The organism is Streptomyces sp. NPDC058457 (genome assembly GCF_042720695.1).
Classification (GTDB): domain Bacteria; phylum Actinomycetota; class Actinomycetes; order Streptomycetales; family Streptomycetaceae; genus Streptomyces.
Genome location: NZ_JBHXLU010000005.1, coordinates 112,962 through 228,304, shown reverse-complemented (window position 1 = coordinate 228,304; position 115,343 = coordinate 112,962). Strand labels below are relative to the sequence as shown.

Sequence of the window (115,343 nt, the reverse complement as noted above, 5' to 3'; positions counted from 1 at the left end):
TTCGCCCGGTTCGCGTCCAACAGGTACATCAGGATCCAGAGGCCCAGGATGAGGGCCATGACGTCGGCGACGATCGCGACGACCGTGCCGGCCTGATTGGCACCGCGAGATTCAGGGGACATACCGTTCGGGTTGCCGCCGAAGGGTCTTTGAAACCTGAACGGGGTTCTCCCCGAGTGGCGAGGTGCCGCCGTCTGGGTGAGGCTGCCGGAGGAAGAAACCGCTCGGGGAGGACATCGAGACTCACGGGAGGACCCCGTGCCCGTACCGATACGACGCCTCGTCGTCACGCTCACCCTCTGCTGCGCCCTGGTCGCCGGTGTCACCGCCTGCGTCGGCAGCACCCGGAGCAAGTCCGTCGACACCGGTATGGTGGCGGCCCCGGTGGCCGACACGCCCAGTCCGAGCACGTCCGCGCAGAAACAGAAGCTCGCCAAGGCGCGGTTCGTCGCCAACGCGGGTCTCGCCGCCGGCGCGACCTATCAGTGGATCGTGAAGCCGTGGAAGGCCGGCAAGTTCAAGAAGGGCGCCCACGGCCGCACCTTCGCCCTGATCAAGGCCGCCGCCGCGGGCGGGTTCGCCTACAACCGGCTCAAGGCCGCCAAGCGGAACGCCGAGGGCGACCCGTTGCTCTCCAAGGCCATCGCACCGCTCTCCGCGGGGATCGACGCGCTGAAGGACCTGCCGTCCAAGCTCCGCAAGGGCGACGGGAACGCGGCCGGTGCCTTCGACGACATCATCAACAAGGTCAAGGAGGCGGGACAGAGCGCCGGCGCCCCGGTACAGAACCAGGTGCCCTCGGCCGGTCAGCTCACCGGAGGCTAGGAGTTGAGCTCGGCCAGCACCCGTAGCGTGTGAGGGTCCGGTGCCAGGGCCAGCAGGTCGGTCACCGGGCCCTTGCGCCACAACTCCAGCCGTTCGGCGATGCGTTCGCGCGGGCCGACCAGCGAGATCTCGTCGGCGAACGCGTCCGGTACCGCCAGTACGGCCTCCTCGCGCCGTCCCGCCAGGAACAGTTCCTGGATCCGCCGCGCCTCCTCCTCGTACCCCATGCGGGCCATGAGGTCGGCGTGGAAGTTGCGGGCCGCGTGGCCCATCCCGCCGATGTAGAAGCCGAGCATGGCCTTCACGGGCAGCAGCCCGGCCGCCACGTCGTCGCAGACCTTGACCTGGGCCATGGGCGCGACCAGGAAGCCGTCCGGGAGGTCGGCGACCGCCGGGCCGTACACCTCGGGCCGGCTCGGCGCCCAGTACAGCGGCAGCCAGCCGTCGGCGATCCGGACCGTCTGGGCGACGTTCTTCGGCCCCTCGGCGCCGAGCAGGACGGGCAGGCCGGGGCGGAGCGGGTGGGTGATCGGCTTCAGCGGCTTGCCGAGGCCGGTCGCGTCCTGCCCCCGGTACGGAAGTGGGTGGAAGCGCCCGTCCAGCGCCACCGGCCCCTCCCGGCGCAGCACCTGCCGTACGACGTCCACGTACTCCCTGGTCGCGGTCAGCGGCGACTTCGGGAACGGGCGGCCGTACCAGCCCTCGACGACCTGCGGTCCGGACAGCCCGAGCCCCAGCAGCATCCGGCCCCCGGACAGATGGTCCAGGGTCAGCGCGTGCATCGCGGTCGTGGTCGGCGACCTCGCGGCCATCTGGGCAACGGCCGTACCCAGCTTGATCGTCGACGTCTGCGCGGCGATCCAGGTGAGCGGGGTGAAGGCGTCCGAGCCCCAGGACTCCGCCGTCCACACCGAGTCGTACCCGAGCCGCTCCGCCTCCCGCGCCAGCGGCACATGGTCCGGGGAGGGCCCGCGCCCCCAGTAGCCGAGTGCCAACCCGAGTCGCATGGCCGCCTCCTGACGTAACGTCAGACAAATTGCCGGTCGACTGTACGACAACGGCCCCTCGCCCGGAAGGGCAAGGGGCCGTATGCACCGGGCTGTTCAGCCGCGCTGGATCCCGGAGGTGTCCTGCAGCACGCCGCGGCGGCCGTCCTGGGTCTGGGCCACCAGGGCCGCGCCCCGCTGCTCGACCGCCAAGTACCAGGTGCCGGGCGCCAGTTCGGCGATCGGCGCGGTGGAGCCGTCCTCCGCGAACAGCGGCCGCGCCACCGGGACGGCGAACCAGAACGGCGAGAAGTCCGGGGCCGGCGGTTGCTGCTGCTGTGCGGCGGCCGGGGGCTGCTGCTGGCCGTACGGCTGGCCGGGCTGCGGCTGGGCGCCGTAGGGCTGGCCGGGCTGCGGGGCAGCGGCACCCGGGTAGCCGTAGCCGCCGGGGGGCTGGGCACCGTAGGGCTGCGGGGCCGGGGGCTTGGGGGCCGGGACGAGCCCGGCCTGGAGGGCGGGGACGAGCGGGGTCGCGACAGCCGCGCCGGCCATGACGAGGGTGGCGACCAGGGCCAGGATGAGGCCCGTGCCCGCGCTGGGGCCGTTGGACGAGCCGGACAGGTTGTCCGCGGCGCCGGCGGGGTCGATGACGTTGCCGAGCGCGCTCCACGCGGCGAAGACCGTGAGCGCGACGCCGAACGGGCTCAGATCCAGACCGGCCACCTTCCTCGGCTGCGGCAGCACTCGCGAGACGACGACGAGTGCGGCGCCCGCGATGCCCGCGAAGATGATGCTGAAGAGGACCGGTCCGCTCGACCAGAGGCTCGGCAGGTCGATGCCGGCCGGCACTCCGTCGTACGAATAGTTGTCGAGGAACGACGCGATCAACAGCAACACCGCTGCTCCGATCACCACGCCGTCGCCTCTAGTGAGGGAGCGGATATTCACTTCAGGTCCTTCGTAGGTCGTCTCGTCGGCGGAGGAGGCGTCGCGAGGATCTGCCCCTCATCATAGGAATCGATCGTAGGAAGGACACTATCGTCCGAACGATCAGGGTGTCCGCCCGGAGGGGCCCGCCGATGCCTACCCGCGCAGGAAACTCACGATTCCCTCAGAGATTCCCTGCGCCGCCTTCTGCCGCCAGGCACCGCTGGTCAACAGCGCCGCGTCCTTGCTATCGCGCATGTTGCCGCACTCGATGAACACCTTGGGAACCGTTGACAGATTGAGACCGCCGAGATCCTTGCGTACGTCGAGACCGGTGCCGTTGCCCACGTAGTTGGAAGGTGCGCTGCCCGTGACCTTCGCGAAGTCGCTCTCGACGCGCTCGCCGAGGGTGCGGGAGGAGGCGAGGATCGGGCGGGTGTCGGCGGCACCGGAGTGCACGGAGGCCGGGAGGATGACGTGGAAGCCGCGGTCGCCCTCGGGAGCGCCGTCGGCGTGGATGGAGATGGCCGCGTCGGCGTGCGCGGCGTTGCCGATCTCCGCGCGCTTGGTCACACACGGCCCCCAGGCCGGCCGGTCCCCGTCATGGGTCAGCTTCACCGTGGCACCCTGCCGCTCCAGCAGGGTCCGCAGCCGGTGCGCGACGTCGAGGGTGAAACGGGCCTCGCTGTACCCGGCGTTGGTGGACGTGCCCGTCGTGTCGCACTCCTTCCAGTTCGTCCCGATGTTCACCTTCTGGTTGATCTCGGACGTGTGCTGGAAGTTCCCCGGGTTGTGCCCCGGGTCGATGAGGACGACCTTGCCCTGCAGCGGGCGGGCCGCGCTCGGGCTCGCACTCGGCACCTTGGCGTCGTCGGACGCCGCCGCGGCCGCCGACCTGGGCGTCGCCGCGCCCGCCTGCCCGGCACCGCTCCCGCCGGGCCTGCCGACCCCCTCGTACACCACCCAGCCGAGCAGTGCACCGGGCACCAGCGCGGCCAGGCCGACGGCGAGCGGCGCCCGCCGGAACCGGCGCTGCTGTGGGGGATCGAATTCCGGGCCTGTGTACGACACGTCTGCCACCCTAACGGCCATCCACGGTGTCCATACGGCCCATGAGAGCCGTTTGGATGACGGTCCAGGGGACGGTTCTGCCGCCCCCGTCCGTCAGGTCTGTGAGAGATGTTTCTGGGCGACCCCGTCAGTGTCCGCCTGGCGGATGGCGACGGCCAGTTCCTGTCGAACCGGCCTCCCTACCGTGCCTCCCTGTACATGAGCTGCGGAAATGACCGGTTAGGGAGAGGCCGGATGGCACTCTGAATGGGTCCGCATGCTCGGGATCCACTCGATCCAATGGGAGGGCGGTACGGACAGCGTCGTTCACGGCAAGTGGTCACGCACGCTGCCTGGCCTCGACTTCACCGGCCTGACAGAGATGGCACCCGGTAGCACGGCGCTCGTCGTGACGCTGGTCGCGGACGGCACAGCGCCGATTCGCACCCGCATGCCGGTACGCACAATGCCCCGCCGTCCGGACCGTACAGGCCTGGGGGCGGGGCAATGGCCGACACATACCCGGCCGACGGATGCCCTGGCCGGGGCTTACTCGTGCGTCGTCAGGCGGGGGTGATGTTCTCCGCCTGCGGGCCCTTCTGGCCCTGCGTGATGTCGAAGTTCACCTTCTGGCCTTCCTGAAGCTCACGGAAGCCCTGCGCGGCGATGTTCGAGTAGTGGGCGAAGACGTCGGGACCGCCGCCGTCCTGCTCGATGAAGCCGAAGCCCTTTTCCGAGTTGAACCACTTCACAGTGCCTGTAGCCATGTGCCTGTCTCCTTCGAGGGGACTCGTAGTGGGTCCCGCACTGTGCGGGATCCGGAGGTGATCGCCTGGTCCGGAGAGGCCTTGAACAGCAAAAACGCCCGTGACTGCGATCACGGGCGAACGGGACTTCGGAACCACGACTGCTGATCACGACGCTACACCGGTCGGCGAGACTCGGCCACTGGAACACGGAGTTGGCTTCACAGGCTGCGTTCGTCGCCACTCGAATCCCGAGGCCGGCGACGGCAGGAGCACACGCGCCGTCGACCTAGGGCTGCCCGACACACGAGGCCCACTCGGACACGCAGCGCTACGCCTCGGCCGTCATCTCGTGCAACGGCTTCTCAGGAACCTGAGGAGCGCCGGCGAGGGCACCGCAGCCTGGGCGGGCTGGTCAACGGACTCGGCGAACCCGGGCGCCGCCGGCGTCTCGCGCACGGCCTTGTCGACGGCCGCACTGATCCGCGCCTCCGACAGCGCGGCGACTCCGATCGCGCCTTCAGATCCCCGCCCCCGTTCGCCGCAGGACGCGCAGCGAGTCGTGGGCCGAGACCTCGGTGAAGGCGCCCGACTCCAGGGCGCGGAGGTAGACGCGGTAAGGGGCCTGGCCGGTGAACTCGTCCTTCGGGTCCGGGAAGACGTCGTGGATCAGGAGGAGCCCGCCTTGGGTCACATGGGGGGCCCAGCCCTCGTAGTCGGCGTTGGCGTGCTCGTCGGTGTGGCCGCCGTCGATGAAGACGAAGCCGAGCGGGGAGTTCCAGAACGCGGCGATCTGCGGGGAACGGCCGACGACGGCGACGACGTGGTCCTCCAGACCCGCCCGGTACAGGGTGCGCCGGAAGGCGGGCAGCGTGTCCATCAGACCGATCTCCGGGTCGACCGTCTCCGGGTCGTGGTAGTCCCAGCCCGGCTGCTGCTCCTCGCTGCCCCGGTGGTGGTCGACGGTGAGCGCGGTGACCCCGGCCGCGCGGGCCGCGTCGGCGAGCAGGACCGTCGAGCGCCCGCAGTACGTCCCGACCTCCAGCAACGGGAGGCCGAGCCGTCCCGCCTCGACGGCGGCCGCGTACAACGCGAGTCCCTCGCCGACGGGCATGAACCCCTTCGCCGCCTCGAACGCGGCCAGGATCTCGGGCTTGGGGGCTGCCGCGGTCATGGGCGTCCTTCCACTCATTCACTCGTTCGACTGTCCGGACCTCCATGCTGCCGCACCCGCCCGGTCGGCCCCTCGACAGGGGGTGCGGAACGCTCCCGGGGGCGGGGGAAGGGGCGGGGGCGGGGCGGGGGGCCTCCGGGGGGCGCACCGGCGACCCGGTGTAAATCAGCCAATGTGTTCGGGCGGGTCGTCGGCCGGTCCGCGCGACCCGCGGCCCCCGGGGGCGCGCCGGGATCCCCGAGTGAGCCGCTCTCCAGGGAATCCAAGGGAATCCAGGGGCATCCAGGGGCATCAAGGGGAGTTGCGCGGCGCGGCGCGCGGACGCGGTCGGTTCCGGTGCTCCGGGCCGCCCTCCGGACCACGGTGCCCGGCCGGTCAACCAGACGGCCGGGGAACGATTTTCAAGTGCACTCCAAGACCTACACTGACGCCGCCAACCCACCCCACCTGTGACGGAGCACCGGCATGCGCTATCGCGTCCTCGGCAAGACCGGCATCGAGGTCAGCACCTACTGCCTGGGCACGATGATGTTCGGGGGCATCGGCAACCCCGACCACGAGGACGGTGCCCGCATCATCAACGCGGCGCTCGACGCCGGCATCAACTTCGTGGACACCGCCGACATGTACTCGGCCGGTGAGTGCGAGGAGATCGTCGGCAAGGCGCTCAAGGGCAGACGCGACGACGTGGTGCTGGCCACGAAGGTGCACTTTCCGCTGGGGGAGGGCCGCAACCGCAGCGGCAACTCGCGTCGCTGGATCCTCAAGGCCGTCGAGGACAGCCTGCGGCGGCTGGACACCGACTGGATCGACCTCTACCAGGTGCATCGCCCCGACCACACCACCGACATCGAGGAGACGCTGTCCGTCCTCGGCGACCTGGTGACGGCAGGGAAGATCCGGGCGTTCGGCTGCTCCACGTTCCCCGCCGAGGACCTCGTCGAGGCGCACCACGTGGCCGAGCGGCGCGGACTGATGCGGATGCGCACGGAGCAGCCGCCGTACTCGGTCCTCGCCCGCGGCGTCGAACGGGCCGTGCTGCCCACCGCGCAGCGCCTGGGCATGGGCGTGCTGACCTGGTCGCCGCTCGCCTCCGGATTCCTCTCCGGCGTCCACCGCGAGGGCCGGCCCGTCGACCTCGGCACCGGCCGGGCCAAGCTCTCCCCACAGCGCTTCGACCCCGCCGCCCCCGGCAACGCCGCGAAGTACGCGGCCGTCGAGCGGCTCGTCGCGCTCACCGAGGAGGCGGGCTGCACCCTGCCGGAGCTGGCCGTCGCCTTTCCGCTGGTGCACCCGGCCGTGACGTCGGTGATCATCGGCCCGCGCACGATGGACCAGCTCACCTCGCTGCTCAAGGGGGCCGAGCTGGTCCTCGACGACGCGGTGCTCGACCGCATCGACGAGATCGTGGCCCCCGGCACCGACCTCTACCGGGCCGACGGCGTCTGGCAGCCACCGTCCCTCACCGACCCGGCCGCCCGCAGGCGCCCGTCCGGGGAGCGCGCGGCGGCGGGCTGACGAGCGCCCCTTCAGGGGCGCGGGGAACTGCGCGACCAGCCACGACGGCGCCGCAGTCTGCAGACGGCACAGCGTGGCACTTCGCAGCGGAGCGCGCGGGTCCCGCAGCAGGCGGGGGTGACCGCGTCGTACTCGCGGCCACCCCCACGGAGTGCTACGCGTTGACCGTCTCCCCGGGCAGCGCCAGGTCCAGGTCGACCGCGCGGTCGTCCCCGGCGTGGGTCGCCGACGAGGCGAGCGGACCGTGGCCCGCCGCCTTCGCGGCCAGCACGTACGCCCCCTCGGCCGGCACCGCGAGCGCGTACGTACCGTCCTCGGCGGACAGCGTCGCCCCCGCCTGCCGTCCCCGCCGGTCGATCAGGGTCACCTTGGCGCGGGCCACCGGGCCGCCCGCGGCGTCCAGGACGCGGCCGCGGAAGCCCCGCAGCACCTCCTCGGCGCCTGCGAGCACCGCGTCCTCCTCGCTGCTGGCCCGCAGCTGGGTGTGCTGGGCGACCTCGGCCGGCCGGCTCCGCTTCGGCAGCATCAGGGCGAGCACCAGACCCACCGCCACCGCTCCCGTGGCGATCAGGAACGAGACCCGGAAGCCGTGCATGGTCGGGACGGCGACACCGCCCACGTGGTTCGCCGTGTTGGCCAGCACCATCCCGATGACGGCGCTGGACACGGACGTACCGATGGACCGCATCAGCGTGTTGAGGCCGTTCGCCGCGCCCGTCTCGGACGCCGGGACCGCGCCGACGATCAGGGCCGGCAGGGAGGAGTAGGCGAGGCCGATGCCGGCGCCGAGGACGACCGCGATGACCAGGCTCTGCCAGGGCGCGCTCATCAGGCCGAGACCGGCGCCGTAGCCGATGCCGATGATCAGCATGCCGAGGATCAGGGTGGTCTTGGGGCCGTACTTGGCGGACAGGCGGGCGTAGACGGGGGCCGTGAACATCATCGTCAGGCCCAGCGGGGCGACCAGCAGACCGGCGCTGACCATCGACTGGCCGAGGCCGTAGCCGGTGGCCTTCGGGAGCTGGAGCAGCTGCGGCAGGACCAGCGAGACGACGTAGAAGCTGACGCCGACCATGATCGAGGCGAGGTTGGTGAAGAGCACGGCCGGGCGGGCCGTGGTGCGCAGGTCGACCAGCGGGGCCGAGTGGCGCAGCTCGAACACGCCCCACAGCAGCAGGACGGCCACCGAGGCGGCGAACAGGCCCAGCGTGGTGGCGGACGACCAGCCCCAGTCGCTGCCCTTGGTGATGGGCAGCAGGAGCAGCACCAGACCGGCCGACAGGCCTATGGCGCCGGGCACGTCGAAGGACCCCTCCGCGCGCATCGGGGACTCCGGTACGACCAGGAGGGTCAGGGCTATGGAGAGCACGCCGAGGCCGGCCGCGCCGTAGAACAGGGCGTGCCAGTCCATGTGCTGTGCGACCAGGGCCGCGGCGGGCAGCGCGAGGCCGCCGCCGACGCCGATCGAGGAGCTCATCAGGGCCATCGCCGAGCCGAGCTTCTCACGCGGCAGCATGTCGCGCATGAGGCCGATGCCCAGCGGGATCGCGCCCATGGCGAAGCCCTGGAGGGTGCGGCCCGCGATCATCGTGAGCAGGTCGCTGGTGAGTGCGCTGACCAGCGCGCCGACCACCATCACGGCGAGGCTCAGGACCAGCATCCGCCGCTTGCCGTAGAGGTCGCCGAGGCGGCCCATGATCGGGGTGGCCACGGCGCCCGACAGCAGCGTCGAGGTCAGGACCCAGGTGGCGTTGCTGGGTTCGGTGCCCAGCAGCTGCGGGAGGTCCTTGATGACCGGAACGAGCAGGGTCTGCATCACCGCGACCACGATGCCCGCGAAGGCGAGGACCGGGACCACGGCCCCGCTCGCGCCCCGGGCGGGCTGGTCGGTCGTCGTGTGCGTCATTGAGTGGGGCCTCCGGGCCGAGAGAGTGACGGGAAGAGCGGGAAGAGCGGGAAGAGCTGGGGACTCGTGCATGCGCATCGAATAAGTGGTGGGTAAACCTCGTATGCACAGGCAACTATTCCGTTGCTTCGAGCTGCTAACGAATCCTTGACCGTCCCATGGGTTTCTGATCCATCGTCAAGGTCTGGCCTGTTTGTGGAACGTGTTCTAGTCTCCGGCGTCATGGCTGCTGTGAAGGCGTATGTCGCCGGGGTCGGAATGACCAAGTTCGAGAAGCCCGAGAGCCGTGACTGGCAGTACTGGGACATGGTCCGGGAGGCCGGCGGCTCCGCGCTCGCCGACGCCGGGATCGCGTACGGCGAAGTGGAACAGGTTCCCGTCGGCTACTGTTTCCAGCCCTCCACCGCCGGCCAGCGCGCCGTCTATGAACTGGGTCTCACCGGCGTCCCCGTCTACAACGTCAACAACAACTGCGCCACCGGCGCGACCGCCCTGATGCTCGCCCGCCAGCTGGTCGAGGGCGGAGCGGCCGACTGCGTCCTCGCTCTCGGCTTCGAGAAGATGAAGAGGGGCGCGCTGGGGAGCGGCGCCGACGGCGGGGACTTCTCCACCTCCCCCGTCGCCCGGCACTACGGCGTCATGGCCGCCCGGCACGGCTTCGAGATGACCCCGCCCACCGCGCAGATCTTCGGCGACGCGGCCCGCGAGCACATGGAGCGGTACGGCACGACCGAGGCGCAGCTCGCCGCCGTGGCCGCCAAGAACCACCGGCACTCCGCGGACAACCCGTACGCCCAGTTCCAGGACGTGTACGACGTCGCCGGCATCCTCGCCGCCCGCACCGTCCACCGCCCGCTCACCAAACTCCAGTGCTCGCCCACCTCCGACGGCGCGGCGGCGGCCGTGGTCGTCTCCGAACGGTTCGCCGAACGGCGCGGGCTCACCGGCCTCGTCGAGATCGTCGCGCAGGCGATGACGACCGACACCGGGGAGTCCTTCGCGTCCGGCTCGTGCATCGACGTCGTCGGACAGCCGATGTCCCGGGCGGCGGCCCGGCAGGTCTACGACCGCGCCGGCCTCGGCATCGAGGACGTCGACGTCGTGGAACTGCACGACTGCTTCTCGGTCAACGAACTGCTGACGTACGAGGCGCTCGGCATGTGCGCCGTCGGCGAGTCGGGCAAGCTCGTCGAGTCCGGCGCGACCACGTACGGCGGGCGCTGGGTGGTGAACCCGTCCGGCGGGCTCATCTCCAAGGGGCATCCGCTGGGCGCGACCGGGCTCGCGCAGACCGCCGAACTGGTGTGGCAGCTGCGCGGCGCGGCCGGCGACCGGCAGGTGCCCGGGGCCCGGGTGGGGCTCGCGCACAACATCGGACTGGGCGGGGCGGCGGTGGTGACGCTCTTCCGGCGGGCGGGGTAGGCCGTACGACCGGGGACCGGGGGCCAGGGGCCAGGGACCGGGGACCGAGGGCCGGGTGGGTCGAAAAGCCGATGCAAGGACCGTAACCGGCTTGAGAGCATGACACCCATGCTCGAAGCCGCGGACACCTCACACATATCCCGCCGTGCCGCGCCCCCCACCTGGCTCGTGGTGTCGCTGGCGTGCGCGGGGCAGTTCCTGGTCGTGCTCGACGTGTCCGTGGTGAACGTGGCGCTCCCGTCGATGCGCGCCGACCTCGGGCTGAGCGCCTCCGGGCTGCAGTGGGTGGTGAACGCGTACGCCATCGCCTTCGCCGGGTTCATGCTGCTGGGCGGGCGGGCCGGCGACCTGTACGGCCGCAAGCGGATGTTCCTGGTCGGGCTCGGCCTGTTCACGCTGGCCTCGCTCGGCGGCGGGCTCGCCCAGGACGGCTGGCAGCTGCTGCTGGCCCGCGCCGTGCAGGGTCTTGGCGCGGCGGTCCTCGCGCCCTCGACGCTGACCCTGCTCACGGCCGCCGTACCGGAGGGGGCCGCCCGGGCGCGGGCGATCGCCACCTGGACGGCGGTCGGCGCCGGGGGCGGCGCGGCCGGCGGACTGGTCGGCGGGGTACTGGTGGACGTGCTGTCCTGGCGCTGGGTGCTGCTGATCAACGTGCCGGTGGGCGCGCTGGTCCTCGCCGGGTCCCTGCTGTGGCTGACGGAGAGCCGGACCGGGGACGGCCGGCGCCTCGACCTGCCCGGCGCGGTGCTGGTGACAGCGGGCCTCGGGACCCTGGCGTACGGCATCTCGCAGACCGAGGGGGCCGGCTGGACGGCGGCCCGCACCCTGCTCCCGCTCGTCGCCGGACTCGCGCTGCTCGGTCTGTTCCTGTACGTCGAGGCCCGTACGGCGGCCCCGCTGATGCCGCTCGGACTGCTGGGCCGGCGGCCGGTGGCGTCGGCCAACGCAGCCATGCTGGTGTCCGGTTCGGCGATGTTCTGCATGTGGTACTTCATGACGCTCTACGCCCAGAACGTCCTCGGCTACACCCCGCTGGAGGCCGGTCTCGCCCTGGTGCCCAGCTCGGTCGCGGTGCTCGTGGGCTCCAAGACGGCGCCGCGGCTGATGCGGCGGGCGGGGGCGCGGCCGGTGGCGGTGACCGGCACCCTGGTCGCGGCGACCGGGTTCGCCTGGCAGTCGACGATGGGCCCGCACGGCTCCTATACGACGGCCATCATGTTCCCCGGCATCCTGATGCTGCTCGGCGCGGGCCTGGCCGCGACCCCGCTGGCCGCGCTGGCCACGTCCGGGGCGGCGCCGGCCGAGGCCGGACTGCTCTCCGGGCTCGTCAACACCTCACGCACGATGGGCGGTTCGCTGGGGCTCGCGGTGATGTCGACGGTCGCGGCGTCCCGGACCGGCGGGGACGGCGGTGCGACCGCCCTGACGGAGGGGTACGCGGCCGTCTTCCGCGCCGGCACCGGGGTGCTGCTGGCCGGGGCGGTACTGATGCTGCTGTGGCTGCCGCGGCGGACGGCTCCCGCGAAGTAGACCGGGAATTTCCGGCGCGGCGGGCAACGGTCCGGGCTGTTTCACGACGTTAGGCATACTGCGGCAGTTTGATATCGAACACATTTGCTCATTTCGTGTGTAATTCCAACAGAATGTGATCTTTCGTCGCGAGGAGTCGCGCAACATCCATACGGTGATCGGTATGCAACTCCGCTACAACTACCGGGTCTACCCGGATGCCCCGCAGCGCCGTGCGCTGGCGAAGGCGTTCGGGTGCGCCCGGGTGGTGTGGAACGACTGCCTGCGCGACCGCAAGGAAGCGCACGCGGCGGGGCTGCCGTATGTGAAGTCGGCCGAGCTGTCCCGGCTGCGCATCACGCAAGCCAAGCGCACTGAGGAACGCGCCTGGCTCGCCGATGTGTCGGCGGTCGTCCTGCAGCAGTCCCTGCGGGACCTGGATGCCGCCTACAAGAACTTCTTCGACTCGGTCAAGGGCAAGTGGCAGAGCCGGAAGGTCGGCCCGCCCCGGTACAAGTCGAAGAAGGACACCCGGCAGTCGATCCGCCTCAACACCAACGCCTTCTCCCTCCAGGGCAACGGCACGGTGTACGTGGCCAAGGTCGGCGACCTCAAGGTCAAGTGGTCCCGTCGGCTTCCGGCCGCGCCCACGTCCCTGACCGTCACCAAGGACAGTTGCGGTCGGTACTTCCTCAGCTTCGTCGTAGATACCGAGCCGGAAGTTCTTCCCGAGGCGGAGGTGGAGGCCGGTATCGACCTCGGCCTGTCAGCCTTCGCCGTCCTGTCCGACGGTCGGAAGATCGACAGTCCTCGCTTCCTGCGCCGGGCGGAGAGGAAGCTCAGGTGTCTTCAGCGAGAGCTGTCCCGCAAGGCCAAGGGATCGAAGAACCGGGCCAAGGCCCGCATCAAGGTCGCGCGCCAGCACGCCCGCGTGGCGGACCGGCGCCGAGACTGGCACCACAAGGCATCCACACAGATCATCCGCGAGAACCAAGCGGTGTACGTGGAAGACCTCGCGGTATCCGGCTTGGGGCGCACCCGGCTCGCCAAGTCAGTGCACGACGCGGGATGGTCCTCGTTCGTCGGCATGCTGGAGTACAAGGCGGCCAAGCATGGACGCACCTTCGCCAAGGTGGACCGGGCGTTCCCGTCCTCCCAGATCTGCTCGGCCTGCGGATTCCGGGACGGCCCCAAGCCCCTGCACGTCCGCGAGTGGACGTGCGGCGAGTGTGGCACCGTCCACGACCGTGACCACAACGCAGCCTGCAACGTTCTCCTCGAAGGACACCGAATCGTCGCCGCCGGACGGGCGGAGACACCAAACGCCTGTGGAGTGCCGGTAAGACGGGCACACGTGCCCGCACAGCGCGGCGAAGCAGGAAGCCGCCGGAAGGGTCAGCCGACCCGGGCCGGAATCCCCAGCCTTTAGGCCAGGGAGCACGTCAAATCTAGGAGGTGCTCATTTCCAGAGGTTCAAGGTCGGCTGCTGGCCGCGGCTGATGTGCAGGGCGCAGGGAGCTCACAGCCACCCCTGCTGCCGGGCCTCCCGCACCGCCTCCGCGCGGTTGCGGGTGCCGGTCTTGCCGATCGCGGCGGAGAGGTAGTTGCGGACCGTCGACTCCGAAAGATGCAGCTTCGCCGCGATGTCGGCGACGGTCGCGCCGTCCGCCGACGCCTTCAGCACGTCGCACTCGCGGGCGGTGAGCGGGTTCGGCCCGGCGCTGAGCGCGGCCGCGGCAAGCGCCGGGTCGACCACGGTCTCCCCGGTGAGCACCCGCCGGATCGCCTGGGCGAGTTCCTCCACCGGTCCGTCCTTGACGAGGAACCCGGCTGCCCCGGCCTCCATCGCCCGGCGCAGATAGCCGGGCCGGCCGAAGGTGGTGAGGATCAGCACCCGGCAGTCCGGCGCCTGCTCGCGCAGCTCCGCCGCCGCGTCCAGGCCGCTGATGCCCGGCAGTTCGATGTCGAGGAGGGCCACGTCGGGCCGGTGGACCAGCGCGGCGTCCGTGATCGCGTCGCCCGTCCCGACCTGGGCGACGACCTCGATGTCCGGCTCCATCCCGAGCAGTAAGGCGAGAGCCCCGCGCATCATCCCCTGGTCCTCGGCGAGCAGCACCCTGATGGACTTGGCGGGCCGGTGGTCCCGGGGCATCTCGTTCGCAGGCTCGTACACAGCCCAAGCCTAGCTCCGGGCCCGGCCATTAAAGAGTGGTTATTGTTCCGCGCCGCAGGTCTTGACGTCGGTTGACCGTGCTCAAACAATCACCTCTGCAATTCCCCGAATGGTCGGCGAATGGTCGGCATTTCGACAGCTGAATAGGTTCGGTATTTCGATCGAACGACGTTCGGTATATCGGACGGCAAGAACCCGCACCGCCCTACGAGGAACCAAGAAGAGGTGCACCGTGTTCTCAGTGCCTGCACGAGTCCTGCGCTCCTGTCCGCCGCGCGTCAGGAGAGCCGTGCTCTCCGCGCTCGCGGCGTTCGCGACCGTCGCCGCGCTCGTCGTCGGGGCCGGCGCCCCCGAGGCGGCCGCCGCGAGCTCGCTGCCCTGTGACGTCTACGCCGCCGCCGGCACCCCGTGCGTCGCCGCGCACAGCATGGTCCGGGCGCTGTACTCGTCGTACAGCGGCTCCCTCTACCAGGTGCAGCGCGCCTCGGACAGCGCCACGGCCAACATCGGCCTGCTGGCCACCGGCGGCTACGCCAACGCGGCTGCGCAGGACTCCTTCTGCGCTGGTACGACCTGCATCATCACCAGGATCTACGACCAGTCCAGCAAGCACAACGACCTCACGGTCGAGGGCGCCGGCGGGGCCGGCGCGGCCGATGTCGGCGCCCCGGCGGACGCGCTGCCGGTGACCGTCGGCGGGCACCAGGTCTACGGCCTGGAGATCTCGGCCGGCATGGGCTACCGCAACGACGCCACCTCGGGCGTCGCCACCAACGGCGCCGCCGAGGGGATGTACATGGTCACCTCCGGCACCCATGTGAACGGCAGCTGCTGCTTCGACTACGGCAACGCCGAGACCAACAACAAGGACACCGGCAACGGCCACATGGACGCCATCAACTTCGGCACCGAGTGCTGGTTCTCGCCCTGCTACGGCTCGGGCCCCTGGGTGCAGGCGGACCTGGAGAACGGGCTGTTCGAGTCCAACCTCGGCTACAGCACCAACTCGTCCAACACGGGCACCGGCGCGATACCGTTCGTCACCGCGTTGCTGAAGAACAACGGGCAGGACCATTTCGCACTGAAATGGGGAAACGCGCAATCCGGCGGTCTCACCACCACGTATTCCGGCAGTGAGCCCAGCACCAGCAGCGGTTACTCGCCGATGCACCAGGAGGGCGCCATCGTCCTCGGCACCGGCGGCGACAACAGCAACGGCTCCATCGGCTCGTTCTTCGAGGGCGTCATGACCTCCGGCATCCCGACCGACGCCGCCGACGACACCGTCCAGTCCAACATCGTCTCCGTCGGCTACGGCGGCGCGACCGGCTCCACCGGCACCCTCAACTCCGCCTCGGAGATCTCCCTGCGGGCCACGACGTCCTGCTGCACCGCCGACTACGTGCGCCACCAGAACAACGCCGGCGTCCTGTCCGCCATCACCTCAAGCAGCTCCGCCCTCGACAAGAGCGACGCCACCTGGATCGTCCGCCCCGGCCTCGCCGACAGCTCCTGCGTCTCCTTCGAGTCCAGGAACTACCCCGGCGACTACCTGCGGCACTACAACTACAAGATCTACCGGCAGCCCATGGACGGCACCACCACGTATCGGCAGGACGCCACCTTCTGCCCGACGACCGGCAAGAGCGGCACGGGCACGTCCTTCGCCTCGTACAACTACCCGACGAAATACCTCCGCCACTACAACTACAACCTCTACATAGCGAGCGACGGCGGTTCCAACGCCTGGGACAGCGCCACCTCGTGGACCGACGACGTGAGCTGGGCCGTCAGCTCGCCGTGGGCGCCGTAGGCGCCGTAGGAGACGCCGAGGTCAGCAGCTCCAGCGCCTCGGTGGGGAGTTCCGCGGTGACCGTGAAGCCGCCGCGCGGCGCCGGGCCGGCCCTGAGGGAGCCGCCCGCCGCCGCGAGGCGCTCGGTCAGCCCCTGCAGACCGGTGCCGCCGACGCCCTCCCGGCAGGGCTCGGCGGCCACCGCGCCCGAGCCGTCGTCGGTGACCGTCAGCCGGGCCCGGCCGGCGGCGCTGTCGACGGTGATCTCGCAGCGCGTGGCGGCGCTGTGCCGGACCACGTTGGTGACCGCCTCGCGCACCACCCAGCCGAGCAGCGTCTCGGTCTGCGGGGCGAGCGGCGCCCCCGACTGCCGGACCACCGGTTCGATGCCCGCCGCCTTCAGGGCCGAACGGCCCCGGCCGAGATCGGTGGCCAGGCTGCCCTCCCGGTAGCCGGTCACCGCCTCCCGGATCTCGGTCAGCGCCTGCCGGCCGACCGACTCGATGTCGGAGATCTGCGTCAGCGCCGCGTCCAGGTCGCGGGGCGCGACCCGCCGGGCCGCCTCCGACTTCACGACGATCACTGAGAGGGTGTGCCCGAGCAGGTCGTGCAGGTCCCGGGAGAAGCGCAGCCGCTCCTTCTCGACCGCCCGCCGGGCCAGCTCCTCACGGGCGGCGCGCAGCTCCCGCACGGCCTCGGAGAGGGACAGGATCGCGGCGGTGATCATCGTCGACAGGAAGGTGCCGTAGGCGATGGTGATGGCGTCGGAGCCGTCCCGGTACCAGGAGACCGCGCCCGCGAAGCAGGCGAGCAGGATCCCGGCGCGGCCCAGCCAGGGCCCGCGCAGCACCGCACCCGCGGCCAGGCCGAGCAGCGGGAAGAACATCAGCCAGTTGCCGCCGTAGCCGAGGGCCAGGCCGGTGGTGAGCAGGCCCATCAGCAGCAGGGCGACGCGGGTGGAGGTGGCCCGCCGGGCCTCTTTGCGAAAGGAGCGGAAGGTCACGTAGATGTACAGGGAGTTGAAGGCGAGCAGGCCGAATCCGCCGATCAGCGGGTTGGCCGTCTTGCCCTGGAGCAGGTTGGACAGGGAGCCCAGCCCCATCAGCAGCCAGGGGAGCAGGGCGAACCCGGAGGGCGGCGGCCCCGCGTGCTCGGGCAGCTCACCGTTCTTCCGGGCCGCCCTCTGCTGCTCCTTGAAGCGGGCCATCTCCTCCCGCCACTGGGCACGCGCCGTCCGCCAGCCGTCCGCCTGGCACCTCACCTGCTGCCACCACGACATCTCGTTCTCCCCCGATCCTGTCCTGCCCGGCCGTACGGCCCGGCGCTACGACCCTACGAAAGGGCGCGCCGGTCCGGCAGAGGCGGATGTACGGCCGCGGGCAGGACAAATGTCATGGCCGGGCAGGGCTGAATCTGACACGACGTCAGGAGCCTTCACAAGTGCGGAGCGCTGGGCTATACAAGGGGCGCTGGACTGGAACGCGTTCTAGACACGCCCGTGGACGACCTCGGTGCGGCCGACGGTGCGGACGGCCGTGCCGAGGTCTTGAGACACCTCAGGAGCCGTATGCCCATCGACGCAGCCAAGGCCCTCGCCGCCGAACCCCGGTCCGGGGAGATCGGCTGGGCGCGCCGGGACGTCCAGCTCTACCACCTCGGCATCGGCGCGGGCCGCCCCGCCACCGACCCCGACGAACTCCGCTACACCCTGGAGACCCGGCTGCACGTGCTGCCCAGCTTCGCCACCGTCGCGGGCGCCGGCTCGCCCGGGGTGATCAGCGGACTGTCCATGCCCGGCATCGACGTCGACCTCGCCAAGGTGCTGCACGGCGGCCAGGCCCTCACCCTGCACCGCCCCATCCCGGCCGAGGGCACCGCCACCGCCACCGGCAGGATCGCCGCCGTCTACGACAAGGGCAAGGCGGCCGTCCTGGTGATGCGCACCGACGTCGCGGACGCCGACGGCCCGCTGTGGACCAACGACGCGCAGATCTTCGTACGCGGGGAGGGCGGCTGGGGCGGCGACCGCGGCCCCTCGACCCGGCTCGACCCGCCCGCAGGCGAGCCCGACCGGACCGTCGAGCGGCCGATCCGCGAGGACCAGGCCCTGCTCTACCGCCTCTCCGGCGACTACAACCCCCTGCACGCCGACCCGGACTTCGCCAAGCGAGCCGGTTTCGACCGGCCCATCCTGCACGGGCTGTGCACCTACGGCATGACGCTCAAGGCGGTCGTGGACACGCTGCTCGACGGGGACGTGAGCCGGGTGCGGTCGTACACGACCCGGTTCGCCGGGGTGGTGTACCCGGGAGAGACGCTCCGGATCCGGATGTGGCGGGGCGACGGGGACGTCCGGGTCGCCGTGAGCGCCGTCGAGCGGGAGGACGCGCCCGTCCTCGCCGACACGATCGTCGAACACTCTTGATCAGTTGAGCAGCTGAGCAGTTGAGGGGAGCCGCACCATGCGCGCAGCCGTACTGCACGAGATCGGCCAGGAGAAGCTGGACGTCCTCGACGACGTCGAGGCGGTGGGATTCGGGCCCGGCAGGGTGCGGATCAGGGTGCGCGCCACGGGGCTGTGCCACTCGGACCTGTCGGCGATGAGCGGGGTGCTGCCGCAGCCGGGACCGTTCGTGCCGGGCCACGAGGGCGCGGGCGAGGTCCTGGAGGTGGGGGAGGGGGTCACCCGGGTGAAGCCCGGCGACCGGGTGGTCGTCTGCTGGCTGCCGGCCTGCGGGGCGTGTCCCGCCTGCAGGCGCGGACAGACCGAGCTCTGCCTGGCCGGGTTCATGAACGCCGGCACCCCCAACTTCCGGCGCCCCGGCGGAGACGTCTTCGGCTTCGCGGGCACCGGCACCTTCACCGAGGAGGTCGTGGTCGACGCCGGGTGCGCGGTGCCGATCCCGGACGACGTGCCCTTCGACATCGCCGCGCTGATCGGCTGCGGCGTCACCACCGGGCTCGGCGCGGCCCTCAACACGGCCGACGTGGAGGCCGGTTCGTCGGTCGCCGTCATCGGGTGCGGGGGCGTCGGGATCTCGGCGATCCAGGGGGCGCGGCTCAAGGGCGCGGCCGAGATCGTCGCCGTCGACCCGGTCGAGTCCCGGCGCGAGTCGGCGCTCAGGTTCGGCGCGACGAAGGCGGTCTCGCCCGACGAACTGCCCGGCGCCAAGCAGGAGGTCACCGCGGGCGAGGGCTTCGACTACGTCTTCGAGGTCGTCGGCAAGTCCGCCACCGCCCGCACCGCGTACGAGAACACCCGGCGCGGCGGCACCCTCGTGGTCGTCGGCGCGGGCGCCATGGACGACTTCCTCCAGCTCAACATGTTCGAGCTGTTCTTCGACGAGAAGCGGATCCTGCCGTCCATGTACGGCGGCGGAGACGTGGTCCGCTCCTACGAACGGACGATCGCCCTGTGGCGGGCGGGCCGGATCGACCTGGAGGGCCTGATCACCCACCGGGTGCCGCTGGCGGACATCAACGAGGCCCTGGACCAGATGCGCACGGGCACCGCCCTGCGTACCTGCATAGAGATCTGAGGAGGGGCCGCCGCATGTCGATGCCGGAGAGGCCACTCGACGGGCTCAGCGCGATCGTCACCGGCGCGGGCCGGGGCCTGGGCCGGGCCGAGGCACTCGAACTGGCCCGGCTGGGCGCGGCCGTCGTCGTCAACGACTTCGGCCAGCCCGGCCGGGACGGCTCGGGGGCCGCCTCCACGGCACCCGCCGAGCAGGTCGCCGAGGAGATCCGCGCGGCGGGCGGCCGGGCGGTCGCCCACACCGGCGACGTCGCGGACTTCTCACAGGCGCGAGACCTTCTCACGCTCGCGACAGCTCATTACGGAAAGCTGGACATCCTCGTCAACAACGCCGGGATCCTGCGCGACCGCATGGTCTTCTCCATGACCGAGGACGAGTGGGACTCGGTGATCCGGGTCCACCTCAAGGGCCACTTCAACACCACCCACTTCGCGGCTGCCCACTGGCGGGACCGGTCCAAGGCGGTGGGAGGCGAGAAGGTCTACGGCCGGATCGTGAACACCTCCTCCGAGGCCTTCCTCGCCGGCTCCGCGGGCCAGCCCAACTACGCGGCCGCGAAAGGCGGCATCGTCGGCCTCACCACCTCCACCGCCCTGGCCCTCGCCAAGTACGGCGTGACCGCCAACGTGATCTGCCCGCGCGCCCGCACCCGGATGACCGAGGACGTCTTCGCCGGGTTCGAGCAGCCGGCCGAGGGCCTCGACCCCCTCGCACCCGAGCATGTCGCCCCGCTCGTCGGCTACCTGGCCGCCCCGGCCGCCGAGCGGATCAACGGCCAGTTGCTCGTCGTGCACGGCGGCATGGTCGCGATCGTCGAACGACCGCGCGTCCAGGCCAGGTTCGACAGCAAGCAGGACACCTTCAGCTACGACGAACTCGACGCCCTGCTCACCCCGCACTACGCGGACCGGCCGGCGGGGGAGACGTTCGCGGCGGCGGAGGTGCTGGGGTTGAAACGCCAGTGGTATGCCACATAGCACCGAGGGCGGTATGTGACATATCACTGGGCAGGGCATGAAGAAGGGGGCTCACCAGCCAACTGGTGAGCCCCCTAGCTACCTACTGCCCCCGTCAGGCCACCGACTCGGCCGGCTCCGGCTTGCGGTGCCGGCCGCTGGGGGCCGTCTCGCTGTCCTGCCCCGAGACATGACCGCGGTGCTTGCCGTGGCCGTCCGTTTCCTGAAGGTCGGCGGACAGCGGCTGGGACGTGCTGGCGTCGCTCATCGGAAGAATTCACCCCGTCAACATGATCTTTCTACAGCGCGGCGATTTTATCGGGCGCACCGCGGGGCGCATCCAGGCGGGCACGCCGACCGGTGCTAGTTCGTTACAAGCCGCGCCAGCGGCGCCTGCTGCAAGGGCACCGGACGGGCTACGGCAGGCCCCGGAGGATCCGGTTCCGCCGGCTCCCCGGGCGTACCCGACGCCCCGGCAGCCGCGCCGTCATGAACCGGATCCCCCGGGCCCGCGTCCCCCGGCCCCCCGTACTCCCCCGTCTCCCCCGAGCCCCCCGCTTCCCCCCAGGGCACCGCCACTGCCGCCACACCGCACGGGACCTCCCCCGTGGTGTACGGCAGTCGCAGTACCCCGTCCTGCGTCCACAACCCGGCGCCGGCCAACCACCCTTCCGGCGCCGGGAGATGGCACATCCTGCGCGCTCTCGGCCGCCAGGCGCCCACCCAGCTGCCGAGTGGACCGTCGATGCGCAGCGCCACCCCGCAGCTCTCCGGCACCAGTACCTGACCGGGCTGGACGGCGAACGGCGTCACCACGCAGTCCGGACACTCCGGCACCCGCAGGCTCTCCGGGAAGCGCACCGGCAGCGTGGAGCCGAGGACCCCCCAGCCCAACCGTTCCTGCCCGGGGCTGGGCGCGTCCGAGCCGACCAGGATCAGCCCGCTGTCCGGGTCGGCGAGCAGCAGCCGGTCGTCGCTGTCCGCCGCGATCTGCAGCAGCGGCGACACCTCGCCGCCCCGCTCCAGGTCGACCACGACCGCCTTGGTCCGTCCGCCCAGCTCACGGTCCAGGGCCAGCATCCGCCCGGCCCGGTCCAGCCAGACCCCGCCCGAGCAACGCCCCGGCAACACCGCCAGCTGTTCCGGCCCGAAGGCCCCGCCCGCCACCAGCCAGACCGCGGAGGAACGCGGCCCCACGGCGAGCGCGTACGCCCGCACACCCCCCGGCGCCGGCGGCAGCAGCCGCAGCGAGGCGCCCTCGTCGGCACCCTCGTCCGGGCACTCCACCGCGCCCAACGGCAGCTCACCGGTGCCCGGCCCGGTCGGATACAGCAGGGCGAAGTGGTGCCGCCCGTCCACCAGCCGGCGGATGAGCACCCGCCCGTCGCCCATCGGCTGCACCTCCGTGCCCGGCTCCTCCGGCTGGTTGCCGGGGAGCGGTACGGCGTACGGCTCGGGTCCGTCCAGCGTCCAGCGCTCCGGGTACCAGGAACCTTCCTGCTGGGCCAGCCGGGCCGCGTACGCCCCGTCCACCGTGATGGTGCAGCCCGCCCCCGGCGCGCTGTCGTCCTCGTCCGCAGCCGAGGGTTCGATCGCACAGGCCGTCATCGTTCGGTCACCTCCGGCAACGAAGCTAGTTTTCGTACGCACAGGCGGGGACCGGCCGCCGACGACTTCACACATACGGGTGCACACTCGGCGATTCGCCTGAGGAAACGGGGGCGGGTGTGCTGCGCGTTGCCTCCCGTGGGCGAGCAGGTACGGCCCCGTGGAACAGGCAGGTAGCCTTTTCCCCGTGCCCCGTCTGTCAGAAGTCATCGCCGCGCTGGACAACCTGTGGCCCGCCGAACGGGCCGAGTCCTGGGACGCGGTCGGTACGGTCGTGGGCGACCCCGACCAGGACGTCACGCGGGTCCTCTTCGCCGTCGACCCGGTCCAGCAGATCGTCGACGAGGCGGTGAAGCTCGGCGCCGACCTGCTGGTCACCCACCACCCGCTCTACCTGCGCGGTACGACGACGGTCGCGGCCTCCCACTTCAAGGGCCGGGCCGTGCACACCCTCATCAAGAACGACATCGCGCTGCACGTCGCCCACACCAACGCCGACACCGCCGACCCGGGCGTCTCCGACGCGCTCGCGGGCGCCCTGGACCTGCGGGTCGTACGCCCCCTCGTGCCGGACCCGACCGACCCGGAGGGCCGCCGGGGCCTGGGCCGCGTCTGCGAGCTGGACCACCCGGTCACCGTCCGGGAGCTGGCGGAACGGGCCGCGACCCGCCTCCCCGCCACCGCACAGGGCATCCGCGTCGCCGGCGACCCCGAGGCCCTCGTCCGCACGATCGCCGTCAGCGGCGGCTCCGGCGACAGCCTCTTCGACGTCGTACGCGCCGCCGGCGTGGACGCCTTCCTCACCGCCGACCTGCGCCACCACCCGGCGTCGGAAGCGGTCGCCCACAGCCCCCTCGCGCTGCTCGACGCGGCGCACTGGGCCACCGAATGGCCCTGGTGCGAGCTGGCCGCCACCCAGCTCGACGAAATCTCCGACCGCCACGGCTGGGACCTGCGCGTGCACGTCTCCAAGACGGTCACCGACCCCTGGACCAGCCACTCTCCCTCCCTTGGAGCCCCCAACTGAACGCCGCGCCCGCCGACCAGATCCGACTCCTCGACGTCCAGGCCCTGGACGTACGCCTCCAGCAGCTGGCGCACAAGCGGAAGTCGCTGCCCGAGCACGCCGAGATCGAGTCGCTGACCAAGGACCTCACCCAGCTGCGCGACCTGCTCGTGGCCGCGCAGACCGAGGAGAGCGACACCGCCCGCGAGCAGACCAAGGCCGAGCAGGACGTGGACCAGGTGCGCCAGCGCGCCGCCCGCGACCAGCAGCGCCTGGACTCCGGCGCGGTCACCTCCCCGAAGGACCTGGAGAACCTCCAGAAGGAGATCGTCTCCCTCGCCAAGCGGCAGGGCGATCTGGAGGACGTCGTCCTGGAGGTCATGGAGCGCCGCGAGTCCGTACAGGAGCGGCTCGCCGAGCTGACCGAGCGGGTCGGCGCGGTCCAGGGCCGGATCGACGAGGCCACCGGCCGCCGGAACACCGCGTCCGAGGAGATCGACGCCGAGGTGGCGACGGTGACCAAGGAGCGCGAGGTCATCGCCGGCTCGGTCCCGGAGGACCTGCTGAAGCTCTACGACAAGCTGCGCGCGCAGCAGGGCGGCATCGGCGCGGCCAAGCTGTACGCCCGCACCTGCCAGGGCTGCCGCCAGGAGCTCGCCATCACCGAGCTGGCCGAGATCCGCGCGGCCGCGCCCGACACCGTGGTGCGCTGCGAGAACTGCCGCCGCATCCTGGTGCGCACGGCCGAGTCGGGTCTGTAGGAACACCTCAGCAGGAACACTCAAGGGGCTTACGTGGCAAGGGAGTTCATCGTCGAGGCGGACGGCGGCTCCCGGGGCAACCCGGGGCCGGCCGGCTACGGCGCGGTGGTCATCGACGCGGCGACCGGCGAGACGTTGACGGAGGCGGCCGAGTACCTCGGCGTCGTCACCAACAACGTCGCCGAGTACCGCGGCCTGCTGGCGGGCCTGCGCGCGGCCCGCGAACTCGACCCTTCGGCGACCGTCCACGTCCGCATGGACTCCAAGCTGGTCATCGAGCAGATGTCCGGCCGCTGGAAGATCAAACACCCGGACATGAAGCCCCTGGCGGCGGAGGCGGCCCGGGTGCTCCCGGCGGACCGGGTGACGTACGAGTGGATCCCGAGAGCCGAGAACAAGCACGCCGACCGCTTGGCGAACGAGGCGATGGACGCGGGCAAGCGGGGCGAGCAGTGGTCGGCTTCGGCGTCGACTGCGGAATTTGACGGCCGCGCTACAGCGCCCCGCAAGGGGCGCGGGGCTGAGACATCTGCGGCTCCGCCGCGTGGGCGCGACCAGCCCCCACGCACCGGAACTGTGGCAACCACCGACACCACCACCGTCGCCGACACCCGCGCCGCCCGCACCGTAGCGAGCCCCGGCTGGAGCTCAGCCCCCGACCTCGGCGCTCCCGCCACCTTCGTGCTGCTCCGCCACGGCGAAACCCCCCTCACCCCCCAGAAACGCTTCTCCGGCAGCGGCGGCACCGATCCGGAACTCTCTCCCGTCGGCCAGGAACAGGCGCAGCGCGCCGCCGAGGCCCTCGCTCGCCGCGGCACCATCGAGACGATCCTCGCCTCCCCCCTCACCCGCACCCGGCAGACCGCCGCGGCCGTCGCCGAGCGCCTCGGCCTCGACGTCACGATCGAGGAGGGCATCAAGGAGACGGACTTCGGCGCCTGGGAGGGGCTCACCTTCGGCGAGGTCCGCGAGCGCTACCCCGACGACCTGACCACCTGGCTGGCCGATCCGTCGGCCCACCCCACCGGCGGCGGCGAGAGCTTCGCCGAGACGGCGGCGCGCATCGCGGCCACCCGGGACAAGCTGATCGCGGCCTACGCCGGCCGCACGGTCCTGCTCGTCACCCACGTCACGCCGATCAAGACGTTCGTGCAACTCGCCCTCGGCGCCCCGCTCCAGTCCCTGTTCCGCATGGAACTGTCGGCGGCCTCGCTGTCGGCGGTGGCGTACTACGCGGACGGCAACGCGAGCGTTCGGCTCTTCAACGACACGTCCCACCTGCGTCCCTGAACCTGGGCCCGAGCCCCGCTGCGGCCCGGGCCAGCTCCCGGACCCGGGCCCAGTCCCCGGCGGCGACGGCGTCCGCCGGGACCATCCAGGTGCCGCCCACGCAGCCGACGTTGGGGAGGGCGAGGTACTCCGGCGCGTTGTCCGGACCGATCCCTCCGGTCGGGCAGAAACGGGCCTGCGGCAGCGGACCGGCGAGCGACCTGAGATACGCCGTGCCGCCCGCCGCCTGCGCCGGGAAGAACTTCATCTCCCGCACCCCGCGTTCGAGCAGCGCCACCACCTCCGAGGCGGTCGACACCCCCGGCAGGTACGGCACCCCGGACGCGGTCATCGCCGCCAGCAGCCCGTCCGTCCACCCGGGACTGACCAGGAACCGCGCCCCCGCCGCGACGCACTCCGTCACCTGCGCGGGCGTGAGGACCGTACCCGCACCGATCACCGCCTCCGGCACCGCACCGGCGACGGCCCGGATGGCGTCGAGCGCGGCCGGCGTCCGCAGGGTCACCTCGATGACGGGCAGCCCGCCGTCCACCAGCGCCCGCGCCAGCGGCACGGCAGCGGCGGCGTCCTCGATGACGACGACGGGGACGACGGGCGCGAGGTCCAGCACGGAGGTGGGCATGGCGCCATCCTGCCGAGGCGATGCAGAGCGCGCAAAGGTCGTTGCGCATGCTGCAATGCGACTCCGTGTGCGGCAGAGCGGCGGGTCAGTGGACCTCTGCCACCAGCACATCCAGCGCCCACGCCTGCCCCGCCTTCGCGGGCGCCGCCACCTCCACCTCGTACCCCAGCTCCCGCAACGCCTCCACCAGCTCGCCCGGACCACCCGGGGCGATCCCGGCGGTCAGCAGACTCCGTACGATCCGCCCCTTCGTCGCCTTGTTGAAGTGGCTGACCACCTTCCGCGTCGGCGCGTGCAGCACCCGAACGGTCGCCGTCCGCGCGGCCACCTCGCCCCTCGGCTTCCACGCGGCCGCGTACGCCGCCGACCGCAGATCCAGCACCAGCCCCGTCCCGGCCGCCTCCGGCAGCACCTCGGCCATCGGCTTGCGCCAGTGCACGCCGAGCGCGCCCAGCCCCGGCAGCTTCACCCCCATCGAGCAGCGGTACGACGGGATCCGGTCCGTCACCCGGACCGCGCCCCACAGCCCCGAGAAGACCAGCAGCGACCGCGCGGCCCGCTTCTTCGCCGCGGCGTCCAGGGAGGCGAGGCCGAGGGCGTCGTACAGCACCCCGGTGTAGATCTCCCCGGCCGGCCGGGCACCCGCGGTCCGCAGCGCCGCGTTCTTCGCGACCTCGCCGCGCAGCCCCTCGCTCAGCCCTAGCACCTCGCGGGCCTTCTCCTCGTCACCGGAGCACAGGTCGACCAGCTCGGCGAGCACGGCCGCGCGCGCCGCCGCCAGCCCCGGCAGGGACAGTGACTCCGGTTTCAGCGGGGCCCCACGGCCCGAGGACGCCTTGCCTTCCGAGGGCGGCAGCAGGACCAGCACACGTACTCCTCTTCGTCATCGGCGTTCACGACCGCCGTTCACGACCGGCGTTTCATCATCAACGCTTCGCGCCAGCGTAAGGGGCCGGACCGGCGTCCTGTGACTACGCTCGTCCTATGCCCCGCCGTCACATCCGCGTCAAGGGTGCCCCCGAGGCCCCCCTCCGGGCCGCGCTCGCCGCGCTCCGGGCCGACCTCCACGTCCCCGAGAGCTTCCCGCCCGAGGTCCTCCAGGAGGCCGAGGGCGTCGCCAGGTTCCCGGCCGTGCCCGGCCACGACGCGACCGACATCCCCTTCTTCACGGTCGACCCGCCCACCGCCGACGACCTGGACCAGGCGATGCACCTGTCCCGGCACGACGGCGGCTACCGCGTCCGGTACGCCATCGCCGACGTCGCCGCCTTCGTCGTACCCGGCGGCGCACTGGACTCCGAGGCGCATCACCGCGTGAACACCCTGTACTTCCCCGACGAGAAGGTCCCGCTGCACCCCACCGTGCTGAGCGAGGGCGCGGCCAGCCTGCTCCCCGGCCAGACCTGTCCGGCCGTCCTGTGGACCATCGACCTGGACGCAGACGGACGGACACGGACCGCCGACGTCCGCCGGGCCCTGGTCCGCAGCCGGGCCAAGCTCGACTACGCGGGCGTACAGAAGCGCATCGACGAGGGCACCGCCGAGGAGCCCGTCGCGCTGCTCAAGGAGATCGGCGAGGCCCGCGAACGCCTCGAGGTGGAGCGCGGCGGCATCTCCCTCAACGTGCCGGAGCAGGAGATCGTCGAGTACGACCACACCTACGAGCTCACCTACCGCGCGCCGCTGCCCGCCGACGCCTGGAACGCCCAGATCTCCCTGCTCACCGGCATGGCCGCCGCCGACCTGATGCTGGCCTACGGCACCGGCGTGCTGCGCACCCTCCCGACCGCCCCCGACGGCGCGGTCGCCCGCCTGCGCCGTACCGCGCACGCGCTGCACATCGAGTGGCCGCACCACGTCTCGTACGCCGCGCTGATCCGTTCCCTGAACCCGCGCCGCCCCCGCCACGCGGCCTTCCTCCAGGAGTGCACCACGCTGCTGCGCGGCGCCGGCTACACGGTCTTCCGCGACGGCGTCCTCCCCGCGGTCACCACCCACGCGGCCGTGGCCGCCCCCTACGCCCACTGCACCGCGCCGTTGCGCCGCCTGGCCGACCGCTACGCCTCGGAGCTGTGCCTGGCGGCGGCCGCCGGCGAGGAGCCGCCCGACTGGGTGCCGATGGCGCTGGACACGCTCCCCAAGCAGATGGCCGAAGGGGCACGGCGGGCCGGCACGGTGGAGCGGGAGTGCGTCGACATCGTCGAGGCGGCCCTGCTCAAGGACCGGGTAGGGGAGGTCTTCGACGGATGCGTGGTGGAGGTCGAGCCGCGCCGGCCGACGGTCGGGAAGGTGCTGTTGCAGCAGCCCGCCGTCATAGGCCGGATCGAGGCCGGCGAGCCTCTTCCGCTGGGCGAGCGGCTGCCGGTGCGCCTGACGGAGGCCGACCCGGGGACGACGAAGGTGCGCTTCGCGCCTGCGTGAGCTGTCGTGTTGTGGTGAGCTGTCGTACGAGATCGGTGGCGTCGTCGGCGTGGAAGCGGACGACGCCCGCCTCCTGTCGGCGGCCCAGCAGGCCGAAGTGGGCGATGGGCTCGGCGAGTTCGAGGGTCACCGAGGTCTGCGAGCCGATGGGCACGTCGAGTTCACCGGCCGTCTTCTCGTGCCGGTAGCGCGTCTCGCGCCGTACTGACCTGATCGCGTCCAGCGGTATGCGCAGGTCGAGCCGGACGCCGTTGCGGACGTGCAGCGCGTCCGGGGTCAGCAGGTGGGGGTGGACGACGGAGGCCGCGTGCAGGCCGATGACGAAGAGGACCGTGTAGACGTCCAGGACGAGGACGACGAGGTGCACGGCCGGCCAGTTGCGCAGCAGCACCGACACACCGACCGTCTCGATCACGCACACGAAGGCGAGCCCGAACATCATGGCGCCCTGGCCCTTCGCGTACCCGAACGTCACCCCCGTCCCTCTCATCCCTCCCGTCCGCCGGGCGGCCCACAGCACCAGACTCGCCAGCAGCCGCAGCTCGTGCCGGAGCACGGAGTACGGCACGGAGTGCGCCGCCCTCATGGCCGTCGTCCGCTGACGATGTCCAGGGCCCGGCGGATCGCCGCCGCCTGGGCCGGGGCGAGGTCGGCGTAGAGGGCACGCAGGAAACCGTCCTCGTGGTCGACGACGCCGTCGGGGAACGCCTCGTCGGAATGCAGTCGGCGAGGACCCGGGCCGCCTCGGCCACCCGGGGGTCACCGGGGTCCGCGTCGGCGAGCGCGTCGAGCAGCGCGTAGGCCTCGTTCGCGCGGGCCACCGCCTGCGGTGACCCGGCGATGGCACCGGCCAGGGACATCAACCGTTCCCGGGCCGCCGGGTCGGCGACCGTCTCCATCAGGGCGAACACCTCACGGTCCTTGGCGGCCATCGGGGAGTCGGCGAGCCGCGGCGCCGTCTCGGCGAACAGGGCGGCCAGTTCGGGCGAGACGGGCCCCTCGGCAGGCAGTTCGCCCGCGTCCAGCAGGGCCCGCAGCCGCTGCCGCCGCCCCCGGATCTCCGCCTCCTGCCGGGCGAGGTCCCCGTCGAGTTCGGTGAGCACCTCGACGAGGTCCTTGCCGGCGTCGTCCGCGAGCACGTCCCGCACCTCGGCGAGCCCGAGCCCCAGTTCGGTCAGCCGCCGGATCCGGGCGAGGACGACGGCGTGCCGCAGGGTGTAGTCCCGGATGGGGGCACCTCCCGCTCGAGCGAAGCCGAGAGTGGGGGACGTTGGAGAGCCGCTCCGGCTCGGGCAGCAGGCCCTGGTGGTGGTAGTGCCGCACCGTGCGCGTGGTGACGCCGACGGCGGCGGCGAGTTCTCCGATCCGCGTGGGACCAGTAGAGACGTTGACGTCGCGGCAGGGTCAAGCCGCCGATCCGTGGGCTCAGGCGGCGACGAACCAGCGGGTCAGGGCGTCGTCGAGGTCGTCTCCCTGATCGCTCCCGTCCGCGGCCCAGGCCACGAATCCGTCGGGCCGTACGAGCAGACCGGTCAGCTCCGGCCGCCCCGGGCAGCCCACGGTGACGACCTCCACCCGGTCGCCGTACCCCTCCGCGCGGGCGCGCAGCTTCGGGTCGTCGGCGAGGTCGAGGAGGAGGGCGCGGCCGTCGTGCAGGTGGTCGCCGAGCCGGGTGCCGTCGGCGAGTTCCAGGTCCGGGGCGCTCTGCCCGGTCAGCGGGTGCTCGCCGGGCAGGTCGTAGTGCTGCCAGACGCCCGAGATCTGCTTGACGAGATACGTCGTCCCGGTCGTCGTCAGCGCGAGATCGGCGACCACCCGGCGTAGGGCGCGGGCGTGCCGGTCGGGGCGCATCACGGCGATCTGGGCGCGGGTCCAGTCGAGCACCCAGGCACCGATCGGATGCCGTTCGGCGGTGTAGCTGTCGAGCAGGGTCCCGGGCGCGAGCCCGCGCACCACGGCGGCCAGCTTCCAGCCGAGGTTCATGGCGTCGCCGAGCCCGAGGTTGAGCCCCTGCCCGCCGAACGGCGAGTGCACGTGCGCCGCGTCGCCCGCGAGCAGCACCCGGCCCTTGCGATAGCCGCTCGCCTGCCGGGCGTTGTCGGTGAACCGGGTCGAGGAGTGCACCTCGTGGATGGTCACCTCGTCCACCCCCGACACCCGGCGCAGCGCGGCCTGCAGTTCCTCGGCGGTGATCGGCGCGGAGCGGTCGGCGGGCGGCCCGTCGAACTCGACGGTGAGGATACGGCCGGGGAAGGGCCCGTTGACGTACGTCCCCACGTCGGTGGTGTTCCACCCGACCCCCAGCCGCTCGCCCCCGCTCATCTCGACGACCGCCTGATAACCGGTGATCTCCGGCTCGGTCCCGGGGAAGTCGAACCCGGCGAGCTTGCGGACGGTACTCCGGCCGCCGTCGCACCCCACGAGCCACCCGGTTCGCACCGTTGCGTCGCCGTCGAGGTGTACGACGACTCCGTCGTCGTCGGCGTCGAAGCCGGTCAGCTCCACGCCCCGGCGGATCTCGACGCCGAGCCGCTCGGCGCGGGCGCCCAGGATCCGCTCCAGCTCCACCTGCGGGACGCCGAGGCCGACGCCGTCGGCGGGGCCGATGTCGGCGAACGCGGGGTCGGAGTCGTCGAACAGGTCACCGCGCATCATGATCCCGGCGAAGTGCCCGGCGAACTTCGGGGGAGTCCTTGGGAGAGTCCGGGGCGCGTCGGCACCCTGCTTCCGGTCCTGCTCCCGGTCCTGGTCCCGTTCCCGGTCCCCGAGGAAGGCCCGCATCCGCCACCGGTTCCGCTCCCAGGCCGCCGTGAGGTCGGGCAGCAGCCCGCGCCGGTAGAGGGTCACCGCGCCCGCCGTGTTCATCCCGCCCGCCTTGATGGTCTCGTCCACCTCGGCCAGCCGCTCCACCACCAGCACCTTCGCACCGCCGAGCCGCAGCTCGCAGGCGAGGAAGAGCCCGACGGGCCCACCGCCGGCCACCACCACGTCGTAGTCGTTCTTGTGTGCAGTCCTCATGCTTGCGTTCATGACTTCACTGTAGTCACTAAAACTTTCGAGCGGCTATAGTTTTCTCGTGACGGATGACGTGATGGATGAAAACAGGCCGGGGGAGTCCCTGCGGGAGCGCAAGAAGCGGGAGACGCGGCAGCGGATCTCGAACGTCGCGACGGTGATGTTCCGCGAGCGCGGCTTCGAGCAGGTGACGGTGGCAGAGGTGGCGCGGGCGGCCGGGGTCTCGGCGATGACCGTCTTCAACTACTTCCCGCGCAAGGAGGACCTGTTCCTCGACCGCATCCCGGAGGCCGTCGCGGCCTTCGCGGGGGCGGTGCGGGACCGTGTGCCCGGCGAACCTCCGCTCGCGGCGCTGCGCCGCCTGGCCTTCCGGTTCATCGACGCACGGCATCCGCTGGGCGGCGTGGGCGAGAACTTCGCGGGCTTCTGGCCGGTCGTGGCCGACTCGCCGGCGCTGCGGGCCCGGGCCCGTGAGGCGGTCGAGGAGGTGGAGCGGGCGCTGGCCGGGGCGCTGGCCGAGGCCGGGCTCGCCGACCCGGAACTGGTGGCGGCCGTGACCGTCGCCGCGTACCGCACGGTGTGTGTCACGTCCGTGCGCCGTCAGCTGGCGGGCGACCGGTTCGCGGAGATCGTCGAGGACCATCGGGAGCGGATGGGGGCGGCGTTCGACGCGCTGGAGCGGATGGTGCCGTGACCGCACCCGCTTGACGGCTAACGCCGTTAGCCGTATCGTCGTGGCTAACGGCGTTAGCTGAAATGCCCTCGGGAGGCAGCCATGACCAGCACCACGAACGTCACCCCAGCCCTCCGCACCGCCACGGTGGTGGCGCGCCGCACGGCCTGGCTGGCCGGTGCCCTCTTCTGGACGGCGTTCGCGGTCCTGGAGGGCGTGAACCACGGCTGGCTCGCCGGCGCCCTCGCCCTGCTCTTCCTGATCCTCCCGGACCTCACGTTCCTGGTCGCCCTCGACGAGGCGCCCCGGATGGCGAAGGGCCAGCTGGCGCCGCGCGCGGTGCCGTACTACAACGCGATGCATCGGGCGCTGGTGCCGCTGGGCCTGCTGGCGGCGTACGCGGCACAGCCCTACTTCTCCTGGCCCCCGGCGTTCGCCGCCCTCTGCGGCTGGCTGGCCCACATCTCGTACGATCGCGCTTTCGGGTACGGGCTGCGTACGAAGGAGGGTTTCCAGCGTGACTGACGCGACCGATGCGACTGCCGCGACTGAGCGCCTGACGGCAAGGGCACGGCAGATCGTGGCGGCGGCCCGGGACCTGCTGGAGGAGTCCGGTCCAGCCGTCCTCACCATGCGCACCCTGGCCGACCGCCTGGGCATCAAGGCGCCGTCGCTCTACAAGCACTTCCCGGACAAGCACGCCGTTGAGGTCGAACTCATCGCGCAGATGCTGGAGGAGTCGGCCGAGGCGCTGGAGGCGGCGGAGTCCCGCACCCCCGACGCCCCCGGCTCGCTGGAGACACTGGCCGAGGCGTACCGCACATACGCTCTGGCCCACCCCCACCTGTACTGCCTGGCCACGGAGCGCCCCCTCCCGCGTGCTGCTCTGCCGCCCGGTCTTGAGGACAGGGCCGCTCTCCCCCTGCTGCGGGCCTGCGGCGGCGATCTCGACCTGGCCCGCGCCACCTGGGCATTCGCCCACGGCATGGTGATCCTGGAGATCCACGGCCGCTTCCCGGAGGACGCCGACCTGGACGCGGCATGGAAACGGGGCCTGAGGACGTTGCACCCTTAGCGCAAGGGGGTGCCGAAGGTGGCTGAACACGCACGGTGGACAAGAGCACGGCTGGGCCGCTGCGGCCCGCCGCTCGACATGCTGACGGCGCGCTTCGACAAACACGTGTACGCCCCGCACACGCATGCCGAGTTCTCGATCGGGGTGTGCGTAGGCGGGTCCGAGGTGATCGCCTACCGTGGCGGCCACATCCGCACCGGCCCCGGTGGGATCATCGTCCTGGCCCCCGGCGAGATGCACACCGGCGGCCCGGCCACTCCGGACGAGGGCTACGCCTACCGTGCCCTGTACGCGGACCCGTCCCTGCTGGCGGACGGCACGCTGGACGCCGTGCCACACTTCCGGGACCCGGTCGTGTACGACCCGGAACTGGTCGTGGCCCTCCGCCAGGCCCACATCGAACTGGCCGCCTGCCCGGACCCCCTGGAGGCCGAATCCCGCCTCCCCTGGCTGCTGACGGCCCTGTCCCGCCGCCACTCCACGGCCCGGCCGGCGAGGGACGAGATCCCCGGAGCCCACGGCATATCCCTCCGCGTCCGAGACCGCCTGGCTGACGAACTCACCGCCCCTCCCTCCCTCGCCGACCTGGCGGCCGACCTGGGCCTCTCCCGCTACCAGCTCCTCCGGGCCTTCCGTACGACGATGGGCGTCCCGCCGTACGCATGGCTCGCCCAGTACCGGGTGACCCGGGCCCGTGCCCTGCTGGATTCGGGCCTGCGCCCGGCGGAGGCGGCGACAGTGGTCGGCTTCGCGGACCAGGCCCACATGACCCGCTGGTTCCGCCGGGTGCTGGGGGTGACCCCGGCGGCGTACCGCAACAGCGTTCAAGACGCGGCACGGTACTGACACCGATGCTTGGCGCATGACTGCACGCGGCTGGTTCCTGTTCTCCCTCATGGGAGTGATCTGGGGCATCCCCTATCTGATGATCAAGGTGGCGGTGGACGAAGTGTCCCCGTCGACGGTGGTGTTCGCGCGCTGCGCGGTGGGCGCCCTGCTCCTCCTCCCCCTGGCGATCCGCCAGGGCGGCCTGTTCCTCACCCTCCACACCCACTGGCGCCCGATGCTGGCCTTCGCGTGCATAGAGATCATGGGCCCGTGGTTCACCCTGACCGACGCGGAACGCCACCTGTCCAGCTCGACGGCGGGCCTGCTGATAGCGGGCGTACCGATCGTGGGCGTGGTGGCGGCGAGGTACTTCGGCGGCGAACGGGAACACCTGGGCGTACGACGCATCGCAGGCCTCCTGATCGGCCTGGCCGGCGTCGGCGTCCTGACCGTCCCCCACCTGACCGGCGGCGACGCCCGCTCCCTCGGCGAGGTCCTCCTCACGGTCATCGGCTACGCGACGGCCCCCCTGATAGCGGCCCGCCGCCTGAAGGACGTCCCGACGCTGCAGCTGATAGCGCCGTGCCTGACCCTGGCGGCCCTGGTCTACGCCCCCGCGGCGGCGGCGACCTGGCCGACCTCGGTGCCCTCGACGAACGCGTTGATTTCCCTCCTCGCCCTGGGCGTCCTGTGCACGGCGGTGGCCTTCGTAGCGTTCTTGGAGCTCATCAAGGAGATAGGCCCGACCCGCTCGACCGTGATCACGTACGTCAACCCGGCGGTGGCGGTGGCGGCGGGTGCGTTGTTCCTGAACGAGCGCTTCACCCCGACGATCGCCGTGTCCTTCGCGTTGATCCTGGCGGGGTCGGTGCTGGCGACGATGGCCTCGGCACCGAAGAGGCCGGAACGCCCGGTAACATGGTCGACACGGCAGACGAGCCGGGCGGACGGCCGCGTGGAGTCCCCTTAGGGGGCTTCCCGAGGAACGTCCGGGCTCCACAGGGCAGGGTGGTGGCTAACGGCCACCCGAGGCGACTCGCGGGACAGTGCCACAGAAAGCAAACCGCCGGGGACCTAGGTCCTCGGTAAGGGTGAAACGGTGGTGTAAGAGACCACCAGTGCCCAGGGCGACCTGGGCAGCTAGGTAAACCCCACCCGGAGCAAGGTCAAAAGGAAACGCCTTCTGGGATATGGAAGGCGCTTCTGCGGGGACGTTCGAGGGCTGCCCGCCCGAGCCCCCGGGTAGACCGCACGAGGCCGGTGGCAACACCGGCCCTAGATGGATGGCCGTCGCCGAGGGCTCCGCGAGGAACCCTCGGAACAGAACCCGGCGTACAGCCCGACTCGTCTGCCTTTCGGATCGCTAGCCAGCGAATGTTCTGGTCAGGTCCTGTTTGTTTCTGTCGGGGAGAGCGACGAGGCCCTGTTCCGTACTGGTTCACGCGGGGGCGTGCGGCTACGTATGTAGCCATGAAAGTAGCCGTGGGGTGGCGGGATTGCCGTCCTCAGGACCCGACCTTAAGCAAGTGACCTCTGCCCTGCAGTATCCGGGTTTCCGCCGCGATGGCTGAGTAGTGGACCGCACTCGTGAGGAGGCAGGAAATTTCGTCCGGTGGTTGCGGCAGTAGCAGTTGACCTAGCGGCGCAGTCCCGCGCCGAGAGCCGTCGCAGTCGATCTCCCAGGCTTCACCAGCTCGCGCAGTTTCGCCCGAGTCTCCGGATCTGTCGAGTAGATGGCCGTGCCGACCATGCCACGAGTCAGGAGCACCTTGTACGTATTGCGGATCAACCGATCCACGTCGATGTCCGATGCCGCAGTGTTGCCGTTCCCCTTCCGCAGGGCGGGGTCCTTCGAAGCGGCCCGGTCGACGACCCAGCCGTTCTCCCGCCAGACGAGGTCGGGCCCGATGATCACGCCGCTCCAGTCGTACTCGAAGCCCTGCGCCGTGTAGACACAGCCGACCTGGCCGAAGCCCGCAGGGTCAGTGGCCCAGAGTGCTGATGGCGGTGCACCCATGATCGACCGCTCACCCTTGAGGTTCCACGGCCGGCTCCAGCCGCCGATCTGAACATCGGCGGGAAGCGGCTCACCTGGCTTGGCATCCGACCAGCGCCAACAGAACCCGGCCGACAACCTGGCCCCGTACCCCTTCGACCGCTTTTCGTCCAGAAGGGCTTCCAACTCCTCCGGAGAATCGACGACATCGAGCTGCATCCGACCATCGGGCTCCCACACGACGGCCTCGTCGCCCTCCAGCCCCAGCAGCCGTACGATCCACCGTAGGTACGCGTCGCTCCCACCACAGCGGAACTGGCTGTCCAGTTCCACTACCCGGCACTGCAGGTCCTTCTGCGCGGCCGCTGCCTTGATCTCCTCGACGGTCCCCGTCTCCCCGGGCCGTACAACCTGGTGCTGGTCCAGGAGGAAGACGGGCACGCGGGCCACGTCGATCAGCTCCTCAAGTTGCCGCTTACCGGTGCGATGCGCCGCCGGAGTGAAACGGCTGGCAGACGTCTCCCGCACACGATGGGCCTCGTCGCACACCAGCACATCCAGGCTGTTCCGCTTGGCGGTCACGAAACTGTTGAAGTACTTGAAGAGGTCACGCACTTCGGGCTTGCGCGCGCCGGCCACCTTGCGCATGGTCTTCGTGAACGACTGCGAGCCGGTCGCGTGCAGGGCGGGAACTCCCCGCCGGTACAGCTCACCGAGGAGCGACAGGGCGATCACGCTCTTGCCGGTTCCCGGCCCGCCCGTGATGATCACAACCTCTTTGTGATCAGCCTCGTGCGCCCGCTCGACGGCCTTCAGCACGGTCTCGTACGCCACACGCTGCTCGTCGAGAAGCACGAACTGCTCCCGCTCGCGGACCTCCTGCGCCGCGACGGCCATCAACTGCTTCGAAGGTTGGACCTTGGCGAGCAACAACTCGTCGGCTGCCTTGGCTCCAGATGCGGCGGCCAGCTTCGACTGCAGGTATGCGAGGAAGTCGCCGCGCCTGTCCGCCGTGAACATGCGCCCGCGCTCACTGAGTTCGACTTCGTCGAGGCCGGACGCGCCGAACGCGGTTGCGTTGTGAAGGTAGGCGACGCCCGAAATCCGCTCCGGATGCTGGGCCAGCGCACCGTTGAAGGCGACGAGGTAGTCGCAGTAACCGCGCACCTGCTCGATGGGGTTGAGGACCGGACGGGAGTAGTCGTCCAGGATGCACAGCAAAGGATCATCGTCGTCGGGGTGAGCCTCACTCCACTGCTTCAGCTCAACAACGACATACGAGGGCTCACCGGTCCGGGGATGGACTCCGGCGAGAACCGCATCGGCCCGCTTGCTCGTCAACGGCAGCCCGAACTCCAGCAGCACCTCCACTTGACCGAGCCCGGCATCGAGCAGCGCGTCGGTGAGAGCCGGAATGCTCCGCTCCCAGGAGCGCGTTTCCGCCATGCTCGGCCTGTACCCATGCACCCGAGTGAACTGCTCGGTGAGATACAGGCCCAACGATCCTTCGAGGCGGCGGGCGGCGACTGCAGCGGCGGAGTCGCGGAACAGCAAGAGAGGCCCCCAGACAGCACGAAACAACTCGTGCGGGTGGGGGCATGTCCTGAGGCGGAAGCCCGGCGGGCCGCATTGACGATTGATCGAATGCTACCGAACGGCGTGCGAGGTCGACTGGCGGATAAGCGCCGTCACGGACCGACGATCTTGCGCATCTGTTTGGGGAGCGGATGCTGTACCGAAGTGATCACATGCCCGCGCAGAGCGTCGCGCGTGGCCTCGTCCGTCGAGTAGATCACCACGCCCATGATTCCGCGGGTCAGCAGGACGTGATAGGCGTTACGGATACATCGGTCGATATCGGCCTCGTCGATCGTCTTGGGCCGCAGCTCCGGGTCATGGGTGGCGGTCCGGTCGATGGCGAAACGTCCCTCACGCCAGACGAGATCGGGGCCGATGATCACGCCCACCCAGTCGAACTCGAAGGTCTGGGCGGTGTAGACGCAACCGACCTGCCCGGTTCCCCGCGAGTCGGTGGCCCAGAAGTCGGCATCGGGTGCGCCTTCCACGGCATGCCCGCTCTTCACGTTCCAGGGCTGCTGCCAATCGCCGATGGTGACGTCCGGGACCAGCTTGCCGTTCTCGTCCGGATTACTCCATGGCCAGCAGAAACCGGCGACGGTTCGCGTGGTCGCCCCTGTGAGTCGATGCTCTTCAAGGAAGTCCGTCATCTCCTGCGGAGAGTCGGCGAGGTGAACCTGCATCCGCCCGTCGGGCACCCAGACCTGAGGTGTGTGCACGCCCACGCTGAGCAGCTTCAGCACCCAGTCCCGGTAGTAGGCGCTTCCCTGGGCCCGGAACATGCCGCCGAGGTCGATGAGGGTGTGCCGAAGCCCCAACGCCTTCGCGCGTTCGATCAGGTACTCGGCCGTGCCGACCTCGCCGGGGCGAAGGGACTGCCAGTCGTCGAGCAGGAAGACGGGGACACGTGTCGCTTCGATGATTTCGTCGGCCTGAGGTCGTGCGTTCTCCCGCTCCTCGCGCGGCGTGTACCGGTCGACGGAGTGGCGGCGAATGCGATGTGCCTCGTCGCAGATGACCACGTCACAGCTGTCCGGCGGCAGCTTCTTCAGCTGGTTGAAGTAGGTGAACAGGCGTGTGGCTTCCTTCTTCAGCTTTCCCTTCATGCCGCGCGGTGCATTCTGCGCGTAGGTCTCGCGAAGGGTCAGGGTGAGTGCCTTGGCTCCCGACGCGTGAACGACGTTCCAGCCGGCCTGGTCGAGGGTGCGCCGGAGTTCGAGCGCGATCGCGCTCTTGCCGCTGCCCGGCCCGCCCCGGACGATGATGACTTCCTTGGTGCCGCCCTCTTGGACCCGTCGTACCGCTTCGTGTACGTCCTGGTGCGCCAGCTCCTGCTCGTCCAGCAGCTGGAAGTGCTCCGGCGGCCCCATGCGCGTGGGGAGGTTGACGTCGGCGATCTTCGGAGGATCGTACTCAAGGGAGTCGATCAATACCTGGGCGGCTTCGCCACCCGGCAGCGCGGCCAGCCGCGCACCCAGCAACTTCCGGAACTGCTCGAACCGGTCCATGGTGTAGAGGCGCCCGTGCTCGCTCTCCGGAAGCTGGAACAGCTCTCGCACGTCATCGTCGTGAGCGTTGTGCATCAGCACCGCTCCGACGACGCTCTCGGGCTTGCCGCGCAGGGCGGCTTTGTACTGCACCAGATAGTCGCAGTACTTCTGCACCTGCCGGACCGGATGCAGCTTCCAGTTGGCGAAGCCGAGATCGACAGCGACCGACCGCTCCGGGTGCACAGTGGCGGAACGTTGCTGCTTCAGCTCGATCAACACGTATGAGGGTGCACCGCTGCCCGGGTGCACGCCGGCCAGGAGCATGTCCACATCGGCGTCGGTGTGCGGAAGCCCGAACTCTATGAACACCTCCACCTGACCAAGACCCCGCTCGACGAGGGCATTGATCACCGGAGGAAGACTGTTCTCCCAGGCCTCGACGAGACCGTTCGCCGGAGGCGTTCCCTCCTGGTCCTTGCCCTTCTTCCGCTTGTGCTTGTCCTTGTAGGCCAGGATCAGCCGTTCGGTCAGCGGGCGATGAGCCATTCCAGGTTGGCGCTTGACCTCCTCGGCGAGCGAGGCAGCAGACTCCCGGAGCAGATAGGACGACAAGGACTTCCCCCACGGCACGCCGAACCCCTTGCGGGTGGAGGCATGTCCTGGGAAGCGGAAGCCTGGCGGGCCGCGATGACAGCGTGCAACGTTAGCTCGCTTCGGAGCCGTGGGTGCAAGATCGAGCCAGGAGTCCCAAGCACGCATGGTGGGGAGATAACCGCTGCAAGGTAGGGTCAGCCGGAAGACTTTTAGGCGCATGTTTCCGGTGCCTGTTTGTACGGGAACGGAAGGACACCGCGGAGGTCGGACTGTGACGGCGACAGGGACACCCCCGGTACCCAAGCCAGGGCCCCCGCCGCGGCCCGTGAACCAGTGGAACCAGGAGCGACCGTCCCCGTACACGTGGGAACAGGACGCCCTCGATCACGTGCGGCGCCTCATGCCGCCGGCCGAGCCGTACCGCGCCTGGGCGACGTTCTCCTTCACCGCCCAGTCCGGCCGCATCAACGAGTGCGACCTGCTCATCGCGGTCCCCGCAGGGCTCTACCTCATCGAGATCAAGAGCCATCCGGGCCGTCTGGAGAACTCCGGCTCGACCTGGAACTTCCACGGCACCGACCGCACCCGGACGATCAACAACCCGCTGCACTTCAACGACGCCAAGTCCAAGGATCTCAAAAGCCAGCTGCAGTGGGCCGCACGCCAGCTGCGCTTCACGGGTTCGTTGCCACGCATCGAACCTGCGGTCTTCCTCTCCTCTCCGGATCTCGAGAGCCACCTCGACGACGTCCAGCGTATCCGGGTCTTCGGCAGGGACGACGGCGCCGGCGGGCTGCCCCGTATCTGGCAGGACTTCCTGGGACTGCCGCCGGACCGGCCGGAGCGTCGCATCACCCAGGAGTTCTCGCACCAGCACCTGCCTCGGCTGCTCAAGGCCATCGGTATCCGGCAGTCGACCGCCCACCTCAAGTTCGGTGAGGCCTGGCGGATGCGGCCGCACCCGCTGGACGCCGGTCCCTCCTGGGAGGACCGGTTGGCCGAGCGCGTCGACGGACTGGTGCAGGAGGAGGGCCGGGTCCGGATCTACCTGGTCGGCCAGCAGGCGGACGAGTCGGCGAAGCGGGCGACCGAGCGCGCCGCACGTCGCGAGTACCAGGTGCTCCAGGGCATCACGCACCGCGGCATCTCGGCGGCGGTCGAGATCCGTGACCACGAGGCGGGTCCGGCGATCCTCTTCCGCCACCGCAAGACCGACCTTCGTCTCGACCAGTACCTGGCCACTCACGGCGGCAGACTCACCCCCGAGATGCGTCTGGACCTGGTCCGGCAACTGGCGGAGGCCGTACGCCATGCCCATAGCCGCTCGCTCTACCATCGCGCGCTCGCCGCACGCTCCGTCTACGTCAGCGCACGCCAGGACGGCTCCCGCCCCGAGCTGCGGATCACCGACTGGCAGACCGCGGCCCGGGACTTCGACACGAACGCGACCCTGCTGCGCTCTCTCGGCAACGCCACTTTGGACATCGGTCTCATCGAGGATGCCGCACAGGTCTACCTCGCCCCGGAGAGCGAGCAGCCTTACGCGGATCCGGCCGACCTCGACATGTTCGGCCTGGGCGCGGTTTCGTACTTCATCCTGACGGGGGAGCCGCCGGCCGCCCGGCGCAGTGCTCTGCGCGAACGGCTGCGCACCGACTCCGGGCTGCGTCTCATCGCGGTCGCCGACGGACTCTCCGAGGAACTCGACCACCTCATCCAGCAGGCCACTCACCCCGACCCCGATCACAGACTCGCACCCGTCGACCGGTTTATCGACCTCCTCGACGAGGCGGAGGAGGAGAACGCGGTCCCCGAGCAGCCGCCGGTGGCCGAACTCGACCCGCTGTCCGCTCTCCCCGGCCAGTCCCTGGACGGCGAATGGTCCGTACGTCGTGTCCTTGGTACCGGTGCGACGGCCCGCGCGCTGCTCGTCGAGCGTGTCGTCGAGGACGAGGACGGCGAGTCGTACACCGAGGAGCGGGTCTTCAAGGTCGCTCTCGATCAGGAGAAGGCTCAGCGGCTGCGGGCCGAGGCCCGCGCCCTGGAGCTGGTCGGCGGCGGCACCGTGGTCCAGCTCAAGGGCGGGCCGCGCGAGCTGGCCGGGAAGACCATTCTCGAACTGGAATACGCGGGGGAGCGCACCCTCGGCGCCCGGCTGCGGGCCGACGGCAAGCTGTCGTACCACGAACTGGAGCGGTACGGCAGCGACCTGTTCACCGCTCTCGATCAGCTCGCCGCGAAGGGCGTACGCCATCGGGACATCAAGCCGGACAACCTCGGTCTGTACAGGCGCAGCGACCGCACTCGGCAGCTGATGCTCTTCGACTTCTCGCTCGCCGACGCGTCCGACCGCGACATCAAGGCGGGCACCCGCGGCTATCTCGATCCCTTCTTGGACTCGGTGCGTCGAGGACACTACGACGATCACGCCGAGAGGTACGCGGCAGCCGTCACCCTGCACGAGATGGCCAGTGGCGAACGCCCCTTGTGGGGTGAGGGCCAGGCCGACCCGGTCGCCAATGACGAAGCCGAACTCTCCGTCGCCACGGAACTGTTCGAGGAAGCGCTCAGCGACGGACTGACCCGCTTCTTCAAGCGCGCACTGCACCGCGACACCGAGCACCGCTTCGACACCCTGCGGCAGATGCGCGACGCCTGGTACGAGATCTTCCGCGAGGCGGACGCGGCCAAGCCCGTCACGACACCCGCCACGGTCGACACGGTCTCGGACTCAGGTGAGAACAGCCTCGATGCCGCGGCGAGAGCAGCCGGCCTGAAGACTCCACTGGTGGCGGCCGGGCTCTCCGAGCGGGCGATCTCGGTGGCGGGCGGCCTCGGTGCCACCGACGTCGAAGGGCTCCTGGACGTCCCGCCGTACATCATCTCCAAGGCAAGGGGCGCCGGAGCACTCGTACGCAAGGAACTCAACCGGCGCCGCAAGCAGTGGGCCGCGAGCCTGCGCCAGCCTGTTGCCCCCGCCGCACCCTCAGCACGCCGCGAAGCGGATTCCGAGCCGGAACCCGTCGAGGCGGGCGCGGTGCTCTCGGTGGACGAGATGGCCGCGCGGCTCACTCCCGCCCCCGGACGCAAGGGCTCCCACCGCAGTGAGGTCATCCGCCTCACCCTGGGCCTCCCGCCCGAGGACGGCGGGCTGCCTCCGCTGGGCCCCTGGCCGGTGCAGAAGCGGGTCGCGGACCGGATCGGCATTCAGCAGCCACCGGTCTCGCGCCATCACCGCAATGCGATCAAGGAGTGGTACGAGACCGAGTGGCTGGCGCCGGTCCGTGCGACTCTCGTCGAGGTCGTCGAAGCGGCCGGCCGCGTGATGACCGCCCAGGAACTGGCCGTCGAACTGCGCATAAGGCACGGCGCGGGCGGGGACACCGAGGAGCGCACCCTCGCCAAGGCGCTCGCCGTCGTACGGGCTGCGGTGGAGGCCGAGGCAGGCGAGGGCGATGCTGAAGCAGCCGAGCCCCACGAGCCCCGCCTGGCCTGGCACCGGCGGGAGGACGCCGTTCTCGTCGCTGCCGAGTCCCTCCCGGGCACGGTCGACCCCGCCCCCAGCGAACTGGCCAACTACGCGGCCGAGTTGGGCAAAGAAGCGGAGCGTCTGGCCCACGAGGACCCGCTCCCGGGCCGAGCCGCGGTCATTCGTGCCCTGCGGAGCGTGCCGGCACCGGACGGCCTCGCCCCGCTCGCCGACACCCGCCTCGTGGCACTGGCCGCAGCGGTCGGCCCCACGGCCCAGGCGAGCCCGCGTCTGGAGCTGTACCCGCGAGACCTGACCCTGGAGCGGGCGCTGCGCATTTCGCAGGCCGGTGCCGGAGTCCGACGCGAGAACGGCATCACCCCCGAGGAGCTGAACAACCGCCTGCGCGCACGGTTCCCCGACCTGTCCCTTCTCACGGACAGTACGGAGCCCACGCATCCCGAACTTGAAGAGGCCCTGCGCGAAGCGCGCTTCTCCCTCGAATACGACACGGAGCAGGGCAAGTTCTTCCCGCCCAGAGTGGCGGCCGAGGCCTCCTGGACCTCGACCGGCGATGCCACGAGCCTGATGCCTCCGGTCACCGGCAGCCGCCTGGCGGCCCAGGACCCGCACTCCACGATCAGGGCGCGCCTGGACGCCGCCGTGCGCCGCGGCGGCTTCCTCGCGCTGACAGTCAGAGGGACGCGGCTGCCGGGTGTGGCGGAATCGGTAGCCACCCGATACCCGGTCGAACCGGTCGATCTGAACAGCGAATTCCTGTCCGAATTCCGCCGGTTGGCAGACGAGAAGGACCAGACCTGGGACAAGGTGCTCGGCGTCGATGCCCGCTTCTCTGCCAGCGGCCAGATCTCCAAGGGCTTGGCGGCGTATGTACGCACGGTGTGGGCCCGCATCGAGGACTCACTCCTGGAGCGTGCCGCCGCGCCGCGCACTGTCCTCTTCCTGTACGACGCCGGCCTGCTCGCCCGCTACTGGGACGAGGGGGGACGTGACCTGCTGCTCAAGCTCCAGCACGCTGCCCGCCTCCCGGCCGAGGCACCGCACGGGCTGTGGCTGCTGTGTCCGGTGGAGACGCGCGGCCAGGACCCGCATGTGGACGGCAGGACGGTCGAATACATCGGCAGCGACGGGGAGCGTACGCATCTGGACAGCAGCTTTGTAGAGGCGTTGGCGTCAGGGGCGTCGGCAGCCGGGGCCGGGGCTCAGGACACGTAGAGGGATCTCACAGCAGGCCCACCTGCTTGGCCCAGTTGATGAACTGACCCCGCTGGCAGGGGCAGAACATTCCGCTGTCCATGAGTGCGTCCACGAGCACGCTGGCCGCGTATTCGGTGGCGCGGCTCTCCTTGACCGCTTCGGCGATGACGCGGAGGGAGCCCCAGACCTCCAGCCCGGCTCGTCGTGCGATGCGCCGAGCGTCACCGTCGTCGACCACCGCCACGGCACCGTGCACTTCGGCCCAGGCGAGGACGGTGGCTTCACCGTGGTTCGAGTTCTGGCCGGATACCAGATCCATCCACTTGACCAGCGCTGCGAGTTCCTCGAGATGGTCGACGTGCACGACCTCGAGCCAGTCGAGTCCGGCCAGTGGCAGGCCGTAGTGGCTGAGCTCGTCGAGAACGGCTTGCGTGGTGACGTTGCGTCGTGGGGACCCGTTCCAGGTCCGCGCCATGTCGGCCAGTTGGTCAATTTTGTCTGCCTTGATCGCATGGTGGAGCGGTGAGGTGTCCCAGACGCATAACTGACCGACGGTGCTCGATGCTGCGGATGCCGGAGGCGGGGCCTGGGTCACGGCAGGCATTCCTCCAGGTTTCGGCTGGGGAGTTCGTCTTCCGCTACCGCGCCGTAGAGCAGTTCGACCGTGCGGGGGGCTGTGATGGCTCCTTGGGCCCAGGCGGAGAGCGCTGCCTTTCGCCACTCGGTACCCGTGGCTCCGATCTCGAGATCGGGAACCGGCTGGCTGCCGTGTGCCGCCAGGAAGTCGCCCCGGACCGGCGTATCCGCCTGCTGCCGCTGTGCTTCTGCTCTGTCCAGCAGCTCCAGGTGGCGTGCTCTGCGTACTACTGCGCTCCAGGACATCCGATAGGAGGCGGCCAGGTCGAGCATGACTGCCCTCGGGGCATGGCCTTCATCGACACGCCCCCAGGCGTTGACGACGTCTGCGGCAGGGAGCATGAATTCTTCGGTGAACCGGTCGATGACCTGCTCACACTCGTCCCGCCCGGCTGCCACGCCGGCATCGGAGTGGTACTCGTCCTGCAGCAGGTGGTGCCCGAGTTCGTGGGCTGCGGTCCAGCGGCGCCTGCCGGGAGCGGCTTGGCCGCTGATCACGGCCACTCCATAGCCGTCGAGTAGCAGCGAAGCTCCTTCGGAGGTCTCATCGACCACAGTCAGATATAGCCCCAGGCGTTCAACGACATCCGCAAGCGCCCCCAGCGGCCCGGAAGGGGTTCCCAGCGCCCTGCGTCCGGCCTCCGCGAGAGCGACCGGGTCGGCATCCGAGGCGCTTCGCTTGAGCGGGGGATCCAGCTCTGGCGGAGACAAGAATCCGTGTGCAATGAGCCACTGGGCATGGCGGGCGTGCTCTTCGAGCCGGGTATCCAGGCGGTAGCGGGCACGTGAGGCGTCGTCCGCGGTCTCGTCCAGGGCGCTGCGTCGCGATACCAGTGGTGCTGGAGGCCGCGAGACGAGATGCGCGAGAGGCACGCCCAGGGCTTCGGACAGGCGGAACAGCTCAAGCGCGGTGATGCGTCGGTCGCCGGACTCTATGCGGACGACGGCGGTGCGCTCCAGATCGACTCTCGAGGCCAGTTCGCCCTGGCTGAGTCCCGCGGCAAGCCGCGCCTCAGCGATGCGCTCACCCACTTCGGCCCAGCTCTGCACGCCATCCATGTGTGTGATTTTTGCACACCCTATTTGGGATCGATAGTTGCCAATCGATTTCGCGGCTGCTTGGAGATGCCGTTCGCGGACTGAGGTGCTGATGGGGCTGGCAGGATGGATGGTCGAGCTGCCGGTCTGCGGTGGGTGGCGCTGCGGTGCGAGAGGGATGCGAAGAGTGACGACTGTCGCGGGTTCGGGTGCGGGAGCTGGTGTGAGCGGGGCGGCCCTGCTCAAGGACCTGAAGAAGCAGGTCACGGCTCTGGAGGATGATCTGCGGGAGCGCAGTGAGTCCGTCGAGGAGTTCCGCACCAGGCTTGAGGCCGAGTACGCGCGAGCCCGGGAGGGGAAGCGGACCGCGGCGACGTACGGAGCCTGGCGCGACGAGCGGGTCACTCAGGCCGCGGCGGCGTGGGTGCTGGGCTGTGTCTTCGTACGGTTCTGTGAGGACAACCGGCTGATCGAGTGGCCGTTCCTGGCGGGGCCGAAGGGCCGGCTGCGGGATGCGGAGGAGCGCCACGAGGCGTTCTTCCGCGAGAAGCCGCACCTCAACAACCGGGACTGGCTGGAGGAGGCTTTCCAGCACCTGGCCGAGTCGAACGAGACGGCGGCCGGCCTGTTCGATCGTGCGCACAACCCGCTGTGGGGTCTTACGCCGAGCTATGAGGCGGCGACGGAGTTGCTGTCCTTCTGGCGGCGAAGGGGTGCGGACGGCGAGATCCTTTACGACTTCACGGACCCGGAGTGGGACACGCGTTTCCTGGGCGACCTGTACCAGGACCTGAGCGAGCACGCTCGTAAGACGTACGCGCTGTTGCAGACCCCGGAGTTCGTAGAGGAGTTCATCCTCGACCTCACGCTTGAGCCGGCGATCGAGGAGTTCGGGCTGGCACCGGAGGGCGGGCTGCGGACGATCGACCCGGCTTGTGGGTCGGGGCACTTCCTGTTGGGGATCTTCGGTCGCTTGGTGGAGAAGTGGCGGGCCGCTGAGCCGGGGACGGACGAGTGGGCGTTGGTGCGGCGGGCGTTGGAGTCGGTGCACGGATGCGACAAGAACCCGTTCGCTGCTTCGATCGCGCGGTTCCGGTTGCTGGTTGCGGCGATGAAGGAGGCGGGGGCGCTGCGGCTGGCTGAGGCGCCGGTGTTCCCGATCAACGTGGCGGTGGGGGATTCGTTGCTGCATGGGCGGGGGGCGGCGGGTATTCAGACTGATCTGGACACGCTGTTCGCCGAGGAGGGGGACGGCGACGGCTCGGCGTTCCAGTACGCGACGGAGGACGTGGGGGAGTTTGCGGGGCGGGTGGATCTGCTGGGGCGGGCTTCGTATCACGTGGTGGTGGGGAATCCGCCTTACATTACAGTGAAGGACGCTGAAGAAAAGAAGAACTATCGGGATGCATATGACGCTTGTTCAGGGCAGTATGCATTGTCGGTTCCGTTCGCGCAACGACTATTTGACCTTGCAGTGAGAGGGGTGGGTGGTAAATCGGGAGGAGGCGGTTTTGTTGGGCAAATTACAGCGAACTCATTCATGAAGCGGGAGTTCGGGAAGAAGTTGATTGAGGTCTTTTTCTGGGGGGAGGTCGAACTTTCGCATGTAATCGATACATCTGGTGCTTATATTCCTGGACATGGCACACCCACTGTGATCTTGGTGGGGCGGAATAGAATCCCGGGATCCGGGCAGAGGATTCGCGCAGTACTTGGAGTTCGGGGCGAGCCTGAACAGCCCGATGTCCCGGCGGTCGGGTTCGTGTGGAGGGCGATTAAAGATCAGACGCGGAAGCCTGGAAGTGAATCTGAGTGGATCTCGGTAGAGGACTCTGATGCAGGACGGTTTGCAAGGTATCCATGGTCCCTAAGTGGCGGTGGGGCTGGTAGTGTTCTGGGATTTCTGGAAGCTGCTACTCAGGGACGCTTGAAGGATCGTACTGACAGTATTGGATTCTGTGCCGTTACGCGCGAAGATGACGCTTACATGTTGAATTCGGGGGTGATGCGCAGGAAGGGCGTGCCGAGCAGTGATGTGCGTGACCTGCTGGTTGGCACGTCGGTAAGGGACTGGGGAATTGTGGAGAGGATCAACTCCATTTTTCCGTATTCGGAGCCGGATCGCGCGGCACAGATTGGTGAGGCAGCGGAGAGAATCCTCTGGAGGAATCGACTGCTTCTGAAATTGCGGAAGGCGCTTTCGGGTACACAGGAAGAGCAGGGGTTGACCTGGTTCGAGTATTCGAGCTTTTCTCCCGGGCGATACTGGTCACCCTTCCTGATTTCCTTTGCTTTTGTGGCAACTCATAATCAGTTTGTGTTGGGGCGTGGAGGTGATGTATTTACGCGTTCGGCCCCTGTGATCAAGCTGCATGAGGGTGCCAGAGAGGCAGAATATCTAGAGCTGTTGGGATTGCTTAACTCGTCGACTGCCTGTTTCTGGCTGAAGCAGGTAAGTCATGACAAGGGAAGTCAGTCTGGGACCGGTGGCTTTATGCATGACGAGTGGGAACGTTTCTACGAGTTCACTGGAACCAAGCTCCAGGAGTTCCCTCTCCCCAAGCGACTGCCACTAGGCATGGGCCGCCTGCTCGACTCCCTTGCGCAGGAATTGAGCACGGGCGAGCCGTCCGCCATCGCGGGGGAAGCCGTGCCGACCCGGGCCGCTCTCGACGCTGCCCATGTTGGCAACACCCGTACCCAGCAACAGATGGTTGCCCTCCAGGAGGAGCTGGACTGGCAGGTGTACGGGTCGTATGGGTTGCTGACCGACGCCGAGGTCGCGCGCGCTGTTGCTCCCCCATCCGCGCAGACCGCGGTTCCCGAAGTTCGTCTGGGTGAGAGGGCGTTCGAGATTGTGCTGGCGCGGAAAGCCGCCACAGGCGAGACCGAGACAGTTTGGTTCGAGCGTCACGGCTCGGCCCCCATCACCGATATCCCGAACCGCTGGCCCGACTGGTACCGCGACATCGTTCAAGCCCGCATCGACATCATCAACGCCCGCAAGGACATCGCCCTCATTGAACGCCCTGAGTGTAAGCGGCGCTGGGCCGGCGATTCCTGGGAGAAGAAGGAGAAGGCAGCCCTGCGGACGTGGCTCTTGGACCGGATCGAGGAGCCGAGTCTCTGGTACGCGCTCCGTGACGGGATCAAGCAGCCACGCACGCTTACCGTTGGTCAGATCGCCGATGCACTACGTGATGACACAGACTTCAACTCTGTCGCCCAGCTTTACGCAGCCGACCACATGGGCAAGCCGGACCTACCCCTCGCGGATGTGCTTGCGGAGGTCGTCGACACTGAGCACGTCCCGTACCTTGCCGCCCTCCGCTACAAGGACTCCGGTCTCCGCAATCACGACCAGTGGGAGCAGGTCTGGGAGCTGCAGCGTGAGGAGGACCGGACGGGCCAGCGTCTCGACATCCCCGTACCGCCGAAGTACAAGGGCTCGGACTTCCTGAAGCAGGTGTACTGGTCAAACCGCGGAAAGCTCGACGTGCCTAAGGAGCGGTTCATCTCCTACCTGGGGGCGAGCCCGGACGCTGATCCGACCGTCCTGCTCGGTTGGGCCGGCTGGGACCACAAGGATCAGGCGCAGGCACTGTTCAACCTCGTCGACGACCGAATGAAGCAGGCGGGTTGGGACACCGACCGCATCAAGCCGTTGCTCGCCGGGCTGGTCGAAATCATGCCGTGGGTGCGGCAGTGGCACGGTGAATTCGACGAGGAGTGGGAAGGCGTGCCCGCCGACGAGTACCAGGCGTACTTCGAGGAGCTGTGTGCCAAGCATCAGGTGAGCGAGACGGACCTGCGGGTCTGGCGACCGGAGAAGACGCGGGCCAAGAAGAGGACCGCCTCCAAGGAGACGGTCTCCGCCGAGCAGCCTGCCGCCCTCGGCGAGTAGTAACTCAGTAGAGAGGTGGCCGCGGCTCGTTCGGGGTCACCTCTCTACGTCAGTCGCGGTCGGCCGCGTATGAGATGAAAGCTGACCACTCCGCCTGGCCGAAGGCGAGCTGTGAGCTCTGCTGGTTCTTCGAGTCCCGGACGTGGACGTTGTCAGCGGAGACAGCTACCTCGACGCACTCCGGGCCCTCGTTGCTGCTGTAGCTGCTCTTGGACCATGTCAGTCCGGTGTCGGCAGAGGGCTTGATCGTCATGTCTCTCCCAGGACTTTTTCGATGAACGCCAGCGACTCTCGGGGAGTGAGAGCCTGCGCCCGGATGATCCCATACCGATTCTCCAGCATCCGGACTTCTCTTGAATCAGTGATCACGCGACTGACCTGCTGAACTTCGACGTGCCCCACCTTGGGCCCGGTCTGAGGGGTCAGCAGGAGTAACTGCCCGCCCATTCCCGCGTGGTCTTCCTGGTCCGTAGGCATCACCTGGATCTCCACATTTCGCAACTGGCCGATCTCCAGGATGCGTTCCAATTGCCTGCGAAGCACCATCCTGCCACCGATCGGGCGTCGTAGCGTGACCTCTTCCTGGACGAAGCTCAGGATCGGCGCTGGCCACCGGCTGCAGATCGCCTGCCTTGCCATGCGCGCGGCGACCTGGGTCTCGATGGTCTCGTCGTCGAGCAGTGGCCTGCGCATGCTGAACAGTGCACGCGTGTAGTCCTCGGTCTGCAGCAGGCCTTGGATGTTGTGGTTGCTGTACGCCTCCAGCCCAACTGCCTCTGCCTCCAGCTTCGCCAGATCCCGAACCTTCCTCGGATACCGAGCCCGCTCCACATCCTCCTTAAACGCCGCCAACATCCCACCCGCACCCAGAACTTCATCCACCGAGTCAAGGAACCCCGGCTTCGGCGCGCGTCGCCCCCGCTCAACCGACGACACCTGTTCCTCGCTGTACCCGATGGCCGCGCCCAGCTCGGCCTGCGTCAGGCCCGCCCGCTCGCGCCACAGCTTGACCTGCTTGCCGACGGTCTTGAGCACATCCGCGGAGCCCTCGTCGCCGTCCCAGTCCTGGTCCTCGGTTCCGCTGCCCGACTGACCTGCCCCGACCGTCATGTCCGCCACCTCCGACGCCCGCCCGTCCGCACCCAACGACGTCTGCATCGCGCATGTCACGCCCGGCCACCCGGACACGCGGTCACCGCGCCCGGACAGATCACGCTGCGTACCGACGTCGCTCCTGGTCAGCGTAGAGTCGCTCAGACACGCTCTGTTACATGAACGCCGGAATCTCCACCCTCGTAAGTGACTTCACGCAGCGACTCTCGGCTACCCGGCGCGGCGCCCGCCTCGCCCGGCGGCTCGCGCTCCACCAACTCGACGCATGGGGAATCCCGTACGGCAGCGACGTGTCCGACACCGTCGCCCACGTCGTTGCCGAGCTGGCCGCCAACGCCGTCACCCACGGTCACGTACCGGGGCGGGACTTCCAACTACGTCTCCAGCTCAGCCCCCACACCCTCCGTGTCGAAGCCACCGACACCCGCACCGAACGGCAGCCACCCACGCCCGGACAGGCCGAGGCTCCGTCACCCGAGTCCGAATCCGGGCGCGGCCTACTGCTCGTGCAGGAGCTCTCACGGGCGTGGGGGATCATCGAGCGGAGTATCGGCAAGACCATCTGGGCCGAAGTGTCGCTCCCAACAGCCCACTTGACCGGCTCTCCCGATCTGCCCGCCCAGGAAGAGACCGCAACCCACCCCTCACGCCACGTCCCTCACCCCTGACGCCGACTTGACCAGCGCCCGCAGCTCAACCCGCCCCCGCTCCACGACGCTCAACCACTCTCCCGTGCGGCTCCCCGGTGGCAGCGGCAGGTCACCGATCAGGTCGAGAGTGGAGTACTCCCGGGCCAGCCAGCCCTGAAGCGCTAGCCAGTGCCGGATCCGGTCCTCGCTGAGGCCGGGTAGCCACGGGGCAGTCTCGTACGGAGTGGCATCCGAGCCCACCGCGCTCAGCAGGCCCGCCCGGCGTATCAGGCACGGGTAGCAGGTGCCGCAGTTGACGTGGGGGAGACCGCGGCGGCGCTGAGGCGGGGCGCCACAGCTCAGGGTGTGTTCCAGGGACGCCTCCGAGAGGCCGGCCGTAAGTGCGGCGCGGCAGACGTCGCCCTTCGTAAGGCCGGCCAGGGGATTCTCGACCCTGACCCGGCCACCCACGGATTCGATCACCGCATTGAGGAGATGGAGAGTCCGTGGGTGCACAGAGCGGGTGGACAGAGCCGCTGAACGGGCCGCACTCAAAGGCGGGTTGAGGGCGAGCTGACCGTTCTCCGGGACCTGGACAGTGGTGACGCCGTCGGCCGCCGCAACACGTACGGCGGTGGACGCGTAGAGCAGGCCACGTGGACGAGACGTGCGTTCCACCACCGCGCCGTCCTGACCGCCAGGGGTCTGGCCGACGGTGATCTGCCGCAGTCGGCGGCCCGATCTCTCGGCCAGCGCCTTCACGGCAGCGTAGGCCTCACGCTGCACGTCCTCGACGTTCTTCTCGGCATACGTCACCAGAAGCAACACCCCCTCACTAGGCACAGCGGCACGAGTCGCCGCCCAGCTCAGGGAGTCGAGGCCGCCGGAGAACAAGGCCACCTCCTGGGCCCGCCAGTCCTCGCCGACCGGGATCGACACCTGCTGCGGGGTCGGTCGCATCTGGCGGAAGGACACGTCCCATACGTCAGCGGTCAATGTCTGGAGCAGGGCGGGCAGTGGGCCGGAAGCCGCCGGCGCCCACAGGTCCGGATCCGAGACGGGCACCGAGAGTCGGAATTCGCGGGTCCAGCGGTCCTCGCTGTGGCTCCGATCGGCGAGCTTGTCCGCCAGGAAGACGGCGCGGGAAATGCGCAGCAGGTCGTCGGCCCAGGCGGGAACCGGGCCGTACAGGAGGTGGTGACCTGTGAGGCGTTCCTCGCGTTCCTGGATGCCGCTCGCACCGATCGAGCGCCACTCGGACCCCTCGGGCGGCTCGGTGTCGTACGAGCGCCACCAGAAGTGGAGCGGAGCGGGGGCCAATGTCATGCGGGAACCTCCTCCTCGCCGAGGGCGTCGACGGCGAAGCCGAGGACCTTGCCGACCACGCCCGGGACCAGTCGCCTGGCTATGTCGGAGAGCGGGACATCCACTTCCACTTCCGCCGAGGCGTCGTTCACGGACAACACGGCCTTCGCGGCCTCCGCCGCCTGTGACTCTGCCTCCTCACAGGGATTGGGGATCAGCGCAATGATCCGCTCGGCGACGCCGTCGGCGATCCTGCCCTCCGAGTCGATGACGTCGAGCACGGGAACCGTGAGTTTGATCTTCTCGGCGATGACCGCACGCAGGAATTCGGTGACGAGGTCGGCGAAGAACCACTGGTAGAGGAGGCAGAGCAGGTCGCCTGCCAGGCCTCTGCCCTGTCTCGACCCATCCGGAGCGGAAAGGGACTCACGTATCTCGGGGTGCGTGGTGAGCAGTCGCTGAGCCGACGCCGCGATCGCTCGACGTAAGGCCGCGTCCACCATCGTGTTGCCCTCGCCACTGACCTGACGTGTGAGCTCCGCGACGAACGCGTCGGCCGGGTCCTGCCAGTCGAGTCCACCCCCCTCTTCCTCTCGTTCCCCCTCTTCCTCGGGCGCAAGGTCCTCGTAAACCGGACCCTTGTTCAACAGGCCGCTCGGACCGGACGCCCCCAGGGTCTCCATCGCGTCGGCCAGCCGCGCACCGGCCGCACACGCGGCATCCTGCAGCCCGAACGCCGATGGGTCGGCACGGCAGGAGCTTTGGAGCGCGGCTATCGCGGCGGTGGCTGTCGCGCCGACATCGGACCGGTCCGGGTCCCACCGTGCGAGACGGCTGTACAAGCCGGACCAGCGCGGTCCTTCCCAGCGCGTGGAAGTACCCATGCCACCGCCTCCCCCGATCCGGCCACCCTCGGCTCCAGTGCAGCAGCGGGTGGCACATGCAGGTAGGGCGCGACTCGGCCATATTCAACAAATTGTCACGGAAGGTGATGAATGAGGAGCGGGTGGGTGCGCAGCGTAGTCAGGTCGTCGCGGAGATTGGCTCCGGTCCAGGTCCGCACGGCTGCTGGGCTGGCAAGATAGGACCTTGCTCCGTGTGCAGACACGGGGCCCGACTGCAGCCGAGTGAGGGAACGAGAGCCCTGATGCCCACGAGCGATCTCTTCCTGCGGGATGTCATCGACATCAAGGAAGACGTCCATGCCGGCGACTTCAAGGTGGAGCTTTCCGGAGGCTTCACCGAGACCGACGCCCGGGTGGCGGAGTACGTCGTCACGGATCAGCTCCAGGAGGCGTTCAAGCAGGCGCTCAGTCTCGTCGGAGCGGCCGTCCGCACCGGCAACTCGCACGCCGCCTATCTGCACGGATCGTTCGGCGCCGGTAAGAGCCACTTCCTGACCGTGCTGCACGCGGTGCTCAACAACCATCCCGCCGCCCGCCGCAAGGAGCGGCTTCAGGAAGTCATCGCACCGCACGACGACTGGCTGCGGCAGAAGAAGTTCCTGATGGTGCCCTACCACCTGGTCGGTTCGGCCGACCTGGACTCGGCGCTGCTCGGCGGGTATGTGGCGACCGTACGCAAACTGCACTCGGACAAGCCGACGCCCGCCGTCTATCGGGCGGACGCCGCGCTGGCTGACGCCCGCAAGCAGCGCGCGTTCCTCGCGGACGACGGCAAGTTCACGCAATGGCTCGGGTCGGGCGATGTGGTCGTCGCGCCGAGCGGCGCCGTGGCCGGCGCTGATGACGAGGACGACCTCGATACAAGCGACCTGGACACCAGCGGCCTCGAAGCCGCCGCGAGCGTGGCATCGCCCGGCACCTGGACCACCGCCGACCTCGACCGTGCCTTCGACGCCCCCGCCGGGGACCCGCATCGCAACGCCCTGGTCTCCGCGCTGCTCTCCGGACCCATGGCCTCGTACGGCACCGGGGCACGGGGTGACAAGGAGGCCTTCGTTCCGCTGGAGAACGGGCTTGCAGTCGTGTCCCGCCATGCCCAGATGCTCGGGTACGACGGGATCGTGCTGTTCCTGGACGAGCTGATCCTGTGGCTCCAGGCCCACATGGGGAAGCAGGACTTCGTACGCGACCAGGTCCAGAAGCTGGTCAAGCTGATCGAGTCCGGGGACAGCGACCGGCCCGTGCCGATCATCTCCTTCATCTCCCGCCAGCGTGACCTTTCCCAGCTGATCGGCTCCGACGTGGCCGGGGTCGAGGTGCAGAACCTGGAACAGCAGGTCGAGTACCTCGCGGGCCGCATCGACGTCGTCGACCTCGAAGACAGCAACCTCATCGAGATCATCAAGCACCGGGTGCTCGCTCCGAAGCCCGGCATGGAAGGCGCGCGAGACGAAGCGTTCGCGGCGGTCGAGTCCTCCAAGGACGAGGTGCGGCAGGTTCTGCTCGACGCTCATGGGCGCACCGAGGCATCGTGGGACGACTTCCGGGAGGTCTACCCGCTCTCGCCGGCCTTTCTCAATGTTCTGGTCGAACTGGCGGGTGCGCTCCAGCGCGAGCGCACCGGCCTGAAGCTCGTCCAGGAAGCTCTGTCCCGGCGTCGCAACGACTTGAAGCTCGGCGAACTCATCCCGCTGGGAGACCTGTGGGACGTCATCCTGGACGGCACGGGCGAGGCGTTCACCGCGCGCCTGCGCAAGGAGGCCGAGACCGCCAAGCGCTTCCACGCGCGCGTGGTGGCCTATCTGGTGGAGAAGTACGGCACGGCGGACAGTCCCCTGTTCAAGGGAGACGAGCGGCTCATCAAGACGCTGCTGCTCGCCGCCCTCGCGCCCAACGTCCCTGCCCTGGCCCGACTCACCGGAGAGCGGCTCGCCGCGCTCAACCACGGGTCGATCAAGGTGCGGCTCGGCTCGGCCGGAACCGCGGCGGCCAAGCGGCTCAAGGAACTCCAGGGCGAATTCGGCGAGTTGCGCAGCGAGGGCAGCGCCGACCCGGTCTTCCACCTCCACCTGTCCGACCTGGACATCGAGCCGCTGCTCGACGAGGTCGGCAGCGAGGACAACCCCGGCAAGCGACGGCAGTGGATCAAGGACAAGCTGTGGACGGAGCTGGGGATCAGCGACGCCCAGGGCTTCGTCAGCGAGCGCGAGATCGTCTGGCGCGGCACGAAGCGCACTGCCGAGTTCGTCTTCGGCAACGTTTGTGATCCGCATCTGCCTGACGAGCAGTTCCGGCCGATGACCGAGGGGAACATCCGGTTCGTCCTGGACTATCCCTTCGACGACAAGCACTTCCCGAGCGACGACGTCCGCCGAATCGAGAAGATGAAGCAGGAGGGCAAGTACGCCCGCACCGTCATCTGGCTGCCCGACTTCTTCTCCGAGCAGAGGTCCAACCAGCTCGGCCGCCTCCTGAAGATCAACTATCTGCTGGAGCGGGACCGCCTCGACGACCACACCGCCACCAAGTCCGAGGACGAGCGGATCCAGATCCGCCACCAGCTCAAGGCGCAGAGCGAGAACCTGACCTCACAACTCATCGCCGTACTACAGCAGTTGTACGGGATCAGCAAGCCCGACCCCGGCAGCATCGGTGCCGAGGTGCCGGACAACCAACACGTGTGGTCGCTCGAGCCCAGGTACTCCCGGCCCAGGCCGCAGGCCGGGCTCAGCTTCGAGCAGAACCTGTACGCGCTCGCCGACGGCATGTTCGCCGCCCTCTACCCGAAGCACCCCGACTTCGACCCCGCGCTCACCCGCAAACCGGTCACCACCAGGGAACTGAAGACGGCCCTGGAGTGGATCGGGAACGCGATGAAGGACGGCTCGCGTCGGGCTGTGGTCGATCGGCACCACTTGGCGGTCGTCAGGAAGATCGTGCATCCGCTCGGACTCGGCGAAGTGCACGACGGACCGCTGAACCTCCTCAACGACTGGCGCCTGAAGATCAACCAGAAGGCCGCCGACGCCAAGGCCGGGCCGGAGCTCGCTGTCGAGGAGATCCGGCGCTGGATCGCCGAGCTGGGCTTCGAGGGCCTCGAGAAGAACATCTCCAGCCTGATCATCGCCACGTACGCGCTGCTGGACGACCGGACCTGGGTGCACCAGACGACTCCCGTGCCCGCCCCCGACCTGGAGCGGATCGGACTGGGATACGGATTGCGCGCGGTCGAACTGCCCAGCGAGGAGCAGTTCGCCGCCGCTCGCATCCGAGCCGGGGCGATCTTCGGCGTCTCCGCCCAGCCTGTGCTCTTCGCCCGCAATGTCGCCTCGTTGGAGTCCGGGGTACGGGCTGTCGCTTCCGCTCATGAGGCAGCCGTCGTGGGGGTGCGACGCTCGCTCGACAAGCACGCGACGGACCTCGGCGTCACCGGCCCGGACGCGGACAGGATGCGTTCCATGCGGGCCGCTGCCGACCTGATCGCCCGGCTCTCCCGTACCAGCGACGGGACTTCCCTGGTCAAGGAGCTCGCGGCGGTCTCGTACGACGTGACCGACCGGGAGTTGAGCGCAGCGATCAAGCAGGCCCCCGAAGTGCTGGCGGCGCTCGACGACACCAACTGGCAACTCCTGAGGAGCGTACGAGGCTTCGCCGAACGAAACGACGGTGTCGGCGACAAGGCCGACCGGCTGATCACCGCGCTCCACGACACCGTGAACGATCACGAGCTGACCAGATCACTCGTACCGGTGCTGAGCCGGCTGCAGGACGAGTCGGTGGCGCTTGTCACGGAGGCGGCGAGGCTTGCGACGGTCGCCCAGCCGCCCGCTGCGCAGCCGCCGGAGCAGGGTCCGGAGGACATCAGCCTGACCCGGCACGGCCGACCCGTGGTGCCGTCCGGCCCGCCGCCGCAGCTGGGATTCGGCGATCCGAAGCCCACGGTCCCCCCGGCGGCCGCTCCTGTGCGTGGCCCGAGTGCGCCGCACGTCGTGGACACGACGCGGCTCACCGGCCTCGAGTCGGCGCTGACCGATGCGATCACCGATGTGCGGGACGAGATCCGTTCGTACGCCGCCGCCAATCCCGGCGTGCGCATCGAGATCGCCTGGCGGCCCGTGCCTGCCGAGGGCCAGGGCACAGCGGACGAGGGAGCCGCCCGCTGATGTCCACACCCCCGCCGCAGATCAACCGGCTCACCATCGAGGCACTCCTCGACACCTATGCGGCCGGTCTGCGTGACCGGCGCCTGATGCTGGTGCACGGGCGCTACCCGGACACGGCACCCGACATCTTCACCGCCAAGATCGGCGGTGAACCCCGCCGGGTCCATGTCAGCGACCAGACATCCGTACTGGGCATCGTGGACGCCTGGCAGCAGCACCAGTCCGACCGGGCCCGAGACGCCGACGTACTCGTGGTGACCACCGGCATCGGTGACGAGCAGCTCGGTTGGGACGTGCGCGGGCATGCCGTAAAACGGCGCACCCTCACGGTCGAGAAGGCAGAGATCGTGAAGCAGCGCTTCGGCGTGCGTGAGCTCGACTCCCGGCTGTACGGCGAACCGTGGCTGCTCGAAGCGCTGTTGGACGCGGAACCGCACGAGGGCTGGCCGCGTTCCGGGTCCCTGCTCACCCGGGATGCGGCGGTCAAGGCGCTGGTCGTCGCCCGCCTCGGGCTGGACCGCGTCGGCGAGGGGGAGACCACCGCCGGCCTCGCCATCGACGCCGACGCCATGCTCGCCTGGTCCCGTACATCGGCTGGGCCCACTCGGTTCCTCGAACTGGACGCCGTGGAGCGGGGAAAGATCAAGGAGTGGCTCGGCGAAACAGCCGGGGCCGCCGTGCCTGTCCTCATGTCACTCGTCGAAGACGGACGAGGACAGGACGCCATGGCTCGCGGGCTGCTCGCAGCGGCGATGGCCGACCCGGCGACCGAGCCGGACACCGTGTTCGCCGTCGGCGGGCTCTTCGGCCAGGTGCGTCGGCCCGACATCCTGGCCTTCAGCGATGCGGTGGCGGGCACCCTCACCCGTTGGATCGGCGAGGCACGGCACAACGAGGCTGCCAAGCAACGGGTGTTCTCCGTCATCGACCGTGCGGACCGCCTCGCCGAGGAAGCCGGGCTGACCCAGGCACTACGAGGCAGCCGCTTTCTGCTGACCAGCTTCACCGCTCAACTGCGGGCCGTCGCGGGGGCCTTGACCGACTCTCCCGAGCAGGCCGAAGCAGCCCTTGCCGACCTGCGCGAACACGCGTTGGCAGCCCTGAACACGGACCGTATCGCCGTCGCCGAGATGGCCGTACGCGTCGCGCGCTGGCTGTCCACCGAACAGCCCCGCGTCGACTCCGTCGCCTCCGGGGTCCGCGGGCATCTCGCCGAGTGGGGCTGGGTGGACCGGGCGTTGAACGTCCTGTGGTCGGGTGACCCGGTCGGGGATGCGGTAGCAGGTCAGGCATATCGCACGCTTCACGACCTCGCGCGTGCCCGCAGGGACGTACTCGACGAACAGTTCGCACAGCGCCTCGCGGGCTGGACCCGCACCGCCGTCCAGCAGAACCCGGGCGGCTGCCTGCTCGTCGAGAACGTGCTGACCGAATGCGCCGCCCGCCTCTACTCGGAGTCGACGAGTCCGCTGATTCTGCTGATCGACGGCATGAGCAGCGCGGCAGCCGTGCAACTCGGGGAAGAGGCGGAGCGCGAGGGGTGGATGGAAGCGGTGCCGGCGCCGCCCGCCGGGCAGTCGGCGCAGCGCAGCGCAGCGGTTTCCATGCTGCCCTCGGTGACCAGGATCAGCCGAACCTCACTGCTCACAGGCAAGGCCGACACGGGTGGGCAGTCGAAGGAGACGGCCGGATTCGCCGAGTTCTGGAAACAGCGAAGGGCCGTCGGCGTGCTGTTCCACAAGGCGACGATAGGCGGCCCGTCCGGACATCGGCTGACCGAGGAGCTGGTCTCCGCCCTCGCCTCGACCGCGGTGGTCGGTGTCGTTCTCAACACCATCGACGATGCCCTCGACCACGGACAGCAGGGTGAGCGCACGCAGTGGCGGATCAACGACATCACCTTCATGCGCGAGCTGCTGGCCGCGGCCAAAGGCTATGGGCGTCCTGTCTTGCTGGTTGCGGATCACGGCCATGTGCTGGAACGCGGCGTGAATCCCGGACCCGCCAGGGCGAGCGGGGCGGAGTCGTCCCGCTGGCGCACCGGGAGCAGCGCCGAAGACGGGGAGATCATCCTCTCGGGGCCGCGCGTTCTGGAAGGCGGGGGCACGATCGTCGCTCCCTGGCGGGAGGGCATCCGGTACACGCCGCGGAAGGCCGGCTACCACGGCGGTGCGTCGTTGGCCGAGGTGACAGTGCCACTGCTGGTGCTGCTGCCCGCCCTGGATGTCCTGCCCAAGGGCTGGGAGGTTCTCCCGAGGGAAGGGGCGACACCTTCGTGGTGGGTCCAGAGCCGGATGCCGGAGGAGACCTGGCCGGAGTCCGCCACGCTTCCCGTCCCCGCTCCCGGGGCGAAGCCCAGGACCACCCGGAAACGGGCCGAACAGGCGGGTGAAGGCCTCTTCACCCCGGCCGAGGTCGAACGCGAGCCGTCCAAGTCCCAGCCCCCGCCGGCTCCCGCGACGCTGGGTGCTCTGGTCGTGGCCAGTGACGTGTACGCGGCACAGGCCGAGTACGTCCGCAGGAAACCCGACAGGCCTGTCGTCGCCGCCGTCATCGACGCGCTCGCCGAGGCAGGCGAGACCATGTCTCCTGCAGCCCTCGCCGCTGCCGTGTCCGCGAGTGACCGCGTCAGGCGCAACATGGACGGCTTCATCGCCACCCTGCAGCGACTGCTGAACGTCGAGGGATATCCGGTGCTCGGCCTCATCGACTCCGGGCACACCGTGCGGCTCGACGTCCACCTGCTGCGTACGCAGTTCCAGCTGGAGAAGAGACGGACGTGACCGTGGAAGGATGCGGACCGTGACCGTGGAAGGAAGCCGGACGTGACCGGCGTACAGCCCCCCGTGAGTGCAGCCCGGCGCCGAGAAGTCGTCGATGCGTTGAGGCGGGGTACCGTGCCACAGGCGGGGCTCGACCTCTTCGCCGTAGGACTCGACCGGTTCACGGCTGCGCTCGACGACGACTTGGAGACGGTCAAGGGCGGCGGCGCGGCCTTCCACGCCATTCGCGGCGAATATGGCTCCGGTAAGACGTTCTTCGCCCGCTGGCTGGCCGAACGCGCCAAACGGGCTGGGCTTGCCACGGCCGAGGTGCAGATCTCAGAGACCGAGACACCACTCCACCGGCTCGAGACCGTCTACCGACGGCTCACCGAGCGCCTGACCACCGCCACCCACCAGGCTAGCGCGCTGCGGGCGATCATCGATTCGTGGTTCTACGGCCTGGAGGACGAGGTTCTCGATGCGGGAAACGTGGAAGAGGACGACGCCGAGGCACTGGCAAAAGCCGTCGACGAACTGATGGAGCGACGGCTCGCCGACGTGGCACGAACCACTCCCGCGTTCTCGGCGGCCTTGCGCGGTTACCGGCAGGCCGTTGCGGCGGGCGACAGTGCTACGGCTGAAGCCCTCATCGCCTGGATCGGCGGCCAGAAGTCGGTGGCTGCGTCCGCTCGCCGGGCGGCCGGGGTACGCGGAGACCTCGACCACTTCGCCGCGCTCGGGTTCCTCCAAGGACTGCTCACCGTGCTGCGCGACTGCGGGCACCCAGGGTTGCTGCTCGTACTCGACGAGACCGAGACACTCCAGCGGGTCCGTGGCGATGTACGGGAAAAGGGACTCAACGCGCTGCGACAACTCCTCGACGAGATCGACACCGGACGCTTCCCCGGACTGTTTCTCGTCATCACCGGCACACCGGCCTTCTACGACGGCCAGCAGGGCGTCCAGCGACTGCCACCTCTGGCCCAGCGTCTGGCCACGGACTTCACCACAGACCCGCGCTTCGACTCACCCCGAGCCGTGCAACTTCGGCTGGCAGGCTTCGATTTGGAGCGACTGGGCGAACTCGGACGCAATGTACGCGACCTGTTCGCGGCCGGTGCGCGGCACCCCGAACGGATCGCGCAGCGCGTGGATGACGCCTACCTCGGCGAACTCGCCACTGCCGTCACCGGCGGACTCGGTGGGAAGGTGGGGGTGGCGCCACGCCTGTTCCTACGCAAACTGGTCGCCGATGTCCTGGACCGGGTAGACGAGTTCGACGACTTCGACCCTCGTCAGCACTACGCTCTGACCGTCTCCAGCGCTGAACTCAACGAGGTCGAGCGCAACGCCGCGGCCGCCCCGGGCGATGCCGACGACATCGAACTGGAGCTGCCGTGAACGGCATGGCCGACTCCGGACAGGAACGTACGTGAGCGGCATCGACGACCTGGACCCGGTCCTGATCCATCACATCGTCAACACCCTTGGCTGGCCAGGCCTCCGACCGCTCCAGGAGCAGGCGATCACTCCCCTGCTCGCCGGAGAGGACGCGGTTCTCCTGGCCCCCACGGCGGGCGGCAAGACCGAGGCAGCCTCGTTCCCGTTGCTGTCGAGGATGACAGCGGAGCGCTGGAGCGGCACCTCTGTGCTGTACGTGTGTCCCCTCAAAGCGCTGCTCAACAACCTGCTGCCTCGCCTCGAGACGTACACGGGCTGGCTCGGTCGCACGGCGGCGCTGTGGCACGGCGACATCAAGGCCACCGCACGCAAGAGGATCCTCACCCAACGCCCGGACATCCTGCTCACCACCCCCGAGTCGCTGGAAGCGATGCTGGTGAGCGCGAACGTCGACCACCGCACCTTCTTCTCAGGCCTCAAGGCCATAGTCGTGGATGAGGTGCACGCCTTCGCCGGTGACGACCGAGGCTGGCACCTGCTTGCCGTACTCGAACGGATGCAGCGAATCGTCGGCCGCCCCATCCAGCGGATCGGCCTCTCCGCGACGGTCGGAAACCCGGACGAACTGCTGGGCTGGCTGCAGGGGGCGGAGGTGGGCAAGCGTCCGGCTCGGGTGATCGCTCCACATCTCGATGCCCAACCGGTCAGTGGATCAGCCTCCGTGCCCCCCGGGGATATCCAACTCGACTACGTCGGCTCGCTGGACAACGCGGCCACGGTGATCGCGGCCCTGCACCGCGGAGAGAAGCGACTGGTCTTCTGCGAGTCGCGTCGGCTCGTCGAAGAACTGGGGGAGAAGCTACGGGCCAAGGGCGTCACGACCTTCCTCTCACACGCCTCACTCTCGGCAGACGAACGGCGCCGTGCCGAGGAAGCCTTCGCGGAAGCCAGGGACTGCGTCATCGTGTCCACCAGCACCCTTGAGCTGGGCATCGATGTCGGCGACCTCGATCGGGTCATCCAGATCGATGCTCCGGCGACGGTGGCGTCCTTCCTCCAACGCCTGGGCCGCACAGGACGGCGCGCGGGCTCGACACGCAACTGCCTGTTCCTCACTCTCGACGAAGGCGGACTGCTGGCCGCTGCCGCGTTGCTGCTCCAGTGGTCACGCGGCTGGGTCGAACCGGTTGTGGCACCGCCCGAACCCCGGCACATCGTCGCCCAGCAAATCCTTGCGCTGTGCCTGCAGGAGCACCAGGTCGGGGACCGGCTGTGGCAGGAGTGGTGGGCGGGCCTCGCCCCGTTCGGACAGTCCGCCGAGCCGATCGTGCGGCACCTGGTGGACGAGGGCTACCTCGACCAGGACGGCGGGATGCTCTTCATCGGCCCCGAGGCCGAACGACGCTTCGGGCACCGGCACTTCATGAACCTCACCGCAGTGTTCACCGCGGCCCCCGAGTTCACCGTCCTGAGCGGACTGACCGAGATCGGCAGGACCGATCCGAGTCTGCTGACCGAGAGCATCCAGGGACCTCGCAGACTCCTGTTGGCCGGCCGCAGCTGGCAGGTCACTTACATCGACTGGAACAGGCGCCGCTGCTTCGTCGAGCCGGTCGACGGCGGCGGCAAGGCGAAGTGGAGCGGCATGGGCTTCGTTCGGCCCACGTCGTACGAATTGACTCGCGCCGCACGAGACGTGCTGCTCGGCACGGATCCGCAGGTGCAGCTGACCGGTCGGTCACGAGGCTGCCTCGTCGAGGCACGTCACCGTCTCCTGGAGTACGTGCGCCCCGTCGGCACGCTCATCGTGCGCGAGCCGAACGACGACGTTCGATGGTGGACATGGGCCGGCCACCGCGCGAACGCGACCCTGGCAGCAACGCTCGGAAACCTTGCGGACCCGGCTCAACGCATCAATGACTGCTGGATCCGACTGAGCACGGACCTGACTCCGCCGGTATGGAAGCGGACGGTGGCTGACGCCGCATCCCAGCTCTGCCTACCGGCGGTCCATGAACAGGCACTGAAAGGGCTCAAGTTCAGTACGGCCTTGCCACGCCGTCTCGCCGAAGCGACGTTGGCGGCGAGGCTGGCCGATCTGGAAGGGGCCGCTGCAGTACTCAAGGAACCGGTCCAGTTCAGCACCATGGCCGGCTGAACAGCGGCTACGCTGTACGACGCTACGTTGCGGGAGAGGCCGGTGCGGGGGCCGTGGCAGCGGTGGCCAGATCGAGAGGAGAACCCTGCCCGGGGATGCCCACGACGGGTGCGGTGACGGCCGTGACCGTTGGCACGAACAGCTTGCCCGCTGACTGATGTCCGCGCGCATCGGAGACGACGATTCCGCCTGTCCATTTGCCCGTTGGTGCCTGATAGCGGTGCTGGAGCTTTCCGAGGCGGGGGCAGTGCCGGTCTCGTACCTCGACGAACCCCGGGTGGCAGTGGACATTGCCGGTCAGGTCACCGGCGTAGGTCACGGCGGCCGACGGAGCCAGTACAGCACTCACTAGGAGATCCGCGATCTGAAGACCCAAGTGCGTGTCACTGTGGCCGAAGACCGGAGACTCGGGAAGATGGGGCATCGGGTCGCCGCCCTTGGCGAACTTCCGGGTCGTCACGCAGTGTACGTTGCCGACGTTGTCGCTTGGATTGCGGCTGTCCAGCACCGCGATGCCGCTGCTCGAGCGCTCAGCGAGATAGTGCTCGAAGTTTGCGCACAGAGCGGTCACCGAAGCCGCGTACATAGCCGTGTCGTCGTTGACGACACCGTCCTGCTTCACCCAGATACGAGCCATAACCCTGCAGTCGCGACGTTCCAGGATCGTCAGGAGATGGTCGAGGAAGCTGTGCGCCATACGCCGTTGGTTGCGCCCCGATCGACGGAAGGACTTGCGTATCGTCTCACCCTTGATCTCATGGTGGACGACCTGACTCAAGGCGGGCACCTTGCGCAGCTCCGGCCTGAACTGCTTCTTGAGGGCGATGAAGTCCCAGGCAAGGCCTTTGATCTGGGTCTCCGGCACAGTGAATCCGCCGATCACCATGACCGGAACGGAGTCGGCCACGCCGGGGTTGAGGACCTGCCCGGTCCCGGACTCATCGAGATAACACAGGTGCAAGACCTTCCCCCTGGGTGCACAAACAGCTATGGCCGACCCCAAATCCTTGGGGGACGGCCATAGGAGGTTCCACGCCGAGCGGAGCCCGGTCGCAGAGTGGTGTTCGTTCTGAAGCGCAGCGTAGTGGAGTCCGCTGGTGACGGGCAATCATGGCGTGGCCGGAACCGGATTGAACAGCAGTTTCGCGCCACCATGCACTGCCATCACGTGGTGAAGGCCGGCAAATTGGGGGCGAGGGCTGTGCGAGGTCGTGGTGACAGAGAGAGGTGCTGGCAGCAGTCGTCGTGGTCCGTGTCCCCTGCAAGGGTTGATTCCGTAACCCCTGAACCCTGCTGCGCCCTGACCCAATCCTCGTGACAGGGCGCGCGGCCCTCAACGAGGTGGGGGTGCATCCGTGTTTACGTAGCCATCACGGTAGCCGCGGGATTGGTCGCCCGGCATGTTTGTGCAGGTCATAGCGCTGCGGCGATTCACCCTGGCGTACAGCCCGACTCGTCTGTTGCCCTCTGTCTTCGCAGCTGCGTCAGTAGCTGGCCGGACGGCAGGGCGTGCTTGAGGAACCCCTCCGGTACGGCGGTGGACCCGCCGCCCGGAGAGGCGTCGATCAGCAGCGCGCTGGCGGGGGACGGCGGGAGGCCGGGGCCGAGCTCAACGGCTGCTCGGCCCAGGTCCTCACCCGGCAGTCGGACTCGGTGAGGCCGTGCTGTTCGCCGGTGGAGTGAGGACGACTTGCGGCTGGCCCGCGACCGCGGGTGGTGGGGTCAGGGCCTGGGCCGGGAGGTTGGGGGAGGCGGTTTCCTGGGCGAGGGCCTGGGCGAAGTCGACCAGGCCGGTTTTCTCCACGATCGTGATGTGGTCCAGGACGGTGTCGTTGGCCTGGTCGGCCAGCGCGCGGACCAGCGAGTTCCTCGTGGTGGAGCGGATGCTCGCGATCGTGGTGAGGAGCTGGCCGTTCGTCGCGCGCACCGTGGTGGCCATGTCCGTGTCGAACTGCTTGCCGCTTTCCCCGTTCAGCCGGGTCTCGAAGCTTTGCTGTTGTGGCGACGGCTGGTTGGGCAGCGCGATGCCCAGCTGATTGGCGACATTGCGGACGGCGGCGTCCAACGAGGCATCTCCGGCGACCAGTTGCTTCCCGGCGTTCCTGACCGTCTTCGTCGTCCCCTTCTTCGAAGCCTTCTGGCCGACGGGGTACTCCCACAGTCCTGCCGAGCGGACCTTGACCACGAAATCTTGGTCGGCTGCCGTCAGCGGTCCGGTCGCCGGGGTGGCGACGATCCGCTCGGGTGCGCTGCTGACCTTCTGGACTCCGAGCATGGAGGGGTAGAGGAGGGAGCCAAGGGTCATGCTGAGCGCACCACCCACGAAGAGAGTTCCCGCCGCCTTTCGTGAAACGAGCACCGTGTCTCCTGATCCGGTTCTTCGGATCCCGCACGTACGGACATACGGATGCGAGGGTTCCGTAGAACCTTTTGGGCTCGTCATGAGTTCGTAAAGCAATCGGTGGCCGGGGCATGGACTGAGGTGCGCCTGCGCGCTCAGCGGTGTGAAGAAGGGCCGTTCGGCCCTATCGGGACCGGGTGCCTCACGGCCGATCATGTAGCGGCGACCGGGAAGGGCCAGGTCCATTCCCGCACTTCTGTTCCTTCCCGGCTCGTCGATGACACCAGTTGATGGGGAGGGTGCCGTTCGGTTGAGGAGATGCAGAAGTCAGGGGCCGTGGGACCACGCGGTCGCGTGCCGTTGTGCGCGGCGGTCCGGTGGCCGGTTCTCTGGTACCACGGATGCATGGGGATTGAGCGGTTCATCGGCATCGACCTCGCCTGGGCGCAGAGCGGAGCCCGTACCAAGCCCAACGAAACCGGCGTGGCCGCCATCGACAGGCACGGCGTCGTGATCGCATGCGGCTGGACCCGCGGACTCGAAGAGACGATGGCGTGGTTGAACAGGGCAGTTGTCGGCGGATCGACCCTGGCGTTCGTCGACGCCCCGCTGGTCGTCGACAACCCGGTTGGCCAACGGACGTGTGAGCGGGAGGTCGGCCAGCGGTACGGCCGTTGGAAGGTGAGCGCGAACAGCACCAACCAGAGCTCTCCTCGACAGGCTGGAGTACTGCTCCGGGAACGGCTGCAGGAGTCGGGCTGGACCTACGACGACGGTAGAAGCGGGCCGCCGACCGCTGGTCTGGTCTTCTCCGAGTGCTATCCGTACACGACCTTGGTCGGGGCCATCGAGATGGGTTACGACCGGGAACGGCCTACGTACAAGCGTCGGCCGGCACGAGTTCCGACGGCGAAGTGGCGGGCGGTACGGGCGGCGGAGTGCGACAGGCTGATCGCGCGTATGGCGGGGCTGGCCGCCACCGATCCGCCCCTCCTGCTCTCCTCCCACCCGGTCTCCCGTCGGCTGCTCTCCGAGCCCTCACCCCACAAAGCGGCGGACTACAAGCACCGGGAAGATCTCATCGACGCGCTGCTCTGTGCGTGGACGGCCGCACTGTGGTCCCGGCACGGACTGGCGCGCTGCCAAGTACTCGGAGCGGACAGTCTCCTGCCTCCCGGACAGGCTCCCACCATCATCGCGCCCGCTCGCCCGGAGCAGCGACGTGACTGACATGAACTAGCAAGAAAAAAGCGGGAGTTGGGTCGTAGGATGTGGCGCGAACGCCCCCTGCCCCGGCCGAAGGACGTACCCGACCCATGAGCGACTCCGTCATGACGCCCGACCCGGCTGACCAGCAGAAGATCGACACGACGGTGCCGCACTCCGCGCGGATCTGGAACTACTGGCTCGGTGGCAAGGACAACTACGCCGTCGACCAGGCGGCCGGTGACGCGTACACCGAGGTCTTCCCGGGGATCGTCACCATCGCCCGCTCCAGCCGGGCCTTCCTGCGGCGGAACATCGCGTACCTCGTGTCCGAGGCGGGGATCCGGCAGTTCCTGGACGTCGGTACCGGGCTTCCGACCGCGCAGAACACCCACGAGGTCGCCCAGGGGCTCGCCCCCGAGGCGCGGATCGTGTACGTCGACAACGATCCGATGGTGCTCGCCCACGCCCGCACGCTCCTCTACTCCAGCAAGGAGGGGGCGACCGCCTACGTCGACGCCAACGTGACGGACCCGGAGCGCATTCTGGTCGCCGCCGCCAAGACGCTGGACTTCGGTCGGCCCACCGCGCTCATCCTCAGCAACATCCTTGGGCACGTAGCCGACTACGACCAGGCGCGTTCCATTGTCGCCACGCTGATGGAAGCCCTGCCGTCGGGCAGTTACCTCTCCGTCAACGACGGGTCGCGCGGTATCGACCCCGTCTTCGAGCAGGCCCAGGACGCCTACAACAACAGCGGCGCCGTTCCGTACAACCTGCGCGGCATCGATGAGATCACCGCGTTCTTCGATGGTCTGGAGCTCGTCGAACCCGGTGTGGTGTCGGTGACGGAGTGGCGGCCGGAGGCTGGTGAGGGCGGTTCGGGCACTCCGGAGGTCGTTGCCGAGCATGGTGGGCTTGCGCGGAAGCCGTAACGCGCGGAAGCAGCCGTAACGGCATGAGTGCTGCTCAGGCCGCCGCGCTCAGCGTGTCCGCCAGGCGGCGGCGGGCCGCGCGTGCCGCCGGGAGGGCGGACAGGGCTGCGGCGCCCAGGACCGCCGCCGTGCCGAACGCGGCCAGCAGTAGCAGCGGCGGGCTCTGTGCGATGCCCGCGCCTATGCCGCTCGACCTGCCCTGCGTGTTGATCAGCCAGTGGGCGAGAGGGGTGCCCAGGGCCGTGCCCGCCAGGGCCGCTGCCAGTGCCGTGCAGCCGGTGGCCGTGACGGTGATCGCCGTGATCTGGCGGGGGGAGAGGCCTATGGCCTTGAGGGCGAGTAGGTCGCGTTCGCCCTCGCGTACCGTGCCGCCGATGGCCGTGAGGAGTTCTACCAGGCCGATCAGGGCCAGGACCGCGATCACGCCGGCCGCCACTCCGCGTAGGGGGGAGAGGCCGTCGGCCGGGTTGGTGACCGTGTGGACGTCCAGGTGGCCGTGGCCGGCGGCGGTCAGGCGGCGGGCGGCCTGGCCCACGTCGGTGCCGGGGTGCAGGCGGACCTGATAGAGGGTGGCGGTGAGGCTGGGGTCGTTCTCGCGCAGGGTGTCCAGGGACGTGGAGATGACCCGGCCGGCGTTCTCCGTCTCGATGCTGCGGCCCACGATGTGCAGGATCTGCGGCTGGTTGCTTACGGTCATCCGTACCCAGTCGCCGACGCGCACGTCCAGCAGGTCGAGCAGGCCCTGGCCGGCCACCGCCTCGTCGGCGCCGCGGGCGGGGCGGCCTTCGGCGAGCGCGTATGGGTAGGGGGCCTGGTGGGTGCCGAAGCCTCGTAGGGCGATCGTGGCCGTCTGGCCCGGGACCAGTGCGGCCACCTCCACGCCCGGGTAGGCGGCGGCGACCTGGGGGTCGCGGGCCAGCAGGGCGCGGGTGTCGCGGTCGTCGAGGCCTGCGTCCGCGTGGACGGTGAGGGCGGCCGGGAGACCGATCCGGGCGGGTTCGCTGTGGAAGCGGCTGATGGTCGTCCACGCGCTCATCGCCACGACGATGAGGAGGAGGGGCAGGGCCAGACGCGCCACGGTCGTCAACGACCGCGTCCGGCGGGCGAACGCCGTGTGCCAGCCCAGGACCAGTGCGGGGGGTACCCGCAGGCCCAGCGCGCGGCGGGCGGGGGCCGAGAGCCGCCCGCCCACCCGCGCGGTGGCGGCGCCGCCCCGGACCGACGGGAGCGGTGTCGGGACCGGTGGGACGCGGCCCGCACGCCAGGCTGCCAGGCCTGTGGTTGCGGCTATGAACAGGACCGCGCCGGCGGGGATTGCGGTGAGTGTCAGCGCGTGACCGGGCAGGCTCTGCCAGAGGGCGATCGCGTCGCCGAGGCGGCCGGGGAGTCTGCTGCCCAGGGACCGGGTGAGGGCGGCCGCGGTCACCGCGCCGAGGAGCGCGTACGCGATGTGCTGGAGGAGGAAGACGCGGACCACCTGGTCCGGGGTGAAGCCGATCGCCTTGAGGATGGAGATGTCTCGGAGGTGGCCGCGGATGCGGGTGGTGATCGCGCCGTGGACGGCGAGTCCCGCGGCTATCAGGGCGCCCAGGCCGAAGAGGCCGAGGACCTGGCCGAGCAGGCGGTTGTCGCCCTGTGCCTCGGCGCGTGCCTGCTGCCAGGTGGCGACCTCGCCGATCACGCCGGCGCCCAGGACGGTCACGGCGCGCTGCACGGCGTAGTCCGTGTCGTCGGGGTTGGTCAGGCGCAGGCCGATGACCTGGCCGTTCGGGGCGTGGAGGATGGAGGGAGGGGCCCAGACCAGGCCGGGCTGCTCGTCCGGGTCGTAGCGCGGTTCGGCGCTGTCGGCGATGCCGAGCACGGTCACCGTGCGGGCGGTGCCGAGCAGGGTGAGCTTGTCGCCGGGCTCGGCCAGCAGGGCGCGGGCCAGGTGGTTCTCCAGGACCACGCCGTCGGGGGTCGCCGGGTCGAGCCAGTGGCCGGAGTGGAGGAGCGGGCGGGCGATCGTGAGGTGCTGGGGGGTGGCGCGGAGTTCCACGGCGGCCCGGGTGCCGTGGGAGGTGAGGGTGGTGGTCTCGGTGGCGTACGGGCCGGACTCGGACGCCACGCCGTCCAGCCCGGTCAGCTTCGACAGCTGTGCGGACCGGGCGGTGTGCAGCCATACGTGGGCGCCGCGGGTCTGCTCGAAGACGCGCTGCCAGGGGTTGGTGGCGTAGCCGAACAGGGCTGTTGCGAGGAGCAGGGAGAGGACGATTCCTACTGTGGCCAGGATCAGGAACAGTGCCTCGCCGCGGTGGGTGCGCAGATCGGAGTGTGCCCAGCGCAAGGTGGCCCGCATACGGCTCAGCCCCTTCGGGGGACGTCGTACGTCCGCATGTCGGTCCGTCAGTCCGTCAGTTCGAGGACGCCGGATATCCCGGTGCCGCGGGTGGGCGTGCCGTCCAGTTCCGCGTCGTCGGCTATCCGGCCGTCGAAGAAGCTGATCACCCGGTCCGCGGCGCTGGCCAGCCGGGCGTCATGGGTGACCAGCAGGATCGTCTGGCCGCGGCCGTGGAAGCGGGAAAGGAGTCGCATCACCTCGCGGGTGCCCTTGCTGTCCAGGCTGCCCGCGGGTTCGTCGGCGAGGAGGAGCGGGGGGTGGTTGACCAGGGCGCGGGCGAGCGCGACTCGCTGCTGTTCGCCGCCGGACAGTTCGCCGGGCAGGCTGCGGTCCTTGCCGTCGAGGCCCAGTTCGGCCAGGAGTTCGATGCGTTTGGTGCGTGCCTGCTTCGGGGGGACGCCGGCGAGGAGCGCAGGAAGTTCCACGTTGTCGGCCACCGACAGGTTCGACACCAGGTTGAAGAACTGGAAGACGATCCCGATCCGCTTCCGGCGCTCGACGGCCCAGCGGGCCTCGCTCCAGTCGTCCGCGCGGGTGCCGTCCAGCCAGACGCTGCCGGCGTCCGGCCGCTGCAGTCCGCCCAGCAGGTGCAGCAGCGTCGACTTGCCGGCCCCGGACGGACCGGTGACGGCGACGAACTCGCCCGGCCGCAGGGCGAGGTCCACCCCGCGTACGGCCCGGGCCGGGGCGCCCTCGCCGTGATGCGTCTTGACCAGGCCTTCGGCGCGCAGCACGGGAGTGGCCGGGCCTTCGGTGCGCGGCACGGGAGTGGCCGGGCCTTCGGCGCGCACTACAGGAGCGGAACTGTCGCTCATTCCAGCTCCTCCAGTTCTTCCTGGCACCGTTCCAGCCAGTCCAGGTCGGCCTGCAGGTGCAGCATCGCGCCCTCGATCAGCAGGTGGGCGATCCGGTTGTCGCGGTTCTCGGCGGCGGCCAGCTTCGACAGGCTGCGCATGGTGGTCAGGTACTGCCGCCGCTGCCGGTTGATCAGGGCGATCTGGTCGGCGAGTCCGGTCCGCGGAGCGAGCGCCAGCTTCATGAAGAACTCGTCCCGCACCCGGGGCTCGTCCTCGGGTTTCTCGAACCAGGCGCGGAGTGCGTCCTGCCCGGCCTCGGTGAGGTGGTAGACCTTCTTGTTGGGACGGCTGGACTGCTCGACGTCCTCGCCCTCGATCAGCCCCTGCTTCTCCAGGCGGCCCAGGGTCACGTAGACCTGGCCGATGTTCGGCTGAGGGTACGCGGAGCCCAGCAGTTGCTCAAGGTCCTGCTTCAGCTCGTAGCCGTGGGCCGGACCGCGCGCGAGGAGTGCCAGGAGGGGCAGGCGCACGTGTGCAGTCCTCCTGTCTACCGATTGTGCTCCGCACCCTAGTATCGCCCATACCTAACAGGTATACATGGCCTCCGACTCGGGGTGAAGGTGCCCCGTGCGGTCGCGGTGCACAGGGAGGAACCTATGCGGTGGTTGCGTGCCGCGGGTAGGGGTCTCCTTGCTCTCGCCGTGGTCATGACCGGATACGTCGCCTCGGGGGCTCACCCCGGACAGGGTGCGGGCGGCGGTCGCGGGCCGCTGACCGTGGCCACCGCGGGAGACCTCACCGGCTATCTCGGCCCGCTCCTGGAGGGCTGGAACCGCACCCACCCCGGCGAGCGGGTCACCCTCGTCGAACTCCCCGACTCCGCCGACGAGGCGCACGCGCAGATGGTCACCGACCTGCGCGGCGGCGACCGCAGCCGGTTCGACGTCCTCAACATCGACGTCGCCTGGACCTCGGAGTTCGCGGCGGCGGGCTGGATCCGGCCGCTGCCCCGCGACCGCTTCCCGCTGGACACCTTCCTGCCGCGGGTCGTCGACACGGCGACCTACGACGGACGGCTGTACGCGGTCCCGTACGTCACCAACGCCGGCCTGCTCCTGTACCGCGCGGACATCCTCGCCAAGGAGGGCGTGCGCCCGCCGCGCACCTGGGCCGAGCTGGAGCAGGACGCGAAGACCATCGCGCCGAAGTACGGACTCGGCGGCTACGCGGGCCAGTTCCTGCCCTACGAGGGGCTCACCGTGAACGCGGCCGAGGCCGTCTACTCGGCCGGCGGCACCATCCTCGGGGACGAGGGTGCCAAGGTCACCGTCGACTCCGCGGCGGCCCGCGAGGGCATCGGGTTCCTCGCCCGCGGGGTGCGGGAGGGCTGGATTCCCAAGGCCTCGCTGAAGTACACGGAGGAGGAGTCCAAGCAGGCCTTCCAGGACGGCCACCTGCTCTTCCTGCGCAACTGGCCGTACGCCTACGTCGGCGCCTCGGCCAGGGGCTCGGCGGTCGCCGGCAAGGTTGGCGCAGTACCGCTGCCCGGACGCGACGGGCCGGGGACCAGTGTCCTCGGCGGCTCCAACCTGGCCGTCAACACACACGCCCGGCACCCCGACTCGGCGGCGCGGCTGATCGCGTACCTCACCAGCGCGCCCGTGCAGCGCCAGGTCCTCACCCGCGGCGCGCTGCCGCCGGTGCGCGCCGCGCTGTACGACGACCCCGCGCTGATCCGGGAGTTCCCCTATCTGCCGACCCTGCGCGCCAGCGTGCAGGCGGCCCGGCCGCGCCCCAAGAGCCCGCGCTACGACCAGGTCAGCCTGGTGGTGCAGGCCGTCGTGCACGACGCGATGACCGGGCACGAGACGCCCGCGGCGGCGGTGCGCCGACTGGCCCGGGAACTGGCCGCCCTCTCCGACCGATAGAGACCCGTCGATAGTTACTTGTTAGGTAACGCGGCGGTCTCTTCTGTATCCTTCGCGGGGCGGTATTTCCTGATATCACCACCCAACTCACCAGTAGCTTCTGCCTCACTCGTTGACACCCTCTCGACACGCCTACTTAACATGCATGCATAACTGCTGCCCTTCGCAGAGACAGGTCAACGGGTTGAACAACGTGTTGAACCGGCACCCTTGGTGGCGTGACGCAGTGATCTACCAGGTGTACGTCCGCAGCTTCCTGGACAGCACCGGCGACGGCATCGGCGATCTGGCCGGCGTGCGGGCCGGGCTGCCGTACCTGAAGAAGCTCGGTGTCGACGGGATCTGGCTGAGCCCCTTCTACCCCTCGCCGCAGCACGACCACGGCTACGACGTGGCCGGCTACTGCGACGTGGACCCGCTCTTCGGCGACCTCGCCGAGTTCGACCTGCTGACGGCGGCCGCCCGGCGGCTCGGCATGAAGGTGCTGCTCGACATCGTCCCCAACCACTGCTCCGACGAGCACCCGTGGTTCCGGCAGGCCCTCGCCGCCGCACCCGGCAGCCGGGAGCGCGGCCGCTTCCACTTCGCCGACGGCCGGGGCCCCGACGGCTCCGCGCCGCCCAACAACTGGCACTCCATGTTCGGCGGCCCGGCCTGGACCCGGGTGACCGAGCCGGACGGCCGGCCCGGACAGTGGTACCTGCACATGTTCGCGCCCGAGCAGCCCGACTGGAACTGGCGCACCCCCGAGGTCGCCGCCGAGTTCGACCAGGTGCTCCGCTTCTGGCTGGACCGGGGCGTCGACGGCTTCCGCATCGACGTCGCCGCCGGGCTCTTCAAACACCCCGAGCTGCCCGACTCCCCGGACCCGGAGGCCGACGCCCGCACCCGCGACTCGGTCAACCCCCTCGCCTGGAACCAGCCCGAGGTGCACGACGTCTGGCGGCACTGGCGCGCGGTCTGCGAGGAGTACACGGCCCGCGACGGCCGCGAACGCCTCCTCGTCGGCGAGGTGTCGGTGCCCACCGCCCGCGACCACGCGCTGTACGTCCGCCCTGACGAACTCCACCAGGCCTTCTTCTTCGACCTGCTGAGCGCGCCGTGGAACGCCGACGCCTTCCGCAAGGTCATCGGCGAGGCCATGCAGGACATCGCCGGCACCGGCTCCACGGTCACCTGGGTCCTCAACAACCACGACCAGGTCCGCACGGTCACCCGCTACGGCGAACCCACTCCCGAATCCGCCTTCGAGGGCAGCGGACTCGGCGCCGCCCGGGCCCGCGCCGCCGCCCTGCTGATGCTGGCGCTGCCCGGCGCCGCCTACATCTATCAGGGCGAGGAACTGGGCCTGCCCGAGGTCGTCGACCTGCCCGACGACGTGCTCACCGACCCGATCTTCCGGCGCACCGGCAGCCGGGCCCGGATCCGCGACGGCTGCCGGGTCCCGCTCCCGTGGTCGGGACAGGCCTCCCCGTTCGGCTTCACCTCCGGCGCCGAAGGGGCCCGGCCCTGGCTGCCGCAGCCCGACTACTTCGCCGAGTACGCCACCGACCGCGCCCTCGCCGACACCCGCTCCTTCTGGCACCTGTACCGCGACGGCCTCCAACTCAGGTCCCGGCTGCCCCAGTTGGGAGACGGACCACTGGAGTGGCTGGACACCCCGCCCGGCGTACTCGGCTTCGTCCGCGGCGGCGGCCCGGTACGGGGCGACGGCCTGGTCTGCGCCGTCAACTTCGGTACGGCACCCACCCCCGCACCCGTCTCCGGCACCCCGCTGCTGGCCAGCGGCCCCTGCCCCGCCGGAGTACTGCCCGGCTCCACCGCCGCCTGGTGGATCAACGACCTCTGACCCCCCCTCTGAACCCCTCTCTGAGCTGCCCGCTCAACTCGCGTTCTTCCGAAGGGACATCAATGATGATGCGACGACGTACCACCCTGCTCACCGGCTGCACCGCCCTCGTCCTCGCGCTCGGCGCCACCGCCTGCGGAGGCAGTAGTGGCCCGGTCGCGGCCGGCGGCGGCGCCAAGGCTCTCAGCGGCCAGACCGTCACCGTGGCCGGCGTCTGGTCCGGGGACGAACTGAAGAGCTTCCAGAAGGTCCTCGACGCGTTCAGCGCGAAGACCGGCGCCAAGACCCAGTTCGTGTCCACCGGCGACAACGTCTCCACCGTCGTCGGCAGCAAGATCGAGGGCGGCAACGCCCCCGACGTCGTCATGGTCCCGCAGGTCGGCGTGCTCCAGCAGTTCGCCAAGAGCGGCTGGCTGAAGCCGCTGTCCAAGACCACCCAGCAGTCCGTGGACACCGACTTCGCACCGGTCTGGAAGAACTACGGCAGCGTCGGCGGCACCCTCTACGGCCTCTACTTCAAGGCCGCCGACAAGTCCACCGTCTGGTACAGCCCCGACGCCCTCGACCAGGCCGGCGTCAAGCCGCCCACCACCTGGGCCGACCTGCTCAAGGACGGGCACACCGTCTCCGACTCGGGGCTCGCCGCCTTCTCCATAGGCGGCGCGGACGGCTGGACCCTCACCGACTGGTTCGAGAACATCTACCTCTCCCAGGCCGGACCCGAGAAGTACGACGCCCTCGCCGCCCACAAGCTCCCGTGGACCGACGCGTCCGTGGTCAAGGCGCTCGGCACGCTCGGCACCCTCTTCAAGGACAAGCAGCTGATCGCGGGTGGCCAGAAGGAGGCCCTCAACACCGACTTCCCGGGCTCCGTGCAGAAGGTCTTCGGGCCCAAGCCGGAGGCCGCCATGGTCTACGAGGGCGACTTCGTCGCCGGGGTCGCGCACGACACGTTCGGCAAGACGATCGGCAAGGACGCGACCTTCTTCCCCTTCCCGGCCGTCGACGGCGGCACGGCGCCCGTGGTCAGCGGCGGCGACGCTGCGGTCGTACTGAAGGCGGCCAAGAACGCCACGGCCGGCATGAAGCTCCTGGAGTACCTGGCCACGCCGGAGGCCGCGGCCGTCTGGGCGAAGGAGGGCGGCTTCCTCTCCCCGAACAAGAACCTGGACCTGTCCTCCTACGGCGACGACGTCACCAGAGAGATCGCCAAGTCCCTGGTGGGCGGCGGCGACTCGGTCCGCTTCGACATGTCCGACCAGGCACCCGCGGCCTTCGGCGGCACCAAGGGCGCCGGCGAGTGGAAGATCCTCCAGGACTTCCTGGCCGACCCGTCCGACCCGAAGGCGACCGCCGCACAGCTGGAGACCGCCGCGGCCAAGGCGTACAAGGGCTGACGGCCGTGACCGCCACCCTGGTGAAGGACACCAGACCACCCCTGTCCGGGCAGGCCGAACGCGCCAGACGGAGCCGGCGCCGCGGCCGGATCATCGCCCTGCTCTTCGTCCTCCCGGCGCTGCTCCTGCTGGGCGCGCTGGTCGTCTACCCCGTGCTGTTCTCGATCGGCCGCAGCTTCTTCGACGCGTCCGGCACCCGGTTCGTCGGCGGCGACAACTACACCGAGATGTTCCGCGACCCGGCGACCCTCAAGGCCATCCGCAACACCGTGATCTGGGTGATGGTGGCCCCCACCCTGCTCACCGGGCTCGGCCTGATCCTCGCCGTCCTGGTGGAGAAGGTGCGCTGGGCGACCGCGTTCAAGTTGCTGCTGTTCCTGCCGATGGCGGTGTCCTTCCTGGCCGCCGGCATCATCTTCCGGCTCGCCTACGACCAGGACCCGCACAAGGGCGTGCTCAACGCGGCCGTGGTCACCGTGCACAACGCGTTCAAGGGCACCGCCGAGTACCCGACCGCCCGCGCCCGCGCCCGCACCGGCCAGGGCCAGGGCCTCACGGCCGAGAAGGACGGCTCGTACCGGACGGCCGCGAACCTCGGGCCGGGCGACACGGTGGCCCTCGGGCTGGTGGGCGTCGCACCGAAGGACCTGCCCGGTGGCGCACGGCCCGCCTATGCGGCGGCGCAGCGCCAGGCCGCGTCCGGTGAGCTGCGCGGGGTGGTCTACCTGGACTTCACCCCGGGCGGCGGCGGCAGTCCGGGCGTGGTCGACCGTACGGAGAGCGGGCTGCCGCGGATGAAGGTCGAGGCGGTGCGCGCCGACGGCAAGGCGGTCGCGAGCACCAGCACCGCGGCCGACGGCTCCTTCCGCTTCACGGGACTGGCGGCCGGCTCCTACGGCGTCGAGCTGCCGTCCTCCAACTTCGCCCAGCCCTACCAGGGTGTCTCCTGGCTCGGACCCACCCTCGTCACGCCCGCCATCATCGGGGCCTACCTGTGGATCTGGACCGGGTTCGCGATGGTGCTGATCGGCGCCGGTCTGGCGGCCCTGCCCCGGGACGCCCTGGAGGCCGCCCGGATGGACGGCGCGAACGAGTGGCAGATCTTCCGGCGCATCACCGTGCCGCTGCTGGCGCCGGTGCTCACCGTGGTGTTCGTGACGCTCGTCATCAACGTGATGAAGGTCTTCGACCTCGTGTACATCATCGCGCCGGGGCAGGTGGCAGAGGATGCGAACGTCCTCGCGACCCAGATGTGGCTGGTGTCCTTCGGCGGCGGCAACAACCAGGGGCTCGGCAGCGCGCTCGGCGTGCTGCTGTTGGTCCTGGTGATCCCGGCCATGGCCTTCAACGTCCGGCGCTTCCGGAGGAGTCAGCGATGAACGCGATCAGACGCGGCCTGGGCAACGCCGTGGTGCAGGCCTTCCTCGTGGTGGTCGGCCTGGTGTGGCTCACCCCCCTCGCCGGGCTGCTGCTGTCCTCGCTGCGGTCCTCGCAGGACTCGGCGAGCAGTGGCTGGTGGACGGCGCTCGCCCGCCCCGGGCAGCTGTCCTTCGACAACTACTCGGCCCTGCTGAAGAACTCGGGCATGACCCAGGCCTTCTGGAACACCGTGCTGATCTCGGTGCCGGCGACCACGCTGGTGGTCGTGGTGGCCGCGCTGGCCGGATACGCCTTCGCCTGGCTGGACTTCCCGGGCCGTGAGCCCGTGTTCCTGCTGGTGGTCGCACTGTTGGTGGTACCGGTGCAGATCGGTCTGCTGCCCGTCGCCAAACTCTTCGGGCAACTGGGGCTGTTCGGCACGATTCCCGGCGTGGTGCTGTTCCATGTGGCGTACGGACTGCCGTTCGCGGTGTTCCTGCTGCGGAACTACTTCGCCGAGATGCCCAAGGAGATGCTGGAGGCCGCCCGGATGGACGGCGGCAGCGAGTGGCGGATCTTCACCCGGCTGGTGCTGCCGGTCGGACGGCCGGCCATCGCCAGCCTCGCCATCTTCCAGTTCCTGTGGGTCTGGAACGACATGCTGGTGGCGCTGCTGTTCGCGGACCCTTCCTCGCAGCCGCTGACCGTCGAACTCCAGTCACAGATCCGGCAGTTCGGCAGCAACATCGATGTGCTGGCGCCAGGCGCGTTCCTGTCCCTCGTGGTGCCCGTGGTGGTGTTCTTCGCCTTCCAGCGGCACTTCGTGCAGGGCGTGATGGCGGGATCGGTCAAATAGCGAGGGAGAGGCTCCCCTTCGGGCGGAGCCTCTTCCCTTTCAGTCCGCTACCCGCGTCACCTTCGCGGCGCCGTGTCGGCCCGCTGCTACACAGGCGGCACAACCCGCCGCAACAGCAACGGAGTTCGGCATGGAGATCCGTTCCACCAGAAGAGCACTCCTACGGGCCGCCGGGGGTGTCTCCCTCGGTGCCACGGCGTTGGCGACGGGCGTGGCCCCCGCCTCGGCGGTGCCCTCGCTCCCGGAGACCGACGGCGCGCTGGAACCGGGTCCGGGCACCGCGCTCGTCCAGCGGTTCTGTGCCGCGTGGTCGAACCTGGACGCCGCCGAACTGGCCGCCTTCTTCACCGAGGACGCCACCTACCAGAACATCCCCCTGCCGGGTGTCATCACGGGACGCGACGCGATCCAGCAGGCCCTCGCGGAGCAGATCCGGATTCTGCAGTACACCACCCTCAACATCCAGAAGGCCGTCTCCTGGCGGAACACGGTCATCGCGACACGCATCGACTCGTACCGCTACACGAACGCCGACCACGACGTCGACCTCCCGATCGTCGGCGCCTTCGAACTGACACCGGACTTCCGGCGGTTCACCTCCTGGGTGGACTACTTCGACCTCGCCCAGTCCGAGTTCGGGACCGTCGTCTGACCTCTCCCTCAGCGGCTCCTGCAGTCGTGACATGACCATCACACAGAGTGATACGTGCCTGTCGTGCGCCTCTCCCGGCTCGCCTCGCCTCCCCTGATCGGCGTGCCTAGCATGGGAAGGACGCCGTCGGGCCCGGCGGTGTGCGCTCTCGACGGTGAAGGGTGAGAGCCGTGAGCACCTCCCACGACGAGCAGAAGCGGCTGCGGCGGGACGAGGGGGAGCAGGCCGAGCCCCGCGTAGGGCCCGGCCCGGACGGGGAGCCGTTCTTCCACCCGTATCACCATCCCGCCGCCGGCTGGGGCGCCGCCAAGAGCGTGAGCAGGTTCCTGGTGCGGGAGCGGGCGCTCGTCGAGGGGCCACGGGCGATCATGAAGATGAACCACGAGGGGGAGGGGTTCGACTGTCCCGGATGTGCGTGGCCCGACGACACGAAGGGACTGCGGCTCGATCTCTGTGAGAACGGGGTCAAGCACGTCACCTGGGAGATGACCCGGAAGCGGGTCGGACGGGAGTTCTTCGCCGCCCATTCCGTCGGCGAACTGTCCGAGTGGAGCGACTTCGCCCTTGAGGACCAGGGGCGGCTGACCGAGCCGATGGTGTACGACGCCGAGTCGGACCATTACCGGCCGATCAGCTGGTGTGACGCGTTCGCGCTGGCCGGGCGGGTGCTGCGGGGGCTGGACGATCCGAACCGGGCGGCCTTCTACACCTCCGGGCGGCTCGGCAACGAGGCCACCTTCCTGTACCAGCTCATGGCCCGCGAACTCGGCACCAACAACCTGCCGGACTGCTCCAACATGTGCCACGAGGCCAGCGGGCGGGGCCTCACCGCCTCGCTGGGCACCGGCAAGGGCACCGTCGACCTCCAGGACTGGGACGCCACGGACGCCCTCTTCATCATGGGCGTGAACGCCGCGTCGAACGCGCCCCGGATGCTCACCGCCCTCGCCGACGCCTACCGGCGCGGCGCCCAGATCGTGCACGTCAATCCGCTGATCGAGGCGGCGTCGCGGCGGACGATCATCCCGCACGACTTCGTGGACATGGCCGCCCTCCACTCCACCCGCACCGGCACCCTCGACCTCCAGGTGCGCGTCGGCGGTGACATGGCGCTGCTGCGCGGTATCGCTAAGGCCGTCCTCGACCAGGCCACGTCCGATCCCAAGGCCCTCGACCGGGAGTTTATCGACCGGTACACCAGCGGCTTCGAGGACTACCGGAAGCTGTGCGAGGCCACGCCCTGGGAGGAGATCGAGCGGCAGTCCGGGATCAGCCGCGCCGACATCCTCCGCGCGGCCCGGATCTACCGGGACGCCGACCGCTCCATCGTCAGCTGGTGCCTCGGCGTCAGCCAGCACGAGCACGGGGTCGACACCGTGCGGGAGATCGTCAACGTGCTGCTGCTGCGCGGCAACCTCGGACGCGAGGGTGCCGGTCCCTCTCCCGTGCGCGGGCACAGCAACGTACAGGGCAACCGCACCTGCGGCATCGACCACCGGCCCGAGCCGCAGTTCCTGGACCGGCTCGCCGAGGTGTGCGGGATCGACCCGCCCCGCGAGCACGGGCTCGACACCGTCGGCACCATCCGGGCGATGCTCCGCGGCGACATCAAGGTCTTCGTCGGCATGGGCGGCAACTTCGCCCTCGCCGCGCCCGACACCCGGGCCACCTACGAGGCCCTGCGCTCCTGTGAACTCACCGTCCAGGTGAGTACCAAGCTCAACCGCAGCCACCTGGTCCACGGCCGGCAGGCCCTGATCCTGCCCTGCCTCGGCCGTACCGAGAAGGACCACCAGCGGCGCGGCATCCAGAGCACCTCCGTCGAGGACTCGATGAGCATGGTGCATCTGTCGGTCGGCATGAAGAAGCCGGCCTCCGCGCACCTGCTGTCGGAGCCCGCCGTCATCGCCGGTATCGCCCGTGCGGCGCTTCCCGACAGCCGTACGCCCTGGGGCTGGTACGTCGAGGACTACGACCGCATCCGCGACACCATGGCCCGGGTCCTGGACGGCTTCGAGGACTTCAACCGGCGGGTCCGGCTGCCGCTGGGGTTCCGGATCCGGCAGCCCGCGCGGGAACTGGTCTTCCGCACGCCCTCCGGGCGCGCCGAGTTCTCCTCGGCGCCGCTGCCCGACGTCGTACCCGCGCCGGGCACCCTGGCGCTCGGCACCATGCGCTCCCACGACCAGTGGAACACCACCATCTACTCCGACGACGACCGCTACCGGGGGATCAGGAACCTGCGCACCCTCGTCTTCATGAACGCGGCCGACATGCGCGAACGCGGCATCGAGGAGTTCGACCCGGTCGACATCACCAGTACCGCCAAGGACGGCAGCACCCGGGTCCTGAACGGCTTCCTCGCGGTTCCGTACGACCTGCCCCGCGGCTGCGCGGCCGGGTACATGCCCGAGATGAACGTGCTGGTCGCCCTGTGCGACTACAGCGAACAGAGCGACCAGCCGCTGATGAAGCACATCCGGGCGACGATCGGCCGGGCCGCCACCACCTCCTGAGGGCCGCAGGCCCGGCCCCGGCCCGGCCTCCGCCGGCGCCCCGAGGGCCGGACGGCACGCGCCCGTCCGCGACGACGAACGATGACGGCGCCGCAACGACGAACGATGAGGGCGATCGGCATCCCGTCCCGCATGATGGGACATCCCTGCCCGCACCCCCTCCCCTCGTCAGGAGCCCGCGCATGACCGACGGCCGGGCCGCCGAGCACCTCCCCCCTGGCGAAGAACCCCTGATCGGACGCGAGGCCGACCTGGCACGGCTGGACGGCTTCCTCGCAGGCGTCCCGCGGCAGGGCGGCGGCTCGCTGGTGGTGCTGGGGGACCCGGGGGTCGGGAAGAGCGCGCTGCTCGGCGCGGTCGTCCGCCGGGCCGAGGCCACGGGGCTGCGGGTGCTGCAGGCCGCGGGGGTGCAGTACCGGGCGCAGGCCAGTTACGGCGCGCTGCAGCAGTTGCTGACGTCGGTGCCGGAGATCCAGTCGAGGGCGGTACGGACCCCCGTCCTCGCCGGGGCCCTCGGCTTCGAGCGGGGCACGGCGACCGGGCCCGACGCGGTCACCGAGGCCGTGGTGGCGCTCGCCGCCGAGCTCTCCCGTGGCATGCCCACGCTGCTCGTGCTGGACGACGCCCAGTGGCTGGACCGGGCCAGCGCCGTCGTCCTGGGACAGGTGGCGCGCCGGCTCGCCGGCACCGGTACGGGGCTGGTCTGCGCGGCCCGGCTCGGCGAGGAGAGCTTCTTCGACCACAGCGGGCTGGCGCCGCACGAACTGGGCCCGCTCGGCGAGGCCGCCGCCGGCGAACTGCTCGGCCGCCGGTTCCCGGAGATGGCGTCAGGGGTCCGGCGGAGGCTGATCGCCGACGCCGGGGGCAACCCCCTGGCGCTGCTCGAACTCCCGGCCGCCCTGAGCGAGTCCCAGCGCATCGCGTCCCAGGCCCTGCCGGCCCGCCTGCCGCTGACCGAACGGCTCCAGTCGACCTTCGCCGCCCGCATCAGGACGCTGCCGCCCGTCACCCGGCACCTGCTGCTGGTGGCCGCGCTGGAGGGCAGCGGCAACCTGGTGATCGTGCGCCGGGCGGGGGCCGGGGGGCGTGCCCTGGAGTACCTGGTCCCGGCGGAACGCGCGCGGCTCGTGCGGGTCGACCGGACGGCCGGGCGGCTGGCCTTCCGGCACTCGCTCATCCGCTCGGCCGTGGTGGAGATGTCGACCGGTGACCAGCGGCGCACCGTGCACCGCGCGCTCGCCGAGGCGTGGCACGGGGTGCCCGAGCAGCGGGCCTGGCATCTGGCACAGGCCGCCGTCGAACCCGACGAGCGGATCGCCGCGCTGCTGGAGGAGGCCGCCGGGGCCAGCGCCCACCGCGGTGACGGGCCGAACGCGGTCGCGGCCCTGGTGCGTGCCGCCGAGCTCAGCCCGGCGGGCTCCGGGTACGCCCGGCGGCTGGCCAAGGCGGCGTACGTCGGCGCGAACCTCACCGGCAGCGTGCGCGACGTGCCCCGGCTGCTCGACGACGCCCGGCGGGCCGCCCCGGACGCGGAGTCCCCGGCGGTCGCGGTGGCCGCCGCGCTGCACCTCCTCAACAGCTACGGCGACATCGACACCGCCCACCGCCTGCTGTCCGGCGCGATCGCGCTGCAGCCCGAACCGTACGACCTCTCCGACGTCACCCTGCTCGAAGCGCTCAGCACCCTGTTCATGGTGTGCGTGCACGCCGGCCGGCCCGAGCTGTGGGCGGACTTCGACGCGACCCTGGCGAAGTGCACCTCGGTCCCGGACACCGTGCGGCTGATGCGGACCACCTTCGGCGACCCGGCCCGGGCCCGCCCGGCCGACTGGGCCCGGCTCGACACCGCCGTCCGGGAGCTGCCCGGCACGCCGGACCCGGTGCGGATCGTACGGATCGCCACGGCCGGCGCCTACGCGGACCGGCTCGGCGCGATCGAGGAGCCGCTGCTGCTCACCGCCCGCGGCGGACTGCGCGGCGAGAACATCTTCCCGGCCATCCAGGCCTCGTTCCTGTGGGGCAGCCACGCCTGGTTCACCGGCCGGTGGCCGGAGCTGCGACGGGTGGCCCACCAGGGCCTGCGCTGGTGCGAGGACCTCGAGTACCCGCTGCGGTCCTGGACCGGCAAGTTCGTGCTGGCCTGTACCGCCGCGGCCTGCGGTGACCTCGAGGACGCGCGCGGGTTCGCGGACCAGATGGACCAGTGGGCCGGCTCCCGCCGGGGTCATGCCGTCCGCTGCTACGCGGCCCACGCCAGGACGCTGATCGCGCTGTCGCAGGGCGACTTCGAGGCGGCCTACCGGCATGTGTGCACGATCTCGCCGGCCGGGACGTTCGCGCCGTTCGCGGGGCACGCGCTGTGGGTGATCCTGGACCTGGTGGAGGCCGCGGTGCGCACCGGCCGCCGCGAGGAGGCCGTGGCGCATGTCCGGGCGGCCCGGGACGCGGGGCTCGACGCGGTGTCACCGCGGCTGCGCATGGTGCTGCTCGGCTCGGCCGCGCTGGCCGCCGGGAGCGGTGCGGCGGCGGTCCGCGGGTTCGACCGGGCACTGGCCGTGGAGGGCGCCGGGCGCTGGCCCTTCGACCACGCCCGTATCCGGCTCTACTACGGCGAACGGCTGCGCCGTGGCAAGTCGTTGGCCCGGGCGCGTGAGCAACTCGCTGCCGCCGCCGAGGCCTTCCGGCGGCTCGGTGCCCGTCCGTGGGCCGAGCGGGCCGACGCGGAACTGCGCGCCTGCGGTGCCCCGGCGCGGGCCCGGGACCTGCCGGCGCTGACACCGCAGCAACGGGAGATCGCGGGTCTGGCGGCCGCGGGCCTGTCCAACAAGCAGATAGCGGAACGGCTCTTCCTCTCCCCGCGCACCGTCTCGACCCACCTCTACCAGGCCTTCCCCAAACTGGGCGTCACCTCCCGCGCCGCCCTGCGCGATGCGCTGGAGCAACTGGACGGGTAGGCAGGGGAGGCGGCGGAGGAGGCGGGCGGGACCGGCCCCCGGGTGCCTTTTCGCACCGAGTCCTTTCACCTTCGGCCAGCGGCGTGCGGGACTTCCCGGGGGTGCTCCTGGCCGGCTGATATACCGGCAGGGCATCCCCCCACACGTCATCGGAGTCCGCCATGGGCCGCAGGCCGTCGGCCGGGCAACAGCGTTCCCGAACCGGCGCCCGCCGTACGGCAGTTCACCCCACGCACCAGGCGAAACGAGAGACCGCATGACAGACATGACCATGGGCCGCAGACGCCTGCCGAGGAGGTTCCGCCGCAGCGCCGGTGCCTCAGGTGGTCGCCACCGAGCGGCTCCCCGCAACCGGCCCCGCTCCATCGCCCGTGACCTGAGGGGTACGACCGCGCCGTCCCGTTCCTAGGCGGGTTCCGGTACGTCCGGCTGCCCGGCGGCCGGTGCGGTGAGCCGCCCCTCGCGGAGCCGCTCGGCCGCCCAGCGGGCCCACTCCTGCTCCAGGGCGCGCTGGCGGAGGCCGTACTCCAGGACGAGCCGGCCGCACTCGGCCATCGCGTCCTGCTCCCAGGGCTCCGCCTCCCGCAGCGCCACCAGGTCGTCGTACTCCCTGGCCGCGGTGTCCGCGTACCGCAGGAGCCGTGCCACGGCCTCCTCGGGGGGCAGCAGCCCCAGGAAGAACGTCTGGAGGAGCATCGGGTTGCGCTGCGGCTGGTGCTCCTCCCGTTCGGCCAGCCAGCGGCGCGCCTCCGCCTGCCCCTCGGGGGTCAGCGCGTACTGCTTGCGGCCCCGGGGGCCCTCGTCGGTCACCGTGATCAGGCCGGTGGCGTCCAGCTTCGTCAGCTCGCCGTAGACCTGGCTCTGCCTGGCCGGCCAGACGTGGCCGAGCGAGGTGTTGAAGATCTTCAGCAGGTCGTAGCCGCTGCCGGGGCGGAAGACAAGCAGTCCCAAGAGGGCGTGACGAAGGCTCATGCCCGCCACTCTAACGCTCTTATTCCAATACTGACAGGTCGCATCTCACATTCCAATCTTGACATGTTGATGAAGGAGCTTCTACGTTCCACATGTCAACGTTGGAATCTCGAATCCGAGGACACACATCGTGGGCTTCGTGGCCTGCCCCGCCCGTGTCCAGGCCCGCGGGCAGGTCCTGCCGGCCCGGCAGACCGCGACCTTCTGACCTCCGCCCACGTCAACCGCTTCTCCGGAAGGAGCAGTTCCCATGACCACGAGCAAGACCCCGACCCCCCTCGCACCGGTGCCGGACGAGACCACCGGCCCCGTGATCCCCGAAGCCGAAGCCGAAGCCGAAGCCGACGTCGGTCGTTCGTCGTGGTGGCTGTCCGCAGGCCTCCCCGGTAGTTGGCTGCCGGATGTCGCCTGACCGGCCACGGCCTGCCGTCCGGGTCGTTTCCGCGGGGCGCCGTCATCGGTGCGACCGGGGGAGCGGTGCCGGGCAGGAGGGGAATCTCATGGTTCGGGAAGTCGCGGACGGCACCCGTGTCGAGGACGCGGTGCTGACGCGGGCGGCCCAGTCGGGCGAGGTCGCCGCCCTGGGGGTGCTGCTGGAGCGGCACCGGGCGGGGATGCGGGCGGTCGCGCTGAGCGTGCTGGGGCGGGCGGCGGACGTCGACGACGTCCTGCAGGACGCGGCGCTGACGGCGTTGCTGCGGATCGGAGACGTCCGGGACCCGGCGGCGGTGGGCGCCTGGCTGCGCATGATCGTGCGCAACGGGAGCCGGTCCGTGCTGCGGTACTCCGCCCTGGTGCTGCCGGTGGAGGAGCTGGCCGCACCGTCGCAGGACGCCGGCCCGGAACAGTGGCTGGAGCGCAGCGCGGTGCGGGACTGGCTCTGGGCGGCGCTGGAGGAACTCTCCCCGGTGCTCCGCATGCCGCTGGTGCTGCGCTACTTCACCGCGGAAGGCGCCTCGTACGAGCTGATCGCCCTCGCCTGCGGGATCCCGCTGGGCACCGTGCGCAGCCGGCTCAGCCAGGGGCGGGCCAAACTCGCTCTCGCGCTCGCCGCCACCGCGGACGCCCCGCACGGCGACGCCGGGCAACGGGTCCGGGCCAGCCGGACCGAGGCGCGCCGGATGCTCGACGACGCCCGTGCGCGGGCCCGGCCCACGCTGGCCTCCTGACCGTTCACGCGGTCTGTTCCGGGTCCAGGCCGGTGAGCGCGTCGCGCAGGCCCGCGCGGGAGGTGACGTTCAGCTTCGGGAAGGCCTTGCTCAGGTGCCCGGCCACCGTGCGGGGCGACAGGAAGAGCTGGGCGGCGATCTGCTTGTTGGTCAGTCCCGTGGCGGCCAGCTGTGCGACCTGCAGCTCCTGCGGGGTCAGCAGTGCGGGCCGGCCGGCGCCGGAGGCCGCGGTGCCGACCGGGATGCCGCTCGCCCGCAGCTCGTTCGCGGCCCGCGCGCTCCACGGCTCGGCCCCCAGCCGCCGGAACGTGCCGAGGGCGGCGTCCAGATGGCCCCGTGCCTCGGCGCCCGCCTTCGCCCGGCGCAGCCGCTCGCCGTAGGCCATGCGGATCCGCGCCCACTCGAACGGCCAGCGCTCCGCGTCGGGGGTGTCGACGGCCCGCCGGAACAGCTCGTGGTCGATGACGTCGAGGGTGGCGATGGCCTGGGCCGCGTCGGTCATCATGGCCAGCCGCGGGGAGACGTCGGGGATCCCGGTCGCGCGCACCGCCGCCACGTGTGCGGCCGCCTCGGCGTGCCGGCCGGTGCGGGCCGCGGCCTCGGCGAAGTCCAGGAAGAGCCACAGGGCGTGCGGGAGGTGCGCCGGAACCTCACCGGGGGTGATCACCGACCGCAGATGGCAGTAGGCGCTCTCGAAGTCCGCGGCGCCGAGCGCGGACAGCGCCCGGATGTGCGCGGCGTACACCCGCAGCAGCCCGAGTCCCCGCGGGTTGCCCCAGGCCACGAGGCGGTCGGCGGTCTTCCGGGCGGTGTCGGTGTCACCCTGGGCGGCCGCCAGCAGCCCCCGCAGGAACCGGCCCGGCTCCGCCGTCAGACGGTAGTTGTACATGGTGCACCAGCGCAGGCCCTCCTCGGTGAGCTTGGGCAGGTCGTCCCACTGGCCGCTGAAGTAGGCGTCGTTGGCGAGCAGGAAGAACGCCTCGATGGCCATGGTGATGGCGCCGCCGTCCCGGCCGTCGTCGACGACCCGCCGCAGCGCGCTGCGGCAGCCGGGCAGCCGGTCGACATAGGCGGCGGAGACCGCCGTACGGACGATGCGCCGGGGGTCGGTCTCCCGGTGCAGGTCCGCGACCATGCCGTCGAGGAGGTCCAGGACGTGCGGCGGCACGTGCGCGGGATCGCCGAAGGTGCCGCGCAGCACGCACAGCAGGTGGTCGGGGGAGCGCCGCTGGGCCTTGGCCACCTCGGCGTCGAAGAGCTGCCACAGCTCCGGCCGGCCGCTGTGGAAGCACACCATGAGCAGGGTGAGCAGCGCCTCGTTCAGGATGTCGTCGTCGGCACCGCTGGGCCCGGCGTGGTTGCGGATCGCCCCCATGAGCAGCCGGTGGGCGGTGTCCACGTCGCCCTCGCCGTTGATGAGCCGGCTGGCGGCCGCGGTCGCGGCGGCGAGCGAACCGCTGCCCACCGGGTCCGCGAGCAGGGCGTTGTCCAGCAGCGCGTGTACGTTGCGGAGGTCACCGGTGATGTTGGCGCCCAGGCAGGCCGCCTCGGCCAGCAGCCGCCCCCGGGCCACGCCCGTGCTGCTCAGGTCGGAGGCGCGCAGCAGGGTGGTGATGGCGCCGACGGCGTCCCCGCGGCGCAGCGTGCTGTAGGCCACCTCGTGCAGCAGGGCGGCCACCTTGTCGTCCGGGCCGACCGCGGCGTTGGCCAGGTGCCGGGCCCGGTGCTCGGACCCCTCCGGGAACTCCCGGGCCAGCGCCAGGTGCCCGCGCCGCCGCTCCGCGCCCGTCGACAGCTCCATCACCGCGGACCGGGTCAGCGGGTGCCGGAAGGCCAGCCGGCCGGTGGCGGAGTCGACCCGCACCAGGCCCGCCTGCTCGGCCGGGCCCAGCTCGGCCAGCACATCGCCCCCGTCCAGGGCCCGTTCCAGGATGTGCAGCCCGCCCGAGCCGTCGAGCACGGCGAGCAGCAGCAGCTCCCGGGTCCGGTCCGGCAGCGCGCCGACCCGGACGGCGAAGACCTTCTTCAGCCGCTCGGGCAACGGGAGCACGGCCGGCAGCGGCCCGCGTTCCTGCTGCTGCGCCTCGTTGAGGGTGCCCGGCAGCTCCAGCAGGGCCAGCGGGTTGCCGGCCGCCTCCGTGACCAGCCGCTGCCGCACCCGGGGCGCCATCGCCGGGAACCGCTGCGCCACCAGTTCGTGCGCGGCCGCCTCGTCCAGCGGCCTGACCTCGTGCGCCGGTATCCCGGTACTGCTCAGAAAGGACTCGTCACCGGTCCGGGACGCCGCAAGGAGCGCCACCGGCGCGCTCTGGGTGTAGCGGGCGACGGTGCCCAGCACGATGGCGCTGGGCCGGTCCAGCCATGCCACGTCGTCGATCACGATCGTCACGGGCCCGCTGCGCGCGGCCTTCCGGGACAGCAGGACCTGCACCGCGCCCGCGACGGCGAGGAGTTCGGTCGGCTGCTCGTCCGACACCCCGCGCACCGCCCGCAGCGTCTCCGCCTGCCACGGGGGCAGTTCGGCGATCTCCGCCGTCAGCGCCTGGAGGACCTGGTTCAGCGCGGCGAAGCTGACACTCACCTCGAACTGCGAACCCACCACCCGCAGCACCTGGAAACCCGCGTCCCGCGCCCGCCGCGCCGCCGCGTCCAGCAGGGCGGTCTTCCCCACCCCCGCCTCACCGGTCAGCATCAGCGCCCGGCCCCGAGCGGCGGCGGAACCGAAGAACCCGTCGAGGAGCGCCAGTTCCGCCGAACGCCCGACGAGACCACCGGGCACACCGGGCACACCGGGACCGCCGGGACCGCCGGGGTCACCGGAGGCGCCGGCGAGGTGTTCGCCGTCTTCCGCGGCCGGGGGTGTGGGGGACGACATGATGAAACAGCTTCCCATCGTGGTCGGACCGGATCGAGTCGGACCAGGTCGGATCGGGCCGGGCTCTGCGACTGGATGGTGGACCGGTGCCGAAAGTTCGGACGTGTCGCAGTGGCGTGCGTCACAGTGACGGACGGGCGGTCCCGCCTGCCCGTGCGGGCGATCAGGTCATCTTGTCGGTACGGCGCATGTCACGGCCTCGTACAGTGAGGACGGCGAAGCGGCCCGGACGCGGTGCGGAGCCCGACGGCCCGTCACGACAAGGGGATGATCTGTGCGGAACGTGATTCTCGTCCACGGCGCGTTCGTGGACGGATCCGGCTGGGCGGGAGTGCACGAGCGCCTCGTCGACGCGGGATACCAGGTCACCGTCGCGCAGAACGCCACCCGGTCCCTCGCCGAGGACGTCGCGGCGGTCCGGCGGCTGATCGCGCTGCAGGACGGGCCGGTGACCCTGGTGGGGCACTCCTACGGCGGTGTCGTCACCACCGAGGCCGGCGTCGACCCCAAGGTGTCCGCGCTCGTCTACGTCGCCGCGTTCGCCCCGGACCGCGGCGAGTCCGTCGACTCCCTGATCGCCGACCCGCCGCCGGGTGCGTCGGTGCCGCCGCTCCTGCCGATGCGGGACGGCTATGTGCTGCTCGACCGCGACCGGTTCCACGCCTCCTTCGCCGGTGACCTGCCCGAGGCGCGGGCGCGGTTCATGGCCGACTCGCAGGTCCCGTGGGGGTCCGAGGCGCTCTCCGGGACCGTCGGCGAACCCGCGTGGCGGACCAGGCCCAGCTGGTACCTGGTCGCGGCCGACGACCGGATGATCCCGCCGCTGGCCCAGCGGTCGATGGCCGAACGCGCGGGCGCCACGGTCGTCGAGGCACCCGGCAGCCATGCCATCTATGTGTCGCGGCCCGAGGTGGTCGTCGATGTCATCGAGCGGGCCGCCGCCACCGGTTGAGACACCCGTCGGCCCGAGTCACGCCCCCGGCACGTCCCGTGTGCGTACGCTGTACCCCCGCGCGGAGCACACCTGCGTCCCCGCGTGGAGCACATCGACGAGAGGCACGACCGCATGTCCGAGTCATCCGACACCGAGCTGGCGTCCGAGTACAGCGCGCGGATCGCGCAGGACCTGGAACTCAACACCGCGGAACAGGACCGCCTCGCCACCGAGATCGCCGCCCTGGAAGAGCGGTTGCGCGCGGTGCGGGAGAACCGGGTGGTGCTGGAGCGGCTGCAGCAGGCGCTCACCCCGCAGGCTACCGCCTCCGCACCCGGGACCGCCGCGGCCGCCGAAGCGGCGGAAGTCACCGAGGCCGCCGTGCCGCACCAGCGGACCGAGCCCGCCCCGAACCGCGCCGACTCCGCGAAACCGAGCCCCACGGGGCCGAAGCCGAGCCTCGTCGAGGCCGTCCACACCTACCTCGCCGAGCAGCGGGAGCCGCGCTCCGCGACCGACGTCGCCGAGGCGATCAGGGCCGGTCAGCCCGGCCGCACCATCAAGACGACGGTGATCCGTACGACGCTGGAGAACCTGGTCGCCAGGAACCGGGCCCGGCGCACCAAGCAGGGCCGGGCGGTCTTCTACACCCTGACGACGGCACCGGAGACCGGAGCCTGACCCCGCGCCTGGCCCGCCGGGGACACAGGTCTGCCGGCCATGGCCGGGCGGACGGGGACATGTGCCTCAGTCCGGCGGACCGGCCTCGGCTCCCTGCCGGTCACCTCCGCGGCACACATGGCATATGGCCCAAGGCCGTCCGCAGACATGTCCGGGCGACTTCCTGTGCGAACGAACCCACCCTCTGAACGAAGGGGCGGACGACCTCGACGAGCGGGCGTCCGGTGGCGGCCCTGCCTGGTACAACCTGTGTGTGTCGACTGGCAGTCCGGGCGCCGGGAGAGTCGCTCGACCTCGCCGTGCCGGCCGACGTCCCGGCGCCCGACTCCCGTACCCCGAAAGGCACTGGAGCGCGCCATATCGGCACAGAAGGGCGTAAGTTTCATTGGGTCATTTGACGTAAGCCGGTGACTCACCGGAGCCATAAAGTGCCGAACGTGCCTGAGAACCAAGCAGATGGAATGTGCGACGCGCTGAGCGTTCCGGTCTCTGTCGTCCTGAAGGCGAGCGACGCGATCCTGGAACACGCCACCGGCGCCTACCTGCAGTCGAGTGCACGCGTGAAACTCCTGACCGCGCAGGGGCTGCCCGACGCGGACGTGTCCGTCCTCCTGCTGAGCACCGTGGACGACCACTGGATCAGGGTCATGCGGCAGGACGCCGCCCGCGGCCCCGGCACACCCGTCCCGGTCGTGATGATCGCCGACCGGATCACCGAGCGGCAGCTCTCGCTGGCCGTCGAGTACGGACTGACCAGCTTCCTGTACCGGGGCGACCTGAACCTCGACCGGCTGGTCGACGCCGTCGTCGAGGCCGGTGCCGGGCGCTGCCGGATGCCCGAGGACCTGGTGGCCCACCTCATCGCCGAACTGGGCGACCAGCAGCGCCAGCAGACCCTCACCGACCTGTCCCGCAAGGACGGCCTGCTGGTCCGGGAGATCGAGGTGCTCCGCATGCTCTCCGAAGGCATGAACACGGTCGAGATAGCCGACAAGATGAGCTACTCGGAACGCACCATCAAGGGCATCATCCACGAGGCCGTGAAGAGGCTGCGGGTCAGGAACAGAACCCAGGCCGTGGCGTACGCGATCCGGACCGGCATCTTCTGACCCCGGCCCGGAGCAGGATCCGGCGCAGAGCAGGAAACACCCGCGAAACGGGACGTTCCTAGACTCGCGGGCGTGCGCCTGACAGTGCTTGACGCCCCCACCGAGTGGAGCCGGTTCGCCGAGGGCTCCGTCGAACGCCGGATGCTGCTCGCCCTCGGCGAGAGGCTCGGCATCGCGCTGCGCCCGAAGCCGCTGATGCTGCCGGACGGCAGCCGGGTCGAGGTCGAGGGGATCGACGCCTCGGGCCGCGTACTCGTCCAACTCGTCTGCAACCAGGGCGCCTACAAGCCCGCCTACCGCAACAAGGTCATGGCGGACATGTTCAAGCTGCTCTGGCTGCGGAACTCGGTGCCCACCGCCGAGCGCACGGTCCTCCTCGTCACCGAGGTGATCGTGCAGGCGCTGGGCGGCTGGGTGGCACGCGCCGCCGCGGATCTCGGCATCGAGGTCTACGTGTTCGACGGCGACACCGTCGTAACACTGCCACGCCGAACGTAAAGCCGATGAAACGGACCGCCGCGACCGGGTGAAACACGGGGTTTCTACTGTCGGGGGCACCTAAGCGGATTTCCGCGTGGCAGTTCCGCACTCGCCACGCACGCTCTCCGACTTCCAGGATCGGGCCTTCGTGCTCGCGACATGGATGGGAGCGTGAAGGTGACTGGTACGCCAGCACTCGACCTGCGGTCGGTGCGCCGGGTCTACGGATTCGGGCCGTCCGCGACGACCGCCCTCGACGACGTCCACCTGTCGGTACCGGCGGGCCGCTTCGTCAGCCTGATCGGGCCCAGCGGCTGCGGCAAGTCGACGCTGCTGCGGCTCGCGGCCGGTCTGGAGGAACCCGACCACGGCACCGTACGGGTGCACGGCGTGTCGCCGGCCGAGGCCTGCGCGGCCAAGATGATCGGCCTGGTGCCGCAGAGCCCGGCCCTGCTGCCGTGGCTGTCGGTGCTGCGGAACGTCACCCTGCCGCAGAAGATCAACAAGGGTGCGGCGCGCCGCCGGGAGCGGATCGCGGGCAACACCGAGCGCGCCGCGACCGGCGCTCCGGACATGCGGGAACTCCTGGTCAAGGCCGGTCTCGGGGAGGCCGTGCACAAGCTTCCCGCCCAGCTGTCCGGCGGGATGCGGCAACGGGCCGCGATCGTCCGCGCCTTCGGCCTGCGGCCCGACGTCCTCGTCATGGACGAGCCCTTCTCGGCACTGGACGAGTTCACCCGCGAGAGCCTCCAGGACCAGCTCCTCGACCTCTGGGACGAGCTGAAGACGACGGTCCTGTTCGTCACCCACTCCGTCTCCGAGGCCGTCCGGCTCTCCGACACCGTGGTCGTCATGGCCCCGCGCCCCGGCCGCATCGTCGACACCGTCGAGGTCGACCTGGAACGGCCGCGCGGCGACCGCCTCTTCGGGGAGCGCCGGTTCCACGAGTACGAGGACCTGATCCGGGACCGGCTGCGCCGGGCCTGGCACGGTGAAGCCGCGTGAGGGAGGCGGGAGCGATGACCGTAGCCGACGAACGTACCGCGCAGGCCGCCGCCGGGACCGAACCGCCCGCCGAGCCCTCCCGTTTCAGCCTGCGGCATCCGAAGTCCCGGATCGCCTGGATCCGCCCCGCCGTCTGGGCGCCGCTCCTCGTGACGCTGGCGCTGCTCGCGCTGCTGTGGCAGTGGGGCGCCGAGAAACTGCCCTACCTGCTGCCCCCGTTGGGGAGAATCGGCGCCTCGCTCACCGCCGAGTTCGGCTACTACGTCGACAACGCCCTGGTCACCCTGGGCGAGGCGGCGGCCGGCCTGGGGATGGGGTTCGCCGCCGCGTTCGTCCTCGCGGTCCTGACGAGTGAACTCCCGCTGCTGCGGCGCGCCGTCATGCCGATCGCCGTCGTCCTCAACGTGACCCCGCTGGTGGCGATCGCGCCCGCCCTGGTCGTCGCGTTCGGGTTCGGCCCGCTGCCCAAACTGGTCATCGCGGCCCTGATCTGCTTCTTCCCGATCCTCATCAACACCGCCGCCGGGCTGCGCTCGGTGCCCCGGCAGGTCCTCCAGGTGTACCGGACGATGGACGCCGGCCGCCTCGAACTGCTCTGGCACATCCGCATCCCCCACGCACTGCCGTTCCTGTTCGCCGCGCTGCGCATCGTCTTCCCGCTGTCGATCATCGGTGCCGTGGTGGCCGAGATGTCGGCGTCCGGCTCGACCCGCGGCCTCGGCACCGTGATCAGCGTCGCCTCGTCCATGAACCAGCTCCCGGTCGTATACGCCTCGATCCTCGTCCTCGCCGTCATGGGCGTCCTGCTGCTGCTCGCCGTGACGCTGGTCGAACGCCGCGTCCTGCACTGGCACGACAGCACGCACGACTGACCGGGCCCGCGCCCACGCCGCTTCGCCCGGGGCCCGCGAGGGCCGGGGCGCCGACGACCCGTGCCTTCGTCCATCCCACGTATCAACGCCCGGCGGACACCGCCAGTCTGGAGTCACCCATGCAGTCGCGCCTCGCCAGATCCGGCCTCGCCGCTCTCGCCGCCGTCGCCCTGACGGCCGTGGCCGCCGGATGCGGATCGGGATCCGACGCCACCACCTCCAAGGGCTCGGAGGGATCCGCGATCTCCGCCGAGCGCTGCGCCGAGAACAAGGCCGCCGGCAAGATCACTTATCTCTCCGGCTACCAGTACCAGTCGTCCGCGTCGATCCTCGAATACATCGCCGCGAGCAAGCTCGGCTACTTCAAGGACCTCTGCCTCGACGTCACCCTCAAGCCCGGCACCGGCGACACCGCCCAGAACACCAAGCTGCTCGCCAGCGGACAGGCCACCGTCAGTCCCGTCGCCGAACAGGACGTCATCCAGGCCCGCGCCAACGGGATCGACATCACCGGCGTCTCCTCGTACTCCGACGCCGGCCTCGACATCCTGATGACCAACAAGGACATCACCGACCTGACGCAGCTCGACGGCAGGACCGTCGGCCACAAGGGCTATGTGCCCGCCTCGGTCCGGGCGATGCTGGTCAAGGCCGGCGTGAAGTGGGACTCGCTCAAGCTGGTCAAGGAGGGCTACGACCCCTCCGTACTGCCCCGCAAGCAGGGCGGACTCGAAGCGCTCACCGGATTCGTCTCCAACGAACCCAACCAGCTCAAGGCGGCAGGCGACGACGTCACCGTCTGGAAGCCGGTCGACTACGACGTCCCCAGCTCGCTCGGCGCGATGGCGGTCGACCCGGCCTTCGCCAAGGCCCACCCGCACGCCGTCGAGGACATCCTGCGCGCCGCCCTGCACGCCTACGACTACTGCGCGGCAAGCGCCGCCCACATCACCGAGTGCGTCGGCTACGCGGCCGGCCTGTCGGGACCGACGTACGACAGGAAACTCAACGCGACCATCTGGAAGACCGAGACACAGGTGGTGAAGGACAACCCGACGCCCGGACAGCCGCTCGGCGCCATCGACCCGAAGAACGTCACGGCGCTCGTCGCCATGCTGCACCAGTTCGCGATCGTCCCCGCCGACGTGACCGCCGACAAGGCCGCGACATGGTTCGACACGTCGTACGTCAAGAACATCTACACGGACGGCAAGCTCGTCTGGCCGGCTCCGTGAGCGGCTCCCGCTGGAGCGCCCCGTAGGGGCGCGAGGCTGTATCAATTTGCGGCTCCGCCGCGCGGGCGCGACCAGCCACAACGGCGCCGCACCCGACCGACGACCCACACCGGCCCGCACCCGCAGGAAAGGCCCGCAACGTGCCCACGAAAGAGTACGGAATCTTCCTCCCCATCGGGAACGGCGGCTGGATGCTGTCCACCACCGCCCCGCACCCCGAGGCGAGCTACGCCTGGAACCGGCGTGCCGCCGTGCACGCGGAGGCCATCGGCCTCGACTTCGTGATGTCGATGGCGAAGTGGCGCGGCTTCGGCGGCAGCACCGACCACTGGGGACGCTCGCTCGAATCGATGACCATGATGGCCGCCCTCGCCGAGGCGACCAGCAGGGTCAGGATCTGGGCGACCCTGCACGCCAACGTCCACAACCCCGCCGTCGCCGCGAAGATGTTCGCCACCCTCCAGGACATCTCCGGCGGCCGCGCCGGCATGAACATCGTCAACGGCTCCTACGCGGGGGAGTTCGAGCAGTTCGGCCAGTGGGACCCGGACCTCGGCCACGAGGACCGCTACCGGATGACCGAGCTGTGGACGGAGGCGGTCACCCGGCTGTGGACCGAGGACTCCGTCACCATGCACACCCCGTACTTCGACCTCGTCGACTGCGAGTCCCGCCCGCACCCGGCCGTCCGCCCCACCCTCATCAACGCGGGCCGCTCCGAGGACGCCCGCCGCTTCCAGGCCCGGTACGCCGACGGCGCCTTCCTCGCCGCCGAGAGCCTCGACGAGATGCGCATGCTGTCGACGGACGTCCACGAACGGGCGGCGGCGGCCGGCCGGGTCTGCAAGACCTACTCGATGCTCACCGTCGTCCAGGACGAGACCGACGAACGCGCCGCCGAGAAGGTCAGCGCCTGGAGCGCAGGCCTGGACCGGGAGGCCCTCGCCCGTATGCGCAGCACCTGGGGCATCCCCGAGGAACAGGCCCGCGCCTGGGCCGAGGGCGCGGACGGGGAGGCCGCGTTCCAGACGCCGTACGTCGCGGGATCGGCGAGCACCGTCACCGACCACATCGAGTACATCGTGCGCGAGGCCGACCTGGACGGGCTCATGCTGATCTTCCCGGAGTACGACGAGGACATGCTGCTGTTCGGCAAGACCGTGCTGCCCGAACTGCGGGCCCGGGACGGGGTGACCGCCTGATGCCCGGCACCGGCACCGACCTGCGGGAGAGACAACTCGCCCGCCTCGCCCGGCCCGGCAGCGGGCCCGCCCTCGTGGTGGTCGACGTCCAGCGCGACTTCGCCGAACCCGACCGCGTGGCCGCATACGGCCCGACGGACGACGCCCTCGCCGCCCTCGACCAGGCCGTCACCCGTATCGAGCACCTCGTCGCGGCCGCGCGCGAACTCGGCGTGCCCGTCGTCTGGGTCGAGCTGGGCAGCGACCCGGCGCGCCCCTGGCGGGCGGGCAACTGGCTGCGCGGCGGCGACTACGACGCCCCCATGGGCCCGGACGAGCCGTGCGTGCTCGGTTCGCCCGGGGCCGAGTGGTTCCGGCCACGGCCCGCCGACGGCGAGACGCGGGTGGTCAAGCGCGGCTACAGCGGGTTCCTCGGCACCGACCTGGACGCGCGGCTGCGCGCGGCCGGCCGCGGCTGGCTGACCGTCGTGGGCCTGACCAGCGAGTGCTGTGTGTACGCGACCGCCCAGGACGCCGTACAGCTGGACTGGCCGGTCGTCGTCCCCCGGGACGCCACCGCCGCCTACGACCTCGACGTCAACGCCGCGGCCCTGGTGCAGCTGGGACTGAACGTCGCCGTACTCAGCGACGCCGACGAGGTCGTCGGCCTGTGGAAGGGGGGCGTCCGGTGACCGGCATGCACATCGGCTTCGACCTCTCCTTCACCCACACCGAGGGCGCCTGGGCCCGGCCCGGCTCCTGGATCGGCACGGACTTCCCCGACGTCCGCCTGTACATGGAGCTGGCCAGGACCGCCGAACGCGCGGGCGTCGGCCTGCTCTTCTTCGGCGACGGCAGCGGCATCCCCAGCACCTGGCGCGGCAGCATCGCACCGGCCGTGGAGTGGGGCATCCAGTGGCCGCGCCACGACATGTCCCCGGTGATCGCGGCGATGTCCACGGTCACCGAACGCATCGGCTTCGGCCTGACCTACTCCTCCACCTTCATGCACCCGTTCTACGTCGCCCGGCTGCTGAACTCCCTCGACCACGTCACCGGCGGCCGTATCGCCTTCAACGTGGTCGCCTCCACCCGCGGCGCGGACGCGGCCAACTACGGCTTCGGCGAGCTGATGGACCACGACCTGCGCTACGAGCGGATGGAGGAGTTCGTCGCCGTGTGCCGTGCGCTGTGGGACTCCGTCGCCCCCGACGCGATCGTCCGCGACCGGGCCACCGGCCGCTTCGCCGACCCGGCCAAGGTGCACCCGATCGACCACGAGGGCCGCTTCTTCACGGTCAAGGGCCCGCTCGCCTCCGTACCCAGCCCGCAGCACCATCCGCTGATCGTCCAGGCGGGCAACTCGCCCCGCGGCATAGCCGCCTCCGCCCGCTTCGCCGACCTGGTCTTCGGCTTCGGCGGCAGCCTCGCCGCCCAGCAACGGCACCGCAAACTGCTCGACGAGGCACTCCTCGCCGAGGGCCGCGACCCGGCCGGCGTCGGCATCCTGTGGGCCACCCAGGTCATCGTCGGCCGTACGAGGGCCGAGGCACGCGCCCGCCGCGACGCGCTGCAGGCCTTCTGGAACGACGAGGCCGTCGCCACGTACCTCTCCCACAACATGGGCTACGACCTCGCCACGCTCCCGGAGACCTTCCGGCTGGGCGAGGTGCGGGACGCGATCGTCGCGGCCAACGCCAGCCCGGCCGGTCTCGTCGGCTCGCTCGTCGCGGAGTTCGGCGCCGAGCGGAAGATGAGCCGCGCGGAGTTCCTCGCGCACGGCCGCAGCCGTGCCACCGGCCTCGACCACGGCATCGTCGGGGATCCCGGCACCGTCGCCGACGCACTGGAGGAGAACTTCGCGGCGACCGGATCGCGCGGCGGCTATATGTTCTCCAGCCCGCTGGCCATGCCCTCCGGCTTCGCCGACATCGCCGAACTGCTCCTCCCCGAACTGCGCCGCCGGGGCAGCCTCGCCCCGGCCTACCCCGGCTCCACGCTGCGCGAGAACCTGGCGGTGTGAGATGACCGCAGGGAGCGAGCGGCGCGACTGGCTCGCCCTCGCCGGTATCTGCGCGGGCTTCTTCATGCTGCTGCTGGACAGCACCGTCACCTCGGTCGCCCTGCCCGCGCTGATCAGCGGCCTGCACACCACCGAGACCCTCGCGATCTGGGTCAACAGCGGCTATCTCATCGCCTGCGCCGTGCCCCTGATCGTCGCGGGCCGGCTGGGCGACCGCCACGGCCACCGGCGGGTCCTCCTCCTCGGCCTCGCGGCCTTCACACTCGGCTCGCTGCTGTGCGCGCTCGCCCCCACCGCCGGGGCTCTCATCGCCTGGCGGGTGGTCCAGGGCGTCGGCGCCGCGCTGATGACCCCGCAGTGCCTCACCCTCATCAGGGCCCTGTTCCAGCCACCCCGTCTCGCCGTCGCGCTCGGCGTGTGGGGTGCGGTCGGCGGGGCCGCGGTGGCCGCGGGCCCGCTGCTCGGCGGCCTGCTCGTCGCCGCCGGCGGCTGGCCCGCGGTGTTCTGGGTCAACGTGCCCGTGGGCATCGCGACGATGGCGGCCGTGGCCGTCCTGGTACCCGCCCTGCCCCGGCACCGGCAGGTCACCGTCCCCGTCTGGGCGGTCTGCGCGAACGCGGCCGGTGCCGCGGCGCTCGTCCTCGGCGTCCAGGGCACGGACGCGGCCCGCGCCGACGTGTGGGGCGTCCCGCGCTGGCTGCCTGCCGCCCTCGGCGCGCTGCTCGTCGCGGCCGTGGTCCGGCTCCAACGCCACTCGGGACAGCGGGCGTTGGTCCCCATCGCCATACTGCGCAGCCGTGGCTTCGTCACCGCGGCCTGGGGTGCCGCCGCGGCCTCCTTCTGCTCGGGCTCGGCGATGATCCCGCTGATGCTCTACCTCCAGCGGGAGCGCGGGCTCGCCCCCGGCACGGCCGCGCTCACCCTCGTACCGATGGGTGTGGTGTGCGTGCTCGGCGCCCCGCTCTCGGCCCGCCTCAACAACGGGATCGGCCCCCGTGCCGTGGCCGTCGTCGGCTCCGCCGCCCTCGTCCTCTCCGTCGGCGCCTCGGCGGCACTGGTCGCGACGGACGCGCCGATCCCCGTCCTGACCGCCGCCTTCGCGGTGTACGGGGTGGCCAACTCGTTCGTCTGGTCGCCCTTCTCCATCGCCGCCGTGACCACGGTCGCCCCGGACGAGGTCGGAGCGGCCTCGGGAACCTTCAACGCCATGAAACAACTCGGCGCGGTCCTCGGCAGCGCGGTCTGCGCCGTCCTGCTGACCGGGTTCGGCTACGCCACCACCCTCGCCGCGCTCGCCGCCGTCGGCCTGCTCACCCTCCTCGCCGCCACCCTCCTCCGCACCGACCACCACCCCGGGGCGGGACCCCCGGGACCGGCACCGCCACCCCGCAACTACCCACAGGAGTCGCCTGATGAAGACCGCCGCCGTCTCCGACAACACCCGCCCCGCCCGGCGGGGCCCGGCCGTGCCCGACGCGGCGAAGGCGAGGACCGCGCGATGACGACCCCGGCAGGCTTCACCTCGGATCCCGACGACATACAGGGGGCGTTCTCCGCGTTCCCGTCCGGCGTCGCCGCCCTCGGCGCACGCGTCCACGGCGAACCGACCGCCATGATCGTCTCGTCGTTCGCCGTCGGCGTCTCCCACCGCCCGCCCATGGTCTCCTTCGCCGTCCAGCACACCTCGACGACCTGGCCGACGCTCGCCCGCGCCCGGACCGTCGGCGTCTCCGTCCTCGGCGAGGAACACAGCGGCAAGGCCCGCCAGCTCGCCTCCCGCAGCAAGGAGGGCCGCCTCGTCGGCCTCGGCACACTGGAGACGGCATCGGGCGCCATCTTTCTGGAGGGCGCCCCGATCTGGCTGGAGTGCACCGTCGAACACACCTACCCGGCCGGCGACCACGACATCATCGTGCTGCGCGTCCTCGCGATGATGACGGACGACGACCGGAGCCCGGTGGTGTGGCATCGGCGGGAGCTGAAGATGCTGGCGGGATGAGGAAGGGGGCGACGGTCAAGGTCCGTCGCCCCCTTCCTCATCCCGCACCTCCGGTCAGGTGACGGGCGGCTCGATGTCCGCGTCGATCGGGCGCCACGCCGTGACCGACCGGGTCATGGGGTGTTCGGCGCCCAGTTCCTTGCTCTCCCGCGCCCGCCGTTCGGCCTCGTCGTGGAGCTGCCGGGCCTCGTCCGGTGCGTCCTGGCGCAACTGCATGGCGAGGTTCGACGCCCCCGCGATCGCCAGATAGTGGTCGGGGCCGAGCAGGGCCCGGAGCCCCTCGTACGCTTCGCGAGCCAGCACGGCGGCCTCCGTGCGGGAGCCGTTCTCGGACAGGTCCGTCGCGTGGTTCAGCATGCAGGTGAGCGTGTACGGGTGCTTGGGCCCGAGGAGCCTGCGAGAGCGCTCGAGGGTCTGGGTGGACAGCCGGAGCGCCTCCTCCCGCTCACCCGTGAGGCGCAGCAGGATCGCCAGGTTGGTGGCGCTGGTGAGGGTGAACACGTGATCCGGGCCGAATCCGCGCTCGTATCGGTCGAAGGTGTCCTTGGCGAGGGTCCGTGCGTCGACGGCGTCTCCCCGGTCGTAGCGGTCGGCGCACAGGTTCGTCGCGGCGGCCAGCGTGTCGGGGTGGTCCTCGCCGAGCACCTTGCGGCTCTGGTCGTACGTCTCGTTGGTCAGCGGGTAGGCCTTCTGGAAGTCGCCGAGGCGGCGGTACAGAATGGCGGCCCCGAGCGAGGCCCGGAACGTGACCAGGTGATCATTGCCGAGGGCGCGCCTGCTGCGCTGCAGGGTGTCCTCGATGAGTTTCAGCGCCTCGTGGAACTCTCCCGCGGCACGCAGGTCGCGGGCGTAGTTCGTGGCCGAGTTCAGCGTGGCGCGTTCGTCCGGGCCGGAGATCTCCTGAAACTGCCTGAGGACCTCCCGGTTGGTGCTGCGCGCAGCCTCCCGGTTGCCGGAGAGGAACTCGGACACGGCCAGGTTGTTGGCCGCCGACAGCGTCCGCAGATGGGAGTCGGTGTACACCCGGCGTGCCCGCTCAAGTGTCTCCCGGTCGCTCTCCATGGCCTCCTCGTAGCGCCCCGCACCACGCAGGTCGGCGCCCAGACTCATGGCCGCGTTGAGGGTGTACGGGTGCTCCTCGCCGAGGACCCGGCGTCCGCGCTCGTAGGCGTCGCGGGTCACCTCGAACGCCTCGGTCAGCCGGCCCTGGTCACGCAGGGCGTTGCCGAGTTCGGTGCGCAGCTGGAGCACCAGCTCGTCGTCGTCCCCGAACAGCTCGGTCCAGGTGCGCAGCACGCGCTCGGCCGTCTGGTCGGCCGTCGCGGCATCGCCGCTTCGCCACAGATAGCGGACCGTGTCGCAGATCCACTGCCGGACCTCGGGACTGGCGCTCTCCTCGGCCTGCGTGGGCCACAGATGAGGCAGCAGCGCCGCGTAGCGCGGCCAGTTCGACTGCTCGTCGGGGTTGTTGGGGTTGCCCTCGCCGAGGACGGAGTGGACACGATCGCGCATCTCACCTTGTTCCTCGTCGCTGAGCTGGTCCCTGAGCACCCGCTGCACCAGACGATGCAGGGTGAGGGTGTCGGCGCGTTCGTCGATCTGCGCGAGTCCGTTGCGTTTGATCTCCCCGTACAGCCTGCCCATCATGAGCATGTTGGCCAGGCTCGGGTCGTGGCGTTGCAGCAACCTGCGCGAGGTCTGGTTGTTGAGCAGGCTCCGCGGAATGGGATCGGGGCCGAAGAACGCACACAGCTGCAGCAGCGCCGCGGCCGCGGGCATGCGCTCCCGCAACTGGTTGAGGGAGAGCAGCCAGGTGGCCGCTGCGGAACTCGGGTAGTCGGGCGCAGGCTGGCTGCGCAGGATGTCGGTCATCTGACTACGAAGCATCTCCACATAGGTGTCCACGGGCAGGGCCAACTGCTGCAGCGAGGCGGCGGCCAGGCTGACCGCGAGCGGAAAGTCCCCCAGCTCCTCCGCCACCCGTCGGGCATCCCCGTCCTCCAGCCCGCGGTTGTAGCGGCGGAGCAGGGCCACACTCTCTTCTCGGGTGAAGAGGTCGACCTCAAGACGCTCGGCCCGCTCGTCCCATCCGGGGTTGCGGGAAGTGATGAGGACGTGCCGACCCGGTCCGCTGTCAGGAATCAGCCCGTCCAGGTCGCCGGCCTTCTCGGCGTTGTCGTAGACGAGCAGCCACCGGGGGTAGGGATCGCCGAGGCGCAGCCTGTCCAGCACCTCGCTGCATATCGCGCTCAGGTCCTTGCCGCCCGTGGCCATTCCGAGGGGCCTCGCCAGCGCACTGAGGTCCTGACGGATCTGCTGCCGTTCCGCCGCGTTGATCCACCAGACCACGTCGTAGTCCGTTGCGAACCTGTGCGCGTACTCCAGGGCGATCTGTGTCTTGCCGACACCGCCGAGTCCGTAGAGTGCCTGGGGCAGCACAGCGGTGGCGCCGCCAGAGAGCAGGCTGTCCCGCAGCCGCTCGATCAGCGTGCGGCGACCGGTGAACACGGCGTTGCGCTGGGGGAGCCGGGACACCGCGGACGGGGTGCCGGGAAGCCTGGTGGAGGGGATCGCGCTCGGTGCGATCTGCCGCGCGTTGCTGCCCGGCTGCTGTTCTCCGGCGGCGGTCAGCAGTCGGAACACGGCCTCCTCGGCGGAGACTCCGACGAGACTGGCGCCCGGGGACGACGTCCTGAACTCCGACGGGAGCGAGGAGTCGTCGACATGCACCGGAACGACCATGCCGTTCTCGCCGTTCGGATCGCCGCGGTTGACGCGCCGCCAGATGTCCCGCGCCTCGTTCAACGCCGTGTAGTGCGGTGAGAGCAGCACGACGAGCCGCGCTTCGCCGGCGAGGGTGTGCTCCAGTCCGGCCAGCGCGGTGGACGCGCTGGAGAGGTCGGCCGCCTCGACCGGCGCCAGTTTCGCCTCGAAGCCCGCCGCCCGGAACGCGGCGGCGGTCCAGTCCGCCCACAGCCGGTCGGGAGCGGCGTAACTGATGTAGAAGTCCTTGCGGTTGATGGGAGAATTGCGCTCGTACTCCCGCCGCAGCCGCTGACGGTAGGTCTCGGACATGTTGCCCAGCCGGGTCACCCGGTTGTCGGTGAGCCGGGCGGTGAGGCGCTCGAAGGCGGTGAGGAGCGTACCGTCCTGACGGCGTTCCCCGACGGTGGCGGGGATCTCCTCATAGGCGTAGCTGGCCTTGTACGGGATCTCGACGCTGTTCCAGTAGACGTCGCGCTCGTCCTCGGGCATCCAGTCCAGGTACCGGGCGAACAGACTGCGGGCCTGGTAGCGCCCTGCCTCCAGGCGGTCGCGGCCGGCGTCCTCGACGCGCATGGGCACCGGCACGATACGGATGTGGCGCTGCGGGTTGGACTGCAGGCGGATCGACTCCGCCACCTGGACAGCACCGTTGACGCCCTGTCGGCTCAGGGTGAAGCAGTCCACCACGATGTCGGGCAGCACCATCGTGCAGATGCCCGCCGTGTCGCTGAAACCGGTCCTGCTGTCGATCAGCACGTAGTCATAACGCGCCGTCATGTCCTCACGCAACGCCGTCAGCAGGTTGTTGCCACCCACGCGGTAGAACATGCCCCAGTCGAAGGTGCCGACCTTGACGGCGTACGTTGCGGGGTCCTGCGCGCCGGCCGGCAGCAGGTCGAGTTTCCCGCCGGGCGGAAGCCGCAGGTCCGTTCCCACGATGTACTCGTCGATGGGGGGATGCTGCCGGCGGCCGACGATGTCGGGCGGTGGGGGTACGCGCGCGCCTCCGCTCTCGGCCCGGGAGCCCACGGCCGGGGCCGTCGCCTCCTGGGTGAAGTCCTGGACCATCTCGATCACGCCCGAGGTCTCGGTGAGATCGGGGTCGGCGAGCAGCGGCTGCAGGTAGGTGTGGAGTCCCGGGGCCTCCAGGTCCCAGTCCACCACGAGCACACGCAGGCCGTTGCTGGCCAGGATCCAGGCGGTGTTGACCAGCGCCATGGTGCGCCCGGTGCCGCCCTTGAAGGAGTAGAAGGTGATGATGGTGCCCCGGCCGTGGTCGTCATGGGTCATCGGTCCTGCTCCTTGCTCCGGCTCTCGAAGGTATGGGGCGGATGGCGGGCACGGCGTTCAGGATGGGCAAGGGCGCGGAGACGGTCCGGTGCACCTCCTCTTCTCCCAGGAAAGAGAAAAGGTGGTTGCTCGCCTTGGCAACGACCGAATGGAGGAGACGGTCGAAATCGTCTGACAAAGCACCCATTTGGACCAACGGCAAAGGCTCACCGGCGCCGCTCGCCCAGTTCAGGGGGAACGCACCGCGTACCGTTTCCCAGTAGGCCTTGCTCTGTGACGATTCACCTGCCTCGTCCGCTCCGCAGGGGACGATGACGACGCTGCCGGGATGGTTCTCCCGGTCGTACGCCCGAAGGGCGTTTCGATACGCCTCGTCAGCCGCGGCCCATGCCTCCACCAGGAGGATCGCGACCTGTCCCTGCGCGCGGGCCCTTTCGAGGTGCTGACCGAGCAGGTTCGAGACCGTCTCGGTCCGCACGGTCAAGCCGCTCTGCTCCAGAAGGTGTCTCGCATGCGCGGCCAGCGGTTCCTCGTGCTCGGCGTGGAACGGATTCCAGTCGGTGGGGCTGTCGCCGTGGCACGGGCACCGGGGTTGCGCCGAGTGCGGATGCGCTGTCGCGGCGGTCCGCGCGGCCACCAGCAGGACGGCCTGGCTGCCCGGTGCCGCGAGGTCGGATGCCGAGGGGAACGGGCCCGCGGCTTCCGGTGCCTTGAGATCGAGATCGTTCGCTGCGGGGATGCGGAAGTGTTCCGCCGCGATCAGCACCTGCTGTGCGAGGAGCTTCACGATGCGCCGGTACTCGCCGCCCGGATCCATGACCAGAAGGCGTCTCAACCCCGACCGGGCGTAATCCTCGCCGAAGTCGATGTTCTCGTACTGTATGCGGTCGGCGCCGGAGGGTACGGCCGGTACGGGCTCCCACAGAACCGGGATGAGCGCTCCCGCGTCCACTCCCGTCACCTCGCGCAGGGTGCGCTGCCGGTCCTCGAACGCCTTCCACTCCCTGCCGCAGAAGTCGCTGCGGAAGTAGTCCGGGGTGTACAGGGCCACCATGGTGCGGCAGTGACCGACGGCATCGCTCAGGCTGGCGTTCCAGTCCTGGCCGACCTGAAGGGACAGGACGTCGAGGTAGGGCCGTCCGAAGGGTTCGCTGGTCTTCGGGCGCAAGTCGCGCAGTTCGGTGCAAAGATCGTCGTAAAACCGCTTGATCAGGACCCGGGGGCCCCGCCTGCGCGCATAGCTCAGGAAGAAATACGGTTCCAATGAGTCCCTGACCTGCAGCTTCCACGGGGTTCACGTGGTGAAGCGGGTCACACTGCGCGCCTTGGAGGGTGTCCGGCGCCGGCGGAAGTGAGCACGAAACAATGGACCTCCACACCTCATCACCCCCCAACCGGTACCCCTCAGTCCTTGCCGTGATAGAGCAGTGCCGAGACAGCAGACGATACCCCCCTTGCCGCGCGCGGTACCCTGATCGACAGGGTCCGAGTTCATATGCACTATCCCCATCCCGAGGGCGTTCAACTCTCCTTGCCCGGTTGCTTACTTCGACGGCGGGGCGCGTGTCGGCCCGTGCCCGGCTCACAGGGGGCGCACCAGTCGTTCGTTCATGCGGCGACGTATGTGGGCGATCAGGGCGGCCAGATCCGCGCAGAAGACCGAGGGGTTGGCGAATCCGGTCGCCGGATGATGGCGGTGGGAGTACAGGCCACCCCCGCAGACGGTCGTGAACGCGCAGTCCCGGCAGACCTGTCCGAGGCCGTGCGCGCCCGACTGCCGTCGGCGTATGGTCTCTGTCGACAGGGCTTCGGAGAAGGAGTTCCGGAAGACGTCGAGTCCGGTGGCCGGAGCACCGGGCGCCACGACTTTCAGGGAGTCGGAATCCTCCATGGTCCCGTCGGACTCCACCACCACGAGATCATGCGGTGTCAGTCCGAACGCCTCCGCGTTCACGGGATCCCCGAGCAGACCGGACATGAGTTCCTCGAACATGCGCACCCGCGTCTCCTGTCGTGGTGCGTCGAACCAGCGGTCGAAGACGGGGATCAGCCAATGGGCGTACGGGATCCGCTCGTGCCGTCCCTCGGGGTCCGGCGGATGGCGCGGAGGTGCCGTCCGGTCCTCCAGGCCGGGCGGCGGATGCTGCCAAGTTCCGTGCGGCAGAAGGAAGTCGACGCGCGGCGGGGCGAAGTCGAGGAGCGCCTCGTAGGTTTCGACGGGATCGTTGGCCAGATCCACGACGCACAGGAGCCCGACGAACAGGTCCCGGTATCTGGGACGGCCGAGAAGTCCCAGCGCCGCGGCGACCCGTGCATGGCTGGGGCGGCCGTCCGCGAACCGGCGGTGCCGGTCGTGTGCCCCGGGAGGGCCGTCGAGGCTCACCGCCACTTCGACCCGGTGATCGAGCAGCAGCTCCAGGAAGTCCGCATCGAGGAGCGTCCCGTTCGTCTGGAGCGAACAGTGGAAGCGGACCACCGGGTCGAGGCGTTCGTGGAGGACGCCGAGCAGTTCGGCGAGGTGTCTCCTGCCCACCAGCAGCGGTTCTCCGCCGTGCAGGATGACCCGCACGGAGGGCAGCCGGTGCTCCCGCGCATGCTCGACGATGCGGTCCGCGGCCCGCCGCGCGGTGTCGAGACTCATGACGACGGGCCGTTCCCGCCAGCTCTGGTCGGCGGCGAAGTACACGTAGCAGTAGTCGCAGGCCAGGTTGCACCGGCTGTGGATCTTCAACAGGAACTGCCGTAAGGGAACACCCGATGGACCCCCCGGTTCGGCGGGTCCGAGCTCCCGCCCGGTCACAGTGCGCTGTTGAAGACGACGTCGGCCGTTACCTGCGGGCTGTCGGGTTTCTGAAAGTGGCGCTGTAGGGCAAGGCCGAGCGGCGTGCTCGTGTCGGCCACTGCCTGCACAACGGGCGAGTGCCGGCTGACTTTCACCAGGCATGCATTGCGGCTGCTTTGCTGAGGCGCATCCATCGGTTGTTGCTCCCCCTGACCCTGAGCGTCTGAGTGGTGCCGAGTGCCGAGATGTCGCACCGATACGTTCCATGTCCATGCTCTGTCAGAGCTCTTCGCGCGTCCACCAGACCGTTGGGCCGACCGAAGAAAGATGCCTTGATCCTGTGTCAGGCGATTTCCGTGCGATACCTGGACATCTGTAGCACCGCGTTGTCGACGGCATCACGCATCCGCAACACGACGACTGGCTTGCCGGCCCACTCCCCTTCCGCCAGGAGACCCTTCGGCAGCCGCGCCCCGATCGTGGCGAAGTCCCCGTCGTCCAGCACGAGATCCTCGTACGACGTCCAGTTGCCCACGGTCCCCGTGACGCACCGGTAGACCTGTGTGGGCAGGGGTGGCCGGACCCGGTATTCGGCGAGGTGGAACGCGGTGCACGCGTCGAACCCCGCACGCAGCAGCAGCACTTGGGCGTCCGCCTCGTACAGTGCGGCGAGCGGGGACTCCTCGCCCAGGTGGCAGTGCGCGTGGTGCCGGTCGAGCAACTCCGCCGCGCGGGGCCCCAGTCCCGCGAGCGAGGACTGCGGGTGCGTGCTGCGCCGGGCGCCCGGCGTGGTCCGTATGGTCTCGGCCAGCGCTCCCATGGTCGGGCACGGCGTCTCGTCCGGTACGAAGGGAGGCATCTTCGCCCGGAACTCGCGTATCTCCTCCTCGGACCATCCCGCGACGAGCGTCCGGTGCACGCGCGAGGTGTCGGAGTTCTCCGGGGTGAAGGTGGGGGTGACGAGCGTGCCGTGCGGGCCGACCGCGGCCAGCAGCGCGTCCCGGACCTCCGACGGGCCCAGTCCGGTGCCGCTCAGGGAGGCGTGGACCATCAGGACACCGCCGCGGCGGACACCCAGCGAGACCAGAAGCCCTGTCAGGCTCTCGGCGTCGGACATGGCCTTCCTCCTTGCGGGGCACGGCGGCTTCGGGGCGCCGCGACATGTCGTTCCCGTCACCCCTGACGGTGCGCCGATCACGTGCGGCCCCGCAGGCGGAACCGGCTCGGTGCGTGAGGACCATAACCTCCTTCGGGGTGTGCCTCGTAGCCGGAAGGCGCGGTGGCAGCGAGGAGGGGGAGGGCGGGTCGGTCCTTCCCGCCCGCCGGGGACGGGACCGGGACCGCCCACCGCGCCACAGACCGGTTCAGCCGGGCCGGCTCCCGTCCGGATCCTCGCGGTCCGCCGTCCGGTCGGTGGCGGCCGGCCCCAGGGAGCGTTCCGTCACTCCCGCCAGATGCCGCCCGAACACCCCCGCCGGGTCCGGCGTCAGCGTCCGCAGCGCCACCAGTGCCGTGATCACCACGTCGCACAGCTCGCCCTGTACGTCGTCCCAGGTGTGGCTGTCGCCCTTGCGGGGGTTCTGGCCGGTCGCCCCGATCACCGCCTGGGCGACCTCGCCGACCTCCTCGGTGAGCTTGAGCACGCGCAGCACGAGGCCGGTCTCGCCGCCGTGCTTCCGGCCGGCCTCCAGCCAGGTCCAGAGGTCCTCGACGGAACTCCACAGGTCCGGGGCGTCCGTGGCCTCGGCAGGCGGTGTCCTCCGCAGGTTCGGCGCGTCCGTGGCCTCCGCAGGCGGTGTCCTCCGCTGTTCCGTCATGGCGGGAAGCCTGCCACCCCGCCCGGCCGCTAATCCTCGAACAGCGCCTCCTGCTTCCCCTCCTCGGCCCGCCGCACCCGCCGGTTCCGTGCGCCGATCACCACCGCCGTCACCGTCGCCGTCACGCCCAGCGCCGCCGGGACCATCCAGCCCCGGTCGAAGACATGCCCGAACGCGTGGTCCAGGGACAGCCGACCGGGGCCCGCGACGGCCAGGCCCGAGGCGGCCAGGCCCAGGGTTGCCGCATACTCGTACCCGCCCTCCTGGGCGAAGAAGCCGTTCGGCCTGTGCAGGGCGGTCGCGCCGGCCATCGCCCCGGCCGCCGCGGCCCCCGCCGCCGGGGTCGCCAGGCCCAGCGCCAGCAGCGTCCCGCCGCCCGCCTCCGCCAGTCCCGCCGCCAGCGCGCTCTGCTTCCCGGGTGTGTACCCGACCGACTCCATGAAGCGGCCCGTGCCCTCGATCCCGCCCCCGCCGAACCAGCCGAACAGCTTCTGCGCGCCATGCGCCGCCAGCACCCCGCCGGTCCCCACCCGGAGCAGCAGCAGGCCCACGTCACGTCGGTCGTAGCAGGTCACGGGGGCTCCCATCGGCGACAGCGGATCACGACGGTCTCCACCGTCGCACCCGGCACACCCGGTCGGCCCCTCCTCGCCGCCGTTCGGGTGGCGGGCCCCCGGTGCCGATGTGACGCTGACTGACATGACGATCAAGACTGCCAAGCTCAGCGACCCCGCCGTCCGGGCCTTCGTCACCGCCGTCAACGCCAGCGACCGGGACAGCTTCCGCAGGCTCCTCACCGACGACGCGACCATGGCGGACGACGGCTCCGACCGGAACCTCGACGACTGGATCGACCGGGAGATCTTCTCCTCCAACGGTCACCTCGACGTCGACAACGAGTCCAACGGCGGCCGCTCCCTGCTCGCCCACTACCGCAACGACACCTGGGGCGAGATGGTCACCCGCTGGGACTTCACGATCGAGGACGACGGCCGCATCTCCCGCTTCGAGACCGGACAGGCGTAGCGGGAGGGCGGCGGGTCCGGTAATTCCCTTGCCTTGGTGTGCGCTTCAACTCCTAGCGTCTCGGGCATGGAATCCGACAGCACCACCAGGACCCTGGGACGTTCCGGCATCCGCGTCAGCGCGCTCGGCTTCGGCTGCTGGGCCATCGGAGGCGAATGGCAGGACGCCACCGGGCAGCCGCTCGGCTGGGGCAAGGTCGACGACGAGGAGTCCGTACAGGCGGTCCACCGCGCCCTCGACCTCGGCGTGACGTTCTTCGACACCGCCGACACCTACGGCGCCGGCCACAGCGAGCGCGTCCTCGGCCGAGCCCTCGGCAAGCGGCGGGACGACGTGGTCGTCGCCACCAAGTGGGGCAACGTCTTCGACGAGGGGAGTCGTACGCTCACCGGCAGCGACGACTCCCCGGCCCACGTGCGCCGCGCCCTCACCGCCTCCCTGCGCCGCCTCGGCACCGACCACGTGGACCTCTACCAGCTCCACCTCTCCGACGCCGACCCGGCCCGCGCCGCCGAACTCCGGGACGTCTGCGAGGAGTTGGTCACCGAGGGGCTGATCCGGGCCTACGGCTGGAGCACCGACGACCCCGCCCGCGCCGCCGTCTTCGCCGAAGGACCGCACTGCGCGGCCGTGCAGCACACCCTCAACGTGCTTCAGGACGCTCCGCAACTCATCGCGCTGGCCGAGGAGTCGGGGCTCGCCAGCATCAACCGCAGCCCGCTCGCCATGGGGTTGCTCGGCGGGCGGCGGGCAGGTGCCGCCGACGGCGACATCCGCAGCAGGCCGCCGGCCTGGCTGCCCGGGTTCGGGGACGGCGACGGCGCCGACCCCGCGTGGGTCGAGCGGATAGAGGCCCTGCGCGAGGTCCTCACCAGCGACGGACGGACCCTCGCCCAGGGCGCCCTCGCCTGGATCTGGGCCCGCAGTCCGCGCACGATCCCGATCCCCGGCTTCCGGTCCGTCGCCCAGGCCGAGCAGAACGCCGGCGCGATCGCGAAGGGGCCGCTCACCGCCGAGCAGCTGGCCGAGATCGACCGGCTCCTCGGGCGGTGAGCGGCCCCGGCCGCCCACTGACCGCGTTCAATGGCCCTGACCGCGGTCAGTAACCCTGACCGCCGCCGTACTGCTGCTGCACGTACTGCTGCTGGCCGTGACCCTGCTGCGGACCGCCGTACGCCGCCGCCTGCTGCTGGCCTTGACCGGCCGCCGCCTGCTGTGCGTACCGCTGTCCGCCGCCCTGCTCGGTGAGGGTGATCTGGCCGGCCTTGATGGTGGCCAGGCGCGGGGCGCGGCGGGCGATGGAGGAGTCGTGGGTGACCATGATGAACGTCAGCCCGTACTCGTGCCACAGGCCCTCGAGCAGGGCCATGATGTCGTCCCGGGTGCCCTCGTCGAGGTTGCCGGTCGGCTCGTCGGCGAGCAGCACCTTCGGCTTCTTCACCAGCGCGCGGGCGATCGCGACGCGCTGCTGCTGACCGCCGGACAGCTCGGAGGGGGCGTGCGTGAGGCGCTCGCCCAGACCCACCGAGCGCAGGGCCTCCGCCGCCCGCTCCCGGCGGTCCGCCGGCTTGATGCCCAGCGGGACGAGGGCCGTCTCGACGTTCTCCTGGGCGGTGAGCGTCGGGATGAGGTTGAACGACTGGAAGATGATGCCGATCTTCTCGGCGCGCAGCCGGGTCAGCTTGGTCTCGCTGATCCGGGCGAGGTCGACGCCGTCCAGTTCGACGCTGCCCTCGGTCGGGCGGTCCAGGCCGCCGATCATCTGGAGCAGGGTCGACTTGCCGCCGCCGGTCGGGCCCTGGATGACGAGCTGGTCGCCGTCCTCGATGGTCAGGTCGACGCCGCGCAGTGCCTCGACCGTCTCCTTGCCCCGCGTGTAGCGCTTGGTGACTCCGGTGAGTCTGTACATGGGTTCTCCACTGGGTGCAGTAAGGGGGTGGGGGCGCCGCCTCCCGGGGGGAGTGGAAGCGGCACCCCCGGTTCAGGGGGCCTTGATCGAGGGGGTTACGCGACGCTGCGCAGGGCGTCGGCCGGGCGCATCCGGGAGGCGCGCCAGCCGCCCATCGCGCCGGCGATCAGACCGCCGGTTACCGCGAGGCCGACCGCAAGGGCGATGGTGGTCAGGGAGACGGGCGCGGAGAGCGCGATCTCCAGGGTGTTCTGGGAGGCCTGCTGGCCGGGACCGCCGCCGCCCGGGCCGCCGCCCGCGCCGCCACCGGTGCTGCCCACCTGGGCGGTGAGCTTCGGGCTGATCGCGGTGACCGCGTAGGCCGCACCGACACCGAGGGCGATGCCGAGGGCGCCGCCGATCAGGCCGTTGACCATGGACTCGCCGACGACCTGCCGGGTCACGTTGCGCGAGGGCCAGCCGAGCGCCTTCAGGGTGCCGAACTCACGCACCCGGCGGGACACCGCGGACGAGGTCAGCAGGGCCGCCACCAGGAAGGCCGCGACCAGCACCGCGATGGACAGCCACTTGCCGACGCTGGTCGCCAGGCTGGAGGCGGTGGAGAGGGAACCGGAGACGGTGGACGCCAGGTCGGCGGAGGTGGTGACCGTCGTACCGGAGATGTTGGCGGTGATCTCCTTCTTCACGGTGGAGATCTGCTTGGAGTCGGTCGCCTTGACGTAGATCGTGGTGACCTGGTTCTTGGCGTCGCCGAGGGTCTGCGCGACCTTCAGCGGGATGAACACGTCGGTGTCGGACTCGCTGCTGTCCGGGGTCGCGATGCCGATGACGGTGAACTTGGTGCTGGAGATCTTGAAGGTCGAGCCGACCTTGTACTTCTTCTCCTTGGCGTACGACTTGCTGACCACCGCGACCTTCGAGCTGGTCTGCGCGGAGGTGAAGGTCTTGCCCGAGGTGACCTTCATGGTGGAGAGGGGGCCGAGGCCCTGGTGGGCCACGTCGACGCCGGCCACGGAGTAGCTGTTGACGTTGAAGTTGGCGCCGCCGCCCTGGACCTGCGGCTGACCGGTGGAGGTGCCGCCGCCCGGCTGGCCCTGGCCGCCGCTGCTGCTGCCGCTGGTGGAGGACTTCGCCTTGCCCTGGGTGAAGGAGCCGTCGACCTTGGTGACGTTGAGGGAGAGCGCTCCGACCGCGCTCTCCACGCCCGTCTGGTCGGCGACCTTGGTGACCAGGGAGGACTTCAGGGCCTGACCGCCCTGGGTCTGCACCCGGTCCGAACTCTGCGTGGAGCTGCTGCTGGACTTGGCGTCGAACTTGAAGTTCGGGCCGCCGGAGCTGCCCGAGGTCGGCGCCGTACGGGCCTTGGTGACCGTCATGTCGGTCCCGAGGCCGTACAGCGACTTGAGGACCTTGTCCTGCGCCTGAGTCATGCCGGCCGACACCGAGTTGACCGTGATGACCAGCGCGATACCGAGCGCCAGACCCAGAGCGATGACCAGGGCCGCCTTCTTTCTGCGGCCAAGCTCGCGCTTGAGATAGATGCCAAACATCCCGTTCCTCGAAGGTTCTTGGCGCCCGCTGTGGACGCGAGCTCAAGTTAGGGAGGAACCTTTGAGCCACACTGGGTAAAACATGTGTCAGAGCTGAGAAACGGCGAGGTCTTAGCAAACTTTCATAAGACAGCAAATTCCTGGCCGGGCGAGGGGGTACTGCCAGGTAGCCCCGGTGGCCTGCGGTGTACGGTCCCGGGATGCGCGATTCCTCTCGGCTGACCCGGCGTGCCGCCCTCGGACTGACGGCCGCCGCTCTTCCCCTGTCCGCGGCGGCTCCCGCCTCGGCCGCCACGGCTTCGGCCGCCGCCGTC

At 70.2% G+C, this 115,343-nt stretch carries 88 protein-coding genes, 1 other RNA gene and 3 pseudogenes (2 of these 92 cut by a window edge); 52 read left to right on the top strand and 40 right to left on the bottom strand.

All coding sequences use genetic code 11. The features are described 5' to 3' along the window. Positions 1–122, bottom strand: partial view of a hypothetical protein gene (locus tag ACFWPS_RS06935; protein WP_383701854.1) — the beginning only. The gene continues 169 nt to the left of window position 1, outside the view; the window shows 122 of its 291 coding nt (coding positions 1–122); it begins with the start codon at positions 120–122; its stop codon lies beyond the left edge, outside the window. Positions 123–258: 136 nt separating this feature from the next. On the opposite strand from ACFWPS_RS06935, the gene ACFWPS_RS06930 reads away from it, so the two are divergent. Continuing rightward, on the top strand, positions 259–825 hold the full coding sequence (locus tag ACFWPS_RS06930; protein ID WP_383701852.1) for a hypothetical protein: 567 nt from the start codon (positions 259–261) through the stop codon (positions 823–825). Here ACFWPS_RS06930 and ACFWPS_RS06925 read toward each other — a convergent pair. The 5 genes from ACFWPS_RS06925 to ACFWPS_RS06905 all read right to left on the bottom strand — a co-directional run bounded on the left by ACFWPS_RS06925 (position 822) and on the right by ACFWPS_RS06905 (position 5,708). Then, positions 822–1,832 (bottom strand): LLM class F420-dependent oxidoreductase, encoded by a 1,011-nt coding sequence (locus ACFWPS_RS06925; RefSeq protein ID WP_383701850.1) that lies wholly within the window; start codon positions 1,830–1,832, stop codon positions 822–824. The genes ACFWPS_RS06930 and ACFWPS_RS06925 overlap by 4 nt on opposite strands. A gap of 96 nt (positions 1,833–1,928) precedes the next feature. Beyond that, complete coding sequence (locus tag ACFWPS_RS06920; RefSeq protein ID WP_383701848.1) at positions 1,929–2,759, bottom strand: hypothetical protein; 831 nt, start codon at positions 2,757–2,759, stop codon at positions 1,929–1,931. Positions 2,760–2,894: 135 nt separating this feature from the next. Then, on the bottom strand, positions 2,895–3,809 hold the full coding sequence (locus ACFWPS_RS06915; RefSeq protein ID WP_383701846.1) for an N-acetylmuramoyl-L-alanine amidase: 915 nt from the start codon (positions 3,807–3,809) through the stop codon (positions 2,895–2,897). A gap of 542 nt (positions 3,810–4,351) precedes the next feature. Further along, positions 4,352–4,555 carry a cold-shock protein gene (locus tag ACFWPS_RS06910; protein ID WP_093496951.1) on the bottom strand — a complete coding sequence of 68 codons (204 nt, stop codon included), beginning with the start codon at positions 4,553–4,555 and terminating at the stop codon, positions 4,352–4,354. A 499-nt stretch (positions 4,556–5,054) separates the two neighbouring features. Beyond that, on the bottom strand, positions 5,055–5,708 hold the full coding sequence (locus ACFWPS_RS06905; protein ID WP_383701844.1) for a class I SAM-dependent methyltransferase: 654 nt from the start codon (positions 5,706–5,708) through the stop codon (positions 5,055–5,057). A gap of 465 nt (positions 5,709–6,173) precedes the next feature. Between ACFWPS_RS06905 and ACFWPS_RS06900 the strand changes: the two genes are divergently transcribed. Next, complete coding sequence (locus ACFWPS_RS06900; RefSeq protein ID WP_383701842.1) at positions 6,174–7,226, top strand: aldo/keto reductase; 1,053 nt, start codon at positions 6,174–6,176, stop codon at positions 7,224–7,226. Positions 7,227–7,380: 154 nt separating this feature from the next. Here the strand turns inward: ACFWPS_RS06900 and ACFWPS_RS06895 are convergent, their stop codons facing one another. Beyond that, positions 7,381–9,132 carry an MFS transporter gene (locus tag ACFWPS_RS06895; protein ID WP_383701840.1) on the bottom strand — a complete coding sequence of 584 codons (1,752 nt, stop codon included), beginning with the start codon at positions 9,130–9,132 and terminating at the stop codon, positions 7,381–7,383. 231 nt (positions 9,133–9,363) lie between these two features. Here ACFWPS_RS06895 and ACFWPS_RS06890 point away from each other — a divergent pair, with 231 nt between their 5' ends. The 3 genes from ACFWPS_RS06890 (at position 9,364) to ACFWPS_RS06880 (ending at position 13,492) form a co-directional block, all read left to right on the top strand. After that, the gene (locus tag ACFWPS_RS06890) at positions 9,364–10,554 is read left to right on the top strand and encodes a lipid-transfer protein (protein ID WP_383701887.1); all 1,191 of its coding nucleotides are present in this window, start codon (positions 9,364–9,366) and stop codon (positions 10,552–10,554) included. A 99-nt stretch (positions 10,555–10,653) separates the two neighbouring features. Further along, entirely contained in the window at positions 10,654–12,084 is a 1,431-nt protein-coding gene (locus tag ACFWPS_RS06885) for an MFS transporter (protein ID WP_383701838.1), read from the top strand. 163 nt (positions 12,085–12,247) lie between these two features. Continuing rightward, entirely contained in the window at positions 12,248–13,492 is a 1,245-nt protein-coding gene (locus ACFWPS_RS06880) for an RNA-guided endonuclease InsQ/TnpB family protein (protein ID WP_383701836.1), read from the top strand. A gap of 90 nt (positions 13,493–13,582) precedes the next feature. On the opposite strand, the gene ACFWPS_RS06875 is transcribed toward ACFWPS_RS06880, so the two are convergent. Continuing rightward, positions 13,583–14,215 carry a response regulator gene (locus ACFWPS_RS06875; protein WP_383701884.1) on the bottom strand — a complete coding sequence of 211 codons (633 nt, stop codon included), beginning with the start codon at positions 14,213–14,215 and terminating at the stop codon, positions 13,583–13,585. 262 nt (positions 14,216–14,477) lie between these two features. On the opposite strand from ACFWPS_RS06875, the gene ACFWPS_RS06870 reads away from it, so the two are divergent. Next, positions 14,478–16,049 (top strand): alpha-L-arabinofuranosidase B, encoded by a 1,572-nt coding sequence (locus tag ACFWPS_RS06870; protein WP_383701834.1) that lies wholly within the window; start codon positions 14,478–14,480, stop codon positions 16,047–16,049. Here ACFWPS_RS06870 and ACFWPS_RS06865 read toward each other — a convergent pair. Continuing rightward, positions 16,027–17,307 (bottom strand): sensor histidine kinase, encoded by a 1,281-nt coding sequence (locus ACFWPS_RS06865; RefSeq protein ID WP_383701832.1) that lies wholly within the window; start codon positions 17,305–17,307, stop codon positions 16,027–16,029. The genes ACFWPS_RS06870 and ACFWPS_RS06865 overlap by 23 nt on opposite strands. 288 nt (positions 17,308–17,595) lie before the next feature. Here ACFWPS_RS06865 and ACFWPS_RS06860 point away from each other — a divergent pair, with 288 nt between their 5' ends. Genes ACFWPS_RS06860 through ACFWPS_RS06850 form a run of 3 tightly spaced genes read left to right on the top strand, consistent with a single transcriptional unit; the run spans position 17,596 to position 20,544 of the window. Continuing rightward, on the top strand, positions 17,596–18,453 hold the full coding sequence (locus tag ACFWPS_RS06860) for a MaoC/PaaZ C-terminal domain-containing protein (RefSeq protein ID WP_383701830.1): 858 nt from the start codon (positions 17,596–17,598) through the stop codon (positions 18,451–18,453). 37 nt (positions 18,454–18,490) lie between these two features. After that, a complete protein-coding gene (locus ACFWPS_RS06855) occupies positions 18,491–19,567 on the top strand; it encodes a Zn-dependent alcohol dehydrogenase (protein WP_383701828.1) in 1,077 nt (358 codons plus the stop codon). A gap of 14 nt (positions 19,568–19,581) precedes the next feature. Next, positions 19,582–20,544 (top strand): 3-oxoacyl-ACP reductase, encoded by a 963-nt coding sequence (locus ACFWPS_RS06850; protein ID WP_383701826.1) that lies wholly within the window; start codon positions 19,582–19,584, stop codon positions 20,542–20,544. 94 nt (positions 20,545–20,638) lie between these two features. On the opposite strand, the gene ACFWPS_RS06845 is transcribed toward ACFWPS_RS06850, so the two are convergent. Beyond that, positions 20,639–20,791 carry a hypothetical protein gene (locus ACFWPS_RS06845; protein WP_383701824.1) on the bottom strand — a complete coding sequence of 51 codons (153 nt, stop codon included), beginning with the start codon at positions 20,789–20,791 and terminating at the stop codon, positions 20,639–20,641. A gap of 95 nt (positions 20,792–20,886) precedes the next feature. Then, positions 20,887–22,131: a hypothetical protein gene (locus ACFWPS_RS06840; RefSeq protein ID WP_383701822.1), complete on the bottom strand. Its 1,245-nt coding sequence runs from the start codon at positions 22,129–22,131 to the stop codon at positions 20,887–20,889. 187 nt (positions 22,132–22,318) lie between these two features. On the opposite strand from ACFWPS_RS06840, the gene ACFWPS_RS06835 reads away from it, so the two are divergent. From ACFWPS_RS06835 to ACFWPS_RS06825, 3 genes are read left to right on the top strand one after another with little or no spacing between them, the layout of a single operon-like run. After that, positions 22,319–23,158, top strand: a complete 840-nt coding sequence (locus tag ACFWPS_RS06835) for a Nif3-like dinuclear metal center hexameric protein (protein ID WP_383701820.1) — start codon at positions 22,319–22,321, stop codon at positions 23,156–23,158. Next, entirely contained in the window at positions 23,155–23,898 is a 744-nt protein-coding gene (locus ACFWPS_RS06830) for a zinc ribbon domain-containing protein (protein ID WP_383701882.1), read from the top strand. Before ACFWPS_RS06835 ends, ACFWPS_RS06830 begins: the two co-directional genes overlap by 4 nt. 33 nt (positions 23,899–23,931) lie before the next feature. Then, positions 23,932–25,188, top strand: coding sequence for a bifunctional RNase H/acid phosphatase (locus ACFWPS_RS06825; protein ID WP_383701818.1), 1,257 nt, complete (start codon positions 23,932–23,934; stop codon positions 25,186–25,188). Here the strand turns inward: ACFWPS_RS06825 and eda are convergent. Next, positions 25,160–25,810 (bottom strand): bifunctional 4-hydroxy-2-oxoglutarate aldolase/2-dehydro-3-deoxy-phosphogluconate aldolase, encoded by a 651-nt coding sequence (gene eda, locus ACFWPS_RS06820; protein WP_383701816.1) that lies wholly within the window; start codon positions 25,808–25,810, stop codon positions 25,160–25,162. The two genes, ACFWPS_RS06825 and eda, sit on opposite strands and share 29 nt — an antisense overlap. Before the next feature lie 85 nt (positions 25,811–25,895). Then, the gene (gene yaaA / locus ACFWPS_RS06815) at positions 25,896–26,678 is read right to left on the bottom strand and encodes a peroxide stress protein YaaA (protein ID WP_383701814.1); all 783 of its coding nucleotides are present in this window, start codon (positions 26,676–26,678) and stop codon (positions 25,896–25,898) included. A gap of 116 nt (positions 26,679–26,794) precedes the next feature. Here yaaA and ACFWPS_RS06810 point away from each other — a divergent pair, with 116 nt between their 5' ends. Beyond that, entirely contained in the window at positions 26,795–28,231 is a 1,437-nt protein-coding gene (locus tag ACFWPS_RS06810; protein ID WP_383701812.1) for an RNB domain-containing ribonuclease, read from the top strand. On the opposite strand, the gene ACFWPS_RS06805 is transcribed toward ACFWPS_RS06810, so the two are convergent. From ACFWPS_RS06805 to ACFWPS_RS06795, 3 genes and pseudogenes are all read right to left on the bottom strand, one after another. Then, positions 28,122–28,817 carry a hypothetical protein gene (locus tag ACFWPS_RS06805; RefSeq protein ID WP_383701810.1) on the bottom strand — a complete coding sequence of 232 codons (696 nt, stop codon included), beginning with the start codon at positions 28,815–28,817 and terminating at the stop codon, positions 28,122–28,124. The two genes, ACFWPS_RS06810 and ACFWPS_RS06805, sit on opposite strands and share 110 nt — an antisense overlap. Next, a pseudogene (locus tag ACFWPS_RS06800) lies at positions 28,814–29,596 on the bottom strand (MerR family transcriptional regulator). Before ACFWPS_RS06800 ends, ACFWPS_RS06805 begins: the two are co-directional and overlap by 4 nt. Positions 29,597–29,656: 60 nt before the next feature. Beyond that, complete coding sequence (locus ACFWPS_RS06795; RefSeq protein ID WP_383701808.1) at positions 29,657–31,261, bottom strand: FAD-dependent monooxygenase; 1,605 nt, start codon at positions 31,259–31,261, stop codon at positions 29,657–29,659. Between the two features lie 46 nt (positions 31,262–31,307). On the opposite strand from ACFWPS_RS06795, the gene ACFWPS_RS06790 reads away from it, so the two are divergent. From ACFWPS_RS06790 to rnpB, 6 genes and pseudogenes are all read left to right on the top strand, one after another. Further along, entirely contained in the window at positions 31,308–31,940 is a 633-nt protein-coding gene (locus ACFWPS_RS06790) for a TetR/AcrR family transcriptional regulator (protein WP_383701806.1), read from the top strand. Between the two features lie 81 nt (positions 31,941–32,021). After that, positions 32,022–32,444, top strand: coding sequence for a DUF4260 family protein (locus ACFWPS_RS06785; protein ID WP_383701804.1), 423 nt, complete (start codon positions 32,022–32,024; stop codon positions 32,442–32,444). A gap of 31 nt (positions 32,445–32,475) precedes the next feature. Further along, positions 32,476–32,994 (top strand): TetR/AcrR family transcriptional regulator, encoded by a 519-nt coding sequence (locus tag ACFWPS_RS06780; protein ID WP_383701880.1) that lies wholly within the window; start codon positions 32,476–32,478, stop codon positions 32,992–32,994. An 18-nt stretch (positions 32,995–33,012) separates the two neighbouring features. After that, positions 33,013–33,840: a helix-turn-helix domain-containing protein gene (locus ACFWPS_RS06775; protein ID WP_383701802.1), complete on the top strand. Its 828-nt coding sequence runs from the start codon at positions 33,013–33,015 to the stop codon at positions 33,838–33,840. Between the two features lie 16 nt (positions 33,841–33,856). Next, positions 33,857–34,642 (top strand): annotated as a pseudogene (locus tag ACFWPS_RS06770) (DMT family transporter); the annotation flags it as partial. A 115-nt stretch (positions 34,643–34,757) separates the two neighbouring features. Beyond that, positions 34,758–35,173: RNase P RNA component class A (rnpB, locus tag ACFWPS_RS06765), an RNA gene on the top strand. A gap of 285 nt (positions 35,174–35,458) precedes the next feature. On the opposite strand, the gene ACFWPS_RS06760 is transcribed toward rnpB, so the two are convergent. After that, positions 35,459–37,372, bottom strand: a complete 1,914-nt coding sequence (locus ACFWPS_RS06760) for a DNA/RNA helicase domain-containing protein (protein WP_383701800.1) — start codon at positions 37,370–37,372, stop codon at positions 35,459–35,461. Between the two features lie 134 nt (positions 37,373–37,506). Next, the gene (locus ACFWPS_RS06755) at positions 37,507–39,498 is read right to left on the bottom strand and encodes a DNA/RNA helicase domain-containing protein (protein WP_383701798.1); all 1,992 of its coding nucleotides are present in this window, start codon (positions 39,496–39,498) and stop codon (positions 37,507–37,509) included. 307 nt (positions 39,499–39,805) lie between these two features. Here ACFWPS_RS06755 and pglW point away from each other — a divergent pair, with 307 nt between their 5' ends. Then, complete coding sequence (gene pglW, locus ACFWPS_RS06750; protein WP_383701796.1) at positions 39,806–44,185, top strand: BREX system serine/threonine kinase PglW; 4,380 nt, start codon at positions 39,806–39,808, stop codon at positions 44,183–44,185. A 7-nt stretch (positions 44,186–44,192) separates the two neighbouring features. On the opposite strand, the gene ACFWPS_RS06745 is transcribed toward pglW, so the two are convergent. Further along, entirely contained in the window at positions 44,193–44,762 is a 570-nt protein-coding gene (locus ACFWPS_RS06745; protein ID WP_383701794.1) for a hypothetical protein, read from the bottom strand. Continuing rightward, positions 44,759–45,862: a helix-turn-helix domain-containing protein gene (locus ACFWPS_RS06740; protein ID WP_383701792.1), complete on the bottom strand. Its 1,104-nt coding sequence runs from the start codon at positions 45,860–45,862 to the stop codon at positions 44,759–44,761. Before ACFWPS_RS06740 ends, ACFWPS_RS06745 begins: the two co-directional genes overlap by 4 nt. 157 nt (positions 45,863–46,019) lie before the next feature. On the opposite strand from ACFWPS_RS06740, the gene pglX reads away from it, so the two are divergent. After that, the gene (gene pglX, locus ACFWPS_RS06735; protein ID WP_383701878.1) at positions 46,020–49,745 is read left to right on the top strand and encodes a BREX-2 system adenine-specific DNA-methyltransferase PglX; all 3,726 of its coding nucleotides are present in this window, start codon (positions 46,020–46,022) and stop codon (positions 49,743–49,745) included. Between the two features lie 49 nt (positions 49,746–49,794). On the opposite strand, the gene ACFWPS_RS06730 is transcribed toward pglX, so the two are convergent. Both ACFWPS_RS06730 and ACFWPS_RS06725 read right to left on the bottom strand, forming a co-directional pair. Then, entirely contained in the window at positions 49,795–49,998 is a 204-nt protein-coding gene (locus tag ACFWPS_RS06730; RefSeq protein ID WP_383701790.1) for a DUF397 domain-containing protein, read from the bottom strand. Further along, the gene (locus ACFWPS_RS06725; protein WP_383701788.1) at positions 49,995–50,855 is read right to left on the bottom strand and encodes a helix-turn-helix domain-containing protein; all 861 of its coding nucleotides are present in this window, start codon (positions 50,853–50,855) and stop codon (positions 49,995–49,997) included. The genes ACFWPS_RS06730 and ACFWPS_RS06725 overlap by 4 nt, the downstream gene beginning before the upstream one ends. A 161-nt stretch (positions 50,856–51,016) precedes the next feature. Here ACFWPS_RS06725 and ACFWPS_RS06720 point away from each other — a divergent pair, with 161 nt between their 5' ends. Beyond that, positions 51,017–51,526 carry an ATP-binding protein gene (locus tag ACFWPS_RS06720; protein WP_383701786.1) on the top strand — a complete coding sequence of 170 codons (510 nt, stop codon included), beginning with the start codon at positions 51,017–51,019 and terminating at the stop codon, positions 51,524–51,526. Here the strand turns inward: ACFWPS_RS06720 and ACFWPS_RS06715 are convergent. Next, complete coding sequence (locus ACFWPS_RS06715; protein ID WP_383701784.1) at positions 51,503–52,813, bottom strand: 7-cyano-7-deazaguanine synthase; 1,311 nt, start codon at positions 52,811–52,813, stop codon at positions 51,503–51,505. The genes ACFWPS_RS06720 and ACFWPS_RS06715 overlap by 24 nt on opposite strands. Continuing rightward, positions 52,810–53,634, bottom strand: a complete 825-nt coding sequence (locus tag ACFWPS_RS06710; protein WP_383701783.1) for a hypothetical protein — start codon at positions 53,632–53,634, stop codon at positions 52,810–52,812. Before ACFWPS_RS06710 ends, ACFWPS_RS06715 begins: the two co-directional genes overlap by 4 nt. A 305-nt stretch (positions 53,635–53,939) precedes the next feature. Between ACFWPS_RS06710 and ACFWPS_RS06705 the strand changes: the two genes are divergently transcribed. From ACFWPS_RS06705 to ACFWPS_RS06690, 4 genes are read left to right on the top strand one after another with little or no spacing between them, the layout of a single operon-like run. Next, positions 53,940–57,860, top strand: coding sequence for a PglY protein (locus ACFWPS_RS06705; protein WP_383701781.1), 3,921 nt, complete (start codon positions 53,940–53,942; stop codon positions 57,858–57,860). Next, a complete protein-coding gene (gene pglZ, locus ACFWPS_RS06700) occupies positions 57,860–60,643 on the top strand; it encodes a BREX-2 system phosphatase PglZ (RefSeq protein WP_383701779.1) in 2,784 nt (927 codons plus the stop codon). Before ACFWPS_RS06705 ends, pglZ begins: the two co-directional genes overlap by 1 nt. Before the next feature lie 42 nt (positions 60,644–60,685). Next, positions 60,686–62,026 (top strand): BREX system ATP-binding protein BrxD, encoded by a 1,341-nt coding sequence (gene brxD, locus ACFWPS_RS06695; protein ID WP_383701777.1) that lies wholly within the window; start codon positions 60,686–60,688, stop codon positions 62,024–62,026. A gap of 31 nt (positions 62,027–62,057) precedes the next feature. Then, positions 62,058–64,184, top strand: coding sequence for a DEAD/DEAH box helicase (locus ACFWPS_RS06690; protein WP_383701774.1), 2,127 nt, complete (start codon positions 62,058–62,060; stop codon positions 64,182–64,184). 22 nt (positions 64,185–64,206) lie between these two features. Here the strand turns inward: ACFWPS_RS06690 and ACFWPS_RS06685 are convergent, their stop codons facing one another. Together ACFWPS_RS06685 and ACFWPS_RS06680 are read right to left on the bottom strand one after the other, a co-directional pair. Further along, positions 64,207–65,145, bottom strand: coding sequence for a DUF3800 domain-containing protein (locus ACFWPS_RS06685; RefSeq protein WP_383701772.1), 939 nt, complete (start codon positions 65,143–65,145; stop codon positions 64,207–64,209). Positions 65,146–65,817: 672 nt separating this feature from the next. Continuing rightward, the gene (locus tag ACFWPS_RS06680; protein ID WP_383701876.1) at positions 65,818–66,507 is read right to left on the bottom strand and encodes a DUF4142 domain-containing protein; all 690 of its coding nucleotides are present in this window, start codon (positions 66,505–66,507) and stop codon (positions 65,818–65,820) included. Positions 66,508–66,930: 423 nt separating this feature from the next. On the opposite strand from ACFWPS_RS06680, the gene ACFWPS_RS06675 reads away from it, so the two are divergent. Both ACFWPS_RS06675 and ACFWPS_RS06670 read left to right on the top strand, forming a co-directional pair. Next, entirely contained in the window at positions 66,931–67,755 is an 825-nt protein-coding gene (locus tag ACFWPS_RS06675; protein ID WP_383701770.1) for a DUF429 domain-containing protein, read from the top strand. An 86-nt stretch (positions 67,756–67,841) separates the two neighbouring features. After that, the gene (locus ACFWPS_RS06670) at positions 67,842–68,666 is read left to right on the top strand and encodes an SAM-dependent methyltransferase (protein WP_383701768.1); all 825 of its coding nucleotides are present in this window, start codon (positions 67,842–67,844) and stop codon (positions 68,664–68,666) included. A gap of 34 nt (positions 68,667–68,700) precedes the next feature. Here ACFWPS_RS06670 and ACFWPS_RS06665 read toward each other — a convergent pair whose 3' ends face one another. The 3 genes from ACFWPS_RS06665 to ACFWPS_RS06655 are packed head-to-tail and all read right to left on the bottom strand — an operon-like array spanning position 68,701 to position 72,373. Beyond that, the gene (locus ACFWPS_RS06665) at positions 68,701–71,004 is read right to left on the bottom strand and encodes an FtsX-like permease family protein (protein ID WP_383701767.1); all 2,304 of its coding nucleotides are present in this window, start codon (positions 71,002–71,004) and stop codon (positions 68,701–68,703) included. A 47-nt stretch (positions 71,005–71,051) separates the two neighbouring features. Then, complete coding sequence (locus tag ACFWPS_RS06660) at positions 71,052–71,861, bottom strand: ABC transporter ATP-binding protein (protein ID WP_383701765.1); 810 nt, start codon at positions 71,859–71,861, stop codon at positions 71,052–71,054. Further along, positions 71,858–72,373, bottom strand: coding sequence for a PadR family transcriptional regulator (locus ACFWPS_RS06655; protein ID WP_383701763.1), 516 nt, complete (start codon positions 72,371–72,373; stop codon positions 71,858–71,860). The genes ACFWPS_RS06660 and ACFWPS_RS06655 overlap by 4 nt, the downstream gene beginning before the upstream one ends. Before the next feature lie 126 nt (positions 72,374–72,499). Between ACFWPS_RS06655 and ACFWPS_RS06650 the strand changes: the two genes are divergently transcribed. The 8 genes from ACFWPS_RS06650 (at position 72,500) to ACFWPS_RS06615 (ending at position 85,354) form a co-directional block, all read left to right on the top strand. Continuing rightward, positions 72,500–73,771: an ABC transporter substrate-binding protein gene (locus tag ACFWPS_RS06650; RefSeq protein WP_383701761.1), complete on the top strand. Its 1,272-nt coding sequence runs from the start codon at positions 72,500–72,502 to the stop codon at positions 73,769–73,771. A 145-nt stretch (positions 73,772–73,916) separates the two neighbouring features. Next, positions 73,917–75,620: a glycoside hydrolase family 13 protein gene (locus ACFWPS_RS06645; RefSeq protein WP_383701759.1), complete on the top strand. Its 1,704-nt coding sequence runs from the start codon at positions 73,917–73,919 to the stop codon at positions 75,618–75,620. A 65-nt stretch (positions 75,621–75,685) separates the two neighbouring features. Next, positions 75,686–77,017, top strand: coding sequence for an ABC transporter substrate-binding protein (locus tag ACFWPS_RS06640; RefSeq protein WP_383701756.1), 1,332 nt, complete (start codon positions 75,686–75,688; stop codon positions 77,015–77,017). Positions 77,018–77,022: 5 nt separating this feature from the next. After that, positions 77,023–78,396: an ABC transporter permease subunit gene (locus ACFWPS_RS06635; RefSeq protein ID WP_383701753.1), complete on the top strand. Its 1,374-nt coding sequence runs from the start codon at positions 77,023–77,025 to the stop codon at positions 78,394–78,396. After that, a complete protein-coding gene (locus ACFWPS_RS06630; RefSeq protein WP_383701751.1) occupies positions 78,393–79,232 on the top strand; it encodes a carbohydrate ABC transporter permease in 840 nt (279 codons plus the stop codon). Before ACFWPS_RS06635 ends, ACFWPS_RS06630 begins: the two co-directional genes overlap by 4 nt. A gap of 130 nt (positions 79,233–79,362) precedes the next feature. Further along, positions 79,363–79,884 (top strand): nuclear transport factor 2 family protein, encoded by a 522-nt coding sequence (locus tag ACFWPS_RS06625; protein ID WP_383701749.1) that lies wholly within the window; start codon positions 79,363–79,365, stop codon positions 79,882–79,884. 170 nt (positions 79,885–80,054) lie between these two features. After that, positions 80,055–82,400: an FdhF/YdeP family oxidoreductase gene (locus ACFWPS_RS06620; protein ID WP_383701747.1), complete on the top strand. Its 2,346-nt coding sequence runs from the start codon at positions 80,055–80,057 to the stop codon at positions 82,398–82,400. 182 nt (positions 82,401–82,582) lie between these two features. After that, positions 82,583–85,354 carry an ATP-binding protein gene (locus ACFWPS_RS06615; RefSeq protein WP_383701745.1) on the top strand — a complete coding sequence of 924 codons (2,772 nt, stop codon included), beginning with the start codon at positions 82,583–82,585 and terminating at the stop codon, positions 85,352–85,354. A gap of 405 nt (positions 85,355–85,759) precedes the next feature. Here ACFWPS_RS06615 and ACFWPS_RS06610 read toward each other — a convergent pair whose 3' ends face one another. Then, the gene (locus ACFWPS_RS06610) at positions 85,760–86,326 is read right to left on the bottom strand and encodes a PadR family transcriptional regulator (protein WP_383701743.1); all 567 of its coding nucleotides are present in this window, start codon (positions 86,324–86,326) and stop codon (positions 85,760–85,762) included. Between the two features lie 250 nt (positions 86,327–86,576). Between ACFWPS_RS06610 and ACFWPS_RS06605 the strand changes: the two genes are divergently transcribed. Both ACFWPS_RS06605 and ACFWPS_RS06600 read left to right on the top strand, forming a co-directional pair. Further along, positions 86,577–86,738 (top strand): hypothetical protein, encoded by a 162-nt coding sequence (locus ACFWPS_RS06605; protein ID WP_383701741.1) that lies wholly within the window; start codon positions 86,577–86,579, stop codon positions 86,736–86,738. An 88-nt stretch (positions 86,739–86,826) separates the two neighbouring features. After that, positions 86,827–87,495, top strand: a complete 669-nt coding sequence (locus ACFWPS_RS06600; protein WP_383701740.1) for an RNA polymerase sigma factor — start codon at positions 86,827–86,829, stop codon at positions 87,493–87,495. A gap of 4 nt (positions 87,496–87,499) precedes the next feature. Here ACFWPS_RS06600 and ACFWPS_RS06595 read toward each other — a convergent pair whose 3' ends face one another. Next, the gene (locus tag ACFWPS_RS06595; RefSeq protein WP_383701738.1) at positions 87,500–90,370 is read right to left on the bottom strand and encodes an AAA family ATPase; all 2,871 of its coding nucleotides are present in this window, start codon (positions 90,368–90,370) and stop codon (positions 87,500–87,502) included. A gap of 274 nt (positions 90,371–90,644) precedes the next feature. Between ACFWPS_RS06595 and ACFWPS_RS06590 the strand changes: the two genes are divergently transcribed. From ACFWPS_RS06590 to ACFWPS_RS06540, 11 genes are all read left to right on the top strand, one after another. Continuing rightward, complete coding sequence (locus ACFWPS_RS06590; RefSeq protein WP_383701736.1) at positions 90,645–91,322, top strand: alpha/beta fold hydrolase; 678 nt, start codon at positions 90,645–90,647, stop codon at positions 91,320–91,322. 114 nt (positions 91,323–91,436) lie between these two features. Then, positions 91,437–91,985: a hypothetical protein gene (locus ACFWPS_RS06585; RefSeq protein ID WP_383701734.1), complete on the top strand. Its 549-nt coding sequence runs from the start codon at positions 91,437–91,439 to the stop codon at positions 91,983–91,985. A gap of 437 nt (positions 91,986–92,422) precedes the next feature. Beyond that, positions 92,423–93,094 carry a LuxR C-terminal-related transcriptional regulator gene (locus ACFWPS_RS06580; protein ID WP_383701732.1) on the top strand — a complete coding sequence of 224 codons (672 nt, stop codon included), beginning with the start codon at positions 92,423–92,425 and terminating at the stop codon, positions 93,092–93,094. Positions 93,095–93,166: 72 nt separating this feature from the next. Next, the gene (locus ACFWPS_RS06575; protein ID WP_383701730.1) at positions 93,167–93,592 is read left to right on the top strand and encodes a hypothetical protein; all 426 of its coding nucleotides are present in this window, start codon (positions 93,167–93,169) and stop codon (positions 93,590–93,592) included. Between the two features lie 159 nt (positions 93,593–93,751). After that, positions 93,752–94,579 carry an ABC transporter ATP-binding protein gene (locus tag ACFWPS_RS06570; protein WP_383701728.1) on the top strand — a complete coding sequence of 276 codons (828 nt, stop codon included), beginning with the start codon at positions 93,752–93,754 and terminating at the stop codon, positions 94,577–94,579. Positions 94,580–94,593: 14 nt separating this feature from the next. Beyond that, the gene (locus ACFWPS_RS06565; protein ID WP_383701726.1) at positions 94,594–95,451 is read left to right on the top strand and encodes an ABC transporter permease; all 858 of its coding nucleotides are present in this window, start codon (positions 94,594–94,596) and stop codon (positions 95,449–95,451) included. Between the two features lie 119 nt (positions 95,452–95,570). Then, positions 95,571–96,686 (top strand): ABC transporter substrate-binding protein, encoded by a 1,116-nt coding sequence (locus ACFWPS_RS06560; RefSeq protein ID WP_383701724.1) that lies wholly within the window; start codon positions 95,571–95,573, stop codon positions 96,684–96,686. Between the two features lie 140 nt (positions 96,687–96,826). Beyond that, on the top strand, positions 96,827–97,888 hold the full coding sequence (locus ACFWPS_RS06555; RefSeq protein WP_383701722.1) for an LLM class flavin-dependent oxidoreductase: 1,062 nt from the start codon (positions 96,827–96,829) through the stop codon (positions 97,886–97,888). Then, a complete protein-coding gene (locus ACFWPS_RS06550) occupies positions 97,888–98,559 on the top strand; it encodes a cysteine hydrolase family protein (RefSeq protein WP_383701719.1) in 672 nt (223 codons plus the stop codon). The genes ACFWPS_RS06555 and ACFWPS_RS06550 overlap by 1 nt, the downstream gene beginning before the upstream one ends. 5 nt (positions 98,560–98,564) lie before the next feature. Further along, complete coding sequence (locus tag ACFWPS_RS06545) at positions 98,565–99,890, top strand: NtaA/DmoA family FMN-dependent monooxygenase (RefSeq protein ID WP_383701874.1); 1,326 nt, start codon at positions 98,565–98,567, stop codon at positions 99,888–99,890. A gap of 1 nt (position 99,891) precedes the next feature. Next, complete coding sequence (locus ACFWPS_RS06540; RefSeq protein WP_383701717.1) at positions 99,892–101,889, top strand: MFS transporter; 1,998 nt, start codon at positions 99,892–99,894, stop codon at positions 101,887–101,889. 54 nt (positions 101,890–101,943) lie between these two features. Here the strand turns inward: ACFWPS_RS06540 and fxsT are convergent, their stop codons facing one another. The 7 genes from fxsT to ACFWPS_RS06505 form a co-directional block, all read right to left on the bottom strand. Beyond that, positions 101,944–105,945, bottom strand: coding sequence for an FxSxx-COOH system tetratricopeptide repeat protein (gene fxsT, locus ACFWPS_RS06535; RefSeq protein WP_383701715.1), 4,002 nt, complete (start codon positions 105,943–105,945; stop codon positions 101,944–101,946). Continuing rightward, positions 105,935–107,209 carry a TIR-like protein FxsC gene (locus ACFWPS_RS06530; protein ID WP_383701713.1) on the bottom strand — a complete coding sequence of 425 codons (1,275 nt, stop codon included), beginning with the start codon at positions 107,207–107,209 and terminating at the stop codon, positions 105,935–105,937. The genes fxsT and ACFWPS_RS06530 overlap by 11 nt, the downstream gene beginning before the upstream one ends. A 318-nt stretch (positions 107,210–107,527) precedes the next feature. Continuing rightward, positions 107,528–108,676 carry an FxsB family cyclophane-forming radical SAM/SPASM peptide maturase gene (locus ACFWPS_RS06525; RefSeq protein ID WP_383701711.1) on the bottom strand — a complete coding sequence of 383 codons (1,149 nt, stop codon included), beginning with the start codon at positions 108,674–108,676 and terminating at the stop codon, positions 107,528–107,530. Positions 108,677–108,741: 65 nt separating this feature from the next. Then, complete coding sequence (locus ACFWPS_RS06520; protein ID WP_383701709.1) at positions 108,742–108,921, bottom strand: hypothetical protein; 180 nt, start codon at positions 108,919–108,921, stop codon at positions 108,742–108,744. A 149-nt stretch (positions 108,922–109,070) separates the two neighbouring features. Continuing rightward, on the bottom strand, positions 109,071–109,844 hold the full coding sequence (locus ACFWPS_RS06515) for an aminoglycoside N(3)-acetyltransferase (protein ID WP_383701707.1): 774 nt from the start codon (positions 109,842–109,844) through the stop codon (positions 109,071–109,073). Between the two features lie 247 nt (positions 109,845–110,091). Further along, entirely contained in the window at positions 110,092–110,544 is a 453-nt protein-coding gene (locus ACFWPS_RS06510; protein WP_383701706.1) for a MazG-like family protein, read from the bottom strand. Positions 110,545–110,573: 29 nt separating this feature from the next. Then, positions 110,574–111,119 carry a DoxX family protein gene (locus ACFWPS_RS06505; protein WP_383701872.1) on the bottom strand — a complete coding sequence of 182 codons (546 nt, stop codon included), beginning with the start codon at positions 111,117–111,119 and terminating at the stop codon, positions 110,574–110,576. 124 nt (positions 111,120–111,243) lie between these two features. Between ACFWPS_RS06505 and ACFWPS_RS06500 the strand changes: the two genes are divergently transcribed. Together ACFWPS_RS06500 and ACFWPS_RS06495 are read left to right on the top strand one after the other, a co-directional pair. After that, positions 111,244–111,570 carry a nuclear transport factor 2 family protein gene (locus ACFWPS_RS06500; protein ID WP_383701704.1) on the top strand — a complete coding sequence of 109 codons (327 nt, stop codon included), beginning with the start codon at positions 111,244–111,246 and terminating at the stop codon, positions 111,568–111,570. Between the two features lie 66 nt (positions 111,571–111,636). Then, positions 111,637–112,623 (top strand): aldo/keto reductase, encoded by a 987-nt coding sequence (locus ACFWPS_RS06495; protein WP_383701702.1) that lies wholly within the window; start codon positions 111,637–111,639, stop codon positions 112,621–112,623. 169 nt (positions 112,624–112,792) lie between these two features. On the opposite strand, the pseudogene ACFWPS_RS06490 reads toward ACFWPS_RS06495, so the two are convergent. Continuing rightward, a pseudogene (locus ACFWPS_RS06490) lies at positions 112,793–113,479 on the bottom strand (ABC transporter ATP-binding protein); the annotation flags it as partial. Positions 113,480–113,574: 95 nt separating this feature from the next. After that, entirely contained in the window at positions 113,575–115,029 is a 1,455-nt protein-coding gene (locus ACFWPS_RS06485; protein ID WP_383701699.1) for an ABC transporter permease, read from the bottom strand. Positions 115,030–115,229: 200 nt separating this feature from the next. Between ACFWPS_RS06485 and ACFWPS_RS06480 the strand changes: the two genes are divergently transcribed. Further along, positions 115,230–115,343 carry the 5' portion of a D-alanyl-D-alanine carboxypeptidase family protein gene (locus tag ACFWPS_RS06480; protein ID WP_383701696.1) on the top strand. Its footprint extends 1,098 nt past the window's final position, so 114 of the gene's 1,212 nt are visible here — the first part of the coding sequence; it begins with the start codon at positions 115,230–115,232; its stop codon lies beyond the right edge, outside the window.

Coding starts and splice junctions, on each gene's coding strand:
- ACFWPS_RS06925 (WP_383701850.1), bottom strand. CDS start 1,832: ATGCGACTCGGGTTGGCACTCGGCTACTGGGGGCGCGGGCCCTCCCCG.
- ACFWPS_RS06910 (WP_093496951.1), bottom strand. CDS start 4,555: ATGGCTACAGGCACTGTGAAGTGGTTCAACTCGGAAAAGGGCTTCGGC.
- ACFWPS_RS06905 (WP_383701844.1), bottom strand. CDS start 5,708: ATGACCGCGGCAGCCCCCAAGCCCGAGATCCTGGCCGCGTTCGAGGCG.
- ACFWPS_RS06900 (WP_383701842.1), top strand. CDS start 6,174: ATGCGCTATCGCGTCCTCGGCAAGACCGGCATCGAGGTCAGCACCTAC.
- ACFWPS_RS06895 (WP_383701840.1), bottom strand. CDS start 9,132: ATGACGCACACGACGACCGACCAGCCCGCCCGGGGCGCGAGCGGGGCC.
- ACFWPS_RS06885 (WP_383701838.1), top strand. CDS start 10,654: ATGACACCCATGCTCGAAGCCGCGGACACCTCACACATATCCCGCCGT.
- ACFWPS_RS06880 (WP_383701836.1), top strand. CDS start 12,248: ATGCAACTCCGCTACAACTACCGGGTCTACCCGGATGCCCCGCAGCGC.
- ACFWPS_RS06875 (WP_383701884.1), bottom strand. CDS start 14,215: ATGCCCCGGGACCACCGGCCCGCCAAGTCCATCAGGGTGCTGCTCGCC.
- ACFWPS_RS06865 (WP_383701832.1), bottom strand. CDS start 17,307: ATGTCGTGGTGGCAGCAGGTGAGGTGCCAGGCGGACGGCTGGCGGACG.
- ACFWPS_RS06860 (WP_383701830.1), top strand. CDS start 17,596: ATGCCCATCGACGCAGCCAAGGCCCTCGCCGCCGAACCCCGGTCCGGG.
- ACFWPS_RS06855 (WP_383701828.1), top strand. CDS start 18,491: ATGCGCGCAGCCGTACTGCACGAGATCGGCCAGGAGAAGCTGGACGTC.
- ACFWPS_RS06850 (WP_383701826.1), top strand. CDS start 19,582: ATGTCGATGCCGGAGAGGCCACTCGACGGGCTCAGCGCGATCGTCACC.
- ACFWPS_RS06845 (WP_383701824.1), bottom strand. CDS start 20,791: ATGAGCGACGCCAGCACGTCCCAGCCGCTGTCCGCCGACCTTCAGGAA.
- ACFWPS_RS06840 (WP_383701822.1), bottom strand. CDS start 22,131: ATGACGGCCTGTGCGATCGAACCCTCGGCTGCGGACGAGGACGACAGC.
- eda (WP_383701816.1), bottom strand. CDS start 25,810: ATGCCCACCTCCGTGCTGGACCTCGCGCCCGTCGTCCCCGTCGTCGTC.
- ACFWPS_RS06810 (WP_383701812.1), top strand. CDS start 26,795: ATGCCCCGCCGTCACATCCGCGTCAAGGGTGCCCCCGAGGCCCCCCTC.
- ACFWPS_RS06805 (WP_383701810.1), bottom strand. CDS start 28,817: ATGAGGGCGGCGCACTCCGTGCCGTACTCCGTGCTCCGGCACGAGCTG.
- ACFWPS_RS06795 (WP_383701808.1), bottom strand. CDS start 31,261: ATGAACGCAAGCATGAGGACTGCACACAAGAACGACTACGACGTGGTG.
- ACFWPS_RS06785 (WP_383701804.1), top strand. CDS start 32,022: ATGACCAGCACCACGAACGTCACCCCAGCCCTCCGCACCGCCACGGTG.
- ACFWPS_RS06740 (WP_383701792.1), bottom strand. CDS start 45,862: ATGGATGGCGTGCAGAGCTGGGCCGAAGTGGGTGAGCGCATCGCTGAG.
- pglX (WP_383701878.1), top strand. CDS start 46,020: ATGCGAAGAGTGACGACTGTCGCGGGTTCGGGTGCGGGAGCTGGTGTG.
- ACFWPS_RS06730 (WP_383701790.1), bottom strand. CDS start 49,998: ATGACGATCAAGCCCTCTGCCGACACCGGACTGACATGGTCCAAGAGC.
- ACFWPS_RS06725 (WP_383701788.1), bottom strand. CDS start 50,855: ATGACGGTCGGGGCAGGTCAGTCGGGCAGCGGAACCGAGGACCAGGAC.
- ACFWPS_RS06720 (WP_383701786.1), top strand. CDS start 51,017: ATGAACGCCGGAATCTCCACCCTCGTAAGTGACTTCACGCAGCGACTC.
- ACFWPS_RS06715 (WP_383701784.1), bottom strand. CDS start 52,813: ATGACATTGGCCCCCGCTCCGCTCCACTTCTGGTGGCGCTCGTACGAC.
- ACFWPS_RS06705 (WP_383701781.1), top strand. CDS start 53,940: ATGCCCACGAGCGATCTCTTCCTGCGGGATGTCATCGACATCAAGGAA.
- pglZ (WP_383701779.1), top strand. CDS start 57,860: ATGTCCACACCCCCGCCGCAGATCAACCGGCTCACCATCGAGGCACTC.
- ACFWPS_RS06675 (WP_383701770.1), top strand. CDS start 66,931: ATGGGGATTGAGCGGTTCATCGGCATCGACCTCGCCTGGGCGCAGAGC.
- ACFWPS_RS06670 (WP_383701768.1), top strand. CDS start 67,842: ATGAGCGACTCCGTCATGACGCCCGACCCGGCTGACCAGCAGAAGATC.
- ACFWPS_RS06665 (WP_383701767.1), bottom strand. CDS start 71,004: ATGCGGGCCACCTTGCGCTGGGCACACTCCGATCTGCGCACCCACCGC.
- ACFWPS_RS06660 (WP_383701765.1), bottom strand. CDS start 71,861: ATGAGCGACAGTTCCGCTCCTGTAGTGCGCGCCGAAGGCCCGGCCACT.
- ACFWPS_RS06650 (WP_383701761.1), top strand. CDS start 72,500: ATGCGGTGGTTGCGTGCCGCGGGTAGGGGTCTCCTTGCTCTCGCCGTG.
- ACFWPS_RS06645 (WP_383701759.1), top strand. CDS start 73,917: ATGCATAACTGCTGCCCTTCGCAGAGACAGGTCAACGGGTTGAACAAC.
- ACFWPS_RS06640 (WP_383701756.1), top strand. CDS start 75,686: ATGATGCGACGACGTACCACCCTGCTCACCGGCTGCACCGCCCTCGTC.
- ACFWPS_RS06630 (WP_383701751.1), top strand. CDS start 78,393: ATGAACGCGATCAGACGCGGCCTGGGCAACGCCGTGGTGCAGGCCTTC.
- ACFWPS_RS06625 (WP_383701749.1), top strand. CDS start 79,363: ATGGAGATCCGTTCCACCAGAAGAGCACTCCTACGGGCCGCCGGGGGT.
- ACFWPS_RS06615 (WP_383701745.1), top strand. CDS start 82,583: ATGACCGACGGCCGGGCCGCCGAGCACCTCCCCCCTGGCGAAGAACCC.
- ACFWPS_RS06610 (WP_383701743.1), bottom strand. CDS start 86,326: ATGAGCCTTCGTCACGCCCTCTTGGGACTGCTTGTCTTCCGCCCCGGC.
- ACFWPS_RS06605 (WP_383701741.1), top strand. CDS start 86,577: ATGACCACGAGCAAGACCCCGACCCCCCTCGCACCGGTGCCGGACGAG.
- ACFWPS_RS06600 (WP_383701740.1), top strand. CDS start 86,827: ATGGTTCGGGAAGTCGCGGACGGCACCCGTGTCGAGGACGCGGTGCTG.
- ACFWPS_RS06595 (WP_383701738.1), bottom strand. CDS start 90,370: ATGTCGTCCCCCACACCCCCGGCCGCGGAAGACGGCGAACACCTCGCC.
- ACFWPS_RS06585 (WP_383701734.1), top strand. CDS start 91,437: ATGTCCGAGTCATCCGACACCGAGCTGGCGTCCGAGTACAGCGCGCGG.
- ACFWPS_RS06565 (WP_383701726.1), top strand. CDS start 94,594: ATGACCGTAGCCGACGAACGTACCGCGCAGGCCGCCGCCGGGACCGAA.
- ACFWPS_RS06560 (WP_383701724.1), top strand. CDS start 95,571: ATGCAGTCGCGCCTCGCCAGATCCGGCCTCGCCGCTCTCGCCGCCGTC.
- ACFWPS_RS06550 (WP_383701719.1), top strand. CDS start 97,888: ATGCCCGGCACCGGCACCGACCTGCGGGAGAGACAACTCGCCCGCCTC.
- ACFWPS_RS06545 (WP_383701874.1), top strand. CDS start 98,565: ATGCACATCGGCTTCGACCTCTCCTTCACCCACACCGAGGGCGCCTGG.
- ACFWPS_RS06540 (WP_383701717.1), top strand. CDS start 99,892: ATGACCGCAGGGAGCGAGCGGCGCGACTGGCTCGCCCTCGCCGGTATC.
- fxsT (WP_383701715.1), bottom strand. CDS start 105,945: ATGACCCATGACGACCACGGCCGGGGCACCATCATCACCTTCTACTCC.
- ACFWPS_RS06520 (WP_383701709.1), bottom strand. CDS start 108,921: ATGGATGCGCCTCAGCAAAGCAGCCGCAATGCATGCCTGGTGAAAGTC.
- ACFWPS_RS06515 (WP_383701707.1), bottom strand. CDS start 109,844: ATGTCCGACGCCGAGAGCCTGACAGGGCTTCTGGTCTCGCTGGGTGTC.
- ACFWPS_RS06510 (WP_383701706.1), bottom strand. CDS start 110,544: ATGACGGAACAGCGGAGGACACCGCCTGCGGAGGCCACGGACGCGCCG.
- ACFWPS_RS06500 (WP_383701704.1), top strand. CDS start 111,244: ATGACGATCAAGACTGCCAAGCTCAGCGACCCCGCCGTCCGGGCCTTC.
- ACFWPS_RS06495 (WP_383701702.1), top strand. CDS start 111,637: ATGGAATCCGACAGCACCACCAGGACCCTGGGACGTTCCGGCATCCGC.
- ACFWPS_RS06485 (WP_383701699.1), bottom strand. CDS start 115,029: ATGTTTGGCATCTATCTCAAGCGCGAGCTTGGCCGCAGAAAGAAGGCG.